General features: G+C 56.8%; 114 protein-coding genes (2 of these 114 running past the window's edge). 67 read left to right on the top strand and 47 right to left on the bottom strand.

Annotated features, from left to right (window positions below):
• From IEX04_RS09300 to IEX04_RS09290, 3 genes are all read left to right on the top strand, one after another.
• On the top strand, positions 1-643 hold the 3' portion of the coding sequence (locus tag IEX04_RS09300; RefSeq protein ID WP_105675807.1) for a DnaJ C-terminal domain-containing protein. Its footprint begins 323 nt before the window's first position; only the last 643 of its 966 coding nucleotides appear in the window; its start codon lies off the left edge, out of view; it ends in the stop codon at positions 641-643.
• Between the two features lie 102 nt (positions 644-745).
• Positions 746-1,174, top strand: coding sequence for a heat shock protein transcriptional repressor HspR (locus tag IEX04_RS09295; protein WP_096257066.1), 429 nt, complete (start codon positions 746-748; stop codon positions 1,172-1,174).
• 244 nt (positions 1,175-1,418) lie between these two features.
• Entirely contained in the window at positions 1,419-3,032 is a 1,614-nt protein-coding gene (locus tag IEX04_RS09290) for an AMP-binding protein (protein WP_096257065.1), read from the top strand.
• A gap of 11 nt (positions 3,033-3,043) precedes the next feature.
• On the opposite strand, the gene IEX04_RS09285 is transcribed toward IEX04_RS09290, so the two are convergent.
• Together IEX04_RS09285 and trmB are read right to left on the bottom strand one after the other, a co-directional pair.
• On the bottom strand, positions 3,044-3,646 hold the full coding sequence (locus tag IEX04_RS09285; RefSeq protein ID WP_188685247.1) for a GNAT family N-acetyltransferase: 603 nt from the start codon (positions 3,644-3,646) through the stop codon (positions 3,044-3,046).
• Between the two features lie 42 nt (positions 3,647-3,688).
• A complete protein-coding gene (gene trmB, locus IEX04_RS09280; protein WP_188685245.1) occupies positions 3,689-4,549 on the bottom strand; it encodes a tRNA (guanosine(46)-N7)-methyltransferase TrmB in 861 nt (286 codons plus the stop codon).
• Between the two features lie 150 nt (positions 4,550-4,699).
• Here trmB and IEX04_RS09275 point away from each other — a divergent pair, with 150 nt between their 5' ends.
• Positions 4,700-5,110, top strand: coding sequence for a YccF domain-containing protein (locus tag IEX04_RS09275; protein WP_096257063.1), 411 nt, complete (start codon positions 4,700-4,702; stop codon positions 5,108-5,110).
• 62 nt (positions 5,111-5,172) lie between these two features.
• On the opposite strand, the gene IEX04_RS09270 is transcribed toward IEX04_RS09275, so the two are convergent.
• Entirely contained in the window at positions 5,173-5,676 is a 504-nt protein-coding gene (locus IEX04_RS09270) for a DinB family protein (RefSeq protein ID WP_188685243.1), read from the bottom strand.
• 44 nt (positions 5,677-5,720) lie between these two features.
• Positions 5,721-6,836, bottom strand: a complete 1,116-nt coding sequence (locus tag IEX04_RS09265) for a hypothetical protein (RefSeq protein ID WP_188685240.1) — start codon at positions 6,834-6,836, stop codon at positions 5,721-5,723.
• Between the two features lie 291 nt (positions 6,837-7,127).
• Here IEX04_RS09265 and clpB point away from each other — a divergent pair, with 291 nt between their 5' ends.
• Entirely contained in the window at positions 7,128-9,728 is a 2,601-nt protein-coding gene (gene clpB / locus IEX04_RS09260) for an ATP-dependent chaperone ClpB (RefSeq protein WP_188685238.1), read from the top strand.
• Between the two features lie 71 nt (positions 9,729-9,799).
• On the opposite strand, the gene IEX04_RS09255 is transcribed toward clpB, so the two are convergent.
• The gene (locus tag IEX04_RS09255) at positions 9,800-10,378 is read right to left on the bottom strand and encodes a septum formation family protein (protein ID WP_170947909.1); all 579 of its coding nucleotides are present in this window, start codon (positions 10,376-10,378) and stop codon (positions 9,800-9,802) included.
• A gap of 225 nt (positions 10,379-10,603) precedes the next feature.
• Between IEX04_RS09255 and IEX04_RS09250 the strand changes: the two genes are divergently transcribed.
• Both IEX04_RS09250 and IEX04_RS09245 read left to right on the top strand, forming a co-directional pair.
• Positions 10,604-10,822, top strand: coding sequence for a DUF3073 domain-containing protein (locus tag IEX04_RS09250; protein ID WP_096257058.1), 219 nt, complete (start codon positions 10,604-10,606; stop codon positions 10,820-10,822).
• A 195-nt stretch (positions 10,823-11,017) separates the two neighbouring features.
• On the top strand, positions 11,018-11,908 hold the full coding sequence (locus IEX04_RS09245; protein WP_188685276.1) for a Sir2 family NAD-dependent protein deacetylase: 891 nt from the start codon (positions 11,018-11,020) through the stop codon (positions 11,906-11,908).
• Between the two features lie 71 nt (positions 11,909-11,979).
• Here the strand turns inward: IEX04_RS09245 and purM are convergent, their stop codons facing one another.
• From purM to IEX04_RS09220, 5 genes are all read right to left on the bottom strand, one after another.
• Entirely contained in the window at positions 11,980-13,122 is a 1,143-nt protein-coding gene (gene purM / locus IEX04_RS09240) for a phosphoribosylformylglycinamidine cyclo-ligase (protein WP_188685236.1), read from the bottom strand.
• Between the two features lie 76 nt (positions 13,123-13,198).
• Positions 13,199-14,722 (bottom strand): amidophosphoribosyltransferase, encoded by a 1,524-nt coding sequence (purF, locus tag IEX04_RS09235; protein WP_188685235.1) that lies wholly within the window; start codon positions 14,720-14,722, stop codon positions 13,199-13,201.
• Between the two features lie 104 nt (positions 14,723-14,826).
• The gene (locus IEX04_RS09230; RefSeq protein WP_096257054.1) at positions 14,827-15,150 is read right to left on the bottom strand and encodes a hypothetical protein; all 324 of its coding nucleotides are present in this window, start codon (positions 15,148-15,150) and stop codon (positions 14,827-14,829) included.
• Between the two features lie 3 nt (positions 15,151-15,153).
• Positions 15,154-15,534, bottom strand: coding sequence for a sterol carrier family protein (locus IEX04_RS09225; RefSeq protein WP_188685234.1), 381 nt, complete (start codon positions 15,532-15,534; stop codon positions 15,154-15,156).
• A gap of 63 nt (positions 15,535-15,597) precedes the next feature.
• Positions 15,598-16,590, bottom strand: coding sequence for an asparaginase (locus IEX04_RS09220; protein WP_188685233.1), 993 nt, complete (start codon positions 16,588-16,590; stop codon positions 15,598-15,600).
• Between the two features lie 143 nt (positions 16,591-16,733).
• On the opposite strand from IEX04_RS09220, the gene purD reads away from it, so the two are divergent.
• Together purD and IEX04_RS09210 are read left to right on the top strand one after the other, a co-directional pair.
• Positions 16,734-18,020, top strand: coding sequence for a phosphoribosylamine--glycine ligase (gene purD / locus IEX04_RS09215; protein ID WP_188685274.1), 1,287 nt, complete (start codon positions 16,734-16,736; stop codon positions 18,018-18,020).
• Positions 18,020-18,925: a phosphoribosylaminoimidazolesuccinocarboxamide synthase gene (locus IEX04_RS09210; protein WP_188685232.1), complete on the top strand. Its 906-nt coding sequence runs from the start codon at positions 18,020-18,022 to the stop codon at positions 18,923-18,925. Before purD ends, IEX04_RS09210 begins: the two co-directional genes overlap by 1 nt.
• Positions 18,926-19,360: 435 nt before the next feature.
• Here IEX04_RS09210 and IEX04_RS09205 read toward each other — a convergent pair whose 3' ends face one another.
• The 3 genes from IEX04_RS09205 to IEX04_RS09195 all read right to left on the bottom strand — a co-directional run bounded on the left by IEX04_RS09205 (position 19,361) and on the right by IEX04_RS09195 (position 21,458).
• Positions 19,361-20,002, bottom strand: coding sequence for a vitamin K epoxide reductase family protein (locus tag IEX04_RS09205; RefSeq protein ID WP_188685230.1), 642 nt, complete (start codon positions 20,000-20,002; stop codon positions 19,361-19,363).
• A gap of 31 nt (positions 20,003-20,033) precedes the next feature.
• Positions 20,034-20,726 (bottom strand): DsbA family protein, encoded by a 693-nt coding sequence (locus IEX04_RS09200; protein ID WP_188685229.1) that lies wholly within the window; start codon positions 20,724-20,726, stop codon positions 20,034-20,036.
• Between the two features lie 240 nt (positions 20,727-20,966).
• Positions 20,967-21,458 carry a ZIP family metal transporter gene (locus tag IEX04_RS09195; RefSeq protein WP_229677077.1) on the bottom strand — a complete coding sequence of 164 codons (492 nt, stop codon included), beginning with the start codon at positions 21,456-21,458 and terminating at the stop codon, positions 20,967-20,969.
• On the opposite strand from IEX04_RS09195, the gene IEX04_RS18785 reads away from it, so the two are divergent.
• Positions 21,430-21,714: a hypothetical protein gene (locus IEX04_RS18785; protein ID WP_229677076.1), complete on the top strand. Its 285-nt coding sequence runs from the start codon at positions 21,430-21,432 to the stop codon at positions 21,712-21,714. The two genes, IEX04_RS09195 and IEX04_RS18785, sit on opposite strands and share 29 nt — an antisense overlap.
• Before the next feature lie 35 nt (positions 21,715-21,749).
• Here the strand turns inward: IEX04_RS18785 and lspA are convergent, their stop codons facing one another.
• From lspA to merA, 4 genes are all read right to left on the bottom strand, one after another.
• On the bottom strand, positions 21,750-22,259 hold the full coding sequence (gene lspA, locus IEX04_RS09190) for a signal peptidase II (RefSeq protein ID WP_188685227.1): 510 nt from the start codon (positions 22,257-22,259) through the stop codon (positions 21,750-21,752).
• Positions 22,256-24,202 carry a heavy metal translocating P-type ATPase gene (locus IEX04_RS09185; protein WP_188685225.1) on the bottom strand — a complete coding sequence of 649 codons (1,947 nt, stop codon included), beginning with the start codon at positions 24,200-24,202 and terminating at the stop codon, positions 22,256-22,258. Before IEX04_RS09185 ends, lspA begins: the two co-directional genes overlap by 4 nt.
• The gene (locus IEX04_RS09180) at positions 24,199-24,585 is read right to left on the bottom strand and encodes an ArsR/SmtB family transcription factor (protein ID WP_188685223.1); all 387 of its coding nucleotides are present in this window, start codon (positions 24,583-24,585) and stop codon (positions 24,199-24,201) included. Before IEX04_RS09180 ends, IEX04_RS09185 begins: the two co-directional genes overlap by 4 nt.
• Positions 24,586-24,798: 213 nt before the next feature.
• The gene (gene merA / locus IEX04_RS09175; protein ID WP_188685222.1) at positions 24,799-26,223 is read right to left on the bottom strand and encodes a mercury(II) reductase; all 1,425 of its coding nucleotides are present in this window, start codon (positions 26,221-26,223) and stop codon (positions 24,799-24,801) included.
• Between the two features lie 108 nt (positions 26,224-26,331).
• Between merA and IEX04_RS09170 the strand changes: the two genes are divergently transcribed.
• Positions 26,332-26,721, top strand: a complete 390-nt coding sequence (locus IEX04_RS09170; RefSeq protein ID WP_188685220.1) for a heavy metal-responsive transcriptional regulator — start codon at positions 26,332-26,334, stop codon at positions 26,719-26,721.
• A 512-nt stretch (positions 26,722-27,233) separates the two neighbouring features.
• Here the strand turns inward: IEX04_RS09170 and IEX04_RS09160 are convergent.
• From IEX04_RS09160 to IEX04_RS09145, 4 genes are all read right to left on the bottom strand, one after another.
• Positions 27,234-29,042, bottom strand: a complete 1,809-nt coding sequence (locus tag IEX04_RS09160; protein ID WP_188685217.1) for an ABC transporter ATP-binding protein — start codon at positions 29,040-29,042, stop codon at positions 27,234-27,236.
• Positions 29,039-30,859 (bottom strand): ABC transporter ATP-binding protein, encoded by a 1,821-nt coding sequence (locus IEX04_RS09155; protein ID WP_188685215.1) that lies wholly within the window; start codon positions 30,857-30,859, stop codon positions 29,039-29,041. Before IEX04_RS09155 ends, IEX04_RS09160 begins: the two co-directional genes overlap by 4 nt.
• Before the next feature lie 170 nt (positions 30,860-31,029).
• On the bottom strand, positions 31,030-31,983 hold the full coding sequence (locus IEX04_RS09150; protein WP_188685213.1) for a metallophosphoesterase: 954 nt from the start codon (positions 31,981-31,983) through the stop codon (positions 31,030-31,032).
• Between the two features lie 115 nt (positions 31,984-32,098).
• A complete protein-coding gene (locus IEX04_RS09145) occupies positions 32,099-34,414 on the bottom strand; it encodes a transglycosylase domain-containing protein (RefSeq protein ID WP_188685211.1) in 2,316 nt (771 codons plus the stop codon).
• Between the two features lie 37 nt (positions 34,415-34,451).
• Between IEX04_RS09145 and sp36 the strand changes: the two genes are divergently transcribed.
• The 3 genes from sp36 (at position 34,452) to IEX04_RS09130 (ending at position 36,082) form a co-directional block, all read left to right on the top strand.
• The gene (gene sp36 / locus IEX04_RS09140) at positions 34,452-34,607 is read left to right on the top strand and encodes a Sp36 family protein (RefSeq protein WP_096283344.1); all 156 of its coding nucleotides are present in this window, start codon (positions 34,452-34,454) and stop codon (positions 34,605-34,607) included.
• 22 nt (positions 34,608-34,629) lie between these two features.
• On the top strand, positions 34,630-35,106 hold the full coding sequence (locus IEX04_RS09135) for a RidA family protein (protein WP_105675766.1): 477 nt from the start codon (positions 34,630-34,632) through the stop codon (positions 35,104-35,106).
• Positions 35,107-35,167: 61 nt separating this feature from the next.
• Positions 35,168-36,082 carry an NUDIX hydrolase gene (locus tag IEX04_RS09130; RefSeq protein ID WP_188685272.1) on the top strand — a complete coding sequence of 305 codons (915 nt, stop codon included), beginning with the start codon at positions 35,168-35,170 and terminating at the stop codon, positions 36,080-36,082.
• 72 nt (positions 36,083-36,154) lie between these two features.
• Here the strand turns inward: IEX04_RS09130 and IEX04_RS09125 are convergent, their stop codons facing one another.
• The gene (locus IEX04_RS09125) at positions 36,155-36,832 is read right to left on the bottom strand and encodes a Crp/Fnr family transcriptional regulator (RefSeq protein WP_096257040.1); all 678 of its coding nucleotides are present in this window, start codon (positions 36,830-36,832) and stop codon (positions 36,155-36,157) included.
• Positions 36,833-37,035: 203 nt separating this feature from the next.
• Here IEX04_RS09125 and IEX04_RS09120 point away from each other — a divergent pair, with 203 nt between their 5' ends.
• On the top strand, positions 37,036-38,226 hold the full coding sequence (locus IEX04_RS09120) for a MarP family serine protease (RefSeq protein WP_096257039.1): 1,191 nt from the start codon (positions 37,036-37,038) through the stop codon (positions 38,224-38,226).
• Here the strand turns inward: IEX04_RS09120 and aroQ are convergent.
• Positions 38,223-38,675 carry a type II 3-dehydroquinate dehydratase gene (gene aroQ, locus IEX04_RS09115; RefSeq protein WP_096257038.1) on the bottom strand — a complete coding sequence of 151 codons (453 nt, stop codon included), beginning with the start codon at positions 38,673-38,675 and terminating at the stop codon, positions 38,223-38,225. The two genes, IEX04_RS09120 and aroQ, sit on opposite strands and share 4 nt — an antisense overlap.
• 256 nt (positions 38,676-38,931) lie before the next feature.
• Complete coding sequence (gene acs / locus IEX04_RS09110; protein WP_096257037.1) at positions 38,932-40,908, bottom strand: acetate--CoA ligase; 1,977 nt, start codon at positions 40,906-40,908, stop codon at positions 38,932-38,934.
• 188 nt (positions 40,909-41,096) lie between these two features.
• On the opposite strand from acs, the gene nth reads away from it, so the two are divergent.
• Positions 41,097-41,891, top strand: coding sequence for an endonuclease III (gene nth / locus IEX04_RS09105; protein WP_382344628.1), 795 nt, complete (start codon positions 41,097-41,099; stop codon positions 41,889-41,891).
• Positions 41,888-42,565 carry an NUDIX hydrolase gene (locus IEX04_RS09100; RefSeq protein ID WP_096257036.1) on the top strand — a complete coding sequence of 226 codons (678 nt, stop codon included), beginning with the start codon at positions 41,888-41,890 and terminating at the stop codon, positions 42,563-42,565. The genes nth and IEX04_RS09100 overlap by 4 nt, the downstream gene beginning before the upstream one ends.
• Positions 42,566-42,569: 4 nt before the next feature.
• Here the strand turns inward: IEX04_RS09100 and IEX04_RS09095 are convergent, their stop codons facing one another.
• A complete protein-coding gene (locus IEX04_RS09095) occupies positions 42,570-44,219 on the bottom strand; it encodes a bifunctional 3'-5' exonuclease/DNA polymerase (protein WP_188685209.1) in 1,650 nt (549 codons plus the stop codon).
• A 147-nt stretch (positions 44,220-44,366) separates the two neighbouring features.
• On the opposite strand from IEX04_RS09095, the gene IEX04_RS09090 reads away from it, so the two are divergent.
• From IEX04_RS09090 to IEX04_RS09060, 7 genes are all read left to right on the top strand, one after another.
• Positions 44,367-45,422, top strand: coding sequence for a CpaE-like family protein (locus IEX04_RS09090; protein ID WP_188685207.1), 1,056 nt, complete (start codon positions 44,367-44,369; stop codon positions 45,420-45,422).
• Positions 45,419-46,651: a TadA family conjugal transfer-associated ATPase gene (locus tag IEX04_RS09085; RefSeq protein WP_188685205.1), complete on the top strand. Its 1,233-nt coding sequence runs from the start codon at positions 45,419-45,421 to the stop codon at positions 46,649-46,651. Before IEX04_RS09090 ends, IEX04_RS09085 begins: the two co-directional genes overlap by 4 nt.
• 5 nt (positions 46,652-46,656) lie before the next feature.
• Positions 46,657-47,337 (top strand): type II secretion system F family protein, encoded by a 681-nt coding sequence (locus IEX04_RS09080; RefSeq protein WP_170947906.1) that lies wholly within the window; start codon positions 46,657-46,659, stop codon positions 47,335-47,337.
• Positions 47,334-47,867, top strand: coding sequence for a type II secretion system F family protein (locus IEX04_RS09075; protein WP_188685203.1), 534 nt, complete (start codon positions 47,334-47,336; stop codon positions 47,865-47,867). Before IEX04_RS09080 ends, IEX04_RS09075 begins: the two co-directional genes overlap by 4 nt.
• A gap of 112 nt (positions 47,868-47,979) precedes the next feature.
• Complete coding sequence (locus tag IEX04_RS09070; RefSeq protein WP_096257030.1) at positions 47,980-48,162, top strand: DUF4244 domain-containing protein; 183 nt, start codon at positions 47,980-47,982, stop codon at positions 48,160-48,162.
• A 3-nt stretch (positions 48,163-48,165) separates the two neighbouring features.
• Complete coding sequence (locus IEX04_RS09065) at positions 48,166-48,501, top strand: TadE family type IV pilus minor pilin (RefSeq protein ID WP_188685201.1); 336 nt, start codon at positions 48,166-48,168, stop codon at positions 48,499-48,501.
• Positions 48,498-48,887 (top strand): Rv3654c family TadE-like protein, encoded by a 390-nt coding sequence (locus IEX04_RS09060; protein ID WP_188685199.1) that lies wholly within the window; start codon positions 48,498-48,500, stop codon positions 48,885-48,887. The genes IEX04_RS09065 and IEX04_RS09060 overlap by 4 nt, the downstream gene beginning before the upstream one ends.
• Here IEX04_RS09060 and sftH read toward each other — a convergent pair.
• The gene (gene sftH, locus IEX04_RS09055; protein ID WP_188685197.1) at positions 48,878-51,208 is read right to left on the bottom strand and encodes a DNA 3'-5' helicase SftH; all 2,331 of its coding nucleotides are present in this window, start codon (positions 51,206-51,208) and stop codon (positions 48,878-48,880) included. The genes IEX04_RS09060 and sftH overlap by 10 nt on opposite strands.
• A 90-nt stretch (positions 51,209-51,298) precedes the next feature.
• A complete protein-coding gene (locus tag IEX04_RS09050) occupies positions 51,299-51,955 on the bottom strand; it encodes a GNAT family N-acetyltransferase (RefSeq protein ID WP_096257026.1) in 657 nt (218 codons plus the stop codon).
• 165 nt (positions 51,956-52,120) lie between these two features.
• On the opposite strand from IEX04_RS09050, the gene trhO reads away from it, so the two are divergent.
• Complete coding sequence (gene trhO, locus IEX04_RS09045) at positions 52,121-53,026, top strand: oxygen-dependent tRNA uridine(34) hydroxylase TrhO (protein ID WP_096257092.1); 906 nt, start codon at positions 52,121-52,123, stop codon at positions 53,024-53,026.
• Between the two features lie 68 nt (positions 53,027-53,094).
• Here the strand turns inward: trhO and IEX04_RS09040 are convergent, their stop codons facing one another.
• Positions 53,095-53,667, bottom strand: coding sequence for a GNAT family N-acetyltransferase (locus tag IEX04_RS09040; protein ID WP_096257025.1), 573 nt, complete (start codon positions 53,665-53,667; stop codon positions 53,095-53,097).
• A gap of 74 nt (positions 53,668-53,741) precedes the next feature.
• Between IEX04_RS09040 and IEX04_RS09035 the strand changes: the two genes are divergently transcribed.
• From IEX04_RS09035 to proC, 6 genes are all read left to right on the top strand, one after another.
• A complete protein-coding gene (locus IEX04_RS09035) occupies positions 53,742-55,331 on the top strand; it encodes a DUF7059 domain-containing protein (protein ID WP_188685195.1) in 1,590 nt (529 codons plus the stop codon).
• Positions 55,332-55,354: 23 nt separating this feature from the next.
• The gene (locus IEX04_RS09030; RefSeq protein ID WP_188685193.1) at positions 55,355-56,005 is read left to right on the top strand and encodes an ArsR/SmtB family transcription factor; all 651 of its coding nucleotides are present in this window, start codon (positions 55,355-55,357) and stop codon (positions 56,003-56,005) included.
• A gap of 139 nt (positions 56,006-56,144) precedes the next feature.
• On the top strand, positions 56,145-58,955 hold the full coding sequence (gene topA / locus IEX04_RS09025) for a type I DNA topoisomerase (RefSeq protein ID WP_188685192.1): 2,811 nt from the start codon (positions 56,145-56,147) through the stop codon (positions 58,953-58,955).
• Positions 58,956-58,984: 29 nt separating this feature from the next.
• On the top strand, positions 58,985-60,004 hold the full coding sequence (locus tag IEX04_RS09020; RefSeq protein ID WP_096257021.1) for a Ppx/GppA family phosphatase: 1,020 nt from the start codon (positions 58,985-58,987) through the stop codon (positions 60,002-60,004).
• A 54-nt stretch (positions 60,005-60,058) separates the two neighbouring features.
• A complete protein-coding gene (locus tag IEX04_RS09015; protein ID WP_096257020.1) occupies positions 60,059-60,886 on the top strand; it encodes a sugar phosphate isomerase/epimerase family protein in 828 nt (275 codons plus the stop codon).
• A 4-nt stretch (positions 60,887-60,890) separates the two neighbouring features.
• A complete protein-coding gene (proC, locus tag IEX04_RS09010) occupies positions 60,891-61,733 on the top strand; it encodes a pyrroline-5-carboxylate reductase (protein WP_188685191.1) in 843 nt (280 codons plus the stop codon).
• 78 nt (positions 61,734-61,811) lie between these two features.
• Here the strand turns inward: proC and IEX04_RS09005 are convergent, their stop codons facing one another.
• Complete coding sequence (locus tag IEX04_RS09005) at positions 61,812-62,450, bottom strand: potassium channel family protein (RefSeq protein WP_096257091.1); 639 nt, start codon at positions 62,448-62,450, stop codon at positions 61,812-61,814.
• 25 nt (positions 62,451-62,475) lie between these two features.
• Positions 62,476-63,909: a TrkH family potassium uptake protein gene (locus tag IEX04_RS09000; protein WP_188685190.1), complete on the bottom strand. Its 1,434-nt coding sequence runs from the start codon at positions 63,907-63,909 to the stop codon at positions 62,476-62,478.
• A 240-nt stretch (positions 63,910-64,149) separates the two neighbouring features.
• On the opposite strand from IEX04_RS09000, the gene IEX04_RS08995 reads away from it, so the two are divergent.
• From IEX04_RS08995 to IEX04_RS08975, 5 genes are all read left to right on the top strand, one after another.
• Positions 64,150-65,265, top strand: a complete 1,116-nt coding sequence (locus tag IEX04_RS08995; RefSeq protein ID WP_188685268.1) for an acetoin utilization protein AcuC — start codon at positions 64,150-64,152, stop codon at positions 65,263-65,265.
• An 88-nt stretch (positions 65,266-65,353) separates the two neighbouring features.
• Positions 65,354-65,797 (top strand): ArsR/SmtB family transcription factor, encoded by a 444-nt coding sequence (locus tag IEX04_RS08990; RefSeq protein ID WP_096257089.1) that lies wholly within the window; start codon positions 65,354-65,356, stop codon positions 65,795-65,797.
• Positions 65,798-65,991: 194 nt separating this feature from the next.
• Entirely contained in the window at positions 65,992-67,335 is a 1,344-nt protein-coding gene (gdhA, locus tag IEX04_RS08985; protein ID WP_188685189.1) for an NADP-specific glutamate dehydrogenase, read from the top strand.
• Positions 67,336-67,595: 260 nt separating this feature from the next.
• Positions 67,596-67,820, top strand: a complete 225-nt coding sequence (locus IEX04_RS08980; RefSeq protein WP_096257016.1) for a helix-turn-helix domain-containing protein — start codon at positions 67,596-67,598, stop codon at positions 67,818-67,820.
• 138 nt (positions 67,821-67,958) lie between these two features.
• Entirely contained in the window at positions 67,959-68,057 is a 99-nt protein-coding gene (locus tag IEX04_RS08975) for a 30S ribosomal protein bS22 (RefSeq protein ID WP_005504750.1), read from the top strand.
• 87 nt (positions 68,058-68,144) lie between these two features.
• Here the strand turns inward: IEX04_RS08975 and IEX04_RS08970 are convergent, their stop codons facing one another.
• A complete protein-coding gene (locus IEX04_RS08970) occupies positions 68,145-68,951 on the bottom strand; it encodes an HAD family hydrolase (RefSeq protein ID WP_096257015.1) in 807 nt (268 codons plus the stop codon).
• Positions 68,952-69,013: 62 nt separating this feature from the next.
• Between IEX04_RS08970 and IEX04_RS08965 the strand changes: the two genes are divergently transcribed.
• Both IEX04_RS08965 and IEX04_RS08960 read left to right on the top strand, forming a co-directional pair.
• Positions 69,014-69,259: a glutaredoxin family protein gene (locus tag IEX04_RS08965; RefSeq protein WP_308422405.1), complete on the top strand. Its 246-nt coding sequence runs from the start codon at positions 69,014-69,016 to the stop codon at positions 69,257-69,259.
• 58 nt (positions 69,260-69,317) lie between these two features.
• Positions 69,318-69,953 (top strand): redox-sensing transcriptional repressor Rex, encoded by a 636-nt coding sequence (locus IEX04_RS08960; RefSeq protein ID WP_188685188.1) that lies wholly within the window; start codon positions 69,318-69,320, stop codon positions 69,951-69,953.
• A gap of 89 nt (positions 69,954-70,042) precedes the next feature.
• Here the strand turns inward: IEX04_RS08960 and IEX04_RS08955 are convergent, their stop codons facing one another.
• Complete coding sequence (locus tag IEX04_RS08955; RefSeq protein ID WP_188685187.1) at positions 70,043-70,798, bottom strand: hypothetical protein; 756 nt, start codon at positions 70,796-70,798, stop codon at positions 70,043-70,045.
• 184 nt (positions 70,799-70,982) lie between these two features.
• Between IEX04_RS08955 and IEX04_RS08950 the strand changes: the two genes are divergently transcribed.
• The 5 genes from IEX04_RS08950 to ccsB are packed head-to-tail and all read left to right on the top strand — an operon-like array spanning position 70,983 to position 75,732.
• On the top strand, positions 70,983-71,645 hold the full coding sequence (locus IEX04_RS08950; RefSeq protein ID WP_188685185.1) for a histidine phosphatase family protein: 663 nt from the start codon (positions 70,983-70,985) through the stop codon (positions 71,643-71,645).
• Positions 71,646-71,650: 5 nt separating this feature from the next.
• Positions 71,651-72,274, top strand: coding sequence for a TlpA family protein disulfide reductase (locus IEX04_RS08945; protein ID WP_188685183.1), 624 nt, complete (start codon positions 71,651-71,653; stop codon positions 72,272-72,274).
• Positions 72,275-72,327: 53 nt separating this feature from the next.
• Entirely contained in the window at positions 72,328-73,041 is a 714-nt protein-coding gene (locus tag IEX04_RS08940; protein WP_188685264.1) for a cytochrome c biogenesis CcdA family protein, read from the top strand.
• Entirely contained in the window at positions 73,041-74,669 is a 1,629-nt protein-coding gene (resB, locus tag IEX04_RS08935; RefSeq protein WP_188685181.1) for a cytochrome c biogenesis protein ResB, read from the top strand. Before IEX04_RS08940 ends, resB begins: the two co-directional genes overlap by 1 nt.
• On the top strand, positions 74,662-75,732 hold the full coding sequence (ccsB, locus tag IEX04_RS08930; protein ID WP_188685179.1) for a c-type cytochrome biogenesis protein CcsB: 1,071 nt from the start codon (positions 74,662-74,664) through the stop codon (positions 75,730-75,732). Before resB ends, ccsB begins: the two co-directional genes overlap by 8 nt.
• Positions 75,733-75,980: 248 nt before the next feature.
• Here ccsB and IEX04_RS08925 read toward each other — a convergent pair whose 3' ends face one another.
• Positions 75,981-76,373 (bottom strand): PLD nuclease N-terminal domain-containing protein, encoded by a 393-nt coding sequence (locus IEX04_RS08925; RefSeq protein ID WP_096257008.1) that lies wholly within the window; start codon positions 76,371-76,373, stop codon positions 75,981-75,983.
• Between the two features lie 53 nt (positions 76,374-76,426).
• On the opposite strand from IEX04_RS08925, the gene IEX04_RS08920 reads away from it, so the two are divergent.
• A complete protein-coding gene (locus tag IEX04_RS08920) occupies positions 76,427-76,708 on the top strand; it encodes a DUF4229 domain-containing protein (RefSeq protein WP_096257007.1) in 282 nt (93 codons plus the stop codon).
• A 40-nt stretch (positions 76,709-76,748) separates the two neighbouring features.
• Here IEX04_RS08920 and IEX04_RS08915 read toward each other — a convergent pair whose 3' ends face one another.
• From IEX04_RS08915 to IEX04_RS08905, 3 genes are all read right to left on the bottom strand, one after another.
• Complete coding sequence (locus IEX04_RS08915) at positions 76,749-77,633, bottom strand: 1,4-dihydroxy-2-naphthoate polyprenyltransferase (RefSeq protein WP_188685177.1); 885 nt, start codon at positions 77,631-77,633, stop codon at positions 76,749-76,751.
• 76 nt (positions 77,634-77,709) lie between these two features.
• Positions 77,710-78,837 carry an AMP-binding protein gene (locus tag IEX04_RS08910; protein ID WP_188685175.1) on the bottom strand — a complete coding sequence of 376 codons (1,128 nt, stop codon included), beginning with the start codon at positions 78,835-78,837 and terminating at the stop codon, positions 77,710-77,712.
• Positions 78,838-78,857: 20 nt separating this feature from the next.
• Complete coding sequence (locus tag IEX04_RS08905; protein WP_188685173.1) at positions 78,858-79,820, bottom strand: 1,4-dihydroxy-2-naphthoyl-CoA synthase; 963 nt, start codon at positions 79,818-79,820, stop codon at positions 78,858-78,860.
• Positions 79,821-80,005: 185 nt separating this feature from the next.
• Here IEX04_RS08905 and IEX04_RS08900 point away from each other — a divergent pair, with 185 nt between their 5' ends.
• Positions 80,006-81,451, top strand: coding sequence for an amino acid permease (locus IEX04_RS08900; protein ID WP_229677074.1), 1,446 nt, complete (start codon positions 80,006-80,008; stop codon positions 81,449-81,451).
• Between the two features lie 86 nt (positions 81,452-81,537).
• On the opposite strand, the gene IEX04_RS08895 is transcribed toward IEX04_RS08900, so the two are convergent.
• The gene (locus tag IEX04_RS08895) at positions 81,538-82,971 is read right to left on the bottom strand and encodes an MFS transporter (RefSeq protein WP_096257003.1); all 1,434 of its coding nucleotides are present in this window, start codon (positions 82,969-82,971) and stop codon (positions 81,538-81,540) included.
• Positions 82,972-83,364: 393 nt separating this feature from the next.
• Between IEX04_RS08895 and IEX04_RS08890 the strand changes: the two genes are divergently transcribed.
• From IEX04_RS08890 to IEX04_RS08875, 4 genes are all read left to right on the top strand, one after another.
• On the top strand, positions 83,365-84,588 hold the full coding sequence (locus IEX04_RS08890; protein ID WP_188685171.1) for a thiolase family protein: 1,224 nt from the start codon (positions 83,365-83,367) through the stop codon (positions 84,586-84,588).
• Between the two features lie 3 nt (positions 84,589-84,591).
• Positions 84,592-85,386, top strand: coding sequence for an enoyl-CoA hydratase/isomerase family protein (locus tag IEX04_RS08885; protein WP_188685170.1), 795 nt, complete (start codon positions 84,592-84,594; stop codon positions 85,384-85,386).
• A gap of 4 nt (positions 85,387-85,390) precedes the next feature.
• Positions 85,391-86,266, top strand: a complete 876-nt coding sequence (locus IEX04_RS08880) for a 3-hydroxyacyl-CoA dehydrogenase family protein (protein ID WP_188685168.1) — start codon at positions 85,391-85,393, stop codon at positions 86,264-86,266.
• Between the two features lie 141 nt (positions 86,267-86,407).
• Positions 86,408-86,716, top strand: a complete 309-nt coding sequence (locus tag IEX04_RS08875) for a hypothetical protein (protein ID WP_194446442.1) — start codon at positions 86,408-86,410, stop codon at positions 86,714-86,716.
• 30 nt (positions 86,717-86,746) lie between these two features.
• On the opposite strand, the gene IEX04_RS08870 is transcribed toward IEX04_RS08875, so the two are convergent.
• Positions 86,747-87,589 (bottom strand): helix-turn-helix transcriptional regulator, encoded by an 843-nt coding sequence (locus IEX04_RS08870; protein WP_188685163.1) that lies wholly within the window; start codon positions 87,587-87,589, stop codon positions 86,747-86,749.
• A gap of 130 nt (positions 87,590-87,719) precedes the next feature.
• On the opposite strand from IEX04_RS08870, the gene IEX04_RS08865 reads away from it, so the two are divergent.
• On the top strand, positions 87,720-88,346 hold the full coding sequence (locus IEX04_RS08865) for an acetate uptake transporter (RefSeq protein WP_096256999.1): 627 nt from the start codon (positions 87,720-87,722) through the stop codon (positions 88,344-88,346).
• A 79-nt stretch (positions 88,347-88,425) separates the two neighbouring features.
• Here IEX04_RS08865 and IEX04_RS08860 read toward each other — a convergent pair whose 3' ends face one another.
• Positions 88,426-89,307: a serine protein kinase RIO gene (locus tag IEX04_RS08860; RefSeq protein ID WP_096256998.1), complete on the bottom strand. Its 882-nt coding sequence runs from the start codon at positions 89,305-89,307 to the stop codon at positions 88,426-88,428.
• Between the two features lie 139 nt (positions 89,308-89,446).
• On the opposite strand from IEX04_RS08860, the gene IEX04_RS08855 reads away from it, so the two are divergent.
• Positions 89,447-90,178, top strand: coding sequence for a tyrosine-protein phosphatase (locus IEX04_RS08855; protein WP_170947904.1), 732 nt, complete (start codon positions 89,447-89,449; stop codon positions 90,176-90,178).
• Positions 90,179-90,209: 31 nt separating this feature from the next.
• Positions 90,210-90,578, top strand: a complete 369-nt coding sequence (locus IEX04_RS08850) for a VOC family protein (RefSeq protein WP_096256996.1) — start codon at positions 90,210-90,212, stop codon at positions 90,576-90,578.
• Between the two features lie 7 nt (positions 90,579-90,585).
• Here the strand turns inward: IEX04_RS08850 and IEX04_RS08845 are convergent, their stop codons facing one another.
• Complete coding sequence (locus tag IEX04_RS08845) at positions 90,586-91,014, bottom strand: hotdog fold thioesterase (RefSeq protein ID WP_096256995.1); 429 nt, start codon at positions 91,012-91,014, stop codon at positions 90,586-90,588.
• Positions 91,015-91,101: 87 nt separating this feature from the next.
• On the opposite strand from IEX04_RS08845, the gene paaZ reads away from it, so the two are divergent.
• The gene (gene paaZ / locus IEX04_RS08840; RefSeq protein ID WP_188685162.1) at positions 91,102-93,225 is read left to right on the top strand and encodes a phenylacetic acid degradation bifunctional protein PaaZ; all 2,124 of its coding nucleotides are present in this window, start codon (positions 91,102-91,104) and stop codon (positions 93,223-93,225) included.
• Positions 93,226-93,311: 86 nt separating this feature from the next.
• Here paaZ and IEX04_RS08835 read toward each other — a convergent pair whose 3' ends face one another.
• The 5 genes from IEX04_RS08835 to IEX04_RS08815 all read right to left on the bottom strand — a co-directional run bounded on the left by IEX04_RS08835 (position 93,312) and on the right by IEX04_RS08815 (position 99,082).
• Entirely contained in the window at positions 93,312-93,995 is a 684-nt protein-coding gene (locus IEX04_RS08835) for a nicotinamide mononucleotide transporter (protein ID WP_096256993.1), read from the bottom strand.
• 179 nt (positions 93,996-94,174) lie between these two features.
• The gene (locus tag IEX04_RS08830; RefSeq protein WP_188685160.1) at positions 94,175-94,792 is read right to left on the bottom strand and encodes a TetR/AcrR family transcriptional regulator; all 618 of its coding nucleotides are present in this window, start codon (positions 94,790-94,792) and stop codon (positions 94,175-94,177) included.
• A 31-nt stretch (positions 94,793-94,823) separates the two neighbouring features.
• Positions 94,824-96,143 carry a phenylacetate--CoA ligase family protein gene (locus IEX04_RS08825; RefSeq protein ID WP_188685158.1) on the bottom strand — a complete coding sequence of 440 codons (1,320 nt, stop codon included), beginning with the start codon at positions 96,141-96,143 and terminating at the stop codon, positions 94,824-94,826.
• A gap of 28 nt (positions 96,144-96,171) precedes the next feature.
• On the bottom strand, positions 96,172-96,618 hold the full coding sequence (paaI, locus tag IEX04_RS08820) for a hydroxyphenylacetyl-CoA thioesterase PaaI (protein ID WP_096256991.1): 447 nt from the start codon (positions 96,616-96,618) through the stop codon (positions 96,172-96,174).
• Positions 96,619-96,919: 301 nt separating this feature from the next.
• Positions 96,920-99,082 (bottom strand): S9 family peptidase, encoded by a 2,163-nt coding sequence (locus IEX04_RS08815; RefSeq protein ID WP_188685156.1) that lies wholly within the window; start codon positions 99,080-99,082, stop codon positions 96,920-96,922.
• 276 nt (positions 99,083-99,358) lie between these two features.
• Here IEX04_RS08815 and IEX04_RS08810 point away from each other — a divergent pair, with 276 nt between their 5' ends.
• The 9 genes from IEX04_RS08810 (at position 99,359) to IEX04_RS08770 (ending at position 107,159) form a co-directional block, all read left to right on the top strand.
• Complete coding sequence (locus tag IEX04_RS08810) at positions 99,359-100,753, top strand: amino acid ABC transporter substrate-binding protein/permease (protein WP_096256989.1); 1,395 nt, start codon at positions 99,359-99,361, stop codon at positions 100,751-100,753.
• Positions 100,750-101,505 carry an amino acid ABC transporter ATP-binding protein gene (locus IEX04_RS08805; protein ID WP_105675655.1) on the top strand — a complete coding sequence of 252 codons (756 nt, stop codon included), beginning with the start codon at positions 100,750-100,752 and terminating at the stop codon, positions 101,503-101,505. Before IEX04_RS08810 ends, IEX04_RS08805 begins: the two co-directional genes overlap by 4 nt.
• Before the next feature lie 272 nt (positions 101,506-101,777).
• Complete coding sequence (locus tag IEX04_RS08800; protein ID WP_188685154.1) at positions 101,778-102,227, top strand: DoxX family protein; 450 nt, start codon at positions 101,778-101,780, stop codon at positions 102,225-102,227.
• Between the two features lie 310 nt (positions 102,228-102,537).
• On the top strand, positions 102,538-103,524 hold the full coding sequence (paaA, locus tag IEX04_RS08795) for a 1,2-phenylacetyl-CoA epoxidase subunit PaaA (protein WP_096256986.1): 987 nt from the start codon (positions 102,538-102,540) through the stop codon (positions 103,522-103,524).
• 1 nt (position 103,525) lies between these two features.
• On the top strand, positions 103,526-103,816 hold the full coding sequence (gene paaB, locus IEX04_RS08790; protein WP_096256985.1) for a 1,2-phenylacetyl-CoA epoxidase subunit PaaB: 291 nt from the start codon (positions 103,526-103,528) through the stop codon (positions 103,814-103,816).
• The gene (gene paaC / locus IEX04_RS08785; RefSeq protein WP_096256984.1) at positions 103,813-104,673 is read left to right on the top strand and encodes a 1,2-phenylacetyl-CoA epoxidase subunit PaaC; all 861 of its coding nucleotides are present in this window, start codon (positions 103,813-103,815) and stop codon (positions 104,671-104,673) included. Before paaB ends, paaC begins: the two co-directional genes overlap by 4 nt.
• A 47-nt stretch (positions 104,674-104,720) precedes the next feature.
• Positions 104,721-105,206 carry a 1,2-phenylacetyl-CoA epoxidase subunit PaaD gene (gene paaD / locus IEX04_RS08780; protein WP_096256983.1) on the top strand — a complete coding sequence of 162 codons (486 nt, stop codon included), beginning with the start codon at positions 104,721-104,723 and terminating at the stop codon, positions 105,204-105,206.
• Positions 105,203-106,363 (top strand): 1,2-phenylacetyl-CoA epoxidase subunit PaaE, encoded by a 1,161-nt coding sequence (paaE, locus tag IEX04_RS08775; RefSeq protein WP_188685153.1) that lies wholly within the window; start codon positions 105,203-105,205, stop codon positions 106,361-106,363. Before paaD ends, paaE begins: the two co-directional genes overlap by 4 nt.
• A 10-nt stretch (positions 106,364-106,373) precedes the next feature.
• Positions 106,374-107,159: an enoyl-CoA hydratase/isomerase family protein gene (locus IEX04_RS08770; RefSeq protein WP_096256981.1), complete on the top strand. Its 786-nt coding sequence runs from the start codon at positions 106,374-106,376 to the stop codon at positions 107,157-107,159.
• A gap of 61 nt (positions 107,160-107,220) precedes the next feature.
• Here the strand turns inward: IEX04_RS08770 and IEX04_RS08765 are convergent, their stop codons facing one another.
• On the bottom strand, positions 107,221-107,673 hold the full coding sequence (locus tag IEX04_RS08765; protein WP_096256980.1) for an Lrp/AsnC family transcriptional regulator: 453 nt from the start codon (positions 107,671-107,673) through the stop codon (positions 107,221-107,223).
• A gap of 224 nt (positions 107,674-107,897) precedes the next feature.
• Here IEX04_RS08765 and pdhA point away from each other — a divergent pair, with 224 nt between their 5' ends.
• The 4 genes from pdhA to IEX04_RS08745 all read left to right on the top strand — a co-directional run bounded on the left by pdhA (position 107,898) and on the right by IEX04_RS08745 (position 112,762).
• Positions 107,898-109,061: a pyruvate dehydrogenase (acetyl-transferring) E1 component subunit alpha gene (gene pdhA / locus IEX04_RS08760; RefSeq protein ID WP_096256979.1), complete on the top strand. Its 1,164-nt coding sequence runs from the start codon at positions 107,898-107,900 to the stop codon at positions 109,059-109,061.
• Positions 109,062-109,063: 2 nt separating this feature from the next.
• Complete coding sequence (locus IEX04_RS08755; protein ID WP_096256978.1) at positions 109,064-110,146, top strand: alpha-ketoacid dehydrogenase subunit beta; 1,083 nt, start codon at positions 109,064-109,066, stop codon at positions 110,144-110,146.
• 1 nt (position 110,147) lies between these two features.
• Complete coding sequence (locus IEX04_RS08750; protein WP_188685151.1) at positions 110,148-111,548, top strand: dihydrolipoamide acetyltransferase family protein; 1,401 nt, start codon at positions 110,148-110,150, stop codon at positions 111,546-111,548.
• Between the two features lie 194 nt (positions 111,549-111,742).
• Positions 111,743-112,762, top strand: a complete 1,020-nt coding sequence (locus IEX04_RS08745) for a hypothetical protein (RefSeq protein ID WP_188685149.1) — start codon at positions 111,743-111,745, stop codon at positions 112,760-112,762.
• Positions 112,763-112,882: 120 nt separating this feature from the next.
• Here the strand turns inward: IEX04_RS08745 and IEX04_RS08740 are convergent, their stop codons facing one another.
• Positions 112,883-113,746 carry a phosphatase PAP2 family protein gene (locus IEX04_RS08740; protein ID WP_188685147.1) on the bottom strand — a complete coding sequence of 288 codons (864 nt, stop codon included), beginning with the start codon at positions 113,744-113,746 and terminating at the stop codon, positions 112,883-112,885.
• Between the two features lie 80 nt (positions 113,747-113,826).
• Here IEX04_RS08740 and IEX04_RS08735 point away from each other — a divergent pair, with 80 nt between their 5' ends.
• Positions 113,827-114,718 carry the 5' portion of an o-succinylbenzoate synthase gene (locus IEX04_RS08735; protein ID WP_188685145.1) on the top strand. The gene runs 116 nt beyond the window's last position, so only the first 892 of its 1,008 coding nucleotides appear in the window; its start codon is at positions 113,827-113,829; its stop codon lies off the right edge, out of view.

The raw sequence follows: 114,718 nt of genomic DNA, 5'->3' as shown, positions 1-114,718 counted from the left end.
GGGAGGGGCACCACGCGGTCGCGGCGGACAACCAGATTTCTCTGATCTGTTCGGTGGCGGCGGTTTCGGTGGCGGCTTTGGACAAAGTGCCCCGCCTCGCAAGGGCGCGGACCGCACCGCAAGCACCACGATTTCCTTCGCCGGATCTATCAAGGGCACCACTATCGGTTTGCGTGAGCAAAGCGGTGAAGTCATTGACGTACGAGTTCCTGCAGGAATCAAGGACGGTCAATCGGTACGTGTGCGCGGTCGCGGTCAGTCAGGACCAGCCGGAAACGGCGACCTGCTGGTGAAGGTGAAAGTTACCGAACACCCGTACTTCAAACGCGAAGAGAACAATATTCGTGTGCACGTGCCAATCACCTTTGATGAGGCCGCGCTGGGCGCAAAAATTCATGTGCCAACCTTGGATGGCGAAGAAGTTGCCATGAAGGTACCAGCCGGTTCAAACTCGGGGCGGACCTTACGTCTGAAAGGGCGCGGGGTGAAGACCTCCAAGGCGACCGGCGACATGCTGATCGTGTTAGATGTGGTCATTCCGCAGAACCTGAACGATAAGGCGAAAGCAGCCATCGAAGAGTTCGCGGCGGCTACCGAGGGTGAAGATCCTCGACAGGCGCTGGCTGCTAAGGCCAAGCTCTAAGCTAAAGATTGGCCCGATACGTGAGTGTGCTTCGCAAGGGGCACACTCACGTAGACAATACATTTATCCCCTACATTAGGGGAGAAACGGAGACTGAGATTCATGGCCCACGAGTTCCTAAGACCTGTGTTCGTCATTTCAGTCGCCGCACAACTAGCAGATATGCACCCGCAGACCCTGCGCCAGTATGATCGCATCGGATTGGTCTCACCCAGCCGTCAATCGGGTAAGCAGCGACGATATTCCCAGCGCGACGTTTCACTATTGCGCCAGGTACAGCAGCTGAGCAAAGAGGGCGTCTCGCTCGAAGGCATTAAACGCATTATCGAGCTGCAAAACCAGGTGTCTTTTCTGCAAAACCAGGTCGGCGAATTACGCGATGAATTGCGCGCCGTCCAGCAAGGCCAAACCCGTGTGTTCGCCGCCGGAACCGCCGCCGGAGATGTGGTTTCCATGGCCCGCGGAATGCGTCCGGCTCGCCGCGAACCAACGGTGACACTATTTACAACGCGCCGTGCCATTGGCAGATAGTTTTCCTCCGTTGGTCGTGTTCGGCTAGTAATCCGTCGGTAAAATCATTAGTCTCAAAACTACGTGATCCACCTCACCTATCGTGGGTCACGTTGTTGCGTCCCGGATAACCGTATCCGGAATAAAAGCTGCGCAACCCTACTGTTTTGAGGATGGAGAGCTTCGTGCGGGAGAACCCATTAGTTATGACCCCTGATCAGGTAAAAGTCGGCATTTCTGAGACTCAGGATCTGAGGGCCAAGCGATGAAATCCTATGCACAGGGCGATACCACTTCGGAACTTCTACACGACACTATCGGCGCCAACCTAGAACGCACCGTCGCATTGTATGGAGAGCGTGAAGCACTGGTGGAAGCCTTCACCGGTCGGCGCTGGACCTGGAATGAGCTGGACCTAGCGGTTAACGATTTAGCGCGTGGACTTCTCTCAGCTGGTTTAGAACCGGGGGATAGGGTGGGAGTTTGGGCGCCAAACTGCGCCGAATGGACCTTGACTCAGTACGCCACAGCAAAAATCGGTGTCATCTTGGTCAATGTTAATCCCACCTATCGAAGTCATGAGTATTCCTACGCGGTCAATCACAGCGGCCTACGGATGCTGATCACCATGACCAGTTTCAAAACGAGTATGTATCGTGAAATGGTTGAACGTTGTGCCGTGGATACTCCGACCTTGGAACGCGTGGTCTATCTGGACACCGCTGACTGGGCCGAACTTATCGAGGCAGGTCAAGGTATAGATCCGGCCTTGGTTAGCCAACGTCTGGCGCTGACTGAACCAGATCAAGCCATCAATATTCAGTACACCTCTGGTACTACGGGGTATCCCAAGGGCGCGACACTCAGCCACCGAAATATTCTGAATAACGGATTTTTTGTCACTGAAACTATTCGGCTAGGTCCCGAAGACCGACTCTGCATCCCGGTGCCTTTTTACCACTGCTTCGGCATGGTGATGGGAAATCTGGGATGCACAAGTCACGGAACCACTATGGTGATCCCGGCCCCGAGCTTTGATGCTGAAACTACCCTGCGAGTAGTGGCCGAAGAAAAATGCACCGGTGTTTATGGGGTTCCCACCATGTTTATTGCGATGCAAAATCACCCAAGTTTTGGTACCCATGATTTGAGTACCTTGCGTACCGGAATCATGGCCGGATCGGTTTGTCCGGTTGAAGTGATGCGCGGTTGCCTAGAAGATATGAACATGTCCGAGGTATCCATCGCCTACGGAATGACCGAAACCAGCCCAGTGTCCTGCCAGACGAGGGCGGATGATGACTTAGAGGCACGTACCGAAACCATTGGCCGAGTTCACCCGCATTTGGAAGTCAAAATCGTGGATCCAGCGACCGGGGAAACTGTGGAACGTGGAGAACCGGGAGAATATTGCACTCGTGGCTACTCGGTGATGCTCGGTTATTGGAATGACGAAGCCAAAACCAAGGAAGCAATTGATTCGGAGAACTGGTTGCATACCGGGGACCTCGCGGTCATGCGCGAAGACGGATATTGCGTCATTGTGGGGCGCATCAAGGATATGGTGATTCGCGGCGGTGAGAACATCTATCCTCGAGAGATTGAAGAGTTCTTCTTCAAACACCCAGATATTGAGGATGTCTCGGTGGTGGGAATTCCAGATGAAAAATATGGTGAGGAAATTTGTGCCTGTATCAAGATGAAGGCGGGCAAGGACCCGCTGACCATTGAGGACCTCAGGGCCTTTGCCCACGGTCAACTGGCACAGTACAAAATTCCTGCCTATGCCATGATCCTCGATGAATTTCCGATTACCGTCACCGGCAAAATTCGTAAGGTGCAATTACGTGAAGACGCGGCGAAAAAGTTACTCACCTAAGTATCGGTGAATTACAAACGGTCGTGCTTGGCCAACCGGGCCAAGAGCCCTTGCCTGACGGCGGGCCACTCCTGTGGCAGGATCGAGAAAATCACGGTGTCACGCAGAGTCCCAGTGCTTGCGTCATACATGTGATTGCGCAGCACGCCGTCTTGCTTCGCGCCTAGTCGGGCGATCGCCGCGCGTGACTGCTGGTTATGCCAATGGGTGCAAAAGGCCACGGACAAGCAGTCGAGTTCTTCGAAGGCGCGCTGCAACAAAAGATACTTCGCTGCAGCGTTTATGCCGGTTCCCTGGAAATCGGTGCCAAGGAAAGTGGAACCGATTTCTACCCGTCGGTTCGCTTCGCTGATATTCAAATAGGTTGTTGCGCCCACCGCGTTGCCACTGTGTTCATCGATGATCGCGAACGGTGCCATCTGGCCCTCGGCCTGCAAAGCGAGCCGGCGCGATATCTCAGCGTCCATGCCTTGTGCCGAAGGGGTCTTAGTGAACCACACTTGGTCCAGCGAACCGTGGGTCACGATGGCGCCGAGGTCAGCTGAATGTTTGTGTCTCAACTGTTCTAGTCGGACGCCGGCGAATTCCAGGGTGGGGGTTGCACTGAGGCTCATGCCTGCAAGTGTATTGCAGGCATGAGCCTTAGGTTTTTAAAGTTACTTGGCGCCCCGGGTATAGGCCAGATCAAAGACCAAACGTCCGGCCTTCAACGCTTTGCCCTCAAAGCTGGTGAGGATACGACGTTCAAAACGTGGTGCCCAGCCACCTCGCTCATCAACAAAGTCAGGTTCTGGATCAAAGCCTTCCATACCGTTGGCGCGAACCTTGGTGAGGTTGCTTTCCGTTCCCGAATGCGCGCCTGGATGCTGATTTTCAAATAGTGGGTGAGCTTCGAGTACCTCACGCATTTGTTCGGCGTAGTTAGACCAGTCGGTGGCCAGTCGAAGTGTTCCACCAGGCTTTAATACACGGGCGACCTTGTCCAAGAATGAGGAAGTGATCAGTCGACGCTTGTGGTGACGAGGCTTGTGCCATGGATCTGAGAAGAAGATCCACAATTCGTCGGCGCTGCTCTCTTCGAGCATCACGTCCAAGACCTCTGGAGCATTGGCCTGGACCGCGCGAACGTTTTCCAGTTCAAAGGACTCGACCTTGAGCATTAGCTGGGCTAATCCCGGAAGATAAACCTCCACGGCAAGGTAGTTTCGCTCTGGATCATCCTTGGCAGCGTTGGCAATGCATTCGCCTAAGCCTGTACCAATCTCCACGATGAGCGGGGCCACGCGACCAAAAGCCTGTTCAGGGTCCAAACGGAAGTCATCTGCCACAGAGGTGTCGGCAATCTTGCGAGGTGGCTCAATGACGTAGCTTTCGGCATTGCGCTCCCATGCAGCCGCGCGGCGTCCTTGGAGCCGATTACCTCGGCGCACAAAGGAGACCGGGTCGGCACGAAACAGGGAAGGATCTTTGGCCATGTTGTCGGTGCCTTCGGGTTGCGCGTCGCTACGTTCACTCATGATCATTAATCCTAGCCGAGGACCGGAGGAGGCCCACCAGAAATTCGTAGGGCGTTGCACACCCATAATTCATTTTTGTCACAAATACTAGGGGGCGTTCCGGGTGTTCCCCTATAGCGCGGACTAGCGAAGCGCTGTCATGCTAGAAGCATGACAGATTTAGTGCGTGGCATCTTGAATATCATTTGGCTACTATTCGGCGGCCTGTGGTTAGCGTTGGGGTATGTTCTGGCCGGCATTATCTGCTGCCTGCTCATCGTCACCATTCCGTTTGGTATCGCTTCCTTTAGGATCGCCGGTTACGCCTTGTGGCCCTTTGGCCGCACCGTCGTCGACCGCGGCCCGGTAGGAGCCTTTTCGACACTGGGAAATATTATTTGGTTAGTTTTCGCTGGAATCTGGATCGCCATCGGTCACGTGGTGACCGCGATCCCGATGTTCGTTTCCATTATTGGCATCCCGCTAGGTATCGCAAACCTCAAAATGATCCCGGTATCTTTGATGCCGCTAGGGAAGGAAATTGTTCCTTCGGATTATTACATCGCAGGGATGCGACGCTAAATTTTATGCAACTAAGCTAGAGCCGGTTCCGTATGGACCGGCTTTTGCTTACTTGGTTGTGTCTAAGCTTTTTGCTGTCGGCGCTGCAGGATTTGTTCGCGCAAAATATCAGCGTGCCCACAGTGCTGGGCCAGTTCCCGAAGAACGTGGAGTTGGACCCAAGCTAATGGCAAGGGGCCACGGCGGTTACCTGGAAGAAGCGCATCATCGGCCAACTCTGCGCGAGCTGTACGGGACAGCGAAATAGCGTCCCGGTAAGCGCGCTGGATCGATTCAATAGTGTCTTGGGCCGCCAGATCAAAGGATTGATCAGGTGTTTGCACAATTCCTAGGTCCGCTCGTGAGGCACCGGTGACGGCCTCGCCAAACCAGACTCGTTCCACGAAGGTCACGTGCTTTACCAGGCCAAGCAACGTGGTCTTGGAAGAGACCAGATGCATTTTTGCTTCGGTCTCGCTTAGCCCATCGAGGCATTCCAGAAGCATTTTCCGGTGTTGCTCAATAAACTCGTCAGCCAGTTGAGCCGGATGTGGGGCGTGGTGGGCAGTGGAATCTGGATTGGGCATGCTCTAGTCTGCGCGTTATGCAAGGTGTGACGCAACGTCTGCGTTCAGAGTTTCCAAGCTCTTGCGAGCACATCCCAATGTTCTTGAGTCATCAAACTCACGGGAGTCACCGAGACGGCAACCGGGCCAGCTTCCGAGATAGTTTGTAGTGCGGAAGCAAGTTGTTCTGGTGCCAGCGCCGAGTTTTGCGCCCAAAGCCCTGTTGACATGACGAACCGTCCAGGAAATCTTTGCTGCAACGACCGGGCCAGCCGACCACCATAGTCTGGGGTACTCACATTGATGGAGAAGTAGTTCCATATGATGAGTCGATCCGCCGCGGAGAGCAAGGTTTCGTAGGCATGACCGGAAGCCGCCCGGTCACCGTCCGGGTTTGCCCAGGAGGCCCTGACGTCCATATCCAGTAGTACTCCACGAGCCTGGGCCGCGGTTCTAATTCGAGACAACAAGTTGGCCAGAGCGGCCGAACGGCAGATTCCAAGACTCGGGTGCGCGGTGTCAATTTCCCCGGTGGAGGCTCGCGGCCAGTCTTTCTTGCCACTGTGCTTGCTGAAGGAGCGTAAATCTGGGGTTCCGAAGGTGAAGTCGTCAAACATTAGCTCGGTCAATGAAATTCGGTTCGGCTTGTACCTGGCACAAATCTCACCTGCCAGCTGCACTAGTAGGTCTCCGGCTATCCCGCTTTCTAAAGAACTCACGCTAGGAAAGTCATAGGATGCTTCGCCTTGTGGATTAACACCGGCAATGCTCGGGTCAGCCGCGATGTTTGCTGGACACAAGGTGTCGATAGTTAGGGTGATTTCCGAATTGCCAGTCAGTTCTGGTCTGAGCGCGTGGATAGCTTCAGCAACGTAGTCTCGGCCGCTACTGGCCACGCCATCCGCGGAGGCCTGCGGCCGTGCTTCCCAGTTGAATGCGGTCCAATCGGTGCGGCCAACGCTGAGTGAGAGCCCCGTGGCATTTACCTGACGAAGCTGTTGAGCATAGTGTTCCCAGCGCGGGGTGTCAGTGACAATGTTTTCAAAGCCGAAACTTACTGCGCGTTCTGAGGGAACAACACGACGCACAGCGCAGGCGTTGGTAGCGCCCAGGGTTACGCTGGCCGACGCCAACGTCAAAAATCGACGGCGCGTGACCGAGCGAACAGTAGACTTCGGCATTATTTCCGGTCCCCAAGATTTGAACTGATTTGAGCTACGGATAGTAGGTCAATAGGTGCGTGAGTCTGGATATTTCGGCGAAGCACTGAGCCCCAAGCTAGTTTTCGGCGACGAATCACGCACTGATACTAATTCTAACTAGCCATGCTGTGGGCCGGTGAGTCGTTGCCGTTTGATGACGCGTGGAGCAATCGAGAAAAATTTAGTTGATGCGGAATAAGAACACCAAGAGTAGAGTTGAGTTAAGTACACTCAAGTTTATGGGTTCACCCTCAGAGAGAAAGGATTCGCGTGGACACCAAGCTCACCACCAAGAGCCAGGAGGCTCTATCTGCTTCCGGGATGAATGCTTCGACCGCGGGAAACCCGCAGATCGAACCAGCTCACTTGCTGAAGGCCTTGTTAGATCAGCGAGACTCGGTTGCCGTGGCATTACTGAAAACTGCAGGTCTGGACGTTGAAGCGCTCTCGGCGAAATCGAGTACGGCTATCAATGCCTTGCCTGCTAATTCCGGATCCTCGGTGGCTCAAGCCCAATTCTCTCGTCAATTGCTCCAAGTAGTCAGCACCGCACAGGAGATCGCGAACAACATGGGGGACACCTATGTCTCCACCGAACACCTGCTGATCGCCTTAGCCTCTGACCAGACCAAAGCCGGCGAAGCGCTGCGCGACTCCGGGGCTACCCGGGAATTGTTGGTGGCAACGTTGCCCACTATCCGTGGGGACCGCAAGGTTGATAACCCCAACCCGGAAGACACCTTCCAAGCCCTAGAGAAGTTCGGCACGGATATGACCGCGCTAGCCCGCTCGGGCAAACTTGATCCGGTCATCGGCCGCGATAAGGAAATCCGCCGCGTGGTCCAGGTACTCTCCCGGCGCACCAAAAATAACCCGGTGCTCATCGGTGAGCCTGGCGTAGGTAAAACCGCCGTGGTTGAAGGACTCGCTCAGCGCATGATCGCCGGAGACGTGCCAGAGTCGCTGCGAGGAAAGACACTCATCTCGCTAGACCTCGGATCTATGATTGCCGGCGCGAAATACCGTGGCGAGTTCGAAGAACGCCTGAAGTCTGTACTCGAAGAGATCAGAGCCTCGGACGGACAGATTGTCACATTCATCGATGAGATTCATACCGTCGTAGGCGCTGGCGCTTCCGAAGGCGCTATGGATGCCGGCAATATGCTCAAGCCAATGCTCGCGCGCGGTGAACTACGCCTGATCGGCGCCACCACGCTGGATGAGTACCGCGAAAATATCGAAAAAGACCCGGCACTGGAGCGTCGCTTTGCGCAGGTCTATGTGGGGGAGCCAAGCGTGGATGACACGATCGCAATCCTGCGCGGACTCAAGGAACGCTACGAAGCACACCACAAGGTGTCCATCGCCGACTCGGCACTCGTGGCTGCTTCTACGCTGTCCAACAGGTACATCTCCGGGCGGCAGTTGCCGGACAAAGCCATTGACCTGGTCGATGAGGCGGCCAGCCGCCTGCGTATGGAGATTGACTCGGCTCCCGAGGAAATCGATGAGCTGCGCCGTGAAGTGGACAGGCTGACCATGGAAGAGCTCGCGCTCGCCGGGGAGACCGATCCGGGATCCATTGAACGCCTCGACGCGCTTCGTATGGATATGGCCGATAAGAAGGAAACCCTCGATGCGCTCAATGCCCAATGGGATGCGGAGAAGTCAGGGCTGAACCGCGTAGGTGATCTGAAGGTGAAGCTAGATGAGCTGCGCTCGCAGGCCGAAAAGTTCCAGCGCGAAGGTGACCTGGAAAATGCCTCACGACTGCTCTACGGAGAGATCCCCACGTTGCAAGGCGAACTTGAAGCGGCAGCCGAGGCTGAGGCAGGCAAGAGCCACGAACACACCATGGTGGCTGAAGAGGTGACCGCTGATGACATTGCCGAAGTCATCTCGGCGTGGACAGGTATCCCCGCCGGACGGATGCTGCAAGGCGAAAGCCAGAAGCTGCTGGAGATGGAATCAATCATCGGCCAGCGCCTGGTGGGTCAGCAACAGGCGGTAACCGCGGTCTCCGATGCGGTGCGCCGAACCCGTGCGGGAATTTCGGATCCGGACCGGCCTACCGGCTCGTTCCTATTCCTTGGACCTACCGGTGTGGGTAAGACGGAGCTGGCCAAGTCCCTAGCCGACTTCCTCTTTGATGATCCTCGTGCGATGGTGCGTATCGACATGTCCGAGTACGCCGAGAAGCACTCGGTATCGCGACTAGTCGGAGCGCCTCCGGGCTATGTCGGTTATGAAGAGGGCGGACAGCTGACCGAAGCAGTAAGGCGCCGTCCGTACTCGGTGATCTTGCTGGACGAAGTGGAAAAAGCCCACCCTGAAGTTTTCGACATCCTCTTGCAGGTGCTTGATGATGGACGCTTGACCGATGGGCAGGGCCGTACCGTTGACTTCAGAAACACGATCTTGATCCTGACCTCCAATATGGGTTCCCAGTTCCTGGTGGACCCAAACCTGGAAGACAAGGACAAGAAGGCAGCCGTGATGAACGTGGTTAATGCTTCCTTCAAACCAGAGTTCTTGAACCGTCTGGACGAGATCATCATGTTTGATCCGTTGAGCATCAATGAGCTGGGCAACATTGTGAAACTGCAAATTGACCTGCTGGCTGCAAGGCTTTCCGAGCGTCGACTAAGTTTGGACGTTTCCGAAGCCGCCAGCGAGTGGCTGGCCATGACCGGCTACGACCCGGCTTATGGTGCCCGGCCGCTTCGCCGCTTGGTGCAACGCGAAATCGGTGACCGATTGGCTCGTCAGCTTCTGGGAGGAAATATTCAGGACGGGGATCGTGTGCAGGTGGGCCTTGACCCGGAGGGAGATAAACTCGTCGTCACCCGCGGAACCCGCGAAAGCGAGTAGCTAAAGGTTGCGTCGACGCACTGATGGCCGGTGGAAATCCACCGGCCATCAGCGTAAGTCAGTGACGTAACTTAGCTTTCTTCGTTATCGGGAAGTAGCGAGTTGCGAACATTTCCCTCGGTCAGTCCCAGGAAGCAAGAGACCTGACGGTCACCTTGGGACCAGGTACTTTCCGAGGGGCGTGAGAAGTGGTACGTCCAGGTGGAATCCAGTCCAGCACTAGGGTCGAGCGAAACTGATTTGCACAGCGATTCGGACTCGGTGAGCAACTCATTTGATCCGGGATATTTGTCGCCGGTCAACTCGAAGGTTCCGATGAGCTGAGCGTTATGCGAGGAATCGCAGGTAACAACCGTCTGTGGGGATAGCGGAGAATCAAAGCCACGCAGGCAGTCGCCGAGGACTAACTGCTCCGGGGGGATCGAGGCGGCGATCACTCCGTCCAATCCGGGGCTTTCATTTCGCTCTACGGTGTTCGCCTCTGGCGTAGTTGGTGTAATAAAGCGAAGTACAACGAAAACTACCGCGGCGCTCAAAGCTAAAACAGCAATGACGAGCAAAACCCACTGGCCGATTTGCCGTTTGGGCTTCTCCGATTCCGGCTGTAGGGGCGGTAAAGCCGCCTGCGGCTCGGGTAGATCTTTTTCCACCACCTGTAGTGCTCCTTCAAGGATTGCCGAGGATATTTTGGGAGCAAGCTCACTAAATAGTCGTTGGACTAATCGACAGTCTAACGGGTCTGGCACGTGTTGCGTTCAGCGCTCGCCGTGGAATCGTGTTAACCTTTAATTACGAAAGAACTGATCACATATTCGGGGGCCTCCACCTATTAGGTGGACCACCTTCCGACTCTACTGAAAAGAGGGGGTCACGCCATGGGGCGCGGCCGTCAAAAGGCTAAAGCACAGCGTCAAGCGCGAGACATCAAGTACTACTCGCCCTCGACTGACCTGACAGCACTCGAGCGAGAGCTGGGTATCAGGTCCGAACATCAGACCCCAAAACCGGTGCCTGTTGATTCTTCGTATGACGACGAATATTCGAAATACGACGAGCAGACTAAAAAGTACTCGGGAGACGACGACGCCGACTAAACATCGGCCAGTTAACCGAGAGTCTTTGGCTCGGGTGCCAGCCTTCATTTGAAGTGGTGCAGCTCTACAGTACATATTTACGACAAGCCGCAACGACTAAGCTAAATTAGCTTTAGGTCGCTGCGGCATTTGTCGTGTTCGGAACCCGCGAAAGGGCGCACACTAGTGAGTACACCCGAAGAGCTATCGATTCAGATGGCCCATCAATCTGCCATACGTTCGATGCAACGCATCGTTGAGCAACAAGCGCAGCCGCATCCCAACGCAGAAGCTCGGGCCGGAGTTCAAGCTCAGCTGGACCGTGGCAACGTCCTGGTGGTGACCGGAGCCGGAGTCTCCACAGATTCGGGTATTCCTGACTACCGCGGCCCGAACGGTTCCTTACAGCGTCACCGTCCGATGACCTATCAAGAATTCAAGTATCGACCCGAAGCACGCCAACGCTATTGGGCCCGCGGATTTGTTGGCTGGCGGCACATGTTTCGGGCCGAGCCTAACGCCATCCACCACCGACTAGTGCGTTGGGAAGAAGAAGGTCGAATCAGCGGCATCATCACCCAGAATGTTGATGGCTTGCACCAGCAAGCTGGTTCCAAGACGGTGATCCCGGTGCATGGGGACCTCTCGATAGTGCGTTGCCTAGATTGTGGGAAATCCGAAGACCGGCAGCATTTTGATGACCGGCTCCAAGAGCTCAACGTTGGCTACCTGGAAGCCGTAGACGTCGATCCTAGCGCCATCAACCCGGACGGTGACGTAGAACTACCTCAGTACCTGGTTGACCGCTTTGTGATGGGAAGCTGTCTGTATTGTGGCTCGCTGGCTTTGAAGCCGGACGTTGTCTACTTCGGGGAAAACGTGCCAGCCGAACGCAAGGAGCAAATTGCCAGGCTTGAAGAAAGCTCCGACTCGTTGCTGGTGCTTGGCTCGTCATTGGCGGTGATGAGCGGGTACAAAATCCTTTTGAACTTTGTTAAGAGAGGTTTGCCTGTTGCCTTGGTAACTAACGGGCACGTGCGTGGCGAGCAGAAGGCCACCTGGCGTTGGCGGGTTCCGCTGGATCAGGCACTGTCCCAGCTTCACTAGCCGGGTCACTTTAAAGAATTGATGCGTCACACCCGGAAAGGGGGCGACGCATCAAATCGTTAAACTAGCAGTTACTTGGCGTAGTTACCGGTCAGCAGCACGCCGCCACCGTCAACACCCTTGGCACCCTGTACATAGTCCAGACCTGCCGAGCTAGCCGATGGGTCAAGCTTCTCTACCGAGCCCATGATCCATGCACCCATGCCAGCCTTGTTCAACAGCGCCACCGCGCGGTCAGCAACACTCTGGTCCACTACTGCCACCATGCCCACACCCAGGTTCAGGGTGCGCTCAAGGTCAGGCAACGGAACGTTGCCGAGGGAAGCAATCGTGGAGAAGACCGCTGGAAGCGACCAGGTGGAGCGATCCACGCGGGCCATCAGGCCCTGGGGGAGTACGCGAGCCAAGTTAGCTGCCAGACCGCCACCGGTAACGTGGCTGAAGCCGTGAACGCCGAAGTCTTCTCCGGTATTCAATTCATCAATCAAGTCCAAGCAGGCAGTGGTGTAAATGCGGGTCGGAACCAACAGTTCCTCGCCCAAGGTGCGGCCGAACTCGGCGACCTCACGCTCTAGTTCCCACTTAGCATGTGCGATCACACGGCGCACCAGCGAGTAACCGTTGGAGTGGATGCCTGAGGAAGCCATACCGATGACAACGTCGCCGGCCAGCACACGTTCTGGGCCGAGCAGCTGATCTGCCTCGATAACACCGGTGGCGGCACCTGCCACGTCGTATTCGTCTTCGGCCAGCAAGCCTGGGTGCTCAGCGGTTTCGCCGCCTACCAATGCGGTGCCTGCGAGCTTGCAACCCTCGGCGATACCTCGCACGATGTCGGCGATACGCTCCGGAACTACCTTGCCGGTAGCGATGTAATCGGTCATGAACAGCGGCTTCGCGCCAACCACTACGATGTCATCTACCACCATGCCGACCAGGTCCTGACCGATGGTGTCGTGGATATCTAGCTTCTGGGCGATAGCCACCTTGGTGCCCACACCATCGGTGGAAGTTGCTAGGTAAGGCTTCTTGTATCCGGTCAGGAAAGAAACATCGAATAGGCCAGCGAAACCGCCGACCCCGCCGACTACTCCGGAAGTGTGCGTGGCCTTGATGGCGCCCTTCATCAGTTCAACGGCGCGGTCACCGGCCTCGACGTCGACACCGGCTCCGGCGTAGGTGATGGAGGTGGGCTGCTCTTGCGTGCCGCTCATGGCAGATGGGTCCTTTTCTGTCGTGAACACCGAGGTAACGGTGCCGCTTGCAACGAGGTAGTAGTGAGGTGGCTAGTTACAGGGAAGATTCGAGTTCGGCATCCGGGCCCGGCTCGCAGCCGCCCTGGTTGCTCTTCTCCAGCAGGTTCTTCCCGCGGCGCTCATCACCTGGCAGCGCAATCGGGTAGTCGCCGGTAAAGCACGCGGTGCACAGCTTCTCGCGAGGCTGCAAGGTCGAACCGATCATGCCTTCCTCGGAAATGTAAGCCAAAGAATCGGCGCCGATGGACTTACCGATTTCATCCACGGCAGCACCATTGGCAATCAGTTCCGCACGGGTGGCGAAATCGATGCCGTAGAAGCAAGGCCACTTCACCGGTGGTGAAGAGATCTTTACGTGGACCTCGGCGGCACCAGCTTCGCGCAACATCCGCACCACGGCGCGCTGGGTATTACCGCGCACAATCGAATCGTCCACCACAACCACGCGTTTGCCGCGCAGCACGGTTTCCAAAGCATTAAGTTTCAGCTTGATACCCAGCTGACGCAAGGTCTGCGAGGGCTGGATGAAGGTGCGGCCCACATAGGCGTTCTTGACGAAACCGTGGGTGAAAGGAATCCCTGATTCCTCGGCATAACCAATGGCGGCAGGTGTGCCGGATTCCGGGACCGGGATGACAATATCTGCATCCGCACTGTTTTCACGGGCCAGCTGACGGCCCATTTCTACGCGAGCTTCATACACTGAGCGGCCAGCAATGGAAGCATCCGGGCGGGCTAGGTACACGTACTCGAAGACGCAACCCTTCGGGGTGGCTTCGGCGAAGCGAGTAGAACGCACGCCACTTTCATCGATAGCGATCAGTTCGCCAGGCTCAATTTCACGAATGAATGAGGCGCCGACGGTAGCAAGACCGGGCTGCTCGGAAGCAACAACCCAGCCACGGTCCAAACGGCCTAGAACCAGCGGGCGTACCCCGTGTGGGTCACGCGCTGCATACATGGTGTTTTCATCCATGAAGACAAAGCAGAATGCGCCTTCAATCTTCGGCAGCAACTCCAACGCGGTTTCTTCTAAGGACTGGCCTTCGGAGCCAGCAAGCAACGCGGTGACCAGCGCGGTGTCGGTGGTGTTGCCCTGAGCGATTTCGCCACGGACCTTACCGCCTTCGGCCAGCTGCTTAGCCTCCACCATTTCGGCTAGCTGCGCCGAGTTGGTTAAGTTACCGTTATGCGCCAAAGCGACGGTGCCGGTCTGGGTAGGGCCCAAGGTTGGCTGCGCGTTGGCCCAGTGGCTTGCCCCGGTGGTGGAGTACCGGCAGTGGCCAACTGCTAGGTGGCCGGTCATCGAATTTAAGGTGTTTTCATCAAAAACCTGGGAAACCAAGCCCATGTCTTTGTACACGTTGATTCGCGAGCCATCGCTGGTGGCAATACCGGCGGACTCTTGTCCACGGTGCTGCAGAGCGTAGAGCCCGTAATAAGTTAGTTTTGCAACGTCTTCGCCAGGTGCCCAAACACCAAAAACTCCGCATTCATCCTGCGGACCTTTTTCGCTGGGAAGCAAGTCATGATTAAGTAGTCCATCGCCACGCGCCATGTCAATATTCTCTCATGTATCTATTGGTCGTCTTCGACCGCTTATGTGGTGAGCGACGACCAGGTGCGCGGCCGCCACATGCCTTCCTGGGAAGGGGAGGGCGCCTAGCCTTGTTGCTCGCTGGTGGTATCCCCGGCCAGGGGCACCGCCAGTTTTTGGGTGGTTTTGCGCGAAGTTACGCGGTCGATAATTACAAAGGCAAGTGCGCCCAGCCCAATGCCAAGTCCTGCACAAAACATGGCGAAGAATCCGATAGCCGAACCTACGGTGTAATCCATTGAAGGTTCACCAAGGAAGCCAATGATGGCACCGATCAGCGCACCGAGAACGGCGCCGGTCAGTACAAATGGCCAGAAACGTGGTGCCGCATGAACCAGCACGGTAATTGGCTGATCAGCGGATGACGGGGTGGCGGGGTGTTGCTCCATACTTTAAGGGTACTCAATTAGTGGCAGATGTGCCGACAAGTCTGCCCTTAGTCCGGAGGCATGCAATTGCCCCGATTGCACGGCCGTAGCCCAATCGGTTCTCCCGGTGACTAGCGATAGCCATAATTCAGCAGGCATTTCGACCACATTCGGAGGGGTTCCCCTGGTATGCCGAGGTCCTTCAATGCATTGGGTCACACCGAAGGGCGGGATGCGCACTTCAACCGAGTTTCCCTCGGCCCGCGAGGCGAGTTCCTCCAACGTAAAACGCACCGCCGTAGCGAGCGTGGAACGCCCTGTTTTCCCGCCAGTTCCAGCATTTTGCGCCCACTCGCGTAACGCCGTGCGCCCGGTAGGTTCATCGATTCTTCTTTTGATCGCCATGGCCTTAGATCTGACTCCTTCGATGACGTGAAAATGTCATATTTCGCGCTGCGAGCCTCGGCATCATCGAGGCGAGCCAGGCAAGAATCGCTGACCGGCATAGTGAATCTGCGCTGCGCGGGAACCCTCGGTGGTGCCTGCCGGCGCCAGTTTAGAAGACAATTCTTGCAGCTTCTGCGGTGTGAGGGCACCATGTTTGGCCAGCAGCCCCAGAGCCAGCAGGTCCATTCCGCGCGGTGAGCCATCCAGCATTTTGACCGCAACGCTCACCCCTTGGTTGGTGCTCATGCCCAGCACGCCTTCGGCACCCAACTTGGCAATAATCCCGGTGGATTCGCTAACTATGGTGTTCGGGCTGCCGGGACCGCGTACCGCCCAAGGATGTTCGCGCATCGCGTGTGCGACGGCACGAACATGCTGATCGCTGCTGGTACTGAGATTTTTGAACCCCTTGGCTAAGGAATGCAAGGATATCTGCGGTGCCGGAGCACCGCACCCATCCACCCCCACAAAAGTTACCGGTCCGCAGAATTCTTCAATTGCTTCTAACGCGCACTGCTGTACCGGATGTTCTGGATTCAGATACGTTTCTACCGGTTCTCCGCGCGATACCGCGGCGGCAAGAAATGCCGCATGTTTGCCCGAACAGTTGAATGCCAACTTGTTTTGACTGTGCCCACCGATGATCATTTCGGTTCTGGCGGCGGAATCGCCTGGCCATGAAGCCGGACACTGCAAATGATCTTCGCCCAAGTTCACCGAGGCGAGCACACTGTGCGCCAACTGCTGATGTCTGGCGGTACCCAGGTGGCTGGCGCAAGCCAAAGCTAGTTGGGCGGAGCTCAGAACCGCCCCGGCACGCAGAGAACCGATAGCTTGAAAAGGTTTCAGCGCGGAACGCGGAAAGATCAGGGCCTGCGGATCGCCGAGGGCTTCAAGTATTTCTCCCGAAGCGTCCAGCACCACCGCGGCTCCATAATGTCTGGATTCAACGACCGAATTACGGGTAACCCGAAGCAGCTCTGTGCAGTGTGTGATGTCTATCGCCGAAGCCATAAGACTCAGTCTAAGCGGTGCTTAGAGCACCTCAAATATCAGGAAACCCTAGAAACCCGAAGAGAAATAGTGACTCGTAAGAAGTGTTCATTGACCGGTCACAGACCAATAACCTGGCACTAATCTCCGGTAAACTCGGCGAGGTGAAGGTACTGGTTATTGGCCCAGGCGGCCGTGAGCATGCAATTGTCCGTGCACTGAGTGCAGACCCCTACGTCAATGAGGTTCATTGCGCTCCCGGTAACGCCGGTATCGCACAGGACGTCACCACCCACAACATCGATGCGCAAGACCCACAAGCGGTGCTGGCGCTGGCTAACGAACTGGCAAGCGAGCTAGTGATCGTTGGTCCCGAAGCGCCCTTGGCCGCCGGTGTTGCCGACGCGTTAATCGAAGCGGGCATCCCCGTTTTCGGACCAACCAAGGCCGCAGCCCAGCTGGAGGCTTCCAAAGCATTCGCCAAGGACGTGATGGCCGCCGCACAGGTGCCCACCGCGATGGCGCATGTGGCCACCAACTCGGCAGAAGCAGCCTCGGCGCTTGACGACTTTGGCGCACCCTACGTGGTTAAAGACGACGGCTTGGCAGCCGGAAAGGGTGTCGTGGTCACCAATGACCGCGCCGAAGCCCTGGCCCACGCCGAAGTCTGCTTTGCCGCCGGCGGTACCGTGGTCATCGAAGAATTCTTGGATGGCCCAGAAGTATCGCTCTTCGTCATTTGCGACGGTAAGCACGCGGTGCCTTTGGCCCCGGCGCAAGACTTCAAACGAATCTTCGACAACGATCAGGGGCCCAATACCGGTGGTATGGGCGCCTACTCACCGCTTGAATGGCTGCCCGAAACCTTTGTCGACGAGGTCATGGACCGCGTCGCCTACCCAACGTTGCGCGAAATGGAAAAGCGCGGCACCCCGTTCACCGGTGTGCTGTACTGCGGCCTTGCCATCACCAAGCGTGGCATCCGCGTGATCGAGTTCAACGCGCGCTTCGGCGACCCGGAGACCCAAGCGGTGCTGGCTCGCCTGAAGACTCCGTTAGGCGGCATCCTGCTAGCTGCGGCGAATGGAACACTGGATGACGCCGAACAGCTGCGCTGGTCTTCTCAGACCGCAGTTGACGTAGTCATTGCCGCAGAGAACTATCCTGACACCCCGGTGAAGGGTGGAATAATCCACGGGCTTGACCAAGCCAACGCGGTTCCCAACGTCCATGTCATGCATGCTGGCACCAGCGCCGATGCCGACGGCAACACCATCGTGTCCGGTGGTCGGGTTCTGGCCGTCGTTGCCCTGGGTGATGATCTAGCCAGTGCCCGGGCAAGTGCCTATGCCGGTGTTGCGAAGATCAGTTGGCCTGGAGCGCAGTCGCGCAGCGACATCGCTTTGAAGGCCGAACGTGGAGAAATCCTCACGACTAAGGAAAGCAAGTAATGGCAGGATTGCAGACAGAAACACTTTCCTTAGAAGGTTGGGACCATTTCTACTCCGGCAAGGTCCGGGATCTTTACGTACCTGCAGGTGTCAGCTTTGCAGACTCGGACCGGGTGCTCGTTGTCGCTTCGGACAGGATCAGTGCCTACGATTTTGTACTGACCAGTGAGATCCCCGATAAGGGCAAGGTACTGACCCAGCTCAGTCTGTGGTGGTTCAACCAGCTCAGCGAATTTGCCAATCACGTGATTTCCACCGACGTGCCAGAAGCAGTTGCCGGACGTGCGATGGTGTGCGAGAAGCTTGAGATGTATCCCATCGAGTGCATCGCCCGTGGCTACCTGACCGGCTCTGGCTTGGCCGAGTACAAGGTGTCTTCCACGGTATGCGCCTTGCCACTGCCAGCAGGCCTAGTTGATGGTTCACGGTTGCAACCTGCATTGTTCACCCCTTCGGCCAAGGCCGAAGTAGGGGAACACGACGAAAACATTTCCTTTGAGCAGACCGTGGAGCGCGTTGGACTGGACGTCTCCGAAGCACTGCGGGAAAAGACCGTTGCACTTTATGAGCGTGCCGAGAAGATTGCCCGCGAGCGCGGCATCATCTTGGCCGATACGAAGGTCGAGTTCGGGCTGGATCCTGCGACCGGGGACATTACCTTGGGCGATGAGGTGCTCACCCCGGACTCCTCGCGTTTCTGGGATGCGCAGTCCTATGAACCTGGCCAGGCTCAGGACAGCTTTGACAAGCAATTCGTCCGTGACTGGTTGTCCTCGGCAGAATCCGGGTGGGACAAGAATTCCGGGCAGCAGCCTCCGGCGTTGCCGGCAGACATTATCGAAAAGACCCGTGCACGCTACATCGAAGCATATGAGCGATTGACCGGGCAGAAGTTCTCAGCCTAATCGATCCAAAAGCAGGCCGGGGTGAAGAAAACTTCACCCCCATCTCGTTCTCCTCTCCAAAGTATTGGTAGGAAAAGGATGCAACGAAAAGGTTGGAAAATGCCGACCAGATCAGCCCCACCCGCCCCAGAAAACAGTAGATCCACACAGATATCGGCATAATCATGAGGTCCGCATAGGCCCCGTTATGCCGATATCGGCATAACGGGGCCTATGGGAATCTGACAATAACTGAAACTCGCTAAATTTTGTTAGTGTCCGAAACCATCTGTACTTGCACCGGTGAACGACCGGCTTACGGGACTCCCCCCAAATCCGAAAGATGTTCTGCTTACGGGATGATAAAACTCATCCATTGTGTGAATCGCAACGATAGACGGCGTACTTTTCACGGCGCTATTGGACCTCCGGCGAGGTTCCCGCGGGGAAGTGCGTCTAGCCGCCGGTGAAAGCCGGGAAGAAGCGCACGAACACGGAAGCGGACACCAAGACGTAGACGATGGCCACGAGCGTTCCAGCCCACTCGGCCGCAAACCTGACCAGAACCTGCGGCGCGGGAATCACACCATAGACGAGGTTGCGGACCGTGAGCAGGATGAACAACGGGATCATGGCCGCCCAGACCACCATGCAATACAGGCACAGAATATAGATCTCAAAGAGGGCCTGGCTCCAGAGCCAGATGACGAACACCGTCCCCAGGCTCACTCCCACTTGCAGACCTGCCCAGTACCAGCGCCCCGGCGCTGCTCCGGAGAGCACCACCATGGCGGTGGCCAAGATCAGCGCGAAGGCGACAATGCCAATCAACGGGTTAGGGAAGCCGAACAATTCCGACTGCCAGGTTCCCATGACCCGCCCGCAGGAAACCCACGGGTTCACATCGCAGCTGGTGACGTGGCCCGGGTTCTCATACAGGGCCAGTCGTTCCAGGACGAGGATGGCCGAGGCGGCCCAGCCCACGGCCCCGGTAACCAGCAGCACGAAGCCGAAGGTGCGCGGTCGGGCAAAGCGGGGCACGCGGATCGCCGGGTCACGGGGGCCGGCCGAGGTGCCAGAGGTGGCAGGTGTACTCATGGTGTCTTCCTTCCGGGTCTGGCGACGGTGGCTAATTGGCGGCCGTCGCTGCGACGGCGGCCTTGAACTCATCCAGGCTCTGCACGTTGAGCATCTTTCCGTCGAGGAAGAACGTCGGGGTGCCGGTCACGCCCAGGGCCTTGCCATCGGCGATATCCAGTTTCACGCGTTCCTCGGTGGCCGGGTCGGCGACGGCGGTGTCGTAGGCGGCCATGTCCAGTCCCAGGTCTTCGGCGTAGGTACGGAATAGGGCGCTCTTGTTATCCGCGGATTCGCCCCACTGGGCCTGGGTGTCGAACATCTTCTTGTACATATCCTCATAGGCGTCCTGCTGGGCTGCTGCCTCCACGGCCACAGCGGCGTTCATGGAGTTCAGGTGTCCGGGCAGCGGGAAGTACCGCTGGACGAAGGTGACGTTATCCGAGTGCTCGGCGCGCAGTTCCTCAACGAACGGGTAGGCCGCTCCGCAGGCCTCGCATTCGAAGTCCAGGAACTCCACCAGGACCGCTTTCTCGTCCGGAGCCTGGGAGAGCACGCGGCTGTTCTCCCGCACGACCTGCTGTTCGGTGGCGGCGGCGTCAGTGGCGGGAGTCGCGGCCGTGGAATTGTTCTGCGCGACGAAGTAGCCAATGACCGCGGCGATAACGGCGACGGCCAGCAGGATCCAGACGACGATCTTGGTTTTCTTCGGGGCACGGGTCGTTGAAGTGGTGGAGCTGTTCATGTGGTGTTCCGTTCTTTAGCTTGTGTTCCGGCGGGCCGGGCAGTCTAAGGGGTGGGGATATTTCGGTCGCTGAAAGTATATGCTTGCAGGCTCGTTGAGTGCACCTCCGGCTGGGGCGACTGGTATTTTTTGGTCCGGGATGCGCGCAGTCCGTCGAGGATCCCGTTCACCTCGGCGACCTCGTGGATGAGAACGACGGCTCAGCGCAAACTAGTTTCTTGTGGGTTCTTTCGCGATCGTTCATGAGCCGAGGTAGACGGAAATCAGCGCGAAGAGGCTGGCACCGACGGTGAGGAAGATGGGGTCGGTCCGGCTGGTTTCGCGTTCATGGGCTTCGCTGATCATTTCTTCGATGACCACGCTGGTCAGGATCCCGCCCGTCAGGGCCAGGACCGACAGGGTGATGATTTCGGGTGCGTCGCGCAGGACAAAGTAGCCGATGCTTGCTCCGAGAAGTATCGGGATGCCGAAGGCCAGGGACAGCAGGATGCGTTGGCTTCGCTTGACCTTGGCCCGCTTGAGTGTGGCGATGGCGGCGAATCCTTCGGGAATGTCGGCAGGGACCTGGCCCAGGGCCAGCAGCAGCCCGAGGGATGGGTTGATGAGGCTTGCGGTGCCGATCATGACGCCGTCGCTGAACAGGTCGAGCGCGACTCCCGTGAAGATGGCCATCGGACCCTGGGCGTCTTGTCCGGCAAGCCCGTTGCGCCAGGAACGCAATGAGCCGTTCAAGTCCGATGAACGCCGCACCGCCGGCGGCGAAGGCAGCGATGGGAACCCATGCCGGGTTGCCGGTGAGGGCTTCGGGCATCAGTTCCAGGCCAACGACGGCCAGCACTATTCCGGCCGCCAGGTGCAGGGCCTTGCTGAGGGTCTTATCGGAGACGTGGAAGAATTCGGCGGCCAGGCCTCCGAGCAGATTTCCGGCAGCGGGCAGAGCAGCGAAGGCGAGCACCAGCAAAAATTCCTGCATCGTGAACCTTTCTAGCGACCCGGCCTGGGACCTGGTCAAGCGTGGTTAGGTTATTGTTCCTGTGCGGTGCGGGGGTGCAGGAAGGCCGCCAGGACGAGAATGGCCGCTCCGGTGGTGACGAAGGCATCGGCGAGGTTGAAGGTGGGGAACCATCCGGTGTGCAGGTAGTCCACGACGCCGAGCCCGTCGAGCCGGTCAATGAAGTTGCCCATTGCGCCGCCCAGCAGCAGTGCCCCGCCTGCCCGCGAGAGCCCCGTCATGGTGGGTGCCGATGAGAGCAGATACCAGGTTAGGGCGACGATGATCAGTCCGGTCGCGGCAATGACCGCCCACGAGGGCAGGGAGGACCCGAAGCTGAACGCAACGCCGGGGTTGTAGAGCAACCTGAAGTTGATCAGTCCCAGATCATTCACCTGCCCGTCGGAGAGCAGGACCTCGGCCGCCGCCTTGATCACCAGGTCGGCTGCGGCCAGGGCGGCAGCCCAGGCGAGCAGCACGGCGCGGAACCGCCGGACCGAGCGCGGACGCGTCCCGATCTGGCGAGCCTTTTCGGCGCTCACGCGCTCGGCTCCAACGCCGGGGCCGACTGCGTGCTTTTCAGTGCGGCCCGGCGGGTGATCCGGCCAGCCCGGACCCCGTTGGCGATCACGACGATTTCGGCCAGTTCGTGGATGAGCACCACCGCTGCCAGCCCGAGCACCCCGAAGAGGGCCAGCGGGATCAGCACGGCAATCAGCAGCAGGGACAGGCCCACGTTTTGCAGCATGATCCGGCGGGTGTTGCGCGCGTGGTCAAGGACCTGGGGCAGGTGGTGCAGGTCCTCGCCCATCAGGGCAATGTCGGCGGTTTCAATGGCCACGTCGGTGCCCATGGCCCCCATGGCGATGCCCGTGTCTGCGGTGGCCAGGGCGGGAGCGTCGTTGACTCCGTCCCCGACCATCGCGGTGGGCTGCCGGGTTTGGAGGGTGCGGATGATCTCCGCCTTGTCCTCGGGCCGCAGATCCGCGTGGACCTCGGTGATGTCCGCTTCCCGGGCCAGTGCGGTTGCGGTGATGATGTTGTCACCGGTGAGCATGGCGGTGGTGTAGCCGGATGCCGTGAGCCTGGCGACGACCTCGGCTGCTTCCGGGCGCAGTTCGTCCCGGACACCGATGGCGCCGATGACCTTGCCGTCGTCCTCGATGAGCACGGCCGTTGCTCCGGCATGCTGCATCCGCTCGATGTCCCCGGCCAAGTCACCCTCCTTGATCCATCCTGGGCGGCCGAGACGGACAAAACGGCCTTCGAGCCGCCCTTCCAGACCCGCGCCGGGAACCGTGTCCACGTCGGTGACCGATGCCCGCTCGGTGGTCGAGGCAAGGATGGCGCGGGCCAGCGGGTGTTCGCTGCGGTCTTCCAGCCCCGCTGCAAGGGCAAGCACCTGTTCCTGGGTCGCGGAGGCGGTGCCCACGACCTCGATCACGGAGGGCTTGTTCCGGGTCAGGGTTCCGGTCTTATCCAAGGCGATGGTGCGGATCTTGCCCAGGGTTTCGAGCGCGCCGCCGCCCTTGATGAGTACCCCGATCCGGCTGGCAGCCCCTACGGAGGCCACCACGGTGACGGGCACGGAGATGGCCAGCGCGCAGGGCGATGCCGCCACCAATACAACCAGCGCGCGTTCGAACCACAACGCCGGTTCCCCGACAATGAAACCAAAGACGATGATCAGGGCCGCGGCGATCAGGATGCCGGGGACCAGCTTCCTGGCAATGGAATCGGCCAGTCGCTGCCCCGGACCCTTGCGGGATTGCTCGGCCTCGACGATGTGCACAATCCTGGCCAGCGAGTTGTTATCAGCGGTGCTGGTGACTTCCACTTCCAGTGGACCGGTGCCGTTGATGGAACCGGCGTAGACCTCGGAGCCGGGGCCGACCTCGACGGGGACGGATTCTCCGGTGAGCGCCGAGGTGTCCAGGGAGGTGCGTCCGGTGATTACCTGCCCGTCGGTGGCCAGGCGTTCCCCGGGCCGGACGACCATGCGGTCCCCGGGGACCAGATCGGAGGGGGACACCGTCGTCTCGGTTCCGTTGCGTAGGATCCTGGCCTCGGCCGGCACCAGGTCCAGCAGTGCCCGCAGGCCCCGCCGGGTTTTCGCCAGTGAGTATTCCTCAAGCCCCTCCGAAATTGCATACAGGAAGGCCAGCATCGCGGCTTCCTCGAACTGGCCGAGAGCCACCGCACCCACGGCGGCGATCGTCATCAGCGTCCCTACGCCGATCTTTCCCTTGAACAGGCGTCGGAGCGTGGAGGGCACAAACGTCCAGGCAGCAACCAGCAGCGCACCGATTTCCAGGGGAAGCGTCAGCATCCGGGGGCCTCCGGCCAGTGAGGCGATCCACCCCGCCAACAGCAGCACACCGGAAACGGCAGCCGCCCGGACCTCGGTTACCTGCCAGAAACCCGTGGCCTCTTCGGCATCACCGGTTTCTGCTGTCGCATCGCTGCATCCGCAGGCGTCGCTCATCGGGCGTTCTCCACTTCAATCATTGGGGCGGTAGTGCTGTCGGGGCCGTAGTTCGGGCACAGGCTGACCGCGTTGCCGGTGGCGGCAAGCAGGATCTCCGCCTGGGCGAGCATGTTCATCAACTCCGGGCGGGACAGCGAGTAGTACACGCTGCGGCCCTCGGAACGGCCCTCGACCAGGCCACAATCACGCAAGCAGGCCACGTGCATCGAGGCCGTGGATTGGGCCAGGCCCAATTCGCGGGTGAGGTCGCCAACCCGCACCTCGCCGCCGGCCATTCGCTTGACGATCTTCAATCGAATCGGGTCGCTAAGGGAATGGAACAACGCGGCAGCGGGGTCCAGCCTGCATGCGTCCATCTGAGCATCTTGATTGATTGGCATTTCATGATGATATCCCATTTTCTTGATCATTAGTTGACGTACCCGACTGCAGAGGGCCTCCGTAGTGCTCATACCGATAGAACATGAGCGCCTTGTGCGGTCTGTTCAGGATCGCAAATCTGGAACAACCGTCGCGGTCAAGGTCCGCTCCTTGCATAGCGAGACGAAACGACAATGATTGGCCGTCCCCTGCTTCGGTAGTGGGGCGGTGGATCAGGCGCAGCAGGAGAGCTTTGCGACGTCGGTGGTGAAGGCCTTGGCAGCGATCCTGATGCCCTCGGCCATCGTCAGGTACGGGCTCCAGGCGGCGGCGACCTGTGTGGTGGTCATTCCCGCTTCGAGGATGTAGACCCCGGCAGCGGCGATTTCCCCGGCGTCCCTGGCCACCGCGGAAATGCCCAGGATCCGTCCGGTGCCGAGCTCGGCGACCACCTTGATGAAGCCGCGGGTGTCTCGGTTGACCACCGCGCGCGGCACGTAATCCAGGGGCAGGACCCGGCACTCGCAACGAATCCCGGCAGCCACGGCTTCCTTCTCCGTCAGCCCGACCGACCCGAGGGCGGGAGAAGTGAAGGTGACCCGGGGCAGGTGCCGGTAGTCGACCTCGGCCACGGCGTCGGTGAACGCATTCTCCACGGCCAGGGCCCCGTGCGCTGCGGCGACATAGACGAACTCCGGATGTCCGGTTACGTCCCCGGCGGCCCAGATGCGCGGGTTGGACGTGGACAGGCGAGAATCGACCACGATCTCGCCGGTGGTGCCGGTCTTCACGCCGACGGCGTCAAGGTTCATCCCCTCGGTGACGGGGCGGCGGCCCAGTGCCACGAGGATGTGGGAAGCGCGGAATTCCTCTTCGCCCCCGGCTACGCTTGCCGTCACCGAGACCCCGTCCGGGCCGGAGGCCACGGAGTCGGCCGTGGCCCGCCGGACCACCCGGATGCCCTCGTCGGCGAACACCCCTGCCAGGGCCTTGGAGGCTTCCGGTTCCTCCTGTGATGCCAACCGGGAGCGGACCAGCATGGTCACCCGGGAGCCCAACCGGGAGAAAAGCTGCGCCATTTCCAGGGCAACATAGCCCCCGCCCAGGACCAGCAATGATTCGGGCACCTCGTCCAGTTCCATCGCCGTGGTCGAGGTCAGGTATCCGGACTCGACCAGTCCGGGGACGGACGGCACGTAGGGGGTGGAGCCGGTGGCCACGAGGTAGTGTCCGGCCTCGATCGTTCGCAGCGCGCCGTCAGGGGAGGCGACCCGGAGCAGCGGTGCGTCCTGGGTCCCGGTGAACGAGGCGTTCCCCGTGACCATGGCCCAGCCGTAGTCCGCGGCCAGGTCGAGGTACTTTTCGGTTCGCATGGACTCCACCAGGGCGGCCTTGCCCTGGATCAGGGCGGGCATGTCCACCGGGCCCGCCGAGGCCGTCACCCCGGGGAAGCGGGTCGAGTCCAACGCGACGTGGCGGGCCTCCGCTGCGGCCAGGAGTGCCTTTGAGGGCACGCATCCGGTGTTTACGCATGTCCCGCCCACGGTGCCGCGTTCCACCATCACGACGCGCTTGCCCAGTCCGGTGGCCCGGATCGCGGCCGCAAAGGCGCCGCCTCCGGACCCAATGATCGCCAGATCGAATTTTTCGTTTGTCATTCCAGTTGCCTCTTCGCTGTGGTTCAAAAGTTCCTATGCACCATCATGGACCTTCCAGTACAGTGGAAGGTCAAGTGTGGTGGCCATTGATAAGGGGAATCGGCGAACATGAGGATCGGGCAACTTGCGGAAGCGACCGGAACCACGACCAAGACCCTGCGGTTCTACGAGGAGTCGGGGTTGCTCCCTCCGGCCGAGCGCCTGGCCTCCGGCTACCGGGACTACACCGAGGACGCCGTGGGGCGGATCGGGTTCATCCACCGGGGCCAGGCCGCCGGGCTCACCCTCGCCCAGATCCGGCAGATCCTGGAAATCCGCGAGCACGGCCAGACACCGTGCTCACACGTCCAGGGCCTGCTGGGGCAGCGCCTCGGGGAACTCGATGCCCAGATCTCCGAACTCCTGGCCCTCAGGGAAACCATTTCCCAGCTCCACGAAAAGGCAAGCAAGCCGGAGCCGGATTCCTGCTCCGCCGACCAGGTCTGTCGCTACATCTGATCAACGGCCCGCCCCGGTAGCTGCGGGTGTCGTGGCCAGCAATGCCTGCCAATCGATAAGAGGGCAACCGTTGACTTGCGCGTCCCATCGGGGGCTTGGGCTGCTTCAAGGTCGCCCGGTGGGCTGGCACCGTGGCTGGACGAAACATCTTCCGAGTCTTGGGACTGCGGCATCTAGCGTTGAAAAGCACAGAGAAGTAACCACGATAGTGGCTGTCCCGCAAGAGGTTCCCCTTACGGGTGGATCGGTTCAGTGCTGAGGACTTCGGAAAATGACATCTACTCCGATGAAGGTTCGAAAATCGGTGAGGCATTTCAGCAACCAATACCCAGTCCCGCAACCGAGATCCAACAAACCTTTGCCGTCCCAAGGCGCAAGGTCTTGAAGCCTCGCGAAGAGTACTCCGCTTCGATCCATTGCATTGTTTTCAGTTTCATAAACTTCCGGATGCAAGCCTTGATTCGGTGCCTGGACGAAGTCACTCAGTTCGTTTGCCATCGTCTGTACGCCAGCTAAACCAGCGAATCCTTCCACGCCTTGTGCAGGGAAGCAAAGCGACCCTGATCAGCGATGAGCTGCTCGGGAGTCCCATCTTCGATAATCTTCCCATCGTGGACCACCAGCACCCGGTCCGCAATCTGTACCGTGGACAGCCGGTGCGCGATGATCAGTGCCGTGCGATTGCCCAGCAGCTGCTGCAGGCCACGTTGCACGGCGCGCTCGGACGGGATATCCAGCGAGCTGGTTGCCTCATCGAGGATGAGGACAGCCGGATCCGCCAGGAAGGCGCGAGCGAAGGAAATGAGCTGTCGTTGGCCGGCAGAGACTCGGCCACCGCGCTTATTCAGATCGGTATCGTAGCCTTCGGGTAGTTCCAAGATAAATTCGTGGGCACCCACCGCCTTGGCAGCGTCTTGGACTTCTGCCAGCGTTGCCGTGGGATTTCCCAGAGCAATGTTCTCGGCCACCGAACCCGAGAACAGGAAGGCCTCCTGAGTCACCATCACTACGTGTTCGCGTAATTCAGTATTTGAGATTTCTTGAATTGGCACCGAATCTATTTCGAGGCTTCCGGAGCGCAAATCATAAAAACGCGAGATGAGTTTGGCCAGTGTTGATTTGCCGGCACCGGTCTGGCCGACCACCGCTACGGTTTGCCCTGCCTCAAGCTTCAGGTCAAAGCGATCCATAATGATAGGACCCTGCCCGTAGCCGAAGACCGCGTCACGAAAAACGATCTCGCCTTTGACCTGGTCGATGCTCCGCGGCTTGAGCGGTTCCTTGACGCTTGGCTCTTCCTCCAAAAGTCCGGACACTTTTTCAAGCGCTGCGGTGGCCGATTGCAAGGACGAATAGAACATCGCGATCTGCTCCACGGGTTGGAAGACGCGTTTAGCCGCTAGCAACAGCGCAACCATCACACCGACCGCCAGCGTGCCATCCAAGATTCGAAAACCACCATAGGCGAGCAGTGCCGCCACGGTGAGGTTACCAATGAGCACTAGGCCAGGCTGCAGAATTCCAAAGAGATTAAAGGAACGTACCGAGTTGACCCGGTATTTTTCTGCGATATCGCCATAATTTTCATCGTTGGCAACTTCGCGACGGAAAGCCTTCACCGCACGGATACCTGTCATGGTTTCCACAAAAGTGGAGATGACTTTCGCGGAGACCACGCGAGATTCGCGATAGAGGACCTCGGAACGGCTTTGATACCAAAAGAACAGGATCGTGACCGGGACGGCGGCAATGCACAACACCAATCCGCTGCGCCAGTCCAAAGCAAAGATAGTGATCAGCGTGAAGACCACAAACACACAGGAAGAGGCTAGTTCCGAGACGCCTTGGTCCAATAACTCGCGCAGGGTCTCTAGGTCCGAGGTCTGCCGGGAGATGATGCGACCGGAGGTGTAGTTCTCATGGAATTCTAGGCTCAATCGTTGCGTGTGGCGGAAGACTTGTTGGCGCAGATCTAGGAGCATGGCCTGAGAAATTCGGGCTGCACAGTTGATGTACCAAGCTAATAAGACACCAGCAAGAATCGCGCAAATAATATAAGCGCCACCTGATATTCCCAGGGCACTCCAGTTGCCCTCACGGACCTGGGGTAACGTCCAGTCGATGGCCAAGGCAATGAGCAACGGCAAGGCGACTCGAGCCGCATTCGAAACCAAGACCAGCGCCACGGTGAGGATAAATAATTTCTTCTGTGGCATAGCCAGCCTGGCCAGCAACCTAAAGGAACGGCTACGAACCTGTTTACGTTGAACACCGCTGAGGTTGATGTTGTCTTCGTCAGAGACACCCATAGGTTTGCTCATCGTGAGATCTCCTCGTTGATCGGTGCTTCGTCATCCAAGCTGGCAATCACGTAGCGGTAATGTTCATTGGTGCTGAGCAGGTGTGTGTGGCTGCCGATTGCGTCGATACGTCCATCACGAAGTAGCGCGACCCGGTCTGCAAGCATCACGGTGGAGGGCCGGTGGGCGACTACCAAGGTTGTTGTTCCGCGAAGAACTTCACGAAGCTTGGTGGTCACTGCCTCCTCGGTGCGTACATCTAAGGCAGAGAGCGGATCATCAAGAACCAAGATACGCGGTTGCGCCGCAATGGCGCGGGCCAAGGCCAGACGTTGACGCTGTCCGCCAGAAAGTGAGAGGCCTTCTTCGCCGATCAGCGTCTGAACACCCTGGGGCAGCTGGTACGCGAACTGTGCCTGGGCAACATCCAGAGCCTGGGCCAGAAGCTCCTCGCGCTGAGCAGAATTCAGTTCCGCGGGAGCGCCAAGCAGCACGTTTTCGCGGACGGAATTTGAAAAGAGGGTGGTGTCCTCAAATGCCACCGCGATTTCTTGACGAAGTTGTTCCAGGTCCCAGTCACGCACGTCCTGGCCGTGGACCAGGACCTGTCCTGCGCTCACATCGTGCAGGCGTGGCACTAGATTGAGCAAGGTGGATTTGCCAGAGCCGGTGATTCCTACCAAAGCCATCGTTTCTCCAGGGCGGATGGTGAAGTCGATATCCGCAAGCACCGGACGGCCTCGGCCTGAATCGTCGGGATAGGCAAAACGCACGTGCTTCAGCTGGACTTCACCGGTTCGTTCCTGGGGTGCGCGAGGCTTCTGCGGGGAAACAATATTGTTGGCGGCGTCCATCACCTCGAAGTGCCTGTCCAAAGCGGTTTTGGTGCTCAGCGTCATGCCAAGAAGCATTCCCATGCCCTCCACCGGACCGGCAATAACTGCTGCGATCGCAAAGTACGCAACCAAGGAACCTACGCTCAATGAGCCGGCGGCAACCATTGAAATACCGATGAGCAGGCCGATTCCTAGAATCGTTTCTGGGATTGCCACTACCGTCATCAAGAAACCAGCCAAGGTTTTTGCCTTGGAGATTTCAGTTTGCTGTAGTGACTTGGCCTGTGCGCTGAAGCCTTCGTAGACGTAGCGTCCACGGCCGAAAGCCTTGATGACACGGATGCCGTGGACCGATTCTTCAACCGCTGTGGCGAGGTCGCCGGCTTGGTCTTGGCTTAGCCTGCTTGCTGCCCGATAGTTATTTCTGAATTGGTAGGCCTTGATAGCGATGGGGATGGCACCGAGCAAGTAGAGCAAGCCAAGAATCCAGGAGTGGAAAAACATCAGCGCCAGACCGGTGATCACGGTAACGGTATCCACCACGAGCATCATCGCGCCAAAGGCGAGCCAACGCCGCAGCAACGACAGATCAGACATGGAGCGCGAGAGCAGCTGTCCCGAGCCCCACCGTTCGTGGAATGCCACGGGAAGCCGTTGCAGGTGCTTGTAGAAGCGGATCCTCATCTGCGCTTCAAGTCCAGCTGCCGGGTTAAGCACAAACTGCCGGCGGAGGAAAATGAACAGTGCTTCGAGCAGCCCTAGGCCGCCGACAATAGCCATGGCTATCCAGATCTGGGTACTGCTGCCATCTTTGTCCAGTACGTTGTTGACCAGCCAGGCAAGTACCTGCGGGATCGCCAGGGCGACAATGCCTGCGCCCAAGGCACAGAAGAAACCGCCCATGAGGCGGGGGAGAATTGGGCGGACAAAAGGTCCAAGCCGTTTGAGAGTGGTAGTTAATGAAACCGCATCTGCCGGTTCCGCGTTATGTTCTCGCGCCATGCGCTTTACCCCACCATCACCAAAAAATATCAACCGGACTACAGCCTACAGTCAGTAGTTGGGAAAATTCAATCAAACAATCCCTATCCGATAGATTATTTGTCTCAGGCTCAGAAACGACTTCAGACCCCGTGCTTAGTCAAAGCACGGGGTCTGAATATTGGTGAAGCTTAGTCTTTGGCGGTCAACGTCAGGAGTATCGCCTCGGGCGGGCAAGCTATGCGGATCGGGGCAAAACGAGAGTGCCCAATGCCGGCCGAAACGTTGAGCGGAACACTGCGTCCAGCGTGTTCCCAATTTGTCAGACCGCGTGCTCGCCAGGTGGGCAAATCGCAATTCGATACCAACGCGCCATAACCTGGGATGCAGACCTGTCCGCCGTGGGTGTGCCCCGCAAAGATGATGTCGGCACCCTCTTCGGTGAACTGATCCAGCACTCGTAGGTAGGGGGCGTGAGTTAGCGCAATACGCACATGCGGTGCCTGGTAACTGGTGGAAGAGCCCTGTGGCCAGCCAGCGAACTGGTCCCGGTCCAAATGGGGATCGTCGATGCCGGTGAGATCAAGCCGGAGATCATTGAGCGCTGTGGAGTAGGAACGGTTGGTCATGTTGACCCAGCCGGCGGCCCCAAAAGCCTGGTGCATCTGTTCAAACGGAAGCATGTCACGATCCGAAGGGTTAGGCCGGCCGGTATTGCGAGTGAGGTATTTGAAAGGATTTTTCAGCTTCGGTGCGTAATAGCAATTAGATCCGGGAACAAAAGCGCCAGGGAATTGCATCAGCGGCCGCAACGCGTCGATCAGCGCGGGGACTGCCTCCCGGTGGCTGAGGTTGTCACCGGTATTGATGACGTAGTCGGGTCGCTCATCTGCCAGCTGATGCAACCAGCGGCGTTTGAGGGCCTGGCCGGGAACCATATGGATATCGGAGAGGTGCAAAACGCGCATATCTGCCGCGCCACGTGGCAGGACTTTGACGGTTTCGCGACGTAGCCCGAATTTCTGGGTCTCGTAAAGCCCGTACCCAAGCAGTGCGCTTCCAACCGCGGCGGCACCGCCGGCAAGTAGCGCCGTAGTGCTCGCGGCTCGACCGAATGCCGAAGAGAAATTAGTTTTTTCAACCATGACCGGTGCGTCATTGTCCTTTCGGGGGAACAGACCCATCTGAGTCTGGTGATAATGCCAATCTAAACCGAAAGGCCGCGTTCAACCAAAGTTGAACGCGGCCTTTCGAGGTTATTTAGCCGTTCGAACCATTTCCGGGCTTGGCTGGAGTAGTCGGCTTGGACTTCTCTTTGCCGTTGTTTTCAGACTTCTTCGAATCAGACTTGTTGTCATCCGATTTCTTGGAGTCTTCCTTCGTTGGATCCGACTTATTGTCGCTGCTGCTCGAGCTGTCCGAGCTGTCTTCTTCCTTCGGCTTCGGCTTCGGCTTTGGAGCCTTTGACACTGAACCGAAAGAGTCGCGCTCGTACTGCTGAACTGCCTTGGACATGAAATCAACCCAGAGCGGAGCTGCGTAAGTCGAGGAATCAACCACGGAGCCTGCTCGCTGATCGTTGATCATTGCATTCTGAAGAGTGTTCTTTTTTTCGCCAGCTTTTCCATCCAATCGTCCGACCCACGACGCGGTTGAGATTCCGGTGCTGTAGCCGACGAACCAAGTTGACGACGACCAGTTATTTGTTCCGGTTTTGCCGGCGATTGGCCCGGCCACTCGACCCTTGGAGACGCGCTGGGTCGCAATTTTTTTCAACGTTCCGTTGAGGTCAGCAACATATTGCGGATCAATTTCCTGCGAGCACTCTTGCTTAGGAACTTTGTAATTGGTTCCGTCCTTATCCACCACCGAGGTAATGGCGCGTGGCTCGCAGTATTCGCCCTTGTTAGCGAAGGTTGCGAAGGCTGCTGCCTGCGCTAGCGGAGTGATGTTTTGTGAGCCAATAATGAAGGATGGGGTGGCTGGGGAGATCGGGCCGGGATTGCCTTTATCAGCGTCCTGATCCAATAGGCCTAATTTGGTGGTGTAATCAGTTATTGTGCACAAATCCACTTTGGCAGCTTCCGCGACGGTAGCGGAGTTCACTGACCACATTAGTCCGTAATCAACTGTCATCGTTCTTGCGAACCCACGTGAAGCGTTTCCGACATCCCATTTTGTGTATGTTTGGGTCGAGCCGCCTGGAAGGCAAGAAGCCTTCCACTTATAGTCGCCGGGATAGCTCTGCCGTTTCGCGTTGATCTTGTCGTACATCTTGTTACCCTCATGCAGCCATGCAAGTGTGGTGTATGGCTTCATGGTAGAGCCGCCTTGGAAGCCTCCCGCGCCGCCAAGGGAACGTTCTACAGCAAAGTTGAAGAAGGTACGGCTGCCGACTTCCTCGGATTTAGGTGCGTATGTGGTGTTTTGCGCCATGGTCAAGATATTGCCCGTGCCAGGCTGTACCGAAACCAGCGAGGAATAAATGTCGTCATTTGACTTGGCATTCGGATCAATTGCTTCGCGTGAATCCTTGGCAGCTTGTTTATTCAAGGAAGAATTCAGCGTGGTCTTGATGGTCAAACCACCACGGAAGAGCATGTTCTGGCGATCCTCTTTGGTCTTGCCGAAGTTTTTGTCCTTGAGGATCAGGTTTGTGACGTAGTCACAGAAATATCCGTTGTCCCCGGCAGCCATGCAGCCCGAAGCGGAATCGCTGGGATCCGTTCCAAGCTTGGACTTGACGGCCTTGTCGTATTCCTTTTTGGTGATCGCACCGGTGCGGTACATATTGCCCAGCACCTTGTTGCGACGGTCCAGGGAACGCTCGGGGTTGTTGATCGGGTTGTAGACGTTTGGAAGCTGAACCATGCCGGCAAGCATTGCCGACTGCTGCAGGTTCAAATCCTTGGCGTCTACGGAGAAGAAGCGCTGAGCGGCAGCCTGCACGCCATACTCACGGCCGGAGAAGAGCACCAAGTTGAGGTAGCCTTCAAGGATTTCGTCCTTGGACATTTCCTTTTCGATAGCTACCGCGTACTTCAGTTCACGAATCTTGTCAGAGTATTCCTTCTGACCAGAGACGGTGCTCTCTTTGGAGCCGGTCAAGATCTGGTTATTGACCAAAAGGTTGTTGACGTACTGCTGAGTCAATGTTGACGCACCGGAACGTGACGAGCTGGTCAGGTTGCCGACGACCGCGCGGGCGATGCCCTTGGGGTCGATACCGTTGTGCTCGTAGAAACGCTCGTCTTCCACGGAAACGATTGCCTTGCGCATGTAAGGAGAAATATCCTTGAGCTTCACCGGATCGCGGTTCTGTTCATAGAACGACGCAATCTCCTTGCCCTCGGTGTCCAGGACACGCGAAGGCTGCGGAATTGGAAGCTTCTCGAAGGTGCTCGGAAGCGCGCTTACAATATTATTTCCGGTGGTCAAACCGGTTTTTGCGATTGCTGCCACGGGGACGATCATGCCCGCGGCCAGCACACCACAAAGGGCACTGATTCCGAAGAACGCAACGATCTTTCCCAGAGTGGTAGCTGTGTCAAAAAAGGGGGACTTCTTGGCTGCCATACCTACTAGTTTACAAGGACGCGCTAACGTATCGAGTATGACTAAATGGGAATACGCCACTTTGCCGCTCGTTATCCACGCAACCAAGCAGATTTTGGATCAGTGGGGTGACGATGGTTGGGAGCTGGTAGCAATCGTTCCAGGCCCCAATGGAACCAATCCAGTGGCCTACATGAAGCGTCCAAAAGCCTAACTTTTAGAAGGAGTAAAACCCCATGCAAGAAGCTACTTCCTCGCGTGTCGAGGCCAGACTGGCCGAGCTCGGTCTTTCGTTGCCAGCTGTGGCCAAGCCGGTCGCCGCGTACCTGCCTGCGGTCACCACTGGCAACTACGTTTACACCTCCGGACAGCTGCCGCTGATTAACGGTGAACTCTCAGCTCGAGGCAAAGTCGGGGCAGAGGTCTCGGCTGAAGAAGCCAAGGCTCTGGCACAGACCTGCGCACTGAATGCGCTGGCAGCGATCAAGGCAGAAATAGGTGACCTAGATCGCATTAAGCGTATCGTGAAGGTCGTTGGCTTCGTGTCGTCGGATCCTGCGTTTACCGGCCAGCCTGGCGTCATCAACGGAGCATCCGAATTCTTCGGAAATGTTCTTGGCGAAGCCGGAGTGCATGCACGTTCGGCAGTCGGCGTGGCCGTCTTGCCGTTGGACGCTCCGGTTGAGGTTGAGGTCATCGCCGAATTTGAGTAGTCCACAACGCCATTCCGGTGTGCGCGCGGGGCGGGCAATTCCGTCTGCCGCGCGCACCGGAATGGCGCGCCGCCTGGTGGAATTGCCGCCACATCAAATTCCAGCGGCAGAAAATTGGTTTACCTATGGCTCGCGCACACCCCGGGCCGCGCGCCGAGCCTCCTCGGTGTGCCTGGTCCAAGATGGCGCCCATGGCGTGGAAACCTTTTTGGGCTACCGCTCTGGTGAATCTCCCTTGGGCAGCGTGGCTTTTCCCGGTGGAAGCGTCGAGGTCGGAGACCGAGCCGAATACAAGTGGTTTGGTCCGAACCTGACTTGGTGGTCCAAACGCTTGGATGTGCTGGATCAACAGCTGGTGCGCGTACATCTTGTTTGCGCGATCAGAGAACTCTTTGAAGAAACCGGGATCTTGCTGGCCGGCACCGACGAGCAATCGGTCATCGAAATGAGCGATCCCGAAGAATGGATGTCCGCGCGTGAGGCTATTGCCGGGCAGGATCTGGAGTTTGCAGAATTTTTGCGCAGACGTGGATTAGGCCTGCGCACGGATCTCTTGCGTCCGGTGGCTCACTGGGTGAGTCCTAACTTCGCATTCCGCCGTTTTGACACCTGGTACTTCGCGGCGACGGTTCCATTGCGTCAGGAACCCTCTCTATTGCGCGCTAAGGGCCAATGGGCGCAATGGTGCAGTACGGAGCAGATCATCGAGCAGCGGGCTACCAGCGGCCTCGGAGACCTGATTGGGCAGCCCGATACCCAAGGGCTGCGGCTTTCACAAATTACCAGTCCCGCGGTGGAGCTCATGCTCGAGCGCATGGTGGACGCTCACGGAGTGGTCGCGTACCTTTCCCGTGCACGGAGCCTGGATGTTCAACACCCGGACCTGCTGGTGCGTGATGGCACCTATTATCTTGAAGTACTTGGAACCTTAGGGGACGAATCAACTCGTCCTTGGCAGGCCGAACCAGGACACTAAAAACTTTGCGCACAAAGAACTATGGCCGGAAATCCTTGAAAGGATTTCCGGCCATAGTTCTTACAGCGATGCTTAGCGTGAACGCTGACGCAGACGCTGGATGTCCAAGATGACGACTGCGCGGGCTTCCAGACGGAGCCATCCGCGCTGCACGAACTCGGCCAAAGCCTTGTTCACGGTTTCGCGGGAGGCGCCGACCAGCTGGGCCAGCTCTTCCTGGGTGAGCTCGTGAGCTACCAGGATGCCATCGGTTGCTGGGCGACCGAAACGGTCAGCCAGATCCAACAGTGCCTTGGCCACACGGCCAGGAACGTCGGAGAACACCAGATCGGCTAGGGACTCGTTAGTGCGACGTAGACGCGCAGCCAAAGCCTGCAGCAACTGGATCGAGACCTCCGGGGAGTTCAAGATCGCCTTGCGCATGTTTTCGTGGCTTAGGCCTGCCAGTCGGGTTTCCGACACGGCGGTTGCGGTTGCGTTGCGCGGGTGTGGATCGAAGAGCGCCATTTCGCCGAACAGTTCACCTGGGCCGAGAACGGCGATCAGGTTTTCACGTCCGTCGGCGGAAGTGCGACCAAGCTTGATCTTGCCCGAGACGATGAAGTAGAGACGGTCACCCTGATCGCCTTCGCGGAACACTGATGCACCGCGAGACAGATCGACCTCGGTCAATTCTTCGGTTAGCGTGGCGAATACTTCATCACCCAGCGACGCAAAAAGCGGCGCACGACGCAGTACCTCGATATCCATAAAATCTCCTGTCAACAGTAGTAAGCGCTAACTTCATTGTGCCGTATTTGGTAACAATGTGACAGTTTCCACACGTGGTTTGGCCAAGAAATGTTGAGAATCACGCTCACCCTACTAAAACTCGCGAATATCCTCGCAGAAATCCATCAGCTTCTAAGGGTACCTTGGGTTAATAGAAAGTTTGTGAATGAAGCGGGGTCTCGGTGCTCGGAATATTCAGCTGGCTAGACCTTGCCATCTGTATAGTTTTGTTGTCTTTTTTTATTGCCGGGATTCGTCGTGGCTTCCTCTACACGGTCGGCGACATGATCGGACTCGTCGCTGGCGGCGTTGCAGCATTCTTCGCCATACCGATGGTCTCAACCCTCGCTTCAAACCCCTGGTGGCGAGTAGGCCTGATGGTGGCCACCGCGGCCGTACTGCTCGTTTTGGGTCAAGCCTTGGGCCGAGTATTTGCGGTCCGAATAAGACGTTGGATGAACTTTGATTTCTTGCGTGCCGCGGATGGTTTAGCTGGCGGTGTGCTTTCGGTTTTTATTACCGCCACGGTCATCGGCGCACTGGCATTCTCCACGTCAAGTATGGGTATTCCGCGTTTATCCACCGAGATCGACAAGTCAAAAATGATTGCCTCAATTCGCGGGCTGACACCGGAGTTTGTAAACACTGCAATCTCCTCAGCACGCTCGGCGGTAATGGCCGAAACGATCCCCGCATTGCTGGACCCATTCGCCCCACCGGTAGAGCCAGTGGAGCCTGGAGAATGGGCACCTAATGATTTGCAGCGTGCGGCCGTGCAATCGGTAGCTAAGATCTCCGGTACCGCCGTGCAATGTGGTGTGAACCTGACCGGTTCTGGCTTTGTTATTGCTGACCAACTGGTGATGACCAACGCCCACGTGGTGGCCGGTTTGAGCGCTGCCACGGTGGAAGTTGGTGGTGATGAACTTCACCGCGGAAAGGTTGTTTATTTTGATCCGGAGGCCGATATCGCGGTGCTTCGCGTTGATGGGATGAACACCACCCCATTAGAGCTCGCAAATCAAAATCTGGGGCGCGGCGACCAGGCAGCATTTATTGGTTTCCCGGCCGGTGGGCCATTGCAGGTGCGTGGAGCGGTAGTTGCCTCACGCGCTACGGTATCTATCGCCAATATTTATGGTGAAGATCCGTCCTCATTATCCGTGTATCAGCTGACCGCAAAGGTGGCCCAGGGCAACTCCGGTGGCCCACTGGTTAGTGAATCTGGCGAAGCGGTAGGTATGGTCTTTGCTAAATCTCGTGGCAACGATGAAATCGGCTTTGCGCTGAGTCTTGAAGAGATGGAAATCGCCCTTAAAGCCGCAGGGCAACGGACTAACTCAATCAAGACTGGCGACTGCATTAGCGATTAGCGGCTAAGAAGATGGGCCATCTGCTGCACCGCGAGCCGGTAGCCGTTAACACCGGCGCCAATAATGATTGAAGACGCTACCGCAGAAACGTATGAGTGATGGCGGAATGCCTCACGCTGATGCACGTTGGAAATATGTACCTCAACTACCGGTAGGGACACCCCGCTAAGCGCATCGGCTATGGCCACCGAGGTGTGGGTGAAAGCCCCAGGGTTAATGATGATGCCGCCTTTGCTCAGTCTCGCCTCATGAATTGCATCAATGAGCACACCTTCATGGTTGGACTGAAGCGCTTCCAAATCTAGCTGCTGTTCGGCGGCCGCCTGCATGGCCAGTCGCTCAACATCCGCGAGCGTATCGTGCCCATAAATTTCGGGCTCGCGAGTTCCCAAAAGGTTCAGGTTCGGTCCGTTCAGTAACAAGATGGTGCGCTTCGCTGAGTAGGTCATTATTCAAATCTATTACACACTCTGGCTATCACCGCTGTTGCATCCGGTATTACGGGGCTCATAGGCGGAAATTTAGCTGTGCTTGCCCGTAACATCTGTCGTAATGTTGAGAGCTCAAGTTTGTTTTAGTGGGGGAGTTCAGATGAAACGAGCACAAAGAAGCCGCCACCATCCCCGGCACTTTCCGACAACCCCTCAAAGAGTTGCAGGAAAATGAACTAGGGCGGTGACGGCTTCTCATGAAAACCAGCCAGTGCTACTTCTTCATTGACTGCGCAATCTGTGTCATCACATCAGCATCGGACAGCGTGGTGGAGTCGCCCACTTCGCGGCCTTCGGCCACGTCCTTGAGTAGACGTCGCATAATCTTGCCCGAGCGAGTCTTCGGCAGCTCCGGAACCACCAGTACGTGACGTGGTTTGGCGATGGGACCAATATCCTTGCCCACATGGTTGCGCAGGATTGCCACCACGTCTTCGCCCTCGGCAGGTTCCGTCTGCAAGATGACGAACGCCACCACGGCTTCGCCGGTAGTTTCGTCCTTCGCACCGACCACCGCGGCCTCGGCCACATATGGGTGGGCCACTAGCGAGGATTCGATTTCGGTGGTGGATAGACGGTGACCGGATACGTTCATCACGTCATCGACGCGACCGAGCAACCAAATATCCCCGTCCTCATCCTTCTTGGCACCATCACCAGCAAAGTACATGTCATCAAAACGGGACCAGTAGGTGGACTTATAGCGTTCCATATCGCCCCAGATGCCACGCAACATGGCGGGCCAAGGCTCACGGATGACCAGGAAACCGCCTTCGCCATCGGCAACGGACTGGCCGGCTTCATCTACCACGTCGATGCTAATTCCTGGAACGGCAACCTGAGCCGAGCCCGGCTTGGTCGCGGTGACGCCAGGCAGTGGAGTGATCATATGCGCGCCGGTTTCGGTCTGCCACCAGGTATCCACGATGGGGGTGGGGTTTTCCTTGCGTTCACCGTTTTTACCGTTGTTGGTGCCGATGACATCGCGGTACCACATCCACGCTTCGGGGTTGATTGGCTCGCCTACTGAGCCAAGCACGCGCAAGGAGGATAGGTCATATCCGTCTGGAATGTCGCGGCCCCACTTCATGAAGGTGCGGATCGCGGTGGGTGCTGTGTAAAGAATCGAGACCTTGTACTTTTCAATCAGTTCCCACCAGCGTCCCTGATGCGGGGTGTCTGGAGTTCCTTCGTAGATCACCTGGGTGGCGCCATTGATCAATGGCGCGTAAGTGACGTAGGAGTGGCCGGTAACCCAACCAATATCGGCGGTGCACCAGTACACGTCGGTCTCGGGATGCAGATCAAAGGTATCGCGGTGAGTGACCGCGCCCTGGACCAAATAACCACCGGTGGTGTGCACAATGCCCTTTGGGGTACCGGTAGTACCGGAGGTGTAAAGCACAAACAGCGGGTGTTCGGAATCGTGAGCAGGGGCCTCATGTTCGGTGCTGGCAGCGTCTACTACCTCATGCCACCACTTATCCAGCGGACCGAAGGCGGTCTGTTCGCCATTGCGCTTAACTACCACCACGTTTTCTACCGTGTGGCCGGGCTTTTCTAGCGCAGCGTCTACCGCTGGCTTCAGCGCGGATGGCTTGCCGCGGCGCCAGGTGCCGTCGGCGGTGACCACAAGCTTGGCATCCGCGTCGTCAATACGGCTACGTAGCGCGTCGGCAGAGAAACCGCCGAAGACTACCGAATGGATGGCACCGATACGTGCGCAGGCGAGCATGGTGATGACCGCTTCGGGGATCATTGGCAGGTATACCGCCACACGGTCACCCTTAACTACTCCTAAGGATTCGAAGGCGTTAGCTGCCTTCTTCACTTCTTCGGTGAGCTGCGCGTAGGTGTAGGTGCGGGTATCTCCTGGTTCGCCCTCGAAGTAAATGGCGACGCGGTCGCCGAGGCCGTTTTCTACGTGACGATCTAGTGCGTTGTAGGCGGCGTTGAGTTTTCCGCCGACAAACCATTTGGCTACCGGAGCCTCCGACCAGTCCAAGGTTTCGGCAAAATCTGTATCCCAGGTCAGTACGCTACGTGCCTGCTGCGCCCAGTAACCTAGGCGGTCTTCTTTGGCTGCCGCATACTGGCTGGCCTGACCGATGGCTTGGTCACTGAACTCTTTGCTCGGGGCAAAAGCTCGGGTTTCATGGGATAGATTGTCCAGGGTCTTGGAATCACTCACCGGTGATCGCTTCCTTTCGGTTAAACAAAATTTACTCTGTGACCAAAGTTACACGCCAACAAGCTAACACCTGTGGTTTGTGTCACCACAGAGGTGGCAGTGGGCAATTTCTGCGCTGAACGGTCATAGAGTGCGACGAAGTGCAGGTAAACAATGAAAAAATCGTCGGCTCATGGCACGATCATCTGGTGGCAACAAAAGTAAAAGTTGAATCTGAATTAGGTCTGAAACGGCGTGCACGCAAGATGCACCGACTCTTAGCCGAGGCATACCCGTATGCAGTCGCAGAATTGGATTTTGAGAATCCCTTCGAGCTGCTGGTTGCTACGGTACTTTCCGCGCAAACTACCGACGTACGGGTTAACTCAATTACCCCGGCACTCTTTAGCCGATTCCCTGATGCGCTGGCAATGAGCCAGGCGGACCGCTCAGAGCTCGAAGCGCTCATCCGACCCACGGGCTTTTTTCGCGCCAAAACAGAATCGCTGCTGGGGCTTTCCGCGGCACTGGTCGAGCGACACGGCGGAGAAGTTCCTGCCAAGCTCGAAGATCTGGTGAAACTCGCCGGGGTGGGACGCAAGACCGCTAACGTGGTGCTTGGCAACGCGTTCGGCGTTCCCGGTATTACCGTAGACACACACTTCGGCCGGCTCGCTAATCGATTTGGCTGGACCGGACAGAGCGACCCAGTCAAGGTAGAGCATGAGGTCGGTGAATTATTTGAAAAGCGTGACTGGACCATGCTCAGCCACCGGGTAGTCTTTCACGGCCGCAGAGTTTGCCACGCCCGCAAGCCGGCGTGTGGTGCCTGCGTCTTGGCACAGCTTTGCCCCTCGGCAGGAATCGGTGAAGAAATTCCGGCCAAGGCCCAAAAGCTACTCAAATATGAATTGGCCCCCGGAAGAGAAGAACTACTGCAGAAAATGCTTGATGGAGCTACCCGTCGAGAACTGCGCGCCGAAGGATATGGATTAGACGCATGAGTGCACGCACAGAGTTGGCAAAGGTGATCGCCACCCACGAGCAAAGCAAGGGCTCCACGACCAAACTTTCCAAGGATTGGGTCTTTGCACAGCTGGATGCCAACAGCGTGCGTAAAGCGGCGGTACTCATCCTCTTCGGATCAGCCACCGCGGAGGCGGTGGGGGAAAATTCCAAGGCCCAAGACCTTGACTTGCTCTTTGTTGAACGCGCTTCAACATTACGCAAACACGCCGGGCAGGTCGCCTTCCCAGGTGGCGGTGTGGACCCGGAGGACGGTTCAGCGGTTGCTGCGGCCTTACGCGAAGCATGGGAGGAGACCGGAGTTCAGACCTCCGGGATTGAGGTGCTCGGTCAGCTGACCGAGACGGAACTTCCGGTATCGAGTTTCCTCGTCACGCCGGTGATCGGCTGGTGGCACACCGAATCCAAGGTTTACGCGGCTGATCTGCGTGAAAGTGCGGATGTGTTCCGCGTACCCGTGGCGCATCTGCTCAATCCGCATAACCGGCTGACCGCGGTAGTGCGCCGCGGTGCACAACGCTTCAAATCCCCGGCCTTCGAATATGAGGGCCATTTGATCTGGGGATTTACTGCCATTGTGCTTGATCGCTTATTTGATGAGTTGGGCTGGAACAAGCCGTGGAACAGGCAACGCGAAATCATGATGGGCTAGCCAGTTACTTGCCTTCAGCGTAGTTCTGCGAGATTCCGACACTGACCGGGAAGTTGGGGCTGTGCTCTCCAAAGAGAGTACGTCCGGCGAGCAATGCCGCGTGGCGCACTAATTCACCTAGCTGCGGAGCCAATTCCACCGGGCATTCAAAGACCGCTTCGTCATGAACAAAAAACACTTGCTGGCAAGTGTCGCCCCATCCGGCCTGCCGAATCAGATGCCGGGCGTGGCCTAGCCACACCAGAGCCCATTCCGCCGCGGTTGATTGCACCACGAAGTTCCGTGTGAATCTGCCGCGTGAACGTGCCGCCGCGTCCGCAGCTCGCTGCCCGGCCCCATCGTGGGTGGCTCGCTGGGCCTGTATCCAAGCTTCGTCCGCCGGTGGGCAGCCCCGACCTAACCAGCTTTGCACCCCTTGACCGCGTTCGCCGGCTTTCGCCGCCTGATCAACATAGGCCATCGCCTGTGGGAAGTTCTTCTTCAACGCCGCGCCTACCGCACCTGAGGTGCCACCACCGCCCCCGTAAATAACCGAGAGCATCCCCAACTTTGCCTCATTGCGGTCGGAGACAAGTTTCGCGTTGATAAGCCACTGATACAGGTCATCTTGTTGGCCTGCCTCTTGGAGCTGACGGTCTTGGGAGATTGCAGCAAGAATGCGTGGTTCAAGTTGCCGTCCGTCGGCAATGACAAAGGTTCGCCCCACGGGAGTTCGAACGACCTGGCGGATCGAGTGGGGGAGTTGTAAAGCCCCGCCGCCACTGGCAGCCCACCGACCAGAGGCGACCGTCCCTAAGATGTAATGCGGGTGGAAACGTCCCTCGGTGACCCATTGGTCTAGCCACTCATCTCCATGAGTACTAGCTAAGCGAGAAAGTTTTTTATACTCTAAAACCTGCTCGATAAGTGGATGTTTAAGTTGTTCTAATTCCCAGACACGGACCGATTGAACCGCAAATCCCGCACGGTGCAGTGCACGAAGAAGTTCCCGTGGGGAATCGGGGTTCAGACCAGGACTGTTCAGCGCGTGGGCTAAAGACTGGGCTAACTGCGCTAGTTTTACCGGACGTGTCCCCTCGCCTACTGCGGGCCCCAGCTTCTCGCGCAATAATTCGCGATGTGCTTTTTCATCCCAGGCTAATCCCGTATGTTCCATTTCGCAGGCTACCAGCGCACCCACGGACTCGGCATGAATAAGTAGTTCAAGCCGTTTGCGCGCGGACTTCTCGGTAGGTAGCGCCTGGCGCTGGGCCAGATACATAGAAACGAGGTCATCGAGGCTTTCCCCGGTAACCGGAGAATCAAACAGTGCATCTTGATTTGGCCGGAGTATCGGAGCATTCGGGCTATCTACATCAAAATCATCTAACGCACCGGAGCTCAGTGGGCTGCGATGCAAAATCCTTTGGGCAAGCGAAAGAATATGTGCCTTGGCAAGGAAGACACCGTGCGCCAAAAGTGGCTGCATCCACGGGGTGGTGCGCAACATGATCCACCGGGGAGAATGCTCGTCTTCAATGGTGCGTACGGCCATTGGAAAATCCGTTGCGGACACCAACCTGGCCGGGATGACCGGTGCACCGTTGTGGGCCTGACGCAGTTCGAGGATGGCGTAGCCTTCGGGGTCTGCGCCGATAAAGGCAAGCATGCTCATGGCTCTATTGTGCATTGTCCAAGGACAATATCCCCAGTTTGCTAGGGGTGCGCCCGGCACTGTACAAAACGATGTCACCGTTCAACTATGAATTGGTTATCTTTCCCTGGTATTGGCATACCGCAGGTTCCAAGTGATTCACGCTTCGTGGCTACCGAACAAACGCTTCAGGACCAAAAACTTGTCCTGGTGAAACCAGAGCGTGAGCAGGCAGAAGAACTGGTGTGCACTTTGGTCAGTAACGATGTGCGGCTGATTGAAAGCTGTGCCTTGATCGCGTTGGGCGCCGCGGTGCGTATCCACCAGTGTGCCGAGCTGAAAGATCTGCCCGCTGCAGGTCATGGCCCAGTGCTTTGGGGTGCTGATATGGCTGATGACGCGTTGGATTTTCCTGGACTATGTGACGTCATTCTTGGCTTCGAAGAAGATGACCAACAGCTCTGGTCGGTGGCAAGCAGGATTCCGCGCGCTCGGGTTGCCATTTTACCCAGCGCACACCATTGGTTGGGAGAATATCTAGGACTGTGGGGGATGCGATCGGGACAAGCTCACTGTCTGTCCTTGGCATCCCTTGCTGGAGGGGTAGGCACCAGCACCTTAGCTGCACTCATCGCCCATGCTGGCACGTTGAGTGGGCAAAAGAGCTTACTCATTGATTTAGATCCACATTCCACCGGGTTATGGCCTCGACTGACGTTGGACCCGCCTACAGGAATCGGGTGGGAGGAGCTACGTAGTTCCGGTGGTGCACTTGCACCGCATCAACTAGTGGACACACTTCCATATTTGCAGGACACCGCCGTGCTGACATGGTCCCCAAACGCCAGCTGCGCCGGAGTGGATGAACAATTGGTGGTTCGCTTATTGGCCGCTGCCAGGCAAGGCTTTGACTTACTCGTCGTCGACACCGGACGCGCCTTACATCCACAACATGCGGTGATTGAACAGTTCATTGATCATGAAGTCCTTACCTGCGATGACAGTAGTAAACCCCCGATTACCTCCCACATTGTGTGCGGTCCGAGAAATCTACGGAACTCAATTCCGGCAAGTAGTGCATATCTAGGCCACTTTTGTAGCCTGCCAAAGATTACTCGCGTTCTTCAGCGTGGGGCGCTCTTTGATATCTTGCGATCTCGAAAAGTTCGCCAGAATATCGCGGATCTGCGACTTTTACCGCAGAAAGAGGCGACTGAAACATGAGCCCGGGCAAACATAGTGCACAAGGCACGGGTCGTCCAAACCGGCGTGAAGTTGATGCTCGGATTCTCGAATCCGTACGGCAACGTGCGATGGCCAGCGGGGGACAGCTAGATGCTGTGGCGCTCGCCGGTGCCGTACAGGACTCTGGCGCTGCCTTGGGATCTTCTGGAGCTGCCGAATCGTTGAAGGCCCTTCAAGACGAAGTTACCGGGCTGTCCGTTCTTGAGCCATTCGCACAATTGCCAGAGGTCACCGATGTTCTGGTTGATGGGCAGGGCCGGGTATGGACCGACTCACCACGTGGTCTAGAACTGACCGACTATGTCTTTGGATCAGCAGAACAGGTGCGCAGGCTAGCCGTACACCTTGCGACGTTATCCGGGCGCCGACTAGATGATGCAAGCCCGTTTATGGATATGAGTTTAAAACACTATCGAGTCCATGCAGTTCTGCCTCCGATTGCGACCCAAGGACCCTTAATTTCGATACGTGTGAAGAAAACTCAGGCCTTAGATCTGAGCGGGGTGCTGGAAAATACTGCTAGTTGGTGGCGTCCTCTGCTCGAAGAAATCATGAGGCGAGAACTAAACTTTCTGATCACTGGCGGCACCGGCAGTGGCAAGACCACTTTGCTCCAAGCGATGCTTTCCTTAGCCCATCAGGGTCAACGCATCATCGTGGTGGAAGACTCCCAAGAACTCCAAGTCGATCACCACCACGTTGTAAGCATGCAAACCCGCGCAGCGAATGTCGAAGCCGCCGGCACCATCGAGCTACGCGACCTCGTGATCCAAGCCCTACGTATGCGACCTGACCGCTTAATTGTCGGAGAGTGTCGCGGAGCTGAAATCAGAGACTTCTTGGCAGCGATGAACACCGGACATCAAGGCGCGGCAGGAACATTACACGCAAATAATCCCGAAGCTGTTCCCGCCCGCTTGGCGGCCCTCGGTGCACTAGCTGGCTGGAACCTGCAAGCCACAGCACTTCAGGCGAGCAGCGCACTTGATCTTGTGATCCATATGTCACGTGGTCCTCAGGGGCGGCGTGGCCCCGTGGCTCTAGGGATTTTGGGCACGGATCGGGACGGACATATGCGTGTGGACACGGTCATTGACACCCAACGAACTGATGCCATTGATAGTTCTTTTATGCCATTGCTTGAACAGAAAGTTGGGGCGAACACGTTGAAAGCGATTGTCGAAGCCTTAGCAGACGGCGCAAGGTGATTCTCGTGGTGATCTTTTTGTTAGGTGTGCTCGCTTTCTGGCTTTGGTTTCCGCGAAGTACCGAGCAGATCAAGTCCGGGACTATCCGGCGAAACTTCGACAGTCGAGGGCTTTTACGACGACGTGGCGAGCCAAAAAATTTGTTGGCTGAAGATGCCCGAACTATCCGCGAACTTGCAGCGTTGGTGCGCAGCGGACTGACTTTTTATCCAGCCGTTGACGCCCTACTAACCGCGGAACAAAGCCAATGCCCAGTGCATCAAGCGCTTCATCAATTACGAGCGATGCACCGACTTGGGGCCCACAAATCCTCCTCCAATAACCTTTCTGGCACCGAGCAATCGAGCGTGCGTCGTCTGCATTGGTGTTTACAAGTATCCGAACGTAGTGGCGCCAGCCTTGCCGAGGTACTCGAACGCTTGGCAGATGATTTGGAAGCTGATTTGGTTGCGTCTCAAGCTTTTGATGCTGCGATGGCCGGGCCCAAAGCAACCACCAAATTACTGACGTGGCTACCACTTGTGGGATTTGGTGCAGGAATGCTTTTGGGGATTGACGTACTCGGGGCGCTGAGCACATCGTGGGCGGCCCAACTGAGCGTGGCAGCCGGCCTGACCCTATGGTTACTGAACCGGCTGTGGTGTCGATACCTGTTGCGCACGACAACGAAAGCAGCACTGCAATGATTCTTTTCGCATGCTGTTGTGTTCTCGTTGCGGTACTGCTCCTATTCATCCCCTCAGCGAGCAAGGCACCGGCAAAAAACCTGAAGAGGGAGCGCAACAAGACCACGGAAGCTCACAATCACCCTTCCGAATTGATTCTGGATGTCAGCGCGAGCTTGCTGGATTCTGGCATGCCAATCAAGGAAATTCTGGACACGCTTGGCCGAAGCGTGCCACACAGCGAGCAGCTGTGCACGGTGGCGCGTTGTTTGGAAATGAACATGGAGTGGGACAAAGCCTGGCATTCGGTCCCGCCGTGGCTGCATCCCCTTGAAAAGGCTTTGCGTTTCGCTCACGTGACAGGGGCACCCGCGGCAAGCCTATTGCGCAATGCGGCGTCCCTAAAGCGCCGCGAACGAAGCCAAAGAGTCGCCCGTCTTGGAGCACAATTTGGCACCAGACTTGTCCTGCCATTGGGCGCGTGCGCTCTGCCAGCATTCATTGCCTTAGGCGTCGTGCCGCTGATTATTGCCCTGCTGCCGGGGTTGTAGCGAAGTAATCCCCAGCTTGGAAGCAACCTAGGACGCCACCCGTAAATCTCACTCAAGCTGAAATCACTACCCCCAAATAATTCGCATTTGGGAACCAATGAAAGGACACATCATGAAACGACTGGAATCTTTAATTTCCGAGCGTCTCGCCGACGAAGAAGGTTCAACTACCGCAGAGTTCGCCATGGTTACTCTGGCCGCCGTGGCATTCGCAGGATTGCTGATCAGCATCTTATCTAGTGGGGATGTGCGTGGCATGCTCATGGGGCTGATTAGCAAAGCGTTGTCTCTCTAGGCCATGAACCTCAATGATGAGCGAGGCAGTAGTACCGCAGAATTTGCGGTACTACTGCCGGCCGTCGCCGTATTTTTATCGTTGTTATTGTGTCTCGGGGTGCTGGGTATGAAGCAAATCCAAGTGCAACAGGCCGCTGCCGCCATGGCTAGAGAGTTGGCACGCGGTGAGGAAAATTCGGTGGTGCGCTCCAGCGGTGTCAGATTGGCCGGTCACGACGCAACGTATTCGGTGTCCACCGCCGGCGGATACTCGAATGTTCACGTCACCAAGTCAGTAAGTATCCCGTTGCTTGGAGAGGTAAAGGTACGAGGCGAGGCAAGCGTGGTGTTGGAATGAGCGGGCTACATTTTCTGAAAGACGAGAGCGGCAACGGAACCGTGACGGTTACCGCTCTGGTCGCCGTGGCGATCATCCTGACGTGTGCAGTACTGCTTTGGACTGCGGCCACTCACGCCTCGATGCGCGCAGCATCTGCAGCTGATTTGGCTGCCTTAGCTGCCGCGGATACCGCCAGGGGACTGCGCGCGGGAGACCCCTGCGGTATCGCCGGGAGTGTTTCTGCAGAAAATGACGCCCTGCTCCAGTCCTGCGCGGTGGAAGCCGACGGGACTTCGGTGCGCGTCACCGTGAGCGTTCCAGTGAACTTCACTGCCCTGGATGTGCAGTTGTTTGATGCCACGGCGCGCGCCCGCGCCGGAGCACCACCATTAGATCAGCGGTGATGAGCCGGTTCAATATCCCGCAGCACAATATTGAGCAAGAGTACCGCCCCGTGCTTGTCCAAAGGATTATTTCGATTTCCACACTTTGGCGACTGGACACAACTGGGGCAACCATGTGCGCATTCACAAGAGGTAATGGCGTCACGAGTCGCGCGGACCCAATCGAGGAATCGTTCGAAACCGCGTTCAGCGAATCCAGCGCCTCCCGGTTGCGCGTCATAGACGAAGATCGTGGGATGACCGGTGTCCATGTGCAGTGCGGTGGACACCCCACCGATATCCCACCTATCGGAGGTAGCTACCAATGGAAGCAAACCGATCATTGCATGTTCGGCTGCATGCAGGGCTCCGGGGAACTGATCCACCGTAAGCCCTGCCTGGAGCAGGCGTTGCTCGGTGAGCGTGAACCATACTGACTTCGTGTGTAGCTCGCGGGCTTCTAATTCCAACGGTTCTTCGGAGAGCACTTCATTGGAGGCGACCGATTTACGTTGAAAGGAGACCACTTGCGTGGTGACGGTGACTTCTCCGAAGAATACGTTTAGTTCTTGATGTTTACTGGTGCGTTCCTCAGAATGCACAGCTACCGTGGTCAGGTCACGAGCGGTGGTGTAATAGTCAGGGTTCACGCGGCTGACTACGACCACATGATTTTGTTCGTCGAGTTCTTCGACATGGTAGCTTGCACCTTGATGAACATAGATGGCTCCCGGGTGAGCCTGATAATGCGTTTGAGGTGAATCCATCGTTCCCAGCAGGGCACCGGTATCAGCATCGATAATATCGACCGGGCCCCCGCCATCGGCGCGTATCGAAAACATCGAAGCAGCATGTTGCGGATGAGTCCAAAACCATCCAGCCGGACGCCGACGAAGGTATCCACGCTGCACCAGCGAGTCCAATAATTCTTCGGTCTGTGGGCCAAAAAGTTCTAGCTCTTCGGGACGCAACGGATGTTCTTGCGCTGCGGCACAGAGGTGTCCGCTGAGTACGTACTTATTCTGCGGATCAAATACCGTCGCTTCGACTCCGAGCTCAAAGATCGCCTCGGGATGATGAACCAGATAGGTATCTAATGGATCTTCGGCGGCCACAAAAATTGCAAGAGCATCTTGTCCGCTGCGCCCGGCACGGCCAATTTGTTGGAAGAACGAGGCGCGAGTACCAGGCCAACCGGCGACCACCACAGCATCCAAACCAGCGATGTCAATCCCGAGCTCTAAGGCAGAGGTGGAAGTCACCCCAAGCAGTTGACCGGAGCGTAGTTGCTTTTCAACTTCGCGCCGCTCGGCCGGTAGATACCCTGAGCGATAGGCTGCAAGCCGCACGCTAAGTTCCGGGGCAAACTTCTCCAGGTGCTTACGTGTTAACGTTGCGATGGTTTCAGCACCACGACGGGACTTGATGAAAACGATGCTCCGCACATGCTCAGCCATCAAATCTGTGAGGATCGAAGCGCTTTCGGCAATGGCCGTACGGCGAACTGGCGCCCCGTTTTCCCCAGTTCTATCGGTTAACGGTGGCTCCCATAGTCCGATGACCAGCTCACCTGACGCCGAGAAATCGTGGGTGACCGCGGTAGCTGGCGCCCCAATAAGCCGCGAAAATGATTGTTCCGGATCCGAGCTAGTGGCGGAGGCTCCGATAAATATCGGGTCGTTTCCGTAGTGAGTGCAGATGCGTCGTAGCCGGCGCATCAGGTTCGCCACATGCGCACCGAAAACGCCACGATAGGAATGCGCTTCGTCGATGACCACGTAGCGCAGTCGTTTGAAGAAACGTGACCAGGCCTGATGATTGGACAGGATCCCGCGATGCAACATGTCCGGATTGGTGAACACAAAATTTGCGTGTTGCCTGACCCAAGCGCGGGTGCCTTGGTCGGTATCGCCGTCGTAGCTGGACGCGCGAACCCCGGGCACGGCTAAGGCTTGGACTGAAGCTAATTGGTCTGCCGCTAACGCCTTGGTGGGGCAGATATACAAGATCGTTCCCTGGGCTGCAGCGTCATTCGCCCCGGTTTCTCGGGTGCGGTATAACAGATCGATGCCCGGCATCAGATAGGCCAGAGATTTGCCTGACGCGGTGCCAGTAGAAATGATTGTGTGGTTTCCAGCATGAATTGATTCTGCCGCTTGCACCTGATGAAGCCAGGGGTGCGCAATGCCAAGACCTTCGAAGGTTTCGCGTACCGAATCGTGGAGCCAGAGCGGCCAGGGCGCGGTGATTTCGTCTTTTGCCGCAACGGTTCTGCGGTGAATCACCGCTTCGGGATCGTTTTGGCGGTTAAACGGATCCAACAACGCATGTACTGACTTCACTTATAGGGCCTCTCGGAGCAGCGAAGAGTTGTTAAAAGCCTATCGCCGTCGAAAATGTTCTCGACGGCGATAGGTAAAAGCGTGTGAAGCTTACGCTTTGAACAGGACAACCTTGCCTAGCGAAGTCCAGCCCAGAGATGCGTAGAGCTCTTGGCCATCAACGGAAGCGATGAGGAGTCCTTCCTCAACATCGTGTTCCTGAGCCAGTGAAGCCAGCGCGCGCATAATCAGCGTGCCAAGGCCCCGACGTCGGAAATCTGGTCCGGTGATGATGCGGTCGAAGATCGCGAAACCGTCTACTGCCGAGACATGCCCCGACGCGGCGACGACTTCCTGATTATCTTCTGGATGAAGAGATACATAAGCATGGGTTCCGTCGCGTTCAATCTGGAACACAAAGCCGTCGGCAGGCAACGGTACCTCGACGTCGTGTACGGCCAGCTCGGTCACCATGAGCACTTCATCATCTGCAGATACCTGAAGACCAACTTCATTGGCGGTATTCAGCAAGTCATCAACAGAGTCGTTAAAGGCGGTAAGGCGGCGCTTTGGATGCTTCTTAAGCGTCTCAGCGACTGCTGCTAGCTCTTCCTTGGAAGGCTCATAAATAACGTATTCCCAGTCCCCGGTGGTGTCATGGCGTAGGGCAGCATGGACGCGCCCTTCATGGCGGATCTCGTATCCACGGACGCCTGCCCAACCATCGACCCAGGTACCAATCAGTTCATCGCTTGCGTTTGATGCCATGTTTTGACCCTACCCTGTCTTACCTAGGAATTAGCTGACGTTGAGCTAATCGTTGCTTACTTGAAACTATAGTCAATGCTGATAGCCGAGCAACGATCGAAATGAAGAATGTGACTTTCATCTTTTGCTCGGCGTTTTGAACTAAAAAGCTACTACCCTTATATGGTGTCCATTCATCGCATTGTTTTGTATTACGCTTTTACGCCGCTTCCAGACCCCGAAGCTATCCGCCTATGGCAACGCTCGTTGCTTGAACGCTGGGGCTTGCGCGGACGGATTATCATCTCCAAAGACGGCATCAACGGTACCGTTGGTGGTGAGATTTCTGCTGTCAAGAAGTACGTGAAAGCTACACGTGAGTTGCCTGCTTTTAACAAGATGGATATTAAGTGGTCCGAAGGTTCTGCAGAAGACTTCCCGCGTATATCCGTTAAGGTCCGCGACGAGATTGTTACCTTCGGCGCGCCGGGCGAACTAGAAGTAGACGAAAACGGCGTAGTTGGCGGCGGTGTACACCTGCGGCCCGAGCAGCTCCACGAGCTAGTGGAGACCAAGGAAAAGTCCGGCGAGAAGATTCATTTCTTTGACGGGCGTAACGCCTTTGAAGCGCAAATTGGCAAGTTCAAGGATGCCATCGTTCCGGATGTCGAAACTACGCGCGAATTCATGGATGAGCTGGACTCAGGCAAATACGATCACCTGAAAGATCAGCCGATTGTCACCTACTGCACCGGTGGTATCCGCTGTGAAGTGCTTTCGGCATTGATGGTCAAGCGTGGGTTCCAAGAGGTTTATCAGATGCAGGGCGGAATCGTCCGCTATGGCGAGCAGTACGGTGACAAGGGGCTGTGGGAAGGGTCCCTGTACGTCTTCGACAAACGCATGCACACCGAGTTTTCCGAGGATGCAGTCACCATTGGTCAGTGCGTTGGCTGCCAAGGCGCCACAAATAAATTCGAGAATTGCTCGAACCCTACCTGCCGTAACTTGCGCCTGTTCTGTGAAGACTGCGCCAAGGACGAGGAACTTCGTCGGTGCCCTGACTGCACCGAGTCAGCTATCGAAGCATAAATAGTAAGCACAAAGCAGCGAGCGCAATGAATGGATCATTCATTGCGCTCGCTGCTTTTAAACTGCGCTTAGCTGTTCGGCCACAAATCTAGCGATGCGTCGACCACTAGCGTTTCTTCTTCGAGCGTTTCATAAACACTAAAGCCACGTGCCTGATAGTTGGGGATAGCTGCTTCGCCATCCAGCGAACAGGTGTGCAGCCACACACGGCTCACCGGCGGGAGAATGTTCTCTCGACGAGGAATATCCCACGCCCTGCGGTTGGCTTCACTCAACAGAATTCCGCCCAGACCTTGCCCGATGGCCTCAGGAAATAGTCCGAAGTAATAGATCTCAACTTCACTGCGGCCCGCGCGGACCTCGGTGACCAGCTCTGCGTAGCCTTTGGGTGCGCCATCTTGGTAGAGCACATAGGTTTCCGAACCCGGTTTACGCAAGCTAGCGTCCCAGTCAGTACGGCTGATGCTCAGCCGGTCGGCCCAGTTCAGCTGGCTACCTACACACTGATAGAGGAATCGCGAGAATTCGGGCGTAATCTGCTCCACCTTCTCAATTCTGGCGTTCTCCGGCAACTGCCGGGTACTCGGGCGCATTTGGGATGGTGTGAGCTGTTGCAAATAGGTGATGGTCACAAGTGGCATACCGAATATCTTATGGCGGGAGGCGTTGGGTTGCGCAGTCTTGTAATGCTGGGGGACTCGTTAGACTGAGAGGTGTGAATGCCGCTGATTTTTCTGCCATAGAAGATGCCCCAAATAGTTATGACCTTGTGCTGGTGGACAAACTCCACACAGACTTAACCGAGATAAATTTTGGTTTTGATGCCATCACCGAATTGCTTGGTGTCGATGCGGTGGCCGCCTATGGGCGTGATCAGATCCACCCGGCACTTCGCGTTCTTGATAAGCAGCCGGTGGACAGCGCCTTGGGTTGTGCTATTCGGCTATTCCAACTGGGGCAAACCGAATCCGCTGTTGCGCTGGTTGAGGCATTTCCCACGGTGCGTGTTGAAGGGTTGCTGAAGCTGGGGCTAGTTGAGTCTTGGGCTTCGGGGTACCGGGCCAAGGTGGCATTGGCGGTACATGCCTCCGATGCCGATGGGGAGATGTGGGTGGCCCACGATCTCGGATCCCATCAGCGTCCTGGAGTTTTGCGCACCGACCACGTTCTTGGAATCGGGCACGCCTCGCGTACGCTCGCGCAGATAACCATCCGCCACGAGGTGGACCGGGCACTGGATCTAGGCACGGGCTGCGGAGTGCAACTATTTCATTTGCTCTCGCATGCCAAACATGTCACGGCAACGGATCTTTCGGCGCGTGCATTGGCGTTCACTCGCTTTAACCTGATGCTCAACCACCGCATCCTCAAGCTGGATCCACAACGCCTCGACGAGCGCGTCACGCTGCTCCAAGGAAGTCTCTTTGATCCTGTGGCGGATCAGTGTTTTGACTTGATTGCCAGTAATCCACCATTCGTAATCACTCCACGTAAAAAGTCAGAACGCGAACAAGACCGATTCACTTATCGCGATGGCGGGATGGCTGGAGACTCCTTGGTGAGCACCCTCATTGCTCAGGCTCCGGTGCACTTAAATCCAGGGGCGCATATGCAAATGCTTTCCAATTGGGAGATTCCTCGCCTAGATGCGGAGTCGAATGAACCATGGGAGCGCCGAGTCTCCGAATGGTTCGCAGATGACTTGGACGTTTGGGTGATTGAGCGGGAGCAGACCACCCCGAGTGTCTACGCAGAAACCTGGCTACGTGATGCCTCGCAGAGTGAAGATAGTGCTGCTTACGCTCTGGCGTATGATGCCTACCTTGACGACTTTGAATCTCGTCAGGTGGGTGCCATCGGTTTTGGCATGGTGTATTTCCGCCGACCCGCGCACGGTGAGGTAACGCTTCGACGCTTCGAACGGATCCCGCACCAAATGGAGCAGCCACTGGCTCCCTCCTTGGATCGGGATATCCAGATGGCCGATGCTCTGCGTGAAGCGGGAGAAGCTTGGAAGCAATGGCACCTGCTGGTGGCCGATGACGTCACCGAGGAACGCCATCAGCGCCCTGGCGCCGAACACCCCGAAGTGATTCTTCTGCGACAGGGTGCAGGTGTGCGTCGAACTGAGATTCTGGACTCGGCGCAGGCCGGTTTCCTGTCTGCTTGCGACGGAGAATTGTCTGTAAGGCAGCTAGTTGTGGCGCTTGATTCATTAATCGGTGAAGGTGATGAATCCTTCACTGAAAGACTATATGAAGCAATCGCCCGCCTTCTTCGGCATGGAATGCTTCGTAAAATGTGAAACAAAGGCTAAACTTTTTCGTTATGACACGGAACACAGTCGAAGATGATGGTGCGCAACGCGCCGATGCGGAATATCAAGCCCCACAAGTTGTCTCGATCACCGACCCGCAGGCTATTCGCGCGCTGGCCCATGATGCTCGACTGATCGTACTCGACGAGCTCTTCGCCTCACAAACCACGCGTACCGCCACCGAGCTGGCATCGATGTGCTCATTGACGCCTAGCGCCATGAGTTATCACTTGCGAGCCTTAGAAAAATACGGATATGTAGCGCGCGCTGCCAGCGAGGGCGACGCGCGCGAACGTCGCTGGCGCGCCGCCGGTGAGCGTTTGGAACTAAACACTCAAATTGACTCGACGAATGCGAAGACCGCCTATCTTAACGTGCAATTAAACGCGTTCCGCACTCGGCTCAACGCAGAAGTTGAACGCAGAGAGGCTGAAGCCAAGGCAGGAATCATGCCTGCGGCGGACCGTCCACCCATGCTGACTAGTGGTTTAGTCTTCCTTCCTGAGGCTAAACAGAAGGAGTTTAATCGGCGTTTATTGGAGCTCGTTTATGAGTATGAGGCAATGGCCACGGCCGAAGAACGCAACATCGACTCAAAGCGTATGTTCTACTTAATCTCATTACTACCCGAGTACCAGCACCTGGGTAGTGAGGTGAGCTAGAGAAAAGTTGGGCAGTTCTTCGGTGTAAGATCATCGGGAATTGTGACTGTCATCTGGTCGCAATCAATGGTGCTGCGATTGCCGCCCGAGAGCAACCTAGAGGGGAACTCTCGGAACCGCGTTGTATAAAAGGAGAGCTGTGCCCGCAAAGGCCAAGGAAAAGACCGGTAAGAAACTCGTCATCGTGGAGTCTCCTGCCAAGGTAAAGTCGATCGCCAAGTATTTGGGCGAGGGCTTCGACGTGGACGCTTCGGTGGGCCACATCCGTGACCTTCCGCAGCCCTCCGAGTTACCGACCGAGTTAAAAAAGACCTCGGTAGGTAAATTCGCGGTCGACCTGGATAACGACTTCGAACCGTATTACATGGTGTATCCGGATAAGAAGAAGCGTGTTGCCGAGTTGAAGGCAAAGCTCAAAGACGCCGACGAACTTTATCTCGCAACAGATGCGGACCGCGAAGGTGAAGCCATCGCGTGGCATCTGCTCCAGGTGCTTAAGCCCAAAGTTCCGGTACGCCGTCTGGCCTTCACCGAAATCACCAAGGAAGGCATTGAGCGTGCCTTGGGCTCAATGCGCGAGCTGGACACCGACCTGGTTGACGCGCAGGAAACCCGTCGTGTCCTAGACCGCCTCTACGGTTACGAAATCTCCCCGGTCCTCTGGCGCAAAATTGCCCGCGGTTTGTCCGCCGGCCGTGTGCAGTCCGTGGCCACCCGCCTGGTCGTGGAGCGCGAACGTGAACGCATGGCGTTCATCTCTGCCGGGTACTGGGACATCAAGGGAAACTTCGCCACCGCCGGTTCGGAATCCTTTGCTGCGAAACTTTCTTCAGTGGATGGCAAGCGTGTGGCTTCGGGACGTGACTATGATGACCGCGGTCAGCTGAAGTCCACGAAGAACCCACTGACGCCACTGAACCAGGAAGCCGCCGAGTCCTTGGTTGCTAATCTGGCTAACTCTGACTTTGCCGTCACCTCGGTCGAAGACAAGCCGTACACCCGTCGCCCGGCTGCTCCTTTCACTACCTCCACCTTGCAGCAGGAAGCCAGCCGCAAGTTGCGCTGGAGCTCAAAGCTGACCATGCAGATCGCTCAGCGTTTGTACGAAAATGGTTACATCACCTACATGCGTACCGACTCGGTCTTCCTCTCCAATGAAGCCGTGCGTGCCGCCCGTGCACAGGCCACCGAGCTTTACGGGGCAGACTCGATTCCGTCCAGCCCGCGCGTGTACAAGGGGAAATCTGATTCCGCGCAGGAAGCCCACGAAGCAGTCCGTCCGGCCGGTGACATGTTCCGCCGTCCAAAGGATGTGCGTTCACAGCTTTCCAAGGATGAATTCGTCTTGTATGAGCTGATCTGGAAGCGCACCGTCGCCTCCCAGATGGCTGACGCCAAGGGTTTCACCGCAACTATTAAACTTTCCGGTACCGCCAGCGATAGCCGCGTTGCCGAGTTCTCCGCCTCGGGCACCGTGATCACCTTCCGTGGTTTCCTTTCGGCCTACGAAGAGGGCAAGGACAGTGAAAGCGATGCGGCAGAAAAGGCCGAGAACGCCGAAGCACGCCTGCCACAGCTCACCGTGGGACAGGGGCTGACCGGTGATGAACTGATCGCGCTGGGCCACGAAACCACCCCTCCGGCCCGGTACACCGAAGCGTCTATCGTTGCTGAGCTTGAAAAGCGCGAAATTGGCCGCCCGTCGACCTACGCGCCAACGATCTCCACCATCATGGATCGCGGCTACGTGACTAAGCGTGGTGGCGCCCTGGTGCCAAGCTGGATCGCGTTCTCCGTGATTCGACTGCTCGAAGAGCACTTCGCAAAGTACGTGGACTATGACTTCACCGCGCGCCTAGAAGATGACCTGGACGAAATTGCTCACGGCAACCGGGCACGTACCGACTGGCTGAACATGTTCTACTTCGGTGGCAAGGGCGAAACTCGCCCTGAAGGTCTGAAATACGTGGTGGATAACTTGGGTGATATTGATGCCCGAGCTATCAACTCGATCAAGATCACCGACGACATCACCTTGCGTGTGGGCAAGTTCGGCCCGTATCTCGAACGCGCCCTTCCGGAAGGCGCCGAGGAAGGCACCGATCCGCAGCGCGCCAACGTTCCTGAGGAACTGGCACCGGATGAGCTGACCGCGGCGAAGGCCGAAGAACTGTTCGCCACCGCCCAGGTATCCGAGCGTGAGCTGGGAATTGAAGAGGCCACCGGGCGAAAGATTGTGGCCAAGGATGGCCGTTACGGTGCCTACGTCACCGAGATCATCCCGGACATGACTGAAGAAGAAATCGCCGCGCAACCGGTGGAGTACTACAAGAACGGCAAGCCAAAGCCGCCTAAGAAGCCGGTGAAGGTTAAGCCACGCACCGCGTCGCTGTTCAAATCCATGACCGTGGAAACTGTCACCTTGGATGAGGCGCTGAAGCTGATGAGTCTGCCACGCGTGGTGGGCGCTGATGCTGAGGGCGAAGAGATCACCGTGCAGAACGGCCGCTTTGGTCCTTACCTGAAGAAGGGTAGCGATTCGCGTTCTATCGAGAGCGAAGAGCAGATCTTCAGCATCACCTTGGACGAAGCACTGGCAATTTATGCACAGCCTAAGCAGCGTGGAGCTCGGGCCGCGGTGCCACCACTGGCAGAATTTGGTGTTGACCCGACCAGTGAGAAAAACATTGTGGTCAAGGACGGCCGTTTCGGTCCGTACATCACCGATGGCATCACCAATATCACGGTGCCTCGCGCCACCTCGCTGGAGGAGCTCACCCGCGAACAAGCCATCGAAATGTTGGCAGATAAGCGTGCTCGCGGTCCGGTGAAACGAACCGCGAAGACAGCTACTGCGAAGAAGCCCGCTGCTAAAAAGGCTCCGGCCAAGAAAGCTCCGGCTAAAAAGGCTCCGGCCAAAAAAGCCACCGCAAAAAAGAGTGAAAAGTAGACCTTGTCTGCTGAGTTGAGGAGCGCATCATGAGGCTTGGCGTATTGGACATTGGCTCAAATACGGTCCACCTATTACTGGTGGATGCCTACCCGGGTGCCCGGCCGGTATCTTATGCCTCGCATAAGCGGCCGTTGTCCTTGGTGCGTTACCTCAACGAGTACGGTGCAATCACCGAAGAAGGCCAGCAGGAGCTGATCGCCTTCATCAAGGAGGCCGCCGAATTCGCGCAGAGCCACCGAGTCGAAGACTTTATGGGTTTCTGCACCTCGGCTATTCGCGAGTCATCCAACGGCGCGGCGGTTCTTGAACGAGTCACTGCCGAAACCGGGGTGAGCCTGATGGAGCTTTCCGGTGAGGAAGAAGCCGGAATGACCTTCTATTCGGTGCGCCGTTGGTTTGGTTGGTCTTCTGAATCGATCCTGAACTTGGATATGGGTGGCGGTTCACTGGAGCTCGCGGTGGGCACCGACGAGTTCCCACAGGTCGCCTACTCGGTGCCACTGGGCGCGGGCCGGCTGACCCGCGAATGGTTGCCCAATGATCTACCTTCGATCAAGGAAGTCAAAGAGCTACGCACCTACGTTCGTGATGTGCTGACGGACCCCACCACCGAACTACGCCAATACGGCAAGCCCACCTTGGCTACGGCCACGTCAAAAACTTTCAGATCACTGTCGCGAATTACCGGGGCCGCCCCCAGCGGTGAGGGGCCTTACGTTAAACGCGTATTGCACCGTGACTCGCTGAAACTCTGGGCCAACCGATTGACCGCGATGAGCTGGGAAGAGCGTGCCGAGCTTCCTGGGGTCTCGGAAATTCGTGCACCGCAACTGCTTGCTGGCGCTATTGTGGCCCATGAAGCGATGAGCGCACTTAAATTAAAAAGTGTCCGTATCTGTCCTTGGGCGTTACGTGAAGGTTTAATGCTGCGACGATTTGATCACGTGATGTTTGACTCTTCGACACCGCTCAGTAGTAGCGTGGGGGTAGGAGAGGTTGCGTTAGGCTCACTCAAGACCGTCAGTCTGAGTGAACCTTCGGCTTAATACTTCATTGAAAGATGCGCCGGCAAGCGACGGCGCGGCGAGGAGGGGTCGAAGATGCAAGACCAACAACGGGTGCCTCGGGTACCGGTGACACTATCTAGTGCCTCGGTTTATCCGCTGACCGTGCATGATGCCTTCGCGATGGCTAAGGACGTGGGTTACGACGGGCTAGAGGTATTAATTACCGGTAACCAAGCGAGCCAGTCCGCCACCGCACTGATGGCCCTCATGGATAAGTACCAGTTGCCAATTATGGCGATTCACGCACCAACGTTGCTGCTCACCCAGCAGGTCTGGGGTTCGGCGTGGGCGAAGATTGAGCGCTCGGTAATCCTGGCACAGGCCGTCGGAGCGAAGGTGGTTGTCGCGCACCCGCCATTTCGTTGGCAGGGGACCTACGCGGAGAGCTTCGTCGAGGGCGTGCGTCGCATCACCGCATCGACGGGGATGAAGATCGCCGTGGAGAACATGTACCCATGGCGTAGCCGGGGACGCGAATCCTCCAAAATGTACCTGCCACACTGGAACCCGGTTCCGGAAGACTATAAGCATGTCACCTGGGACTTCTCCCATGCGGCGATCGCCAATATGGACTCGCGCCAAGCGCTTGAAGACCTAGGCGACAGATTGACTCACCTGCACCTTTGTGATGGGTTGGACAATGGCAAGGACGAACACTTGGTGCCTGGATTAGGCACCCAGCCGGTGGCCGAATCACTGAACTTCTTGCGAGATTCACAGTGGGAAGGCGTGGTTGCGGTGGAAGTATCCACACGCAAGGCCAAACATGCTGGACAAAAGGAAGAATGGCTCGGACGCACACTGGAATTTGCGCGCGAGCATCTGACAATTAATCAAGACTCTGAACGGGTGACAAAATAACTATATGAGCGAAGCGACAAATCATCTCAAGCTTGCATTTTTAGGTACCGGCTCCATGAACGGCGCGATTCTGCGCGGAATTCTGGGCGCTGGGCATGACCCGAAAAACATTACTGCCACCCTGCGCAGCGATAATCGCGCCGCGCAATTGCGTGAGCTAGGCATCAACGTGCTGATCGGGAATGAAGACCCGGAAGCCAATAAGAAAGCTACGGCCGCTGCAGACATTGTGTTCCTCGGTGTGAAGCCGGTGGGCATTACCGCACTGTGTGATGAGATTTCTTCGGCATTAAACGAATCAACCGTCGTGGTGTCGGTGGCTGCTGCCATCACCTTGAGGACCATGCAAGAACACCTTCCTGCCGGCCAGCCGGTAGTGCGATCCATGCCAAACACGCCATTGATGGTCGGTGCTGGCGTGGTCGGTCTGAGCGCCGGTGAAGCGGTCAGTGACCAGCAAATTGAACGAGTCACCGAGCTGTTCTCCGGTTCCGGCGACGTACATGTGATTGATGAGTCGCAGCAAAACGCACTGTCGGCTATTTCCGGTTCCGGCCCGGCGTACGGCTTTTATCTTGCCGAAGCGATGGCCAACGCAGGTATCGCCATGGGACTTGACGAAAAGCTCGCTACTGACTTGGCTCGTGCCACCGTGGCGGGTGCCGGAAAGATGCTTGCGGATCCGGAAGCTAACCCGGCTCAGATGCGTCGTGCGGTGACCAGCCCGAAGGGCACCACCGAACAGGCGATTCTGACCTTTGACGAGCAGGGGATCCCGGCGATCATTGAAGCCGGCGCCAAGGCCGCTGCGGCTCGTGCTGCGGCTTTGAGTGATGAACTGAGCTAAACACCTGAAGCGTTAAGTACCGATGGCGTCAGAGCCCCAGCCAAGGGGCACTGACGCCATCGGTGTATCTGCTAGGCCTTAGGGGCGAGCAGCGAAGCGTTCAAGTAGGTCTACATGTCCGGAGACGATCAGTACGTCGCGGCGGGTGACCATGGTATTTGGTACCGCGTAGGTGAAATCTTCGCCGGGGGACTTCACCCCAACGATGGTGACCCCGTACTTGGAGCGCACCTGGGACTCGGCCAGCGTGAATCCCTGTGTCTCCTTGGGCGGGTACATCTTCACGATTGCGAAGCCATCATCAAATTCGATGAAGTCCAACATTCGGCCACCGACCAAGTGGGCGGCACGAACTCCGGCGTCTGCCTCGGGATAGATCACATGGTTTGCGCCGATGCGAGTGAGGATCTTGCCGTGCGAGGGAGTAATCGCCTTCACCCACAGGTGTTCAATGCCTAAATCGACCAGATTCACCGTAATCAGCACGGAGGACTCAATCGAGGTACCCACACCGACCACCGCAGAACTAAACTCTTGAGCGCCAAGTTGGCGTAAAGCATCGATATTGGTGGCGTCGGCCGCGACCACGTGGGTGAGCGTGCTGGCCCACTGCTGAACGAGTTCGGGACTACGCTCGATGGCTAGCACCTCGCGGCCCTGTTTCACTAAGGTCTCCGCAACCGAGGCGCCAAAACGTCCCAGACCAATGACGAGCACCGGGGCGTTGTGCTCAATGTTTTTCTCAGCCAATGATCGGCCTTTCTTCGGGGAGGCTAAACAGCGTATCGCGATGACGCATGGTCAAGGCGCTGGCTAGGGTAATACTTCCAATGCGTCCGGCGAACATCAATGCGCTGAGCACGTATTTACCGGCTGGGGGCATCTCTGCGGAAACTCCCATGCTCAGCCCCACCGTACCGAAAGCAGAGATTGATTCGAACAGTGCCCGGGAGAACCCGACCTGCTCGTCAATGGCTAAGAGCAACCCGGTGGCCACCATGACCAGTGTGGCGCCCATGGCCACTACCGACACGGCCACGCGCATGGTGCCCTCGGGAATACGCCGCCCAAAGGCCTTGGCATCACGTTCACCACGGACCTCGGCCATGATCGCTAAGAACATCACCGCGATGGTGGTGACCTTGATGCCGCCAGCGGTGGAGGCCGAGCCGCCACCAGCAAACATGAGCGCGTCAGTGACCAACACGGTGACTTGTCCAATGTCATTTTGATCCACCAGGTTAAACCCGCCAGAGCGGGTCATCACCGAAGCAAAGAGGCCGTGGATGAATTTGTCTCCGGAATTCAGCGAGCCAATGGTCCGTGGATTGTTCCACTCGACCAGTAGCCACAACGCGGTACCTGCTACAAGCAAGATGAGCGTCACCAATATGGTGAGTTTGGTGTGCAGGTTCCATTTTTTGACGTTGAAGCGGTGGGCCAGTAACACCATGATGACCGGGAAACCTAAGGATCCTAGGAACACGCCAAGCATCAATGGGCCTAAGATCCACAGGTCGGTCTCGTAAGGAACTAACCCGTCGGAGTGCGGAGTGAAGCCTGCGTTGTTAAACGCGGAGACCGCGTAAAAAACTCCGTGCCAAATGGCGGAGAGAAAGTCTTCACCCAGCAAAATAAAGCGTGGAATGAGCAATGCCGCAATGAGCGCCTGCAGGCTGACCGCCGTGAGGATCACAATACGCAGCAGGGAACCGACCTCACCTAAAGCGGAGGCTGCATTGGTATTCATGGAGTTCTGCGCCATAAGTTTGCCACGCACGCCGAGCTTCCGAGAGACCGCAAGAGAAAAAATTGAAGCGAGGGTCAAAATTCCCAGGCCACCCATGAAGGTACCGATGAGCATCACCAATTGCCCGGCAAAAGACCAGTGCACCGCAGTTGAGACGGTCGTCAGTCCGGTCACACAGACCGCCGAGACCGCGGTAAACAAGGCGTCATGCAACGGTGTGGGCTCTCCGCTGGCCGAGGAAAAGGGCGCGGCGAGCAATGAGGTGAATAGGGTGATGGCGACCAGAAAGGCACCCAAGGCTAAACGAGCGGGGGAGCGGACGGTGAAATCGGCGATGCGTACCCGCAACGCCAGCCACTGTTTACGGCGTTGGCCGCGCGACTCAGCCGCCCTTGCCGGGTGACTCGGTTCGCTTTGGGTGCTCATCGCGTTAAATCGCCATTTCGTGGTGTGGACTGTTCTCCTTGTAATTTACGCGGTCAAAGCACAATGTGCTCGTCTTGGGGCCTCGAAACACGAGCAAAATGCCCAAAAGGCAATAAACGGGTTAGTTGAATCACCATCAGGTAGCCTACAAAGGTGTTAGAACCTCAACATGCGCCGCAACCAACGCTCGTGCTCTGGGATGAGCAATACCTGAAATACAAGTTCAGTGACTATCATCCAATGCACCCATCGCGGCTAGAGCTGACCCATCGACTCAGTGAAGCCCTCGACGTTTACGCCTCTTCCAACGTGAGCCTGAGCGCTCCGGAGGTTGCAGAGGAACACATCCTCTTGACGGTGCATGACCAGGACTATTTGGATCAGGTCAAGGCGGTCAGTGAAGACCCCGGCTTGCAAGCCGTGGACTTTGGTTTAGGAACCGAAGATGACCCAGTCTTTGCTGGCATGTATGAGGCGGCCGCGCGCATTGTCGGCGGTTCGGTGATCGCAGCGGACGCCATCATGGATCAGTCGACGGTTCGCGCAGTGAACTTTGCCGGCGGTATGCATCATGCCAAACGCAACAAAGCCAGTGGGTTCTGCATCTTTAATGATGCAGCCGCAGCCATTCACCGGATGCTTGAACGTGGTGCCAAACGCGTGTGTTACATCGATGTGGATGCGCACCATGGTGATGGCACCGAATCAATCTTCTGGGATGACGAGCGGGTTCTGACGATCTCCATTCATGAATCCGGGCTGTCGCTCTTTCCCGGCACCGGGTTCGCCAACGAAATTGGCGGCCCACGTGCCGAAGGTAGTGCGGTCAATATTGCCTTGCCGGCGATGACCGGGGACGCCGGATGGATGCGAGCCTTCCACGCGGTCGTCCCACAGCTGGTCCGCGCATTTGATCCGGAAATTATCGTCTCTCAGCATGGTTGTGATGCACACCGCGATGATGAGATGACTAATCTGAAACTTTCGGTAGATGCCCAACGCCAAGTTGCCTTGGATATCGCGCAACTGGCCGATGATGTGTGTGATGGACGTTGGCTTGCGACCGGAGGCGGGGGATATAACGTCACCGCGGTGGTGCCGCGAACGTGGACACATCTGACCGCAATCGCCGCTGGAAAACCAGTACCACTGAGAACTTATGTGCCCGAGCAGTTCCGCCGCTATGTCCTTGAAACTTACGGACGAGCGATGCCATATCTCATGGGTGATGACGCACAATTATGGTGGCGAAATTGGGAGGTCGGCTATGATCCCGCGGATCCGGTGGACCGTACGATTATTGCCACGCGTAAAGAAGTCTTTCCGCTCTATGGTCTAGACCCCTGGTTTGACTAGAATTTTTGACCATCTGTGATCAATCTGAAGCCTTGACCGTGGTGGGAAATCTGCTGCTGTCAGGTCATATGCCGATAGGGTTATGTCTGTGGCTATTGATGAAGTGTTTTCTGCGTTGGCAGAACCAACCCGACGTAAGATCATCGAAGCGCTGAAGGCCGAACCCATGGCCGTCGGCGCACTGGTGACACAACTGGAAATTTCGCAACCGACGGTCTCTAAGCACCTTAAGGTTTTGCGCGAAGCAAATCTGGTGACCATGAACGCCCAAGGACAGCGGCGTATTTATAGCGTGCAGTGCGAAGCCGTTGAAACTTTGGTCGCTTGGTGTGCCGAGATCCTGCCGGCCTTGGAACCCGTCCCCGAGATGGTGTCCGTGGATCTGGACTTGGTGCAGGATCCGCAAGATGCCAATGCACTTCCGGCTGCCGCGCATCAGCTCGGCCGCAGTGTAGGGCGGGGCTTGGAACAAGTCACGGGCAGAGCTCAAGAGATCTTGGAGCGTTTCCCTCGTTTTGGTCGTCGTCGATAACCCTTTGACTTCGGTAAAGACTGTCTGAGCCGTTCTTCTACGCGACTTTTACGTTACGTACAAGTACGCGTTTTATAACAAAGAATTTTCGCTAAGAATGTCAGACATGGCATTCTCTTGCGTGGGGCAGTGTTGCCGGGCCGGTGGTCTTTTGTGCGCCCCTGCTGCCTGCCCCAAGTGATGAGGAGAGAAACTTGGACAAGCAACTAGCGACTATTCGCGACGAAGTCTTCCGCCGTAACCCCGGTGAGGCAGAATTCCATCAGGCAGTGACCGAAGTTTTCGAGAGCCTCGAAGCTGTGTCAATTAAGCATCCTGAGTACGCAGAGGCTGCTATTCTTCAGCGCCTGTGTGAGCCAGAACGCCAGATTATTTTCCGCGTTCCTTGGGTAGACGACGCTGGTCGTGTCCAGATTAACCGCGGTTTCCGTGTTGAGTTCAACTCTGCTCTGGGCCCATACAAGGGCGGACTGCGTTTCCACCCTTCGGTGTATCTGGGTATCGTCAAATTCCTTGGTTTTGAACAGATTTTCAAGAACTCCCTGACCGGTATGCCAATCGGTGGCGGCAAGGGCGGTTCCGACTTTGATCCACGCGGTAAGTCCGATGGCGAAGTGATGCGTTTCTGCCAGTCGTTCATGACCGAGTTGTACCGCCACATTGGCGAGTACACCGACGTTCCAGCCGGTGACATTGGTGTCGGCGGTCGAGAAATCGGTTATCTCTTCGGCCAGTACAAGCGCATCACCAACCGTTACGAGTCTGGTGTACTCACCGGTAAGGGCTTGAGCTGGGGAGGTTCTCTGGTTCGCCCCGAGGCAACGGGCTACGGTGCGGTGATCTTCACCAACGAGATGCTCAAGACTCGCGGTAAGAGCTTTGACGGTCAGCGTGTGGTTGTTTCGGGCTCGGGTAACGTAGCCCTGCACGCCATAGAGAAGGCTCAGGATCTGGGCGCCAAGGTAGTAACCGCCTCGGACTCGGCCGGATTTATCGTTGACGAAAACGGTATCGACCTTGAGCTGCTGCGTCAGATCAAGGAAGTTGAGCGTGGCCGCATCAGCGAATACGCCGAACGCCGCGGAAGCAAGAAGGTCTCCTACGTAGCCGATGGCAACGTGTGGGATGTTCAGGGTGCTGTGGCGCTGCCATGTGCCACACAGAATGAACTTGGTGTTGCCTCAGCGAAGAAGATGATTGCCGCTGGCACCATCGCCGTCGCCGAAGGTGCGAACATGCCAACCACGGCAGAAGCTACCTCGGTCTTCCAAGACGCTGGCATCCTCTTCGGTCCGGGCAAGGCAGCTAACGCCGGTGGCGTGGCGACTTCCGCGCTGGAAATGCAGCAGAACGCTAGCCGCGACTCGTGGACCTTCGAGCACACCGAGCGCCGCTTGACGGAAATCATGGTGGGCATTCACGAACGCTGTGCAACCACTGCTGATGAGTATGGTGTGCCGGGCAACTACGTGGCTGGCGCCAATATCGCCGGTTTCGTGAAGGTTGCCGACGCAATGCTGGCCCAGGGTCTTATCTAAGCTTTTTGGTTAAAACGCACTTTTGGACGCCTGTCTCCCACCTTTTTTGGTGGCAGACAGGTGTCCAAAGCACTTTAAATGTCACAATCGAGATCTAAGCGTGGTTCTGGTGTGTTCCGTGATGCAAAAGTTACGTAAGTGCGACTAGACTGGAACCGAGCGAACGTGAATATGATTGCAGATGTTGATCCCAAGTCGTATTTGTTCACGCGAGCAAAATACACGACGAATCAGAGATCAGCGTCAGGAGAATTTCCCCTATGGCGGATAAACAGAATTTTGCAGGAGCCCGTTTCATGACGGTCGCCGAAGTGGCCGAAATGATGCGTGTTTCCAAAATGACGGTTTATCGCTTGATTCATGCAGGCGACCTGCCTGCTGTTCAATTCGGTCGCTCCTATCGTGTTCCTGAAAACGCAGTGGAAGCATACCTGCAAGCTGCGGCGATTGATCCGCAGCGTGGAACGGGTTCCCTCGGTCGATAGCCGCGCGATGGTCAGAGCATGACCGAAAAGCGGGTAATCTGTTAAGGAACGTTTAACGTCCGGTCAACCTTGTGGCTTAGAATAGTTTCAAGGCCTACATTTTGGTTGACATATTTAATTAGTTTGTGAGGAACCACTATGGGCTCTGTTATCAAGAAGCGCCGCAAGCGTATGTCGAAGAAGAAGCACCGCAAATTGCTTCGTAAAACTCGTCACCAGCGTCGCAATAAGAAGTAAATCTGCTTCAAGCAGCTTTTGCCTCTTGGCAATTATCGCCACCGTATCAAGGTTTGACCTTGACGGTGGCGATTGCTTTTTCTGGAACTATCGGCCGCGCCGAGCGAGCAATGACCGCCTGGCGGCCCACAGCGCGCCTAGAACGCCCGCAAGGCGCAAACTGATCCGTGCTGCACGCTGACCGGTGCGGAAGTCGTAGACTTGCCAACCACGGCGTTTAGCGTAGGCACGGAGCCGGGCGTCGGGGTTGATCGCCACCGGGTGGCCTACGGCCTCTAACAGCGGCACATCGTTATAGGAATCAGAGTAGGCCCACGATTTCGAAAGCTTGATCCCGCGTTCTTTAGCTAGCAATCGAATAGCTTGTGCTTTTTCGGCTGCATGCAGGATCGGGGTGGCCAACGCACCGGTGTATTTTCCGTCTTTACGCTCCACAACCGTCCCCAAGGCACCGGTTAATGTCAGCCTTTCGGATATCACGTTCGCTACTTCCAGGGGAGTTGCCGTCACTAGCCACACCTCACGCCCTACGGCTAAATGCTGATGGGCAATCGAGACGGTACCTTTCCAAAGTTTTGGTTCGATGTACTCGTCATAGATCTCTTGGCCAATTTGGGCCATCTCGGCCACGGAAATACCCTTGGCCATGAGTAAAGCACGGTCACGAATCTGGTGGATGTCACCAATATGCTCGCCACGGGCGGCAAAACGCAGCTGCTTGAGCGCAAACCATAGAATTTCGCGAAACTGGAAAAACCGGCGCTGATGCATTTTTCGGGCCAGCAAATACAGGGTGGCACCGCGCACCATGGTGTTATCCACATCGAAGAAGGCGGCAACGACATCGTGTGGCGTCGTGGTGGGCTGCTCGCTGAGGTGCTCTGATGACTGCATTTGATTCAGTTTATTTCATTCTCGACTTAGACGCTGGTTGCGGCTCGTGAGATTATTGAAGGGTGAGTACATTGCATGAGATTCAGTTGTTGATGCGTCAAGGTTGCCACCTGTGCGCGGCGGCCCGGGCCACGGTCAAAGACGTCACCGAACGGATGAACATGGAGTTCTCAGAACTTGATATCGATGAGCACCCGGAACTGCTGGCCAGGCACCACGAAGAGGTGCCGGTGTTGCTCATTGACGGTCAAGTGCGCGACTTCTGGACCGTTGACGGAAAACGCCTTGAACGTCTGCTGGGTAGCTAGGCAATGATGATCCCAGCGACATGCCCTGCGCTCACCGAACCTGTTCGAGCGCCCGCTCATGACTGAGCCTGAGCCACGGGTATTACCCGAAGCAACATTGACCCGGCTGACCCAATATCTGCGTGCGCTGAACGCATTCGAAGCCCAGGGCACCGAACGCACCAGTTCGGGTGTGCTGGCCAAGGAAGCCGGCGTTAATCCGGCGATTCTGCGTAAAGATCTCTCATTGCTGGGATCCTATGGAACCCGCGGCGTGGGATATGTGGTGACCGAACTGGCCGAACATATCAACCGAACGCTGGGATTGACCAGGGACTGGCGGGTAGCCATTCTGGGTGCAGGTAACCTGGGACGAGCCTTGAGCGGCTATGCAGGCTTTGCCAGCCGTGGATTCCAGGTCCGAGCAATTCTTGATACGTCCGCGAGCATAATCGGCAGTGACGTTGGAGATCTTGTGGTGGAGCCAATAAGCACCCTGGGCGAGGTCATCGGACGAGAACAAATCAATATTGCGGTTCTCGCCGTTCCGGGGGAGGCGGCCCAAGAATTGATATATGCACTGGCAGCGCATGGGGTGAACTCGGTACTCAGCTTCGCACCGCGCCCCTTGCGGATTCCGGCCGGGATGATTGTGCGCCGCGTGGATCTGTCCACCGAACTGCAGATTCTGGCCTATCACGCGGTTCAAAGCTAAAGACGAAGATCTCAAGAAAGAACCCGGGTCACGACTTCTGAGAAGTCGTGACCCGGGTTGTTAAGGCACAAACGCCATGCCCGTTCGGCTTAGCGGTAGCCGGCGCGGCGGGCCATGCGGCGCGCGACGATGTACTTCGAGGACTCAGGCAACCAAGCAAAAACTACGCCCACGATACCGAGCACCACGCTGAGCGTGAAGACCACGTTGATCATCATGGTGTCCGAGGAGTTCGCGTACATGCTGATCATTGGCAGGTACATCAGCAAGCTGATGATCGACAGGGCAGCAAAGATGGTGGCGATAATACGCATCGCGCCGACGCCACGACCAACAAAAAAACCAACCAAGAAGTAAGCCAGCAGGCTGATGATCATGCCAACGATGGTGAAGCTAGTCATCGATGAGGAGACCTGAGCCATGAACGCGTCCGGGTTGGCGAGCATTTTTTCCAGCTCCACATTGGCCGCGGGGTCGCTGCTCGACTCCATCGAGGTCCGCATCTGCTCTTCAAATAGCCCCCACTGCGAAGTGATGACGTTGCCAATGAGATTGGTGCTGTTGACTAGCCAGCTTGAGGCGGCGTTGAACACTCCGGCGAGCAAGATCAATAAGAATGCGATCCGCAGTGTTTTGGGACGCTCGGCCGGTGGCTGCACCGGAGCGTATCCGCCTTGCTGCGGATATTGCTGGAACTGTGGGGGTTGCTGCTGCCCGGCATTCTGGCCATAGGGGTTGGGCTGCCCGCCGTAGGGATTCTCGCCGTAAGGATTCGGGTTCGAATGTCCTGAGCCCGCCGCAGGGTTGTACGGCTGGCCCGGCTGGTTCGGATCGTTGGTGCTCATAACCGTCCTTTGCATGTCGCTGAGCTATCGGGTTTCTCTATCTTCTAGCCTAGTTGGTGGCGATTGTGATCAGGCCCTCCGAAAGGATGGTTTTTTGATATGGGAATCCCATGCGGATGCTGTGAATACTTGATCGTGGCCACAATTTTCATCTTTTGGGTTGATTGTTTGAGAGACTGTAACCATGCCAGTTTCAACCGTTCATTTGTTGCGCCACGGGGAAGTTCTCAACCCGGACCGCATGTTGTATGGTCGCATCCCAGGATTCGGACTCTCCGAGCTGGGATTCCAGATGGCAGACCGTGCCGGAGAATACTTCGCCAAGCGGCAGACCGAAGGCGCCAACGTTGTCCGTTTGGTCGCCTCCCCGCTGATTCGGGCCCAGCAGACCGCGCAGCCAACCGCGCAGGCACTGGACTTACCAATCATCACCGATGAACGAGTCATCGAAGCCGGAAATAGTTTTGAAGGCCTAGCACAGATCAAGTCGCAGCTGAAGAACCCGCGCTATTGGCCGTTGCTGCGCAACCCGCTGAAGCCTTCTTGGGGTGAACCCTATGTGCAGCAGGTTGCTCGAATGCGCCTGGCCATGGACGAACAACGCCACGCCGCCCTCGCCGAGCACGGAGACGGTGCAGAAATCATCATCGTGAGCCACCAATTGCCTATCTGGGTGACCCGCCGCGACGCAGAAGGCCGACGCCTTTTCCATGATCCGCGAGCGCGGCAATGCACGTTGACCTCAATAACCAGTTTTGAATTTGACGGAGACGAACTTCGCTCCGTGAACTACACCGAACCGAGCCCAGACCTGCTGGCTGGCGCGGCGAACATCCCTGGAGCTTAAAATTGATGAATGAGTCCTCACAGAACCCTCGCTTCTTAAATCGTCGCACCATGTTGCGCTCGATGCTGGTTGCTGCGGTCGCTGTGCCATTGGCCGCCTGCACGGCCACCGAGGATCCGCTTTCCAAACAGGCGCGCTCCGGAGACAACAAGAACTACATTGCCGGAGACGGCGCCGTGGAAGAATACGCGGTTGAAAAACGTACCGAGCCCATCGAGATCAACTCCAAAACCTACCAAGGCACGACCGTGGATCTCAGCAAAATGCGCGGTAAACCAGTGGTTATCAACTTTTGGTACGCGGCCTGCGCTCCGTGCCGGATCGAAGCACCGCACCTGAAAGAGCTGTCCGAAGAATTTGGTGACAAGGTTCCATTTGTCGGGGTCAACGTCCGTGACGAAGCCGAAGCATCACAAGCCTTTGAACGCAGCTTTGAGATTCCCTACGAGTCGATTCAAGACACAGGTGGCCAGATTCAGCTGGCTATGACAAAATATGTTCCGCTGCAGGCGGTGCCTTCCACTTTGGTACTTGACCGTCAGGGACGAGTCCGTGCACGTGTAATCGGCGCGGTTGACCCAAAGATTCTGAAGACGCTGATCGATACAGCACTCACTGAAGAGTTGTGAGCAACTTGTTGACTACGTCGAATCCCTTTGCCGATATTGTGCTGGACGGATCCATGCTGTTGGCCGCGCCGGTGGCTATATTAGCGGGTCTCGTTTCTTTCCTTTCGCCTTGTGTACTTCCTTTGGTTCCCGGATATCTGGGCTATGTCACTGGGCTGTCCGGTGCTGACTTACGAGAGCACCGCCGAGGGCGGGTATTGCTTGGGGTACTGCTCTTTGTTCTGGGATTCTCGGTGGTTTTCATTGCCATCGGAGTACTCTTCAGCCAGACCACTGCCTGGCTGAGATTCGAAGGCGCCTGGGTGACCCAGGTACTTGGCCTAGTGGTGGTCATCATGGGTGTCGTCTTCATGGGCGGTATTTCGTGGTTGCAGCGTGACCGGAAAATTCACCGCAAGCCGCCGGCAGGCCTGTGGGGAGCACCGATTCTGGGGTTCACCTTCGGACTGGGCTGGGCTCCATGCATTGGTCCTACGCTCAGTGCCGTACTGATCATGTCGACAGGAACCGACCCGAATATAGCTCGTGGAACATTGTTAACCGCGTTTTATTGCTTGGGATTGGGCCTTCCCTTTATTGGGATTGCCCTGGGACTGCAGCGTGGCATGCGGGCGCTGGCGTTCTTCCGCCGCCACCAACTGCTGGTCATGCGTTTGGGCGGCGGAATGCTGATTCTGCTTGGTGTAGTCATGATGACCGGGCTCTGGGGAAGCTGGGTCGCAGAACTACAAAACTGGTTTGCCAATGAAGTGAGGTTGCCGATTTAATGGCGAAAAATAAACGCACCGCTAAAGACCGCGGCGATGCACCGGCCTTGGGCTTGGTTGGGTCCCTGCGGTGGATCTGGACGCAACTGACCTCCATGCCCACGGCGCTCTTCTTGCTGCTGCTGTTCGCGGTCGCAGCAGTTCCGGGATCAATCTTCCCGCAGCGTTCAATGAACCCGGAGACCGTCAGGGAATATCTGAATAATAACCCGGTCACCGGCCCGTGGCTTGACCGGTTCCAGCTTTTTGATGTGTATTCTTCCGCGTGGTTCTCGGCGATTTACATCTTGCTGTTTATCTCGTTGGTCGGTTGCATTGTTCCGCGGGTAAAAAAGCATGCGCAAGCTTTGCGGACCCCACCGCCGCGTACGCCGTCCAGGCTTAACCGCCTGCCCCAGTACACCTCCCTGCAGCTGGTTGAAGGTGAAGCAGATACTCCCAGCGATGATGAAGTCATCGACGATGCCTACAAGGTGCTGCGCAAACGTGGGTACCGAGTCGAACGTCGCTCCGATGCCACCGGTCGTTCGGTAGCCGCAGAGCGTGGCTATACTCGTGAGATCGGAAACCTGACCTTCCATATTTCGCTGATCGGCGTGCTCATTTCGGTAGCTATTGGTGGCGCCTTCGGTTACAGCGGACAGCGAGTCATCGTGGAGGGGGAGACCTTTGTAAACTCCCTGGTTTCCTATGACGCGTTCACCCCCGGGACGAATTTCAATCCCGAAAATCTCACCCCGTACTCGGTGAAGCTGGACAAATTCGACATTGTTTTCGACCGTGAATCCAAGACCCACTTTGGCCAGCCGCTGGACTTCACCGCACATGTTCAAACCCGGCGTTCGGCCGATGCGGAACCTGTCGAAGAAGACATCAAGGTGAACCATCCGCTGCGCATTAACGGTGCCGATGTCTACCTGGTAGGCAACGGCTACGCACCGGTAGTGACCGTCAAGGACGGCAATGGGGACGTGGCCTTCTCCGGACCGGTGGTTTCCGTCCCGCAAGACTCGGTGTATACCTCGATGATGGTGATCAAGGCTCCGGACGCGAAACCAGAACAGTTGGGATTCCAGGGATTCTTGTTGCCCACCGCACTGGTGGATGAAACAGGATTCGGTATTTCAGGTGACCCGAATGCCATCAATCCGCAGCTGCACCTGAACTCCTTTGCCGGAAATTTGGGTCTGGACGACGGGGTGCCGCAGAACGTCTACGTACTGGATACCGACAACCTCACCGAAGTGAACTCCCGGAACCTTGACGCCGGTGGCATCGTGCTGGAAGCCGGACAGACGTATGATCTCCCCGACGGCAAAGGCAGCATCACCTTCAATGATCTGAAGCGATTTATCGGCGTTGACGTGAATTATGATCCAAGTAAAATTCCGATGGCGATCTTCTCATTTTTGGCTCTGGCAGGACTGATAGTATCGCTGTTCACCCCGCGTCGTCGCGTCTGGGTGAAGCTGAAGAATAACGATGGCCAGCGAAGTGTCGAATACGCTCTGTTGGCCCGCGGTGAGGATCCGCGTCTTGAACGCGAGTCCACAGAGTTGCACAATATCTTTGATAGCAAGTGGCCATTGGCCAGTCAGAAGCAGGACCAAGGAGAAGTAAATGCCTAACGGCTCAAATCTCGCGCCAATCAATGAAACACTGGGTAACTACAGCCAGCTGTTCATGTTGCTTTCGGCCTTCGTCTATATGGTTGCCTTCATCCTCTTCGCACTTGATCTGGCCAAGAGTAACAAGATCATCAGTGAAATTGATGCGGCAGCGCTCAAGCGCGACTCCGAAATGCTGGTGGGTGCGACAGCCACCTCCGTGTCGGCGCCACGAAGCACCAAGCGTGGAGCTCCTGTGCCACGAGCGGACAACGTCAGCGAAAACGTTGTCAACGATAAGATGAACTACACTGAACACTCTTCGAACCGAAATATGGCTCGAATTGCTTTGGTACTCTCATGGCTTGCTGTGGCAATGCATGGTTTCGCGGTCATCGGCCGCGGTGTGGCAGCACACCGTGTGCCGTGGGGCAATATGTATGAGTTCCTTTCCACCGGCGCATTGGTGGTCGCCGTGGTCTACCTGGTGGTGCTGTTTTTCAAGGATCTGCGATTTATGGGCAGCTTCATCATCGGTCTAGTGACCTTGATGCTATGCGGTGCAACCATTGGTTTCCCAACCCCCTTGGGGCACCTGATGCCAGCTCTGCAGAGTCCCTGGATCGTCATCCATGTATCTATCGCAGTATTTGCCTCGGCACTGTTCTCCATCAGCTTTGCCATGAACGTACTGCAGCTGATCCAGCACTCGCGCATGAACAAGATTGCAAGCGGGCTACCGGACAAGCTCCCATTCATGCGTTTGGTTCCTGGTGCCGGCGCTCTGGAGAACTTCGCCTACCGCATCAACACCATCGCATTCGTGATGTGGACCTTCACCGTGATTGCAGGAGCCATCTGGGCCGAAGCTGCTTGGGGGCGCTACTGGGGCTGGGACCCAAAGGAAGTCTGGTCATTCGTGATTTGGGTGGTCTACGCGGGCTACTTGCACGCACGTGCCACCGGCGGCTGGACCGGTCCTCGCTCGGCCTGGTTGTCCATCATCGGCTACGGCTGCGTGATCTTCAACTTCACCATCGTGAACATCTTCTTCAACGGACTGCACTCCTACGCCGGAGTCTAAAGTCTGCTCGATTAGAGTTCTAGAGATCCCCGAGGGAAAAGCCTGACTGGCTTATCCCTCGGGGATCTTTTCTTTCCCGCCTAGTAGGGGGACCCGCGTGCACTTATCGTCCGGCTCGTAAGAGGCCCGACCTACGGACGAGATACCTTCGATGGCTTAGATACGTGGGTGCCTGCGTGAAACGGCCTTTAAAAGCCTTGTAGGGCCCGGCGTATGCCGGGCCCTACAAGGTGACGAAGCCAAAGGTTCTAAAGATCTTTGGGCTGAGTATCTGAGTCGTCCGAAGAATTATCCTTCTTCGGCTTCTTCTTATCGTCTTCTTTTCGTTTGAGTTCTTCCTCACGTGCCTTCAGCTCAGACTCACGCTGTTGCTGGCGACGCCAGATTTCAAGTTGACGCAAGAAATCCTCGTCGTCATCTGGGGCGCTTTGTTTGTTAGCGGGGCCAGATGAAGCGGCCTGTGGGCGTCCTAGAACAAACCACAAACCCGCCCCGATCAGGGGAAGCACGATGATAATGATGATCCATGCCGTCTTAGGCAAGGAGCGTACCCGATGTCGTTCGGTGCGAGCACACTCGATCAATGTATAGATCATGAGTGCCACCGAAATGAGTGCAGCAAAGATAATAAAGCGGACCATGACTCTAGTCTAGTGACAATCTGGCTCACAGGTTCATCGGTAGACTTTAACGTATGCAGTTTCTGAAATATTCGGTGATTCGGTTGGGCTTGTTTCTCGTTGTCTTCTTGGCACTGTGGAAACTGATGCTCTGGCCGATCTTCACCGCAGGCCTCATTGCCCTGGTAATCGCTTTTGCCGTGACCTATTTGTTCTTTAACAAATTACGTCTGGCAGCCAATGATGACGCACGCAAGGCGTTCGCCAAAACCTCAGCGTCGAAGACCGATTCTCAGCTGGCCGAAGAAGCCATCGAGGACGCTTACGATGAAAAACTCCGTTCAGACGACAAATAAAAAAGAAGCCTTCCAAATTCAAAATTGGAAGGCTTCTTCGTTATAGCCAGGTGTTCAGCACGATGGCTAAGGTAAAGAGCACGGCATAAACCACGTTGACGATGCCGGTCTGTTTGAGCACCACAACCAGCTTCGGTAGCGACTGCTCGCGAAGCATCACCCAGCTCGGTGCCGCGGCCGGAACGAAGGTCAGCAGGATCAGCCACATCCACGGATTAGATCCGGTCAATAGCAGTGGCAGGACGATGGCGACACTGAGCATCAGCACATAGCTCAGGCGAGCCAGCTGCTCGCCTAGACGCACCGCCAGCGTGATTTTTCCAACCTCACTATCGGTGGGAATATCTCGAACGTTATTTGCCATGAGCAAGGCACAGCCAATAAAGCCGGTGCCGATGGCACCGAGCAGTGCCGCGAACGTGAGCTGACCACTTTGGGTATAAGTGGTTCCCAACGTGGCAACCAGACCAAAGAAAATGAACACGTACACGTCGCCCCAGCCACGGTAACCGTAAGGGTTCTTCCCTCCGGTGTAACCCCATGCGGCGAAAATCGCGGCCACACCGACTAAGAGCAGTGGCCAAGTTGAGGAAAGTATTACTAGCAGCAGGCCGAAGATCGCGGCGAGCCCGAAGCACCCAAAAGCGGCATTTCGTACCTGTGTGGGAGTGGCTAGCTTGGAACCGGTCAAACGCACCGGACCGACGCGTTCATCATCGGTCCCGCGGATTCCATCTGAGTAGTCATTAGAGTAGTTCACGCCGACTTGGAGCAGCAGCCCTACTAAGAGGGCGAGCACAAAACGGAAACAGGAGACTTGGCCAGTCTGACCCACTGCAGCCGCGGTGCCGATGACTACCGGGGCAATAACGATGGGTAGGGTGCGCAGGCGCGCGCCAGCGACCCATTGGGAAAGCGTTGCCACTTCTCGTTCCTTTCGGCGTGGATAAAAAACTCGTACCCTCTAGTTTCCCGCGAAACCACGGGCAAGGCGAATCGGATCAGTGTGTGGCGAGCAGTGCAGCCAGAATTTTACGCCGATCAAATTTCCCGTTAGGCAATTGGGGAAGCCCCGCCGGGTAGTGCTGTACATATTTGGGTACCGCAGCTGAACCAATAGTTTGGCGCACAGCGTCGAATGCTTCTGCCGTATTTGTGGGGCCTGAATAGGCCAAACCTACACTTTGACCCCATTGCGCGTCGGGGACCGGCAGGATCAGGCTCTGCGTGAAGAACTCATCTAGCAGCCCCTCAATCTTCCCTGCGGAAAGTTTGACGCCGCCGGTATTAATCACATCGTCGATACGCCCTGCAATTTCTAAACGATTTCCACGCACGGTGCCTAGATCATCGGTCAGATACCAACGCGACCCCTCATGAAGGATAAAGTGCTCGGCAGTAGCTTCGGGATTATTTGCATAACCATCGGCAAGCATTGGGCCGGAGACCATAATCCTGCCTTCACGTTCGGCAAGTTTGACCCCTGGAAGCGCGGTGCCGTTGTACACCAAACCGCCGGAGGTCTCTGAAGAGCCGTAGGTTTGGAAAATTTTCAAACCTAGATGACGTGAATTCTGGAGCAGGTCTTTGCTGGCACGCGCCCCGCCAAGCAGAATCGCATCAAATCGTTTCAACGCCGCCACCGTGCGTGGCTCTGGGTTGTCGAGCAACCGCGCCAATTGGGTGGGAACCAGCGAGGTCAGCCGGCGGCTCTCCACCATTTGTTCGGCCGTGTCCACGAATTTCTCCGCGGAGAAGCTACCGGATAGGTCCATACTCACCGGGTTGGTGCCGGCGAACAGCGAACGGGTGAGCACGCTGAGCCCGGCCACGTAGTGCACCGGTAAAGCCAGCAGCCATTGCCCCTCGAACCCTAGATATTCGGCGGTGGCTTGAGCGCTAGCTGCCATGGCTGTCAGGCTCAGCACCGTGCGCTTAGCCCGGCCGGTTGACCCGGAGGTGCGGACCACCACCATGGTCTGTGCAAAGCCCGGTAGGTCTTCGTCACGCAGATGTTTGATCTGCACGCCATCAGCTGACGCGGGATCCGCGAACACTTCTATTGCGGGCCCGGAGTCATTGGCGTTAGCGGCCAAAGATTGCAACAGGACATGGTGGGGTGCCAGCATACGAAGAACTTCTCCTTGGCTTAGAAGTAGTACGGGTGGTTGGACCAGTCTGGGTCGCGCTTAGCTAAGAACGCGTCGCGGCCTTCCACCGCTTCGTCGGTCATATAGGCCATGCGGGTAGCTTCTCCAGCAAAGACCTGCTGACCGGCCAGTCCGTCATCGGCGAGGTTAAACGCAAACTTCAGCATTCGGATGGCCTGCGGGGACTGCTTGGCAATATCGGCTGCGTATTCCAGCGCCACTTCTTCCAGTCGCTCGTGTGGAACTGACTCGTTCACCGCGCCCATGCGCACCATGTCATCTGCCGAGTATTCGCGGGCCAGGAAGAAAATCTCGCGGGCGGTCTTCTGACCCACCTGGCGGGCTAGTAAGGCCGAGCCGTAGCCGGCATCAAATGAACCAACCGTTGCATCGGTCTGCTTGAATTTTCCATGCTCAGTGGACGCGATGCTCAGGTCAGAGACCACGTGCAAGGAGTGTCCGCCACCGGCTGCCCACCCATTGACCACACACACTACGACCTTTGGCATGGTGCGCATCAGGCGTTGGACTTCTAAGATGTGCAGACGTCCGGCACGGGCTGGATCAATGGATTCGCCGGTCTCACCTTCGGCGTAACGGTAGCCGTCACGTCCACGGATACGCTGATCTCCGCCGGAGCAGAAGGCGTGTCCACCGTCCTTCGGGGAAGGTCCGTTACCGGTGAGCAAGACCGTAGCCACGTTACTGGTCATGCGTGCATGATCCATTGCGCGGTAAAGCTCATCTACGGTGTGCGGACGGAAAGCATTGCGTACCTCTGGACGGTCAAAGGCGATACGTACCGTCGGCAGGTCACGGACAATCGTTCCGGCTTCATCACGTTCAACCTGACGGTGGTAGGTGATGTCGGTGAAATCGAACCCTTCGACAACGCGCCAACGCACGGGATCAAAAATGTCGGAGACCTTTTCGGGCAGGACTGAATTATTTTGGCTACTCACTCTCTAAATGCTAGTCCAACGCTCACGGAACTTAGCGTAGGCGTCCGCAGCCGGCGATAGTGAGCAATGATCTCTCACCTCAATGATTGGTGCTTTGCGGTCAGATGGGAGTAAATTTGCCCCGTGCCTTCCGCCAACGTGTAGTAGCTGGCAAGTGAAGGTCCTATTTTCAGGAGTGTAGTTAAGTGTCGTCAAGCCAGCACCAGCAGGGCACAAAAAACGCTGAGATTAGTTCCGAAGGTTATAAGAAAACTCTGGGCCGCCGACATGTGCAAATGATTGCCATTGGCGGAGCTATCGGGGTGGGCCTGTTTATGGGCTCTGGCGGACGACTTGCGTCTACCGGGCCTGCACTGATCTTCTCCTACGCCTTAGCTGGTGGTATCGCCTACCTGCTGATGCGCGCCTTAGGCGAGCTGATCATGTACCGGCAAACCTCTGGTTCCTTTGTGTCTTACGCCGGGGAACTTTTTGGTCCCAAGGGTGCCTTTATTTCGGGTTGGATGTACGTGCTGAACTGGGTGATGACCGGAATCGCGGAGCTGGTCGCGATCGGGCTGTACTTCCAATACTTTTTCCCACAGCTTCCGGTGGAAGTTTCGGCAATATGTGCGCTGGCAATGCTGGTGGCAATTAACCTGTTCAGCGCCAAAGCCTTTGCAGAATTCGAATTTTGGGCAGCTTTTATCAAGGTCACCGCGATCTTGTTGTTCCTCGCCGTAGGCACCTACATGGTGGTGACCAATGCGCAGGTGGGGGAGCACACCGCCTCGGTCTCTAATCTTTTTATTGGTAATGAAAACGGCGAGGGCGGCATGTTCCCGCGTGGTTTCTTCGTTTCCATCCTGGTGCTGAACTCGGTGATCTTCGCCTACAACGCCATTGAACTGGTGGGTATTGCCGCCGGAGAGATGGAAAATCCGGAGAAAGAGGTGCCTTCGGCAATTCGCGCGGTGGTCTTTAGAATTCTCGTTTTCTACATCGGTAGCGTCAGCTTGCTCGCGATGGTCTTGCCGTGGAATGAATATGAGGCTGGGGTCAGCCCGTTCGTGACGGTATTCGACGAGATGGGCCTAGGCTGGATTGGTTCGGTGATGAACCTCGTGGTGATCACCGCTGCACTATCCTCATGTAATTCGGGGCTGTATTCTATTGGTCGAATCTTGCGCACCATGAGCGGCAACGGTCACGCACCACAGTGGTTATCCAAGATGAACAAACGTTTTGTCCCGTCCACAGGAATTCTCACCGTAGGCGTGATCTACCTGCTCGGTGTGGTGCTTAACGTCTGGCTTGGTGGCACTTTCGCCTTCGACCTGGCTCTGAACACCGCATCAATCGGGGTGCTGTTTACCTGGGCGACGATTTTCGCCTGCCAGCTGATGCTACGTAAGAAAAAGGGAAAGATCTCAAAACTACCCATGCCTGGTGCACCGGTGACCGGATGGATTGGTCTGGTGTCCTTGGTGATCATTACCGCGCTGATTGCCTTTGACACCTTGACCGGTGACGACGGCGAGGTCTTCCCTATCGGGCTTTACACCATTGCGGCCATCCCGGTGTTTGCGATCCTGTTGTTTATTGGATGGAAATTTGTTGGCAAGAAAGCCAACGGCCCGGTTGATTTCTAGGATCTACTCTTCGGCAGATAAAGCTAGGGGCTTGGGTCCCGCCAGCGATGGCGGAAACCAAGCCCCTAATTTTGTGTCGGTGTTGCTTACTTTTGCTCGGTAGTCTTTTCATCCGCCGAGACGGTGGCCAGAATACCGGTATCCAGAGCATCTGGAATGTCGGTGCCGCGCAAGGAAGCACCAGCGGTTTCCGGCATGAAACGGATCGCGATGAAACCGATCACACAGGCGATCATCATGTAAACCGCCGGGAAGAGCAGGAACCCGGAAGCATCAATTGCCGCCTCGTTCACAATGGCCGCGGTACCACCGAAGATCGCCGTGGACACGTTGTAGGTGATGGCGAACCCGGCGAAACGTACGTGGGATGGGAACATCGCTGGGAAGGTCGCGGTAATCGTTGCCAACTGCGGAATGTACAACAAACCGAGGACGGCGAAGCCAACAATCGCCCACAAAAAGCTTTGGCCCATCAGCCAGAACATTGGCAGTGCGAAGACAAAGAGCCCAATCACCGAGGTGTACCACATGGGTTTTCGGCCGACCTTATCCGAGAGCGAACCGGCAAACGGGATCACCGCCATCATCGCCACCTCACCGATGAGGATGGTGGCCAGAGAAGCACTTGGGGCCAAACCGATCTGCGTTTCCAGGTAGGTGGGCATGTAGCTGAGCAACGTGTAGTTCACGACGTTCAACGCGATCACCAAGCCACTCATCACCAGCATGGGGCGCCAGTAGTCAACGATGAGCTGCTTGAGCGTTCCACCTTCTTGAGTTTCTCCGGCTGCTTCCATCTCCTGGAACACCGGAGTGTCCTCGAGTTTGCTACGTAGGTAGAGGCCAATGAGGCCCATTGGAAGTGCGAGGAAGAATGGAATACGCCAGCCGAAGTCCATCATCGCTTGCTCGCCGAGAATCACCTGCAAGAACAGCATCACCGCGGTACCGAGGGCGAAACCGCCCAAGGTGCCAAATTCAAGGAATGAGCCAAAGAAGCCACGCTTTTTATCCGGGGCATACTCGGCCATAAAGGTGGCTGCGCCACCGTACTCGCCACCGGTGGAGAAACCCTGGACCATGCGAAGCAAGATCAGTAGCACCGGAGCGACAACGCCAATAGATGCATACGTTGGCAGCACACCGATGAGGAATGTTGCCAGCGACATCATGATGATTGTCAGTGCCAGGATCTTCTTACGTCCGAGCTTGTCGCCCAGTGGACCCCAGACTAGCCCGCCTAGCGGGCGAACGAGGAAGGAAAGCGCAAACGTGGCCAGAGCCATGAGCGTTCCACCCTCGGTGGGGAAGAAGTGTGCGGTGATATAGGTGACCGCCACGGCGTAAACGCCATAGTCGAACCATTCGGTCATATTACCCATGGCCGAGGCTGCGGTGGCTTTACGCACTTCTCTTCGTCCATCGGCGGTGGTCATATCGGGGCCGATATCGTGACTGAGATCAGGAGTGAAATGATCGGTAGATTGATTACTGTTTTGGTTGCTGTTTCCCGGTGGCATGAGTGCTCCGTAACTCTTCAGCTTTCCGTCGACCAGATGCCCAAAGCCTTCCGAACAACATGGCCTTGGTGACGGTCCACGATCTGGAATTTCCCCCAGAGTCGGTCAGTTACCAAAGATTACGTTAGTGTCATTCGAGATTCAACCTCCTGACATGGATATCTACCCGCAGTGGATATTTATAGGAAGCAGAAAAAGCTTTGAAGTGAGCAATTTAGGCCATTACCGACGTAGCTTTCTTGACGCTGAGCGAACATTTCTGTGATTCTATTAGTGAACGAATGGTCGGTAAGTTAGCGTGGTGGGTGTCACTGCGCCAGTACGGATAGCTTTCCGGGTACGTTTGGCGCGAAAGAGATGCCAGAACTGAACCCGGAGTACGAAGGAGTAATCATGGCTGAAGCATTCTTGGTGGGCGGAAAACGCACCCCGGTTGGTCGTTACGGTGGAGCGTTGAGCGGGGTTCGGCCCGATGATCTGGCCGCCCTCACCATCCGCCAGCTCATCGAAGATGCCGGCATTGATCCGGCCATGGTTGACGAAGTGATCTTTGGCAACGCCAATGGTGCAGGCGAAGAAAATCGCAACGTGGCCCGCATGGGCTGGCTGCTTGCCGGATTCCCCGACAGCGTTCCAGGGATCACCGTGAACCGACTCTGTGCCTCAGGCATGAGTGCTATTACGATGGCCAGTCACATGGTCAAATCCGGTGCCGCAGACATCGTTGTGGCAGGCGGTGTGGAATCTATGTCCCGTGCCCCCTGGGTTATGGAGAAGCCTGACAAGGCGTTCGCTAAGCCCGGTGCGGTATTCGACACTTCCATCGGCTGGCGCTTCACCAACCCAAGTTTCCTCTCCGGTGAATTATCCCGCGACGGTAAGGCCACCTTCTCGATGCCGGAAACCGCCGAGGAAGTTGCCCGCGTTTACAACATCTCCCGTGAAGCGGCAGACGAATTCGCCGTGCAGTCCCACACGAAGGCCATCAATGCCATCGAAGCCGGACGCTTTAAGGACGAAATCGTTGCGGTGACCGTCAAAACCCGCAAGGGTGAAACTGTGGTGGACACCGACGAAGGGCCACGCCCCGGCACCAGCATGGACGTACTTTCCGCGCTGCGCCCAGTGGTCAAGGGTGGAACAGTGGTGACCGCTGGAAACGCCTCCACACTCAACGACGGCGCCTCGGCAATCCTCGTTGTCTCCGAACGTGCCATCGAACGTTTTGGCCTGAAGCCCCGCGCCCGCATTATTGACGGACAGGCAGCTGGCCTGGCCCAAGAAATCATGGGTATGGGCCCGGTTCCTTCCACCAACAAGGTGCTTGACCGTGCCGGCCTGTCCATCGGGGATATCGGCGCCATGGAAATCAACGAGGCCTTCTCCTCACAGTCCTTGGCAAGTATGAGCGAACTTGGGGTGAATCCTGAGATTGTGAACCGTGATGGTGGAGCGATTGCACTGGGTCACCCGCTGGGCTCTAGTGGTTCGCGTATTGTGATCACTTTGCTTGGCCGAATGGAACGCGAACTGACCGGTGCCCAGCGCAAGCTCGGTGTCGCCACGATGTGCGTCGGTGTCGGCCAGGGAACCGCACTGCTGATCGAGGGTGTCTAACCCATGACCATGAATGCTAGTGACTTTAGTACCCTGAAGATTTCAGAAAGCAGTGACCGGCTCTGGGTTCGACTTCACCGCCCAGAGGTGCGCAACGCCATCGACCAGCAGATGGTCGATGAGCTACACGCGGTATGTAGCTATCTGGAGCGCGTTCCGAAGATTCTCATCTTGGCTGGAACCCCAGGGCAAGCTCCAACCGAGGACAAGCCGAAAGGTTCCAAGGGAATCTTTGCCTCTGGTGCAGATATCGCGCAATTGCGTGAACGCCGTCGCGATGATGCACTGGCCGGGATCAACTCCTCGATCTTTGACCGCATCGCAAAGCTGCCCATGCCGGTGATCGCCGCCCTCGATGGGTACGCACTAGGTGGGGGAGCCGAGCTGGCTTACGCCGCAGACTTCCGTTTGGGTACCGAGGCACTACGCATGGGCAACCCGGAAACTAACCTGGGTATTATGGCTGCGGCCGGAGCAACGTGGCGGTTGAAAGAACTCGTTGGTGAGCCAGCGGCCAAAGAAATCCTGCTAGCAGGCAAGGTACTTACCGGTAGCGAATGCTTAGCAGTGGGACTAATTACCGAACTACACGACGCAGCACAGCTTGACGGTGCGGTAGATGCACTAGCCGACCGGATCGGTGCACAAGATCCCTTGGCGGTACGGATTACCAAGGCGGTCTTCCACTCCCCACGTGAAGTTCACCCGGTCATTGACACACTCGCGCAGGGCATGCTCTTTGAGTCCCAAGCAAAATTTGACCGGATGCAGTCCTTCCTTGACCGAAAGAAGAAGTAAGCGCATGAGCAATGATGTGATCCCAAATAATTTGCCAGAGCACGTTGGAGTGCTCGGTGGCGGGCGCATGGGCGCGGGTATTGCCCACGCGTTCTTGATCAGCGGAGCCAAGGTCACGGTGGTTGAACGTGATCAGCCTTCGGCGCAGGCCGCTTATGAGCGCGTCGCGCAGTCGGTAGATAAGTCGTTGGCTCGCGGCGGGGTATCAGAGACCCGTGAGGTATTGCTGGCACGGTTTGCTACCAGTACCGAGTACGCCGATTTTGCGGCGGCCGGATTAGTAGTTGAAGCGGTTCCCGAAATCTGGGATCTGAAGATTTCTTCCTTGCAAGCGGTAGAAGCGGTGCTTAGCCCACAGGCCATTCTTGCGTCGAATACTTCTTCGTTGTCTGTGTCGGGACTCGCCGAAAATCTGCAGCGCCCAGCAAACTTCATTGGTCTGCACTTCTTCAACCCGGTACCGGCCTCGACACTTATCGAGGTTGTTATCGGCAAACAAACCGACGCGGCTCTGGAAACGGCAGCGCGCGGTTGGGTTCAGTCCCTGGGCAAAACCGCAGTGGTGGTCAATGATGCACCAGGCTTCGCGTCCTCTAGATTAGGTGTGGCTATCGCCTTAGAAGCAATGCGCATGGTTGAAGAGGGCGTGGCTAGTGCCGAGGATATCGATAACGCGATGGTGCTTGGCTACAAGCACCCGACTGGCCCATTGAAGACCACCGACATTGTAGGCCTAGATGTACGCCTAGGTATCGCCGAATACCTGTATGAGACCTTGGGGGATCGTTTTGCGCCACCACAGATCTTGCGGGATCTGGTGGCCGAAGGGAAACTGGGACGGAAGTCCGGCCAGGGTTTTTATGATTGGTCGCAGCAGTAACACAGAGTTTGGAGAAGAGCCTGACGAGGTGGTGTATCCCTCCTCGTCAGGTTCTTCGTCATTAAACTCAAGATCAATCCAAATACTTATGCCTGCTCGAATCGATGTCTCAGTTTGGCGCGCAATACGTATGATGGTGTGGTGAAGAAAATTTTGCCGCTGCTGCTAGTCCTAGGTTTGTCGTTGTCCGCCTGTGGAGGACCTTCTTTGGCTGACTTTCGGCAACAGGATCCGGATGGGAATTCCGCGTGTATCCACTTCGGTGGTGCCATAGCTACTACCGGAGAACAAGGCCGCACAAATCTTACGAAAGCCGCAGAACATGGTGCGGCGGCAACCACCGAGCAGATCCGTCAGGCCGTTTCAACTGATGAGTCAGGCTCGCCGCAGATCAGTGATCAAGCGGCATTCAAGAAGGCCTGTGAAAAACAGGGGTTTGAGTTCAAATAGCCTGCAGCACTTCGGCTGTTGGTCACGACTCTAGCGAATGAGTCCTTGGCGTCTGGCCATCAGAACCACTTCGAAACGGTTTGTTGCCTCGAGCTTTCGCATGGCCGATGCCAGATAACTCTTCACGGTACTCTCGGCTAATCCCAAGTGCGTAGCGATCAGCGCATTTCTTTTGCCCAAAGCTAGGTGCGTGACCACGTCAAGCTCTCTGGGTGATAGCTCAGTGCCCCCTGCAATGGCCGGTTGCTCGGCAACTGGACGCAAGAGCGCACTGGCCACATCGATTCGTGTCGCCAGCTCTGGGTCGCTGACCAGCTTGGAGATCTCACGTAGCTCGGCATATAACTCCGCCAAATCATACTGTGTAGGACCGGTGTCCGCGGTCTGCGGGCCTCGTTGGCTGTCGTGTACCGCCATGCGTCGCTGGGTTTCTTCATGCACGGATAGTTCCCACGCCAATCTGCGTGCAGCGTTCGCTGCGAGACTTAGCGTGCTGTGCTCCATCTCGGTGCGATTACGTACACCGGCATAGATCAGCGCACGTACACGATCATCAACAACCACGGGCACCGCCAGCAAAGCCAGGATGCCTTCGCCACCTACTTCGCGGTCATAGCTATGGATGATTTCTGCGGACTCGTGATAGGCACCGGTGGCTGTCAGCTGACGTCTGGCCAGTGCTAATCCACCCAAACCCTGCCCGGATTTAATCACCAGACCACGCAGCGCGCCGGTGCGAGTGCCTGCGAAAGATGTCAGCTCGGTGCCGGAGGGCTTCGCGAATCCACCAAAGGCTACGGGGAAACCCGTCCTTGCCACCAAGGTGGTCAAGGTGCGTTCAAGTAGTGCAATCTCGTGTGCATTTCCGGTCATCACCGACTACCTCCTTTAGGTGGTAGTGAGCCGCACCACCCTCATTTTAGGATACAGGCTAAGGGTTCGTGACGTGGGTCACGGGTCGAGGTAAGAGTAATGATCAGGACAACACAACGGAGTGCCACGCATGACTGCAACACTGACACGACCAGCGAACTCGCCGGTTCCCGAAGCAATCCCTGTCGTAAGTCCAGCGAAAGACATCATGGCAGATCCGGCAGCGTTGGGACTTGGCGCTTTTGCTTTGACTACCTTCGTTTTGAGTCTTGCCAATGCGGGAATTCTACCTGAAGCAGGTTCCGTGGTTCTCACCTTGGCATTGTTCTACGGTGGTATCGCCCAGATATTGGCCGGCATCATTGAATTTATCAAGGGCAATGTCTTTGGCGCGACGGCCTTTACCTCCTACGGAGCCTTCTGGTTGGGCTTCTGGTGGTTGGAAACCAACCCAACGGTCGCCGAAGCTGCCGGTTCTGTAGGTCTTGGCGCGTTCTTGTTGGCGTGGGCAATCTTCAGCGTGTACATGACCATTGCATCGCTGCGCACCAATGGCGTGCTGATTTCAGTGTTCGTTGTGGTCACCTTGACCTTCTTCGCCCTGTCGATTGGCGCCTTCAGCGGAGTCCACGCAATTCATGCACTTGGTGGTTGGTTGGGTCTGCTGACCGCATTCCTAGCTTGGTACGGTTCGGCCGCCGCCGTCATCAACGCCACGTGGAAGCGTTCGGTGCTTCCAACCTGGGCTAAGTCCTAACGCTGGGCGGCTGGAGCGCCGCAAAATCCGTCCCGAAGCTCGGCGAGCAATGGGGCGGATCCTGCGTTAACGGGCAAAATTAGGCGAACATGCTCGCCAATAACGAGGTGAACAGTGAATCGGCGTCTCTCGGCAGGCCTTTGGCGGTAAACCATTCGCACATGTTTACGCAGTCGCGATGGAGGTAATCCAAGCCTTGCGGATTGCCTGCCAAATCAACGCACTGCGGCACGTCGATAACTACTAGGCGCTCGCCGGCGACAAGTAAGTTATAGGCCGAGAAGTCTCCATGGGTTAGTCCCAATGTCACAAACTTCTCCATGGTCTCTGCCAGTTGATCCCATAGGGTGGCCAGCCTTGGGTCGTGGCGGGCCAGTTGTTGTAGCCGTGGTGCGGCGGCCGAGGGGTTCAGCGGATCTTCGATGAATTCCATGAGGATTTCGGTCCCGTCGATTTGTACCGGGTAGGGGACCGGGATGCCTGCTTGATGGCACCGGCGTAAATATGACCATTCGGCGTTAGCCCACTGCAGCGCGGCAACTTCACGCCCGTAGAGAGAATTGTTGCTGACGGCGCGGTTATCGCGCGAGCGCCGTGCGGCACGCCCTTCGGTATAAGACTGCGAGCGACTAAATTGAAGTTGCTCGCGGCGTCGATAGCGTTTAGCTGCAAGAAGTACGCTGCGTTGAGTGGTGGCTCGTTCAACAAGGAAGACATCGCCTTCCTTGCCGGTTTTGAGAACGCCTAGCTCGGTATCAATGGCCGCCGCATCCTCAATGATCCAAGCTGGGTAGGGTTGCGGGCCACGGGCAAGTTTTTCGATAAAGGGCCAGCTGGAATAGCGTTGCTCGGAGCCTAAATCATCGATGGTGGATTCGTTCCAAACGCGCGGTGAGCGCCGTGTGCGAACGTAGGATTGTGAGTCGTCTAGATTGGCGAACTCTGCGGAGTATGAAGACACGTTAAGTCCTTGAAAAGTAGGGGTGTTTGCTTGATTGGGGACAAAGCACTCATTGTTACCCCTCCTTCTCGTAGACTAATTGGCATTTACCAATGACTTGGACTCTACAGTACCGATTCTCTGTGATGCAATGGGTTCTATGAGATCTGTTCCTGAATATCGTCCACTGCCAAACGATATGTTTTGGGAGGGCGCAGTTAATGCGCGCTGGATTACCGGGGCGTTCTACCGCATGGGACGTCATGAATGGCTCACGGACCTGGGCTGGCAACAAATGCGCGGGGATGGAATAGCTCGCGTCATTGACCTGCGCAATCCCGGGGAAATCAAGCGCCGTGAACATGATCCGGTGCTGGACCATGAAGGTGTCGAAGGAGTGCAGGTTTTAGAGCTGCCCTTGGAAACCTCGGACAATGAGCGCTTTGCTTCGGTTGCGGTACCGTATATGAACCACACCAACATGTACCGGCTTGTGTGTGAAGAATTTGGGGATCAGCTGCGCGCGGTCTTCGAGGCGCTGAGCGAAACAGCAGAACACGGTACGGTCATTCATTGCTCCGCCGGACGAGACCGTTCAGGACTTATCGCAACGCTGCTCCTGGACCTAGCGGGCCGCCGCGAAGACATCGTGGCGCATGATGAGCTGGCGGTACGCGGCATCAATGAATGGCACCGCGTATCCCCTAGAAAACACCCCTATGAGTCGTACCAAAACGAACCTGAGCTGCGTCGCAACATCGCCGAGCGGGCACAGGGGCTACAAGAGTTCCTACAGTGGTTGGGCAGCGCTAGAGATTTCTTATCCTCCTGCGGCATGCAAAGCGAAGACCTAGATCAACTACAAAATTTGGTCCGGCAACCAAAGCCGTGACAGTTACTCACGGGCGTTGTATGCTCGCGGCATGAGCACTCATCTACTACACCATGCGTTCAACTACATCGAGCTGACCGTCACTGACATGGAAGTGGCCAAGGCTTTTTATACGCGAGCATTCGGTTGGTCCTTCAAAGATTATGGCCCCAACTACGCAGGAATTCTCTCTTCCACCATCGACGGCGAGGAAGTTGGCGGACTAGCGCTCGCCGAACAGCCACGGCCCGCCGGGGGACCGCTGGTCCTGCTGTACTCCAAGGATCTAGATGTCACCAAGCAGGCGATCTCCGTAGCTGGCGGCCGCATTGTGCAGGGGCCCTATGAGTTTCCCGGTGGACGCCGATTGCACTTTGCAGACCCCAGTGGCAACGAACTTGGAGTCTGGTCAAAGAGCTAAAGTTGACTTAGTGCTTTGGCTTGTCAATCACTAGATTGGTGATCCGCATAGTGCAGATTCTACGTTCTTGCTCATCGGTGATCACCACGTCGTGACTTGTCATGCGCCGACCCAATTTAATCGGCGTGGCGGTAATAAAAATATAACCTTCGGTGGCCGAGCGGTGATGGGTGGCATTAACGTCCACGCCGACCACTACCTTGCCGAAGGTTGAGGCATACTTCACAGCGGCCCATGAACCTACCGCTTCGCCGACCGCCAGCGAAGCGCCACCATGCAACAGGCCGAAGGACTGGGTGTTTCCCGCTACCGGCATGCGCGCTACAACTTTCTGCACGGATTCTTCGAGGATTTCAACTCCCATCTTCTGATCTAGTGAGCCAAGCTCGATGATCCATGGCTCTAGTACTGGGTTGTTTGTTGACTCTTTTGTCATTGTTTCGTCTCCTGAGTGTCTTCGATCACGCGGTGCTGTTACTGTTAATGGTAATACTGACCGATCGTTCAGGAAGGAATTGTGTCGATGTCGACATCCCAGATTGGTGTGGTCCCAAGTTTCATTGCCGGGCAATGGCAGACCCCCGAAGCAGCCGGAGGCACCGAGGTTCTCGATGCCAACACCGGTGAGCTCATCACCATCGTCACCGGTGGAAAACTAGATATCGCGGCAGCCGTGGCATACGGCCGTGGCGTAGGACAGCGTGAACTGTCCAGCCTTTCGCTACATGAGCGTGCCTTGAAGCTCAAAGAGCTGGCCATGTACCTCAACGAGCGTCGTAAAGACCTCTACGAGGTCTCCTATAAGACCGGCGCCACGAAAATTGACTCAATGGTCGATATCGATGGTGGCATCGGTGTGCTCTTCACCTTCTCTTCAAAGGGCCGCCGCGAACTTCCCAACAGCAATGTCATCATTGACGGTACCGCTGAACCACTGAGCAAGGATGGTTCCTTCCTCGGCTCACATATTTACACCGCCATTTCAGGCGTGGTCGTGCAGGTTAACGCGTTCAACTTCCCGGTCTGGGGAATGCTTGAAAAGTTTGCTCCGGCCTTCATCGCTGGTGTGCCAACCATCGTGAAACCAGCAACACCCACCGGCTACCTGACCGAAGTTGCCGTGCGCATGATCATCGAGTCCGGCATCCTGCCTGAAGGATCCTTGCAGCTGATTTCCGGCTCTGCCCGAGACCTGATGGATCACCTGGACTACCGCGACATGTTCTCTTTCACCGGTTCGGCCGCTACTGCCAGCCGCTTGAAGTCACACCCGAATGTGATTGACGGAGGTGTACGTTTCAGCGCCGAAACCGACTCGCTGAACGCCGCAATCCTGGGACCAGACGCGGTAGAAGGCACCGCAGAGTTTGACGCCTTCGTCAAGGTTGTAGTCACAGAAATGACCTCAAAGGCCGGACAGAAATGTACTGCGATTCGTCGCAACATTGTCCCTGCCGCACAGGTAGATGCGGTGATTGCAGCCGTTGGCAAACGTATCGAAGAGCGAGTAGTGCTCGGAGATCCGCGCGTTGAGGGCGTCACCATGGGCGCACTCGCCTCGGTGGAGCAGATGCACGATGTGCGTGCTGCGGTACAGGACATGATTGATGCCGGTGGCGAGCTAGGCTTCGGTAATTTGGACGCACCAGTAGTTCGCGTAGCACCGGAGCGTGACGCACTGGCCACAGGCGGCGCCTTCATGTCGCCGTTGGTCTTGCGTTGGGCCGATTCACGCAATCCGATCTTGCATTCGTGTGAAGCCTTTGGGCCGGTCTGCTCGGTCGTTGGCTACGACTCGGTGGATGAAGCCATTGAATTGGCAGCTATGGGAGCTGGCTCGCTGGTTGCTACGGTCTGCACTAACGATCCAGCAGCCATGCGCACCCTGACCCTTGGTATTGCCGCTCATCACGGGCGTGTGCACATTCTGAACCGTGAAACCGCAGGCAGCACCACCGGTCACGGCTCACCGGTTCCACACCTGGTTCATGGTGGTCCGGGCCGTGCAGGTGGCGGCGAGGAACTGGGCGGTATCCGCTCGGTAAAGCACCACATGCAGCGTACCGCCGTGCAGGGCTCACCAAATATGCTCACCGCACTGACCGGCGTCTGGCACACCGGTGCCGCTCAGCAGCTTGCGGGCAGCGAAAAATTTGGCGCTCAGCCAGGTAACGTACACCCGTTCCGTAAGTCACTGGCCGAACTGAAAATCGGTGACGGTCTAGCCTCGGATCTACGTCAGGTAAATCAACAGGAGATCACTGCATTCGCCAACGAAACCGGTGACACGTTCTACGCACACGTAAATCCAAAGGCTGCTGAAGCCAACCCGTTCTTCCCGGGAACCGTAGCTCACGGCTACCTGCTAGTTTCTTGGGCAGCAGGACTGTTCGTGGAGCCAGCTCCGGGACCCGTACTGGCGAACTACGGGTTGGAAAACCTGCGCTTCATCACGCCGGTAGCCGCCGGAGACTCGGTACGAGTGACCTTGACCGCGAAGAAGATCACCCCGCGCGTCACCGACGCGTACGGTGAGGTCGCTTGGGATGCCATCTTGCATAATCAAAACGATGAGATCGTCGCAACTTACGACGTGCTGACGTTGGTGGAGAAGGAAGACACCACCTACGCTAACTGGCAGGACTAGTACTAGCCCGGTTGGTAACAAAAAGGCGGTGGCTACGGAAATTATTTCCGTAGCCACCGCCTTTTGGCGTATCCGAGGATTAGAGCCTATTCGGTGACGGCCTGGTGATCCGCTAGCTGCGCGGTGGCATCACGGCGTGGCAGCACGCGCCACATGAACCATGCGTAGAGCGAGGCGATGACCATGAATACCCAGACGAACAACAACGCGAAGGCCGGGTTGTTAGTGAACAGGGTTGCCACGTAAACGGCCGAGGCCAGCGCCATCAGCAGCCAGCCGGAGCGGATGCCTTGAGCGACCAAGAAGAAGGCCATCAAGACCGCGGCCTCGGTGATGTAAGAAACCCAGATGGTTCCGGTCCCGGCAGTGAAAGCAAAACCAGTGGTGAGCATTTCACCTAGGTGAAGCGCGGTCAACACGGCTATGCCGAGCACCGTGGTGATGATTGCCGAAAGACCCAGCGGGGAACGAGTGACCTGCCGCGTGAACTTACCCTGGAAGCTATAACGGGAGAACCGCCAGAGACCAAAGACGCCGACAAACAGCGCAGGGATCGCATAGATCAAGAACAGCATGTCGTACTGCATGGCAATGACTAGCGGTCCGGCGAAGACCGCGAGGATCTGTGCCCACCAACCTAGGTCGTTACGATGCGCCAACAGAATGCATGCGACCAGCGAGAGAAGTGCGCTTAGTGCATAGAGTGCAACCTGCATGCCTGATTCAGTACCTGGCAGCTGGGAGAAAAGAGTGTAAAAAAGTTCTTCCACGACGCTTCTTTAAGTTTGACTGGGAAATGATCGGGTAGGTGCAAAATGCACCCTCTTGATGCTATCGCCGAAACCTGTGAAGACGAATAGCTCGGTACTGCGAAGCGACATAGAACATAGTTCGGCCCCGACTCCTGTAACGTAAAAACGCATCAGGAACCGGGGCCGAAGCTATGAAATTACTTCTGTGTGGGGTGCAATCCGTCAAAGACCAAGGTAATTGCCTGGTTTTCCAGATCTTCGGCCTCAATCGGACCATCTTCGCGGAACCAATCCACAACGGAGTTGATCAGACCGAACAGCAAACGGGCGGTAGCCCGAGGATCAAGATCCTCGCGAAGCCTGCCGGTGCTCTGCGCTTCGGTGACCAGCTGTGCCAGCTGGCGGTCCATAGCGCGACGGCGATCCAACGCATTGCGTTCAAGCTCTGTATTACCGCGCAAGCGCAACAGCAAGGTGACGTAGCTACGCTTGGAAATCAAGATGCGGAAGGTGGCCCGCAAGAAGAAATCTAAGCGCTCATCGGCACTTCCCTGATGTACCTGAACCTCATCGATGACAGATTCCAAAGGAATCAGTGCCTCGTCAAGGGCGAGCCGCAACAGATCTTCTTTCGAAGAAACGTGGTGGTAGATGGCGGACTTACTGATACCCAGCCGGTCCGCCAATTTACCCATCGACGTCGCTTCATACCCGTGTTCGTTAAAAGCTTCGACAGCAATACGAAGTACGGAATCCTGATCGTAGCCGGGGCGACCGCGCTTCACAGGCATGCGCGATTTTTCGATAAGTTTCATGATCCCTTAATTATCCCACGCTAGGTGGACTTTACTTGTCTCGCATGTCGAAGATGCGCTTGAGCTTGCCCATAGAACGCTCCAGCGTCTCCGGGTCAAGAACTTCAATGGCACATGAAGAACCAACATGGATCTTGATGAGCTTGACCAACTCGCCGCCGGCCTTGGTAGCGTCCTCGGTGCTTATCCCGGCACGGCGCTCAACCTTGACCGCGAGCTGATCCATGCGGCCCGGGCGGGTGAGTACCAGCTGGAAGTGTGGTGAGAGTGCCGGCAACTTCAAGATGAGCTCTTCGATCTGGCTTGGGAAGAGGTTCACACCGCGCAAAATGATCATGTCGTCACTGCGTCCGGTAATACGACCCATACGACGGTGTCCTGGGCGAACCGAACCGGGTAGCAACCGGGTCAAATCATGGGTGCGGTAACGGATGATAGGCAAGGCCTGCTTGGTCAGTGAGGTGAAAACAAGTTCGCCGTGTTCGCCGTCGCCAAGAACCTTCGTTGAGTCATAAGCATCCACGATTTCTGGGCGGAAGTGATCCTCCCAAATATGGCTTCCGTCCTTGAGCTCGCCAGATTCCCCGGCCACACCTGGGCCCATCACCTCGGAGAGTCCGTAAATATCGCAGGCATCAATGCCGAACATTTCTTCCAGCTCGTGACGCATTTCTTCGGTCCACGGCTCTGCGCCACATACGGCAACCTTCAAGGAGGTTTTGCGTGGGTCAAGTCCCGCACGCTGCATCGCGTCGCCGATAGTCAACAGGTAGGTCGGCGTGCACAAGATGGCATCCGGCTCGAAGTCCTGAATCATGGTGATCTGTTTATCGGTTTGTCCGCCAGACATCGGAATGACGGTGGTGCCTAGACGCTCGGCTGCGGCGTGCGCACCCATTCCGCCGGTGAATAAGCCGTAACCGTAAGCGTTATGAACCTTCCAGCCGGGCTTTACGCCGGACAGGCGCAAGCAACGTGCACCCATTTTGGCCCAGTCATCGAGGTCCTGCTGCGTGTAACCAACCACCGTGGCTCGGCCGGTGGTTCCTGAAGATGCGTGGATGCGCGCTACCTGGTGCTGTGGAACAGCGAACATGCCAAAGGGGTAGCTTTTGCGTAGATCTTCTTTTTCGGTGAAAGGGAAGATCTTCAGATCTGCCAGTTCCTTCAAATCGCTAGGGTGCACACCGGCGGTGTCGTACTTGTCCTTATAGTAAGGAACATTGGTGTACGCATAGTCCAGAGTCTCTTTGAGACGGGTGAGCTGAATCGACTCGATCTGGTCCCGGCTCATGGTCTCTTCAGGATCCAGTGGATTAGGCAGGTTATCGCGGTCAGTTGTCTGTGACATGCTCATTCTTTCGTGTGGTGTGGAACGCTTAGCGGTTTTTAGGCTGTGGGACGGTGCGTGAGCGGCCGCGGAATTCGGCTACGGTTTCGGTACCGCCATCGCTCGTGGGCTGGGTGACGGTAATGTCATAGATCCCGCTGCGTCCTTGCTGGGAGACCCGGCGGCCCGTAGCAGTCAACAATCGACCAGGAATTCCTGGCTTGAGGAAGTTGATATCCACTCCGGAGGCCACGGTGATGGTGTCCTTGGAACCTTCGGCAGGGTTGCAGCTCAGTGCGAAGGCGGTGTCTGCAAGGCTGAAGATCATGCCACCGTGGGCGATACCAAAACCATTAAGCATTTCTTGGCGCAGTGTCATCGTAATGACCGCGTACCCGTCACTGACCTCGACAACTTCGATGCCCATCCACTGGGTTGCATAGTCGTTGTGCAAGATTGCGTGGGGCAATGCTTTATCTATTTGGGTTTCGCTCATAGGGACCTCCGCCGAATTAGTTACCGAACGATCATTAGGTAATACTAGATTGTGACCCATATCAAGCCCTGCTGTCTAATGGTAGGCGTCACAAAGGTGTGAATTTCTTGAGTCCCGAAGCCGAAATTTCGCCGTGAGCAGGCCTCTAGGTGGGTCGAATTAAGCCGAAGAATCTTTATGATTGCGTTGACTGTCCCTGCACCGCGCAACGTGCAGTTAAAGACCACGGCGGCCCGCCGAACCTAGTTAGTGATCCTCACCAGGTCCTGCAGGCCGCCGCTTGTAGAGTTCGCTAAGCGAGCTACTTGGCTGAGCCGGTGTTTTTGCCTAAGGCGTTCAAGGCGAAGGCGTAGTCCCACGCGCGGTTCTTCCACGCTTCGTAGCGACCCGAAGCGCCGCCGTGCCCGCCTTCCATTTCGGTCTTCAGCAAGATCGGTTCACTGCCCGTGCCCACCTCGCGCAGCTTGGCCACCCACTTAGCTGGCTCAACATAGAGCACTCGGGTGTCATTCAACGAGGTAACCGCGGCAATCCGTGGGTAACTCACGGCGGTGACATTCTCATAAGGGGAGTAGGACTTCATGTAGTCGTACACTTCCTTATCCTCAATGGGGTTGCCCCACTCTTCCCACTCCAAAGCAGATAGCGGAAGTTCTGGATCAAGAATTGAAGTCAGTGGGTCCACAAAGGGAACCTGAGCAATGATCGCGGTGTATAGCTGTGGTGCCAAGTTAGCGATGGCACCCATCAGCAATCCTCCGGCAGAGCCGCCTAGCGCCACAATCCGTGCTGGGTCTGCCCAACCGGTGTCGATCAGGTAGTTAGTTGCATCGACAAAGTCGGTGAAGGTATTCTTCTTGGTCAGTTTTTTACCCTGCAGGTACCAGTCGCGTCCCAGCTCGCCGCCGCCGCGCACATGGGCGATGACAAAGATGACGCCGCGGTCCAGCACACTCAGTCGTGGAATTCCGAAGCCTGGGTCCATCGAGGCCTCATAGGATCCGTAACCGTAAAGCAAGACCGGGTTAGGAACCGAGGTATCCAAATCTGCTCGACGCATCACAGTCAGCGGAATCTTGGTGCCGTCGGCAGCGGTTGCCCATTCACGAGTGGACAGGTATTGCGCCGAATCATAATCATTGACCGGGGTTTGCTTGCGCAGTACCAATTCCAGGTCGTCGAGCCACAGGTCATAGACCCGCGCAGGAGTGAAGTCCGAGGTATATCCAATGCGGATCAGCGGTGCTTCCAAGTTCGCGAAGGTCGCCGCGGCGGTAAAGAGTTCTTCGTCAAAGGCTGGCTCAATAATCGCTTGCTGGGACTCGGTGCCCAAAGACTCCAACGCAATCAGCTGCACTCGTTCGCAGGTATCGCGGCGCACCGAAAGTACCAGGTGAGTTGCCGTCAGTGCCGTCCCTTCGACCTTCACCGTTGATTCGTGAGCCAACACCGTGGTCCAGCTAGCCGGATCGGTGTCGGCGCCTAGCTCGCTGAGCTCCACCAGGGACACCATATTATTGGGGGCCTGGTAATCGTGGGTGATCACCGCACGAGCATCGGCGCCCGGTAGCAGATCCACCCCGTGAAGCAGTCGCAGTGAACGCGGTACGAGTAGTCGAACCTGCGCCTGCGGGTCATTCAAATCTAGGACGCTGGTCTCGGCGTATTCGGAGTTGCCACTGGAAATCAAAAGCTGCTGGTGATCTGTGCTCAGATCAAAGCCGAGCCACATGCCCGGGTCATCTTCTTGGAAGATGACAGTGTCGGTGGCTGGGTCGGTCCCCAATTTGTGTGCACGCACCTGATGTGGGCGCCAGGTGTCATCTACCACCAAGTAGTACACGGTGGATGAGTCCGGGGAGAAGGTCAGTCCGTAGAACACGCCCTCAATGACGTCGGGAAGTAGCTGACCGGTTTCTAAGTCCTTGATGTACAGGGTGAACCGTTCATCTCCCTGAGTATCGATGCAATAGGCCAGCAGGTTGCTTGGCTCATTGATGGCCATGCCGCCAAGCGAGAAGAACGGTTGACCTTCTGCCAGCTCATTGCCGTCGAGTAGTACTTGCTCGCCTTCAAGTGGCTGTACCGGGTCGATTTCCGGTGGTGTCCAATCTTTACGTGCATCAGCTGAATCCTCGGCCTTGACGCGGCACTGAATGGTGTACGGTTTGCCCTCAACTGAGCGGGTGTAATACCACCAGCCGCGTCGACGCGTGGGAACCGACAAATCGGTTTCCACGGTGCGTGACTTGATTTCTTCGAAGATATCGGCGCGCAGTTGCTCTTGATTTGAGGTGACCGAGTCGGTGTACGAATTCTCGGCTTTCAGGTGGTCAAGTACCTGATTGCTGGTCTTTTCACGCAACCATTCGTAGTTGTCGGTGAATGAGTCGCCGTGGAATTCGCGGGTGGTTGGAATCTTTGCAGCCAGCGGTGCGCCGGCGGTCATCGAATCAGAAGTCATACATCTATTCAATCTCACGGTGAGCTGTTCTGGGGTTGGCTATGCTCAGCGCGGACAGGATGAGCCCGAAAAATTTACTAATTAAGGCGCGGACATGGACGGAAAGGGTACCCGCTCAGCTCTATTGGTCATAGGCTAGCAAGCATAAGAATCGAACTGCATCCGGGGCACAAGGCCCTACTCGCAATAGAAAGTGATTCGGCAGTGAAAAACACACGCACAACTTTGAGGTCGAGGCGTATAACTCGGTGGATCGCTGCGGTATCCATCGGTTTCATGGCGCTGGTAGCCGGAGCACCCGGAGCATTAGCTCAGGGAAATGAAAGTGTCGACGGACAAACCTACGTTGTCGGCACCGATACTACCTTCGCGCCATTTGAATTCCGCAAGGATGGCAAGCTGACAGGTATCGATATGGACCTGCTCAACACCATCGCTAAGGATCAGGGCTTTAATGTCGAGATCCGTTCCCTAGGCTTCAGTGCCGCACTGCAGGCGCTGTCGTCAAATCAGGTTGATGGTGTGATCGCCGGTATGTCAATTACCGACGAACGCAAGGAGATCTATGATTTCTCCGAGCCATACTTTGAATCTGGCATCCAAATGGCAGTTGACCGTGATGATGAAGCGGTCAAGGGTTATGAGGACCTGAAGGGCAAGACCGTCGTCGCGAAGACCGGTTCCGAGGGTGAAACCTACGCGAAGTCCATTGCTAATGAATACGGGTTTAAGGTCAAGTCCTTGGACCAGTCGGCCACCATGTATGAATCGGTCAAGGCTGGCAGTGCCGTAGCGGTCTTTGATGACTACCCGGTGCTGGCCTATGGCATTGCACAGAACAATGGCCTGAAGACCGTTACCGATAAGGTGCCTGGCGGCTCTTACGGCTTCGCGGTGAACAAGGGTGAAAACACCGCCCTGCTCGCAGCATTCAACGATGGGCTAGCCGAGCTGAAAGCTAACGGCGAATACGACAAGATTCTAAACACCTACCTGGCTGATCCAAGCGAAGCGGTGCCAAGTAACTTCTTTGACCTGGTCGCCAAGTCCTTGCCGGCCTTGATGACTGGTTTGGGTAACACCTTGCTGGTAACCGCGATTTCCTTCGCGGTGGCCATGATGCTGGGTCTGGCCTTCGGGTTCATGAAGATTTCGGGCAACATTGTGGTGCGCGGAATTTCGACTTCCTTCGTCAATATCTTCCGTGGCACCCCGCTGCTGCTCTGGGCGTTCATGTTCTACTTCGGTCTGCCACAGCTGACCGGCTGGGATGTCAGCATCTGGGTTGCCGGCGTGCTGACCTTGTCGCTGAACTCGGCCGCATATATTGCCGAGATTGTTCGCGGCGGTATCCAGTCAGTTGATCCGGGACAGCTTGAGGCTTCGCGTTCACTGGGCCTTGGCTACGGTAAGTCAATGCAGAAGGTCGTTGTTCCGCAGGCTTTCAAGATGATGACACCGTCATTGATCAACCAGCTGATCATCATGCTCAAAGACTCCTCATTGTTGCTTGCCATTGGTTTCGGCGAGCTGCTCTACCAGGGTCAGCAGATTTACGCGGCGAACTTCCGAGTCACCGAGACTCTGATTATCGTCGGCTTCATTTACTTCGTAGCCATCATGGCCCTGACCAAATTGGCAAACTTTGCCGATCGGAGGTTTAACAAATGAGCACCGTAAGCGAAAAGACCACGACCTCCAAGATTCAGGTCAAGGATCTACGTAAGTCCTTCGGGTCTAACGAGGTCCTGCAGGGGATCAATCTTGACGTGGCAGAGGGTGAAGTAGTTTGTGTGATCGGGCCTTCGGGTTCCGGCAAGTCCACGCTCTTGCGTTGCCTGAACAAGCTCGAAGAGATCACCGCCGGCAAGGTGGTTGTTGACGGCTTTGATGTCACCGATCCAAAGGTTGATATCAACGAGGTCCGCCGCCACGTGGGCATGGTCTTCCAGCATTTCAACTTGTTCCCGCATATGTCGGTCGCGGAAAACATCATGTTGGCTCCGGTGGAGCTTAAGAAGATGAACCGCACCGAGGCACGAGCCAAGGCTGAAGAGCTATTGACCCGTGTGGGATTGTCCGACAAGGCTAATGCCCGTCCGGCGTCCTTGTCCGGCGGGCAGAAGCAGCGCGTGGCTATCGCCCGCGCGTTGGCGATGTCTCCTGGAATCATGCTCTTTGATGAGGCAACCAGTGCCTTGGACCCGGAAATGGTCGGCGAGGTTTTGCAGGTCATCAAGGAACTGGCGGACTCTGGCATGACGATGGTCTTGGTCACTCACGAGATGGGCTTCGCCCGCGAGGTGGGGGACAGGGTGGTCTTCATGGACGGCGGCGTCGTGTGTGAAGAAGGTAAGCCAGAAGAATTGTTTGGTAACCCTCAGCAAGAACGTACCCGCGATTTCCTTTCCAAGGTTCTCTAGGACTTTCTCGCCTTGAGCGTAGCTTCGGCCCGCCCCAACTCAACTGCTTGAAAGTTGAGTTGGTGCGGGCTTTTTTAATCCGTGAACAGGTGCACGGCAAGGCCACACCCATCTGCCTGAGCCAGTGCAAATCGTTGAGTCCCGCAACATTAGTTGAAGATTAAAGTAATTTGTCCTAGGGTGTAACTCGGAGCTCGCGCCGAACCGTCGGCGGCGAAGCTAATTGTTCGATATCCGAAATTAGTCGGATCTACTGACCAGGAGTCACCTATATGAACGCTTTTATCGAGAACCCTCGCCTGCAGACCGCTGCGCGCACGCTGTTGCGCTTGGCTTTCGGCTTCCTTTTCTTGGCCCACGGTTGGCAGAAATTCTTCCAGTTCACCATCGAGGGCACCGTTGCCGCTTTTGGTCAGATGGGCGTACCGGCGGCTGGCCTGATTGCTCCGGTGGTAGCAACCCTTGAAATCGTCGGTGGTATCGCTATTATTCTGGGGCTACTGACTCGAGTCTTCGCTGGCCTGCTGGGTGTCCAGATGGTCGTTGCGCTATTCATGGTGCACGCGCCGGGCGGAGTCTTTGTCGAAAATGGCGGCTTTGAGCTTGTATTGGCGTTGGCCGCCGGCGCATTGGCGCTGTTCCTCGTGGGACCGGGCCGCATTTCCTTAGACGCACTGTTCTTCAAGAGCAAGCAGGCAGATAAGGTCCTCATTAACGCGTAACTATTCGCATAGTGGCAAGCGCTGTGAGCCGCACTGGTACTAATGAGCAATCCCGTGGTGTCACCCCATTCTTTGGGTGTGGCAGCAGGGGATTTCTGCGTTTCCGGCGAGGGTTTTCGAACCGGATATCGCCAGTTTTGATCGGTTGTGGCGCAATAATCGGCATTCGCGAGGGGAATGGGGTGGGTCTGAAGTGGAGGATGCGAAGTATTTATGCGCAAGCATGACGCGTGCGGTTGACGTGATCGAGGGCACCCTCATATACTGAACGAACGGTCAGTATGTAAATTAATTTTCAGTGAGGTGAACCATGGCCCCGACCACACCGCAGGAGCCGGGACTAAGTGCCGTCCCAAGCTATGAAGAGCAGCAATCCCAGTCGCGTTTCGACGCCCTGATTGGCGACGATTCTCGGATTGAGCCCCGAGATTGGATGCCTGAGCCATACCGCAAGACGCTCACCCGTCAGATCTCCCAGCATGCGCACTCCGAAATTATCGGAATGCAGCCGGAGGCTAACTGGATCACCCGTGCTCCATCACTGAAGCGTAAGTCCATTTTGATGGCCAAGGTTCAGGACGAAGCCGGTCACGGGCTCTACCTGTATTCGGCTGCCGAAACCTTGGGCACCGAGCGCGATGAGCTCAACGATCAGCTACTGACCGGACGCGCCAAGTACTCCTCAATTTTCAACTACACCGCACGCAACTGGGCAGATATGGGCGCCATTGGTTGGCTTGTTGATGGTGCAGCCATCGCTAACCAGGTGCCACTGTGCCGCGCCTCCTACGGTCCATACGGCCGTGCCATGGTGCGAGTGTGCAAGGAAGAATCATTCCACCAGCGTCAGGGATTCGAAATCCTCCTCTCGCTCTCGCGTGGCACCGAGAAGCAGAAGCAGATGGCGCAGGATGCGATCAACCGCTTCTACGAACCATCGCTGATGATGTTTGGCCCACCAGATGACCAGTCCCCAAACTCCGCCCAGTCCATGGCGTGGAAGATTAAGCGCTTCTCCAATGACGAACTGCGCCAGCGCTTCGTAGGAATGATCGCCGAGCAGGTCAAGGTCTTGGGCCTGACCCTGCCTGACGAGAACCTGCACTTCGACGAAGAGAAGAAGCAGTGGATCCACAAGGATCTGAACTGGGACGAATTCATGAACGTTATCAAGGGCAATGGTCCAGCCAACGCCCAGCGACTCGAACGTCGCCGCGAGGCCCACCGCGAAGGTGCCTGGGTCCGTGAAGCCGCTACCGCTTACGCCGCAAAGCAAGAACAAAGTGAGGTTGCCTAACATGAGCCACAAGAGCAATTGGCCCCTGTGGGAAGTATTCGTCCGTTCCTCCCGAGGACTTTCACATGTCCACGCAGGATCGCTACACGCACCGGATAAAGAGATGGCACTGCGCAACGCGCGAGATCTCTACACCCGTCGCAATGAAGGCGTCTCTCTATGGGTAGTGCGCTCCACCGACATCATCACCTCCGACCCGGATAGCAAGGATGCGTTCTTTGAATCCCCGCAGGGCAAGGACTACCGTCACGCGACCTATTACAAGGCCAGCGAAGGAGTGAAGCACCTGTGAACCACGAAGAACTCGACGCATCACTGGACAGCTTCGGCGACGCGCTGGCATCAGCCACTCGTGTCACCCCGGGTAACGCACTGCGTCCGGAAGATATTGCCGTTGCCGGTGCCAAGCCAAGTGACGAGGTCGCACAGTATGCGTTGCACCTCGGCGATGACGCGCTCATCTTGGCTCAGCGCCTCTCTCACTGGATCTCCCGCGCCCCAGAAATCGAAGAAGATATTGCCCTTGGCAACATCGCCCTTGATGTTCTGGGCCACGCCCGTTCCTTCTTGACCTATGCCGGACTGGCCTGGGACAAGAGCGAAGATGACCTGGCCTACTGGCGCGAGGAAGAAGACTTCACCTCACTACAGATCGTTGAGCAGCCTAACGGTCACTTTGGCGTCACAATTATGCGCCAGCTGATTATCTCCATCTATCAGCACTTGCTCTACAGCAAGCTCTTGGAATCCACAGATGAGACCATCGCGGCAATCTGCGCCAAGGCAGTCAAGGAAGTTGACTACCACCGTGACCACTCGGCCGCTTGGACTATCCGTCTGGGCCAGGGCACCGAAGAGTCGGCAGCAAAGATGCGTCACGCACTGGAAGTACTTTGGCCTTACACCGGCGAAATGTTCCAGGACGAAGAGCTTCACCGCACCCTAGGTGACGTGGCGGTACTGCCCTCTACCTTGCGCGAAGCGTGGGAAAAGGAAATCACTGACGTGCTGGCAGAAGCCGGACTAGAAATTCCTAAGTCAGGAATGGCGATGGCACACGGACGTGTCGGCGAACATTCCGAACATCTGGGCTTCATCCTGGCCGAGATGCAAGTACTTGCCCGCAAGCACCCCGGTGCGAGCTGGTAACCGATTCCCTAATCCGTTTGAAGGGAGCAACAGTCTTGAACAACGTCATGACTAACGCCGAGGAACTCTTTAGCATCGCCGCTAAAGTGACCGACCCAGAAATCCCAGTGCTTTCCATTGCGGACCTGGGCATTCTGCGCGAGGTGAACGCCAACGAAGACGGCAGCGTCCAGGTCATCATCACCCCGACCTACTCGGGCTGCCCAGCCATGGACGTGATCACCCAAGACCTCTACCTCGCTTTCGGCGAGGCAGGAATCGAGAAGGTAGACGTCAAGCTGGTACTGACCCCAGCATGGTCTACCGACTGGATGACCGAGGACGGTAAGCGCAAACTCGAAGAATACGGGATTGCGCCGCCCACCGGCACCGGTCACAGCGGACGGGTAACTCTGGGCATCAGCGTTAAATGCCCACGGTGTCACTCGCTAAATACCCGAGAGCTTGCGCGTTTCGCCTCGACCTCCTGCAAGGCGTTGTACACCTGCAAAGACTGTTTAGAACCCTTCGACTACTTCAAGGTGCTTTCATGAGCGAACAAACTATTCCCACCCGTCGTCGGGCCACCTTCCACCGTCTGACGGTTTCCGAAGTGCGCCGGCTGACCAAGGACTCGATCGAAGTAAGCTTCGCGATTCCCGAAGAGCTTTCTGCCGACTTCGATTACGTCGCCGGCCAGTACGTGGCGTTGCGTAAGGAACTGCCAAACGCAGAAGGTGAACTCGTCGAGGTTCGCCGTTCTTACTCAATCTGTGCTGCTCCCACCGGTAAGCAGATAAAGGTAGCCATCAAGAAAGATCTTGGTGGACAGTTCTCTACCTGGGCCAATGAGGAACTCGTGGCCGGGGACCAGATTGATGTGATGAGCCCAACCGGCGCATTCATTTCCAAGCACAAGCTCACCGGAATGAATGATCCTTCCACGGTGGATACCGTGAACCAGGATCAGTTCGTTGCGGTGGCCGCAGGCAGTGGCATCACCCCGGTGCTGGCTATTGCACGCACCATCTTGGAAGCCAACGAGAACACCCGTTTTGATTTGATCTACGCCAATAAGGCCGCCATGGACGTGATGTTCCTGGAGGAACTGGCAGATCTCAAGGATCGCTACCCCGCACGCCTGGCACTGCACCATGTGCTGAGCCGCGAACAGCGTATTTCCCCGTTGCTTTCCGGACGTATCGACGCAGAGAAGCTTTCGGCCTTGCTCAACAACGTGCTGCAGGCGCCGAAGGTTGACGAATGGTTCCTCTGTGGGCCGTTCGAACTGGTGCAGATGGTCCGTGATGAACTCAAGGTCCTTGAGGTCCCGGCCGACAAGGTGCGCTTTGAGCTATTTAGCACCGGTGAGCCGAACCGTCCGCAGGGACAGGTGGGCCGTCCGGTATTGGTGGATGAAAACGAGACGAGCTTTGAAATCACTTTCACCCTTGACGGGTTGCAAGGTGAGGTGAAGTCGCCTGTGCGTGCAAACGAAACGGTGCTAAATGCCGCCCTTCGAGTCCGCCAAGATGTTCCGTTCGCTTGTGCTGGCGGCGTGTGTGGCACCTGCCGCGCAAAGGTCACCTCAGGCTCGGTGACCATGTCGGAGAACTATGCACTGGAACCAGAAGAAGTTGAAGCCGGCTACGTGCTGACCTGCCAGTCGCACCCAACCAGCGACAAGCTCAGCGTCAACTTTGATTCCTAGGGGATAACAGATGATTGAACTTAGCATCAGCGAAGGCATCGCCACCGTGATGCTTAACGCTCCAAAGAAGATGAACTCTTTGGATCCAGCCGGCTTGCAAGAACTCTCTAAGGCCTATGACAAGGCAGCTCAAGGGGTCTCCGAGGGCACCGTACGAGCCCTGGTGCTACGCGGCGAGGGCCGCGGGTTCTGCGCAGGACGCGACATCTCTGGGGTGAACCCGGCTGATGACGACGTCATGGGCTACCTTGACGGGCTAGTCCAGCCATTGTTGGAGAAGATGTCCAGTTTCCCGGCACCCACCTTTGCCATCGTGCAGGGTGCTTGTCTTGGCGTGGGGCTCGGTCTAGCCGTGGCCACCGACGTGGTGTACGTGGCAGAGAACGCGAAGATTGGTTCTCCGTTTGCAAACCTCGGCGCGACCCTCGACTCCGGCGGTCACTGGTTGTTCACCGAGCGTCTCGGGGCACACCGCACCCTGGACATGATCTACACCGCACAGCTGATCTCCGGTGCCGAAGCGGTACGTTCGGGGCTCTTCTCCCGAGCATTCCCTGCAGAGGAACTAGTGGAGCGTAGCGAAGAAATTATCGCCAAGGTGGCGCAGGGCGCTACCCAAGCGTTCATCGCCTCGAAGAAGCTGGTGGCGCAGATCCGTGACGAGCGCGCAGGCCTCTGGGCCTCGATGCGCACGGAAAACAAAGCACAAGCAGCATTGTGCGACACGAGCGACTATGCCGAAGGATTTAAATCCTTCCAAGAAAAGCGGCCACCGGTCTTTACCGGCGGAAACTAAAAGTACAAACAAAGCAGGCGAGACGGAAGCTACTGTCTCGCCTGCTTTGTCATACCCGCGCTTAGCGGGTATCTGAGTCTTCGAAGATCAATAAGGTCTGGGTATCAAGCACCGTTGGCAAAGATTGCAATTGTTCAAAAACAACGCGTCGTAAATCCAAATTGTCTTTGGCGCGAACCAGGAGAATCACGTCAAAGTTTCCGCCGACCAGTCCAATATGCTGCACCTCGGGAATCGCGGCGAGGTGGTCACGCAGTTCCCGCCAGGAGTGCTGACGCAGTTTCAGCGTCACGTAGGCACTGGCCTTCAACCCTGCTTTGACCGGATCGATTACGGCGGTATACCGGGTAATAACCCCAGCATCTTGCAGCTTTGCGATGCGTGAATACGCGTGTGCTCGAGAAACGTGGACGCGCTGGGCTACCGTGGTCACCGATTGCCGGCCGTCATTGGTCAGCTCTGCCAGGATTGCCCGGTCAACGTCGTCCAGCTTTAGTTCCGCATCCGCGGCCATTTGTTCTCCTTGCAGGGGGTAGGACGAGAATTCGCCAAACCCATTTTGAGCGTACTAATCGTCTACAAGTATACGTATCCTATGCTCAACTTTCTACGATTTTGGAGCGGACTGGATACAAAATGATCCGACTGCGCATAATTGATGACAAATGATGTTCGGGTGAGTTGAGTCACAAGACGTCGTTTCTTAGTACTCAACCAGATAACGAAAGGCGTGATGGCATGAGCACCGAAGCTCACGAAGATCGCATCTCATCGGTCAGCAAAAAGTTCGGGATTACCCCCGAAGATTACATGCTGCCAGCACGGCATATGATCAATCTGCTCAATGTTGATGGAACCCTCCGCGAGGAAAGCGACCAGGGGACCGAACCAGGGCACGAATACCCCTTGCCGAGCCCGGCCGAGCTGATGGATGCCTACTCCGCGCTCGCCGTGGGACGCCGTGTTAATGACCAGAACTCCGCCCTGGTCCGCCAGGGTCGCATGGCCGTTTACCCTTCCAGCCATGGACAAGAAGCCTGCCAGGTGGCAGCCGCCCTGTGCCTGGAGGAGAGCGACTGGCTCTTCCCGACCTACCGCGACACCGTGGCCGTACTCACCAAGGGTGTGGCTCCGATGGAGGTTATGACTAGCTTCCGCGGTGAATGGCACTGTGGTTATGATCCAAAGGCTTATAACTGCGCTCCGATGTCCACCCCGCTGACCACTCAGCTGTTGCACGGCGTCGGTGTGGCCCATGCGGCCAAGCTGCGCGGTGAAAACACCGTAGTTGTTGCCATGTGTGGCGACGGTGCTACCAGTGAGGGCGACTTCCACGAGGCGCTGAACTTCGCCGCGGTCTTCAAACTCCCGGTGATTTTTTTCGTACAGAACAATAAGTACGCCATCTCGGTGCCACTCTCGCAGCAGAGTGCCGCACCATCGCTGGCACATAAGGCCGTCGGTTACGGTATGGCTGGCGAACGTGTTGACGGTAACGACCTGATGGCCTTGATGGCAGTGATGCGCCGTGCGGTGCGCCTAGCCCGTGAAGGCAATGGCCCGCTACTGATCGAAGCGCACACCTACCGCATGCAGGCACACACCAACGCCGATGACGACAAGCGCTACCGTGAGGACTCCGAGGTCCAGGAATGGATCGCGAAGGACCCGGTCACTCGCATGCACGCCTACCTCGACGATGCCGGGCTACTGACCGAAGAAGCCCAAGCAAAAATCACCGAGCGCGCCGAAGCTATCGCCAAGAAGCTACGCGACGGCATGAACCAGGACGCAAATACCCCGCCAAGTGAACTCTTTGAGCACGTATTTGCGTCCAAGACCACTCAGCTGGCCGAGCAGCAGGCGCTGCTGGCCGACGAACTAGCCCGTGAGGAGGCCTAGCCATGACCGCCACGACATCACACGTCAACCCAAATGTCAGCGATGCAACCGCACGCGCAGCTGCTAAGGCAGCAACCCAAAATCAGCCGGTCACCTTCGGCAAGGCACTAAACACCGCCCTGGCAGATGCCTTGGTCGCTAACGACTCGACGGTCATCTTCGGTGAAGATGTGGGAACCCTCGGTGGCGTTTTCCGCATCACCGACGGGCTGACCGCACGCTTTGGTTCCGAACGCTGCTTTGATACCCCGCTGGCCGAATCGGGCATCGTGGGCATGGCCATCGGCATGGCAATGAACGGCATGCGTCCGGTCATTGAAATGCAGTTTGACGCTTTCGCTTACCCGGCCTTTGAACAAATCGCCTCGCACGTAGCTAAGATGCACAACCGCACCCGCGGCAAGGTGGATCTGCCGATGGTGATCCGCATCCCATACGCTGGCGGCGTGGGCGGCGTGGAGCACCACTGCGATTCCTCCGAGGCCTATTACGCGCACACCCCGGGACTCAAGGTATTCACCCCGGCCACCGTCAAGGACGCCTACCTGATGCTGCGCGAAGCAATTGATTCGCCAGATCCAGTGATCTTCTTCGAACCAAAGAAGCTCTACTGGTCCAAGGAACAGGTAGATCTGCAGGTACTGGCCAGCGACTACGAGGCCAAGCGGGCCGCAACCACCGAGGGGGCCGCGCGCATTGCTCGTGCCGGCTCAGACGCCACGTTGATCACCTACGGTCCCAGCGTCTCTACCGCCATGGAAGCGGCAAAACTTGCCGCCGAAGAAGGCATCAGCTTGGAAGTCATTGATATCCGCACCATCGTGCCCTTTGACGATGAGACCGTCTGCGCCTCGGTGCGTAAGACCGGGCGCGCCATCGTGGTGGCCGAAGCCCAAGGGTTTGTCTCGGTGGCCAGTGAAATTGTGGCCCGCGTGCAGGAGAGGTGCTTCCATTCGCTGGCGGCGCCGGTGCTGCGCGTGACCGGCTTTGACATTCCTTATCCGGCACCAACCTTGGAAAAGTACAACTTGCCAAGCGCCGAACGCATCCTCGATGCGGTAGATCAACTTCAGTGGGAGGCGTAAATTGAGCGTCAAGACCTTTCTGTTACCCGACCTAGGTGAAGGACTCACCGAGGCGGAGCTGGTGCGTTGGATGGTCGCAGCGGGGGACACCGTCGCGGTTGACCAGCCTATCGCTGAGGTAGAAACAGCTAAATCGTTGGTGGAGATCCCTTCGCCCTTTGAAGGTGTGGTCGCTACCTTGCACGGTGAAGCCGGGCAGATGATGCTCGTTGATAAGCCGTTCTTCTCGGTGAACACCGGCGGGGAGGATGAAGCGCCGGCGCAGCAGCCAGCCGAAGGCGCGCAAACCTACCTCGAAGAAGAACTTGCCGGCACGCAGGTTCCCGAGGAAGAAGACGAAGGCAGCGGTAACGTGCTGATCGGTTACGGAACCGGTGGAGCCAAGACCAACACCAGCCGGCGTCGTCGCCCACGCGCCGGAATTACCACCGCGTCCGCCTCCAGCGAGACCACCACGGTTGCCACCAAGGTCATCAATCCTTTGGTGCGCAAACTGGCGAAGGAAAACTCGGTGGATATCACTCAGGTCACTGGCACCGGACCTGACGGTTTGGTGCTGCGCGGTGACGTGGAAGCATTGATCGGCCAGGGCTCGGAGGCTGCAGCACCATCGGTTCAGGCGACCGCCGCACCGGTAGCGCCTACCCAAGCTCCGGCTGTGGCAGCGCAGACTACTGGTGAGGATTCACGCACCGCACTTCCAGTGGCAAGCTCGCAGGTACTGACCGGGGTGCGCCGCACCATCGCAAACGCGATGGCTACCTCGCGCCGCGAAATCCCAGAAGCTACCGTCTGGGTGGACGTTGATGTCACCAAACTGCTCAAGCTACGGAGCAAGTTGAAGGAAGCTCAGGGCAGTGCGCCAAGTATGCTCGCACTGATCTCACGCTTCGCCATCGCAGGGCTGGCACGTTTCCCAGAAATGAACAGCCGCATCGACACCGAAGCCGACGGCGGACTGCGCCATACCCTCTTCGAGGGGGTCAACTTGGGCTTCGCAGCGCAAACCGAGCGCGGACTGGTTGTTCCCAACGTGCGTGAGGCGCATAAGCTCAACGCCGTGGAACTCTCGGCCGAGTTTGCCCGTCTGGCAACCTTGGCTCGCGAAGGTAAGGCCGGGGTCCGCGACCTCTCGGGCAGCACCTTCACTATCAACAACTACGGGGTGTTCAACGTTGACGGTTCGGCAGCGATCATCAACTACCCAGAAGCAGCGATCCTCGGCATTGGTAGGGTCGTAGAAAAGCCGTGGGTAGTCAACGGCAAGATCAAGGTTCGCTCCATCTGTGAGCTGACCCTGAGCTTCGACCACCGTGTTTGTGACGGCGGAACCGCCGCAGGCTTCCTGCGTTACGTCGCGGACGCGATGACCGATCCAAAGGCCGCCTTAGCAGCCCTGTAATCGGAAGTAAGTAAAAGGGCATCGCCCGGCCAACAGGCCGGGCGATACCCTTTTACCCTGTATTCGTTGTATTTTTTGCAAGTCAACGCGGGTTTACTAGACTGTACTAAATACTTCGGCCGGAGGTTCTAGGTCGCAGCGACTACCGCGTACTGCCCAGGCGCGCACCGACGAGCGAGGACTAGACTATTTCCATGCCACACTACGAGGTCAAGCACCGCTCGTTACTTACCCTCTTGTTGGTTCTGCCGAGCCTCATAGTGCTGGGCACCCGGCTACTTCTAGGAACCAGTCTGCCGGCGATTACCGCGACTCACTGGTCGGGCAGCGCATACCCTGATGGATTCACCGACACGCGTGTTTTTGTCACTGTGTGCATCTCACTTGCCATTGGCGGTGCAGTTCTCGGATTTATTTCTTTCTCGCTGTCACACAAGCCAGTGCTCCATAGCCTCTTGCTCTTTGTTGGCGGACTCGCGGCATGGACTAGCGCCGGACTGTTCGTCAGCTGCGCGGTTCCTTCTGCCCTGGCCGGAGACCCGACGCAGGCACTGCTAAGCGGCGGTTTCACAGTACTGAGCATTGTGGCCTCATTGGTTGGTTTGCTTCCCGTCTGGATCGCCGGGGTGTATCAGCAGCATGCCAAGGAATCTCAGACCAAGCGGCGTCAGCGTGTGGCTCAGGCTCAGGGCCGAGATACTTCGGTACCTGTAGCAAACACAGCAACGACATCTTCCGCGCAGGGCTTCAACCAGACTGCCAGTGCCTCGTGGTGGTTTTGGCTTTTGGGCCTGTTCCCGCTGGCCATGGGCATCGTGATGTTGACCGTGTTGAAGGGTGATGATGAGTCAGAAACTCTCATCATGCTGATTTCGGGACCGCTTTTTGTCTTGATACTCACTCCACTGATTCTGGGTCTGTGCAAGATCCGCGTACGAATCACCGAAGATCAAGTACGTGTTTCGTCGGCAATCTTTGCTTTCCCACTACGAACCATTTCTGTAAATCAGATCAAGGAAGTCCGCAGTGAAGAAATCTTGCCGATGGAATGGAGCGGCTGGGGGTGGCGCTTCTTCCCGGGCGGCTCGGCGGTAGTGCTACGCCGGAGTGAAGGGCTGTCTTTTGATCTGGAAGATGGCAAGCGATTCGCGGTCACCATCCCAGATTCGCAGCGCGCGGCGGCGATTTTGCACTCCAAAATGAACCGAGTATAACTTTGCTGCCCGTAGCCTTGCGTGGCTAACCGCAGGGCTCAATGCCGGCGGATTGCCGTGCCGTAGCGGCAAGATGCGGCATCCGTTGTCTAAGACCTCAAGGCAGGCAGACTCTAAGGACTACACCTGAGGCTTCCGCATGGGCCCGGTAACCACCGAACGCAAACACAGGCTGGCAATGAGCGAAGCCACTGTCACATGAACCAAGCCGAGCACCGCATAGGTGATCAACAAAATATCCGGGATACGCTGGATATGTGGATGCGGCAGCCACATCGAAGCTGCCAAGACCAACACCCAGAGAACCAGACACGTGGCACCAGTCTTCCTAGACCAGCCGGACTCCCGAACCACTGGACCCAAGGGCTGGATACGTTGCAAGATCGCACTGACCAAGACCAGCCAGAAGGCGGCAATCATAAAGCCGCCGGCGATGTCACTGGGACGGTGCCAACCACAAACGAGCGTTGCCAATCCGGTCACGGTGGCAAAGATCCAGGCAATAGGTTGCACCACTGGGCGCAGTTTTGGCGGCGAAATCAGGTACATCAGTCCCATGGACGCCGCAGCCACGGTGGTGTGTCCGGAAGGGAAAGAGTTGCCCACGGTACCGAAGTTAAAATCGGGGCGTTCTAACAATAAGTGTTTAAGCAGCTGAGTGCTGAGCAACGCGGCAGCTACCGCGGCCACGGCGAGTGCGGCACGTAAGAAACTACGGTCGCGAATCACTCGATAGAGCAAGAAAATGCCGGACATTCCAGCACAAATCCAGGGTAAAAGATCCAAGAATTCACGCATTGGATCCAGTATTTTTGTTCGTGGCCACCATTGCGTCCAGCCAACAAAAGCCGCTTGGTCAGCCCATTGTCCAGAACGAAGCTGGACAAAGAACAGGTACTCGACGACAAAAAGCCCGGCGAGCAATGGCAAAGCCCACCACCAGCTCAGGTGGCGTGGGGAGCTTAGAATTGACCGCGGACTCATGACTCTAGAATGTCACATTTTGGTGTAGGTGCCCTATGAACCGGGTCTGTAAGCCTAGACACTATAGCTAGGCTTAGGGTATGAACTTTACTTTGCCACCGGTGGAAGAACTGATAGCCAACGCGCACGTAGTGCGCTTACCCATGAGGGTGAAGTTTCGTGGTGTCACCGAACGCGAAGCGCTACTCATTCACGGTCCTGCCGGGTGGGGTGAATTCTCGGCCTTTCTTGAATACGGCCCAGCCGAAGCCTCACGCTGGCTCGCCGCTGGCATTGAAGCCGCCTACACGGACTTTCCCACGCCCCTGCGCACCAGTATCCCGGTGAACGCCACACTGCCTGCGGTGCGAGCGAACCAGATCGCCGGTGTCCTAGCGAATTACGATGCACCGCACACCATCAAAATTAAGGTCGCCGAAAAGGGACAACATCTTGACGACGATATCGCTCGGGTGGCAGAGACCCGGCGACTGTTCCCAGACGCTGCGCTACGCGTGGACGCAAACACCGGCTGGGGAATCGACGAGGCGGTAAGCGCATTGCTGAAGCTTTCTGAATTCGACCTGCAGTATGCCGAGCAGCCTGTGCCTGGCATTGTTGGCTTGGCGCGGGTCCGTGAGCGGCTGCGCTCCCACGGGGTTGAGCTAAAAATTGCGGCAGATGAAGCGGTACGCAAACATTCTGATCCATTAGAAGTAGCCCGGCTGGGGGCAGCTGATCTGATGGTGATCAAAGCACAGCCACTGGGTGGGATCCAAGCGGTTCTCGACATCGCCGCGCAGTCCGGATTAGATGTTGTCGTTTCCAGCGCCTTAGATACCTCGGTAGGTTTAGCGCAGGCAGCCGCCCTCGCCTCGGCGGTGCCGCAGCTACCGTACGCATGTGGGCTTGCCACCGGATCGTTATTTGCCGAAGATGTCACCGCAACACCGCTGCTGGCCACCGCCGGACAGCTTCCGGTACGCCGGGTAG

The sequence above is a fragment of the Glutamicibacter ardleyensis genome (assembly GCF_014644555.1).
Taxonomy (GTDB): Bacteria; Actinomycetota; Actinomycetes; order Actinomycetales; family Micrococcaceae; genus Glutamicibacter; species Glutamicibacter bergerei.
Note: the sequence above shows the minus strand (reverse complement) of the source record. Positions and strands in the feature narration are given on the sequence as shown.

Coding starts and splice junctions, on each gene's coding strand:
- IEX04_RS09295 (WP_096257066.1), top strand. CDS start 746: ATGGCCCACGAGTTCCTAAGACCTGTGTTCGTCATTTCAGTCGCCGCA.
- IEX04_RS09290 (WP_096257065.1), top strand. CDS start 1,419: ATGAAATCCTATGCACAGGGCGATACCACTTCGGAACTTCTACACGAC.
- IEX04_RS09285 (WP_188685247.1), bottom strand. CDS start 3,646: ATGAGCCTCAGTGCAACCCCCACCCTGGAATTCGCCGGCGTCCGACTA.
- trmB (WP_188685245.1), bottom strand. CDS start 4,549: ATGAGTGAACGTAGCGACGCGCAACCCGAAGGCACCGACAACATGGCC.
- IEX04_RS09275 (WP_096257063.1), top strand. CDS start 4,700: ATGACAGATTTAGTGCGTGGCATCTTGAATATCATTTGGCTACTATTC.
- IEX04_RS09270 (WP_188685243.1), bottom strand. CDS start 5,676: ATGCCCAATCCAGATTCCACTGCCCACCACGCCCCACATCCGGCTCAA.
- IEX04_RS09265 (WP_188685240.1), bottom strand. CDS start 6,836: ATGCCGAAGTCTACTGTTCGCTCGGTCACGCGCCGTCGATTTTTGACG.
- IEX04_RS09250 (WP_096257058.1), top strand. CDS start 10,604: ATGGGGCGCGGCCGTCAAAAGGCTAAAGCACAGCGTCAAGCGCGAGAC.
- IEX04_RS09245 (WP_188685276.1), top strand. CDS start 11,018: ATGGCCCATCAATCTGCCATACGTTCGATGCAACGCATCGTTGAGCAA.
- purM (WP_188685236.1), bottom strand. CDS start 13,122: ATGAGCGGCACGCAAGAGCAGCCCACCTCCATCACCTACGCCGGAGCC.
- purF (WP_188685235.1), bottom strand. CDS start 14,722: ATGGCGCGTGGCGATGGACTACTTAATCATGACTTGCTTCCCAGCGAA.
- IEX04_RS09230 (WP_096257054.1), bottom strand. CDS start 15,150: ATGGAGCAACACCCCGCCACCCCGTCATCCGCTGATCAGCCAATTACC.
- IEX04_RS09225 (WP_188685234.1), bottom strand. CDS start 15,534: ATGGCGATCAAAAGAAGAATCGATGAACCTACCGGGCGCACGGCGTTA.
- IEX04_RS09220 (WP_188685233.1), bottom strand. CDS start 16,590: ATGGCTTCGGCGATAGACATCACACACTGCACAGAGCTGCTTCGGGTT.
- IEX04_RS09210 (WP_188685232.1), top strand. CDS start 18,020: ATGGCAGGATTGCAGACAGAAACACTTTCCTTAGAAGGTTGGGACCAT.
- IEX04_RS09205 (WP_188685230.1), bottom strand. CDS start 20,002: ATGAGTACACCTGCCACCTCTGGCACCTCGGCCGGCCCCCGTGACCCG.
- IEX04_RS09200 (WP_188685229.1), bottom strand. CDS start 20,726: ATGAACAGCTCCACCACTTCAACGACCCGTGCCCCGAAGAAAACCAAG.
- IEX04_RS09185 (WP_188685225.1), bottom strand. CDS start 24,202: ATGAGCGACGCCTGCGGATGCAGCGATGCGACAGCAGAAACCGGTGAT.
- IEX04_RS09180 (WP_188685223.1), bottom strand. CDS start 24,585: ATGCCAATCAATCAAGATGCTCAGATGGACGCATGCAGGCTGGACCCC.
- merA (WP_188685222.1), bottom strand. CDS start 26,223: ATGACAAACGAAAAATTCGATCTGGCGATCATTGGGTCCGGAGGCGGC.
- IEX04_RS09170 (WP_188685220.1), top strand. CDS start 26,332: ATGAGGATCGGGCAACTTGCGGAAGCGACCGGAACCACGACCAAGACC.
- IEX04_RS09160 (WP_188685217.1), bottom strand. CDS start 29,042: ATGAGCAAACCTATGGGTGTCTCTGACGAAGACAACATCAACCTCAGC.
- IEX04_RS09155 (WP_188685215.1), bottom strand. CDS start 30,859: ATGGCGCGAGAACATAACGCGGAACCGGCAGATGCGGTTTCATTAACT.
- IEX04_RS09150 (WP_188685213.1), bottom strand. CDS start 31,983: ATGGTTGAAAAAACTAATTTCTCTTCGGCATTCGGTCGAGCCGCGAGC.
- IEX04_RS09145 (WP_188685211.1), bottom strand. CDS start 34,414: ATGGCAGCCAAGAAGTCCCCCTTTTTTGACACAGCTACCACTCTGGGA.
- sp36 (WP_096283344.1), top strand. CDS start 34,452: ATGACTAAATGGGAATACGCCACTTTGCCGCTCGTTATCCACGCAACC.
- IEX04_RS09135 (WP_105675766.1), top strand. CDS start 34,630: ATGCAAGAAGCTACTTCCTCGCGTGTCGAGGCCAGACTGGCCGAGCTC.
- IEX04_RS09130 (WP_188685272.1), top strand. CDS start 35,168: ATGGCGCGCCGCCTGGTGGAATTGCCGCCACATCAAATTCCAGCGGCA.
- IEX04_RS09125 (WP_096257040.1), bottom strand. CDS start 36,832: ATGGATATCGAGGTACTGCGTCGTGCGCCGCTTTTTGCGTCGCTGGGT.
- aroQ (WP_096257038.1), bottom strand. CDS start 38,675: ATGACCTACTCAGCGAAGCGCACCATCTTGTTACTGAACGGACCGAAC.
- IEX04_RS09100 (WP_096257036.1), top strand. CDS start 41,888: ATGAGTGCACGCACAGAGTTGGCAAAGGTGATCGCCACCCACGAGCAA.
- IEX04_RS09095 (WP_188685209.1), bottom strand. CDS start 44,219: ATGAGCATGCTTGCCTTTATCGGCGCAGACCCCGAAGGCTACGCCATC.
- IEX04_RS09085 (WP_188685205.1), top strand. CDS start 45,419: ATGAGCCCGGGCAAACATAGTGCACAAGGCACGGGTCGTCCAAACCGG.
- IEX04_RS09075 (WP_188685203.1), top strand. CDS start 47,334: ATGATTCTTTTCGCATGCTGTTGTGTTCTCGTTGCGGTACTGCTCCTA.
- IEX04_RS09070 (WP_096257030.1), top strand. CDS start 47,980: ATGAAACGACTGGAATCTTTAATTTCCGAGCGTCTCGCCGACGAAGAA.
- IEX04_RS09065 (WP_188685201.1), top strand. CDS start 48,166: ATGAACCTCAATGATGAGCGAGGCAGTAGTACCGCAGAATTTGCGGTA.
- IEX04_RS09060 (WP_188685199.1), top strand. CDS start 48,498: ATGAGCGGGCTACATTTTCTGAAAGACGAGAGCGGCAACGGAACCGTG.
- IEX04_RS09050 (WP_096257026.1), bottom strand. CDS start 51,955: ATGGCATCAAACGCAAGCGATGAACTGATTGGTACCTGGGTCGATGGT.
- IEX04_RS09040 (WP_096257025.1), bottom strand. CDS start 53,667: ATGCCACTTGTGACCATCACCTATTTGCAACAGCTCACACCATCCCAA.
- IEX04_RS09030 (WP_188685193.1), top strand. CDS start 55,355: ATGACACGGAACACAGTCGAAGATGATGGTGCGCAACGCGCCGATGCG.
- IEX04_RS09020 (WP_096257021.1), top strand. CDS start 58,985: ATGAGGCTTGGCGTATTGGACATTGGCTCAAATACGGTCCACCTATTA.
- IEX04_RS09015 (WP_096257020.1), top strand. CDS start 60,059: ATGCAAGACCAACAACGGGTGCCTCGGGTACCGGTGACACTATCTAGT.
- proC (WP_188685191.1), top strand. CDS start 60,891: ATGAGCGAAGCGACAAATCATCTCAAGCTTGCATTTTTAGGTACCGGC.
- IEX04_RS09000 (WP_188685190.1), bottom strand. CDS start 63,909: ATGAGCACCCAAAGCGAACCGAGTCACCCGGCAAGGGCGGCTGAGTCG.
- IEX04_RS08995 (WP_188685268.1), top strand. CDS start 64,150: ATGCACCCATCGCGGCTAGAGCTGACCCATCGACTCAGTGAAGCCCTC.
- IEX04_RS08980 (WP_096257016.1), top strand. CDS start 67,596: ATGGCGGATAAACAGAATTTTGCAGGAGCCCGTTTCATGACGGTCGCC.
- IEX04_RS08975 (WP_005504750.1), top strand. CDS start 67,959: ATGGGCTCTGTTATCAAGAAGCGCCGCAAGCGTATGTCGAAGAAGAAG.
- IEX04_RS08970 (WP_096257015.1), bottom strand. CDS start 68,951: ATGCAGTCATCAGAGCACCTCAGCGAGCAGCCCACCACGACGCCACAC.
- IEX04_RS08960 (WP_188685188.1), top strand. CDS start 69,318: ATGACTGAGCCTGAGCCACGGGTATTACCCGAAGCAACATTGACCCGG.
- IEX04_RS08955 (WP_188685187.1), bottom strand. CDS start 70,798: ATGAGCACCAACGATCCGAACCAGCCGGGCCAGCCGTACAACCCTGCG.
- IEX04_RS08950 (WP_188685185.1), top strand. CDS start 70,983: ATGCCAGTTTCAACCGTTCATTTGTTGCGCCACGGGGAAGTTCTCAAC.
- IEX04_RS08945 (WP_188685183.1), top strand. CDS start 71,651: ATGAATGAGTCCTCACAGAACCCTCGCTTCTTAAATCGTCGCACCATG.
- IEX04_RS08940 (WP_188685264.1), top strand. CDS start 72,328: ATGCTGTTGGCCGCGCCGGTGGCTATATTAGCGGGTCTCGTTTCTTTC.
- resB (WP_188685181.1), top strand. CDS start 73,041: ATGGCGAAAAATAAACGCACCGCTAAAGACCGCGGCGATGCACCGGCC.
- ccsB (WP_188685179.1), top strand. CDS start 74,662: ATGCCTAACGGCTCAAATCTCGCGCCAATCAATGAAACACTGGGTAAC.
- IEX04_RS08925 (WP_096257008.1), bottom strand. CDS start 76,373: ATGGTCCGCTTTATTATCTTTGCTGCACTCATTTCGGTGGCACTCATG.
- IEX04_RS08920 (WP_096257007.1), top strand. CDS start 76,427: ATGCAGTTTCTGAAATATTCGGTGATTCGGTTGGGCTTGTTTCTCGTT.
- IEX04_RS08910 (WP_188685175.1), bottom strand. CDS start 78,837: ATGCTGGCACCCCACCATGTCCTGTTGCAATCTTTGGCCGCTAACGCC.
- IEX04_RS08895 (WP_096257003.1), bottom strand. CDS start 82,971: ATGCCACCGGGAAACAGCAACCAAAACAGTAATCAATCTACCGATCAT.
- IEX04_RS08890 (WP_188685171.1), top strand. CDS start 83,365: ATGGCTGAAGCATTCTTGGTGGGCGGAAAACGCACCCCGGTTGGTCGT.
- IEX04_RS08885 (WP_188685170.1), top strand. CDS start 84,592: ATGACCATGAATGCTAGTGACTTTAGTACCCTGAAGATTTCAGAAAGC.
- IEX04_RS08880 (WP_188685168.1), top strand. CDS start 85,391: ATGAGCAATGATGTGATCCCAAATAATTTGCCAGAGCACGTTGGAGTG.
- IEX04_RS08870 (WP_188685163.1), bottom strand. CDS start 87,589: ATGACCGGAAATGCACACGAGATTGCACTACTTGAACGCACCTTGACC.
- IEX04_RS08865 (WP_096256999.1), top strand. CDS start 87,720: ATGACTGCAACACTGACACGACCAGCGAACTCGCCGGTTCCCGAAGCA.
- IEX04_RS08855 (WP_170947904.1), top strand. CDS start 89,447: ATGAGATCTGTTCCTGAATATCGTCCACTGCCAAACGATATGTTTTGG.
- IEX04_RS08850 (WP_096256996.1), top strand. CDS start 90,210: ATGAGCACTCATCTACTACACCATGCGTTCAACTACATCGAGCTGACC.
- IEX04_RS08845 (WP_096256995.1), bottom strand. CDS start 91,014: ATGACAAAAGAGTCAACAAACAACCCAGTACTAGAGCCATGGATCATC.
- paaZ (WP_188685162.1), top strand. CDS start 91,102: ATGTCGACATCCCAGATTGGTGTGGTCCCAAGTTTCATTGCCGGGCAA.
- IEX04_RS08830 (WP_188685160.1), bottom strand. CDS start 94,792: ATGAAACTTATCGAAAAATCGCGCATGCCTGTGAAGCGCGGTCGCCCC.
- IEX04_RS08825 (WP_188685158.1), bottom strand. CDS start 96,143: ATGTCACAGACAACTGACCGCGATAACCTGCCTAATCCACTGGATCCT.
- paaI (WP_096256991.1), bottom strand. CDS start 96,618: ATGAGCGAAACCCAAATAGATAAAGCATTGCCCCACGCAATCTTGCAC.
- IEX04_RS08815 (WP_188685156.1), bottom strand. CDS start 99,082: ATGACTTCTGATTCGATGACCGCCGGCGCACCGCTGGCTGCAAAGATT.
- IEX04_RS08810 (WP_096256989.1), top strand. CDS start 99,359: ATGGCGCTGGTAGCCGGAGCACCCGGAGCATTAGCTCAGGGAAATGAA.
- IEX04_RS08805 (WP_105675655.1), top strand. CDS start 100,750: ATGAGCACCGTAAGCGAAAAGACCACGACCTCCAAGATTCAGGTCAAG.
- IEX04_RS08800 (WP_188685154.1), top strand. CDS start 101,778: ATGAACGCTTTTATCGAGAACCCTCGCCTGCAGACCGCTGCGCGCACG.
- paaA (WP_096256986.1), top strand. CDS start 102,538: ATGGCCCCGACCACACCGCAGGAGCCGGGACTAAGTGCCGTCCCAAGC.
- paaB (WP_096256985.1), top strand. CDS start 103,526: ATGAGCCACAAGAGCAATTGGCCCCTGTGGGAAGTATTCGTCCGTTCC.
- paaD (WP_096256983.1), top strand. CDS start 104,721: ATGACTAACGCCGAGGAACTCTTTAGCATCGCCGCTAAAGTGACCGAC.
- paaE (WP_188685153.1), top strand. CDS start 105,203: ATGAGCGAACAAACTATTCCCACCCGTCGTCGGGCCACCTTCCACCGT.
- IEX04_RS08770 (WP_096256981.1), top strand. CDS start 106,374: ATGATTGAACTTAGCATCAGCGAAGGCATCGCCACCGTGATGCTTAAC.
- IEX04_RS08765 (WP_096256980.1), bottom strand. CDS start 107,673: ATGGCCGCGGATGCGGAACTAAAGCTGGACGACGTTGACCGGGCAATC.
- pdhA (WP_096256979.1), top strand. CDS start 107,898: ATGAGCACCGAAGCTCACGAAGATCGCATCTCATCGGTCAGCAAAAAG.
- IEX04_RS08755 (WP_096256978.1), top strand. CDS start 109,064: ATGACCGCCACGACATCACACGTCAACCCAAATGTCAGCGATGCAACC.
- IEX04_RS08745 (WP_188685149.1), top strand. CDS start 111,743: ATGCCACACTACGAGGTCAAGCACCGCTCGTTACTTACCCTCTTGTTG.
- IEX04_RS08740 (WP_188685147.1), bottom strand. CDS start 113,746: ATGAGTCCGCGGTCAATTCTAAGCTCCCCACGCCACCTGAGCTGGTGG.